This window comes from [Clostridium] symbiosum (genome assembly GCA_036419695.1).
GTDB lineage: Bacteria > Bacillota > Clostridia > Lachnospirales > Lachnospiraceae > Otoolea > Otoolea symbiosa_A.
This window is the reverse complement of the sequence record CP143946.1, coordinates 1,232,950-1,348,292: the sequence shown is the minus strand read 5'-3', so window position 1 is coordinate 1,348,292 and position 115,343 is coordinate 1,232,950. Positions and strand designations below refer to the sequence as shown.

At 49.6% G+C, this 115,343-nt stretch carries 96 protein-coding genes and 2 tRNA genes (1 of these 98 running past the window's edge); 20 read left to right on the top strand and 78 right to left on the bottom strand.

The window, feature by feature from the left end:
- Nucleotides 1-331, bottom strand: partial view of a transcription repressor NadR gene (locus V3C10_06215; protein ID WVP63411.1) — the 5' portion only. 209 nt of this gene lie to the left of the window's left edge; 331 of the gene's 540 nt are visible here — the first part of the coding sequence; it begins with the start codon at nucleotides 329-331; the stop codon falls past the left edge of the window.
- Nucleotides 332-617: 286 nt separating this feature from the next.
- Between V3C10_06215 and V3C10_06210 the strand changes: the two genes are divergently transcribed.
- Nucleotides 618-1,922: a winged helix-turn-helix domain-containing protein gene (locus tag V3C10_06210; protein WVP63410.1), complete on the top strand. Its 1,305-nt coding sequence runs from the start codon at nucleotides 618-620 to the stop codon at nucleotides 1,920-1,922.
- Nucleotides 1,923-2,004: 82 nt separating this feature from the next.
- Here V3C10_06210 and V3C10_06205 read toward each other — a convergent pair whose 3' ends face one another.
- The 13 genes from V3C10_06205 to V3C10_06145 form a co-directional block, all read right to left on the bottom strand.
- Nucleotides 2,005-3,192, bottom strand: coding sequence for a M20 family metallopeptidase (locus tag V3C10_06205; GenBank protein WVP63409.1), 1,188 nt, complete (start codon nucleotides 3,190-3,192; stop codon nucleotides 2,005-2,007).
- A gap of 55 nt (nucleotides 3,193-3,247) precedes the next feature.
- Nucleotides 3,248-4,675: a M20 family metallopeptidase gene (locus V3C10_06200; GenBank protein ID WVP63408.1), complete on the bottom strand. Its 1,428-nt coding sequence runs from the start codon at nucleotides 4,673-4,675 to the stop codon at nucleotides 3,248-3,250.
- A 109-nt stretch (nucleotides 4,676-4,784) separates the two neighbouring features.
- Nucleotides 4,785-6,176 (bottom strand): sodium/glutamate symporter, encoded by a 1,392-nt coding sequence (locus V3C10_06195; protein ID WVP63407.1) that lies wholly within the window; start codon nucleotides 6,174-6,176, stop codon nucleotides 4,785-4,787.
- A gap of 474 nt (nucleotides 6,177-6,650) precedes the next feature.
- Nucleotides 6,651-7,505 carry a carboxylating nicotinate-nucleotide diphosphorylase gene (nadC, locus tag V3C10_06190; protein WVP63406.1) on the bottom strand — a complete coding sequence of 285 codons (855 nt, stop codon included), beginning with the start codon at nucleotides 7,503-7,505 and terminating at the stop codon, nucleotides 6,651-6,653.
- Nucleotides 7,474-8,691, bottom strand: coding sequence for an L-aspartate oxidase (locus V3C10_06185; protein WVP63405.1), 1,218 nt, complete (start codon nucleotides 8,689-8,691; stop codon nucleotides 7,474-7,476). Before V3C10_06185 ends, nadC begins: the two co-directional genes overlap by 32 nt.
- An 18-nt stretch (nucleotides 8,692-8,709) precedes the next feature.
- Complete coding sequence (gene nadA / locus V3C10_06180; protein ID WVP63404.1) at nucleotides 8,710-9,612, bottom strand: quinolinate synthase NadA; 903 nt, start codon at nucleotides 9,610-9,612, stop codon at nucleotides 8,710-8,712.
- A gap of 389 nt (nucleotides 9,613-10,001) precedes the next feature.
- The gene (locus V3C10_06175) at nucleotides 10,002-11,210 is read right to left on the bottom strand and encodes a Gfo/Idh/MocA family oxidoreductase (protein WVP63403.1); all 1,209 of its coding nucleotides are present in this window, start codon (nucleotides 11,208-11,210) and stop codon (nucleotides 10,002-10,004) included.
- A gap of 113 nt (nucleotides 11,211-11,323) precedes the next feature.
- The gene (locus tag V3C10_06170; GenBank protein ID WVP63402.1) at nucleotides 11,324-12,316 is read right to left on the bottom strand and encodes a Gfo/Idh/MocA family oxidoreductase; all 993 of its coding nucleotides are present in this window, start codon (nucleotides 12,314-12,316) and stop codon (nucleotides 11,324-11,326) included.
- Nucleotides 12,313-13,431, bottom strand: coding sequence for a TRAP transporter substrate-binding protein (locus tag V3C10_06165; protein WVP63401.1), 1,119 nt, complete (start codon nucleotides 13,429-13,431; stop codon nucleotides 12,313-12,315). Before V3C10_06165 ends, V3C10_06170 begins: the two co-directional genes overlap by 4 nt.
- Before the next feature lie 91 nt (nucleotides 13,432-13,522).
- Nucleotides 13,523-14,437 carry a sugar phosphate isomerase/epimerase family protein gene (locus tag V3C10_06160; protein ID WVP63400.1) on the bottom strand — a complete coding sequence of 305 codons (915 nt, stop codon included), beginning with the start codon at nucleotides 14,435-14,437 and terminating at the stop codon, nucleotides 13,523-13,525.
- Between the two features lie 12 nt (nucleotides 14,438-14,449).
- Complete coding sequence (locus V3C10_06155) at nucleotides 14,450-15,394, bottom strand: Gfo/Idh/MocA family oxidoreductase (GenBank protein ID WVP63399.1); 945 nt, start codon at nucleotides 15,392-15,394, stop codon at nucleotides 14,450-14,452.
- A gap of 13 nt (nucleotides 15,395-15,407) precedes the next feature.
- Entirely contained in the window at nucleotides 15,408-16,721 is a 1,314-nt protein-coding gene (locus tag V3C10_06150) for a TRAP transporter large permease (GenBank protein ID WVP63398.1), read from the bottom strand.
- 36 nt (nucleotides 16,722-16,757) lie between these two features.
- The gene (locus V3C10_06145; GenBank protein WVP63397.1) at nucleotides 16,758-17,246 is read right to left on the bottom strand and encodes a TRAP transporter small permease; all 489 of its coding nucleotides are present in this window, start codon (nucleotides 17,244-17,246) and stop codon (nucleotides 16,758-16,760) included.
- 501 nt (nucleotides 17,247-17,747) lie between these two features.
- On the opposite strand from V3C10_06145, the gene V3C10_06140 reads away from it, so the two are divergent.
- From V3C10_06140 to V3C10_06125, 4 genes are read left to right on the top strand one after another with little or no spacing between them, the layout of a single operon-like run.
- A complete protein-coding gene (locus V3C10_06140; protein ID WVP63396.1) occupies nucleotides 17,748-18,761 on the top strand; it encodes a LacI family DNA-binding transcriptional regulator in 1,014 nt (337 codons plus the stop codon).
- 37 nt (nucleotides 18,762-18,798) lie between these two features.
- Complete coding sequence (locus V3C10_06135) at nucleotides 18,799-19,806, top strand: zinc-binding alcohol dehydrogenase (GenBank protein ID WVP63395.1); 1,008 nt, start codon at nucleotides 18,799-18,801, stop codon at nucleotides 19,804-19,806.
- Between the two features lie 45 nt (nucleotides 19,807-19,851).
- Nucleotides 19,852-20,640: a sugar phosphate isomerase/epimerase family protein gene (locus V3C10_06130; protein ID WVP63394.1), complete on the top strand. Its 789-nt coding sequence runs from the start codon at nucleotides 19,852-19,854 to the stop codon at nucleotides 20,638-20,640.
- A 39-nt stretch (nucleotides 20,641-20,679) separates the two neighbouring features.
- Nucleotides 20,680-21,585: a dihydrodipicolinate synthase family protein gene (locus V3C10_06125; GenBank protein ID WVP63393.1), complete on the top strand. Its 906-nt coding sequence runs from the start codon at nucleotides 20,680-20,682 to the stop codon at nucleotides 21,583-21,585.
- Nucleotides 21,586-21,720: 135 nt separating this feature from the next.
- Here the strand turns inward: V3C10_06125 and V3C10_06120 are convergent, their stop codons facing one another.
- From V3C10_06120 to V3C10_06110, 3 genes are all read right to left on the bottom strand, one after another.
- Complete coding sequence (locus tag V3C10_06120) at nucleotides 21,721-23,124, bottom strand: GntR family transcriptional regulator (GenBank protein WVP63392.1); 1,404 nt, start codon at nucleotides 23,122-23,124, stop codon at nucleotides 21,721-21,723.
- A 151-nt stretch (nucleotides 23,125-23,275) separates the two neighbouring features.
- Complete coding sequence (locus V3C10_06115) at nucleotides 23,276-24,970, bottom strand: methyl-accepting chemotaxis protein (protein WVP63391.1); 1,695 nt, start codon at nucleotides 24,968-24,970, stop codon at nucleotides 23,276-23,278.
- A 174-nt stretch (nucleotides 24,971-25,144) separates the two neighbouring features.
- A complete protein-coding gene (locus tag V3C10_06110; GenBank protein WVP63390.1) occupies nucleotides 25,145-26,677 on the bottom strand; it encodes an amidase family protein in 1,533 nt (510 codons plus the stop codon).
- Between the two features lie 262 nt (nucleotides 26,678-26,939).
- On the opposite strand from V3C10_06110, the gene V3C10_06105 reads away from it, so the two are divergent.
- Together V3C10_06105 and V3C10_06100 are read left to right on the top strand one after the other, a co-directional pair.
- On the top strand, nucleotides 26,940-27,788 hold the full coding sequence (locus V3C10_06105; GenBank protein ID WVP63389.1) for an AraC family transcriptional regulator: 849 nt from the start codon (nucleotides 26,940-26,942) through the stop codon (nucleotides 27,786-27,788).
- Nucleotides 27,781-29,838: an ATP-binding domain-containing protein gene (locus V3C10_06100; protein WVP63388.1), complete on the top strand. Its 2,058-nt coding sequence runs from the start codon at nucleotides 27,781-27,783 to the stop codon at nucleotides 29,836-29,838. Before V3C10_06105 ends, V3C10_06100 begins: the two co-directional genes overlap by 8 nt.
- Here V3C10_06100 and V3C10_06095 read toward each other — a convergent pair.
- Nucleotides 29,802-30,005 carry an alpha/beta hydrolase gene (locus V3C10_06095; GenBank protein WVP63387.1) on the bottom strand — a complete coding sequence of 68 codons (204 nt, stop codon included), beginning with the start codon at nucleotides 30,003-30,005 and terminating at the stop codon, nucleotides 29,802-29,804. The two genes, V3C10_06100 and V3C10_06095, sit on opposite strands and share 37 nt — an antisense overlap.
- Nucleotides 30,006-30,163: 158 nt before the next feature.
- On the opposite strand from V3C10_06095, the gene V3C10_06090 reads away from it, so the two are divergent.
- The gene (locus V3C10_06090) at nucleotides 30,164-30,628 is read left to right on the top strand and encodes a TspO/MBR family protein (protein WVP63386.1); all 465 of its coding nucleotides are present in this window, start codon (nucleotides 30,164-30,166) and stop codon (nucleotides 30,626-30,628) included.
- Between the two features lie 172 nt (nucleotides 30,629-30,800).
- Here V3C10_06090 and V3C10_06085 read toward each other — a convergent pair.
- The 14 genes from V3C10_06085 to V3C10_06020 all read right to left on the bottom strand — a co-directional run bounded on the left by V3C10_06085 (nucleotide 30,801) and on the right by V3C10_06020 (nucleotide 44,789).
- Nucleotides 30,801-30,871: transfer RNA gene (locus tag V3C10_06085), tRNA-Gly, on the bottom strand.
- A gap of 23 nt (nucleotides 30,872-30,894) precedes the next feature.
- Nucleotides 30,895-30,969: transfer RNA gene (locus V3C10_06080), tRNA-Pro, on the bottom strand.
- Nucleotides 30,970-31,125: 156 nt separating this feature from the next.
- Complete coding sequence (locus V3C10_06075; GenBank protein ID WVP63385.1) at nucleotides 31,126-31,626, bottom strand: metallophosphoesterase; 501 nt, start codon at nucleotides 31,624-31,626, stop codon at nucleotides 31,126-31,128.
- Entirely contained in the window at nucleotides 31,604-32,227 is a 624-nt protein-coding gene (gene rdgB / locus V3C10_06070; protein WVP63384.1) for an RdgB/HAM1 family non-canonical purine NTP pyrophosphatase, read from the bottom strand. The genes V3C10_06075 and rdgB overlap by 23 nt, the downstream gene beginning before the upstream one ends.
- Nucleotides 32,217-33,941, bottom strand: coding sequence for a lectin like domain-containing protein (locus tag V3C10_06065; protein WVP63383.1), 1,725 nt, complete (start codon nucleotides 33,939-33,941; stop codon nucleotides 32,217-32,219). Before V3C10_06065 ends, rdgB begins: the two co-directional genes overlap by 11 nt.
- A complete protein-coding gene (locus V3C10_06060; GenBank protein ID WVP63382.1) occupies nucleotides 33,931-35,097 on the bottom strand; it encodes a class I SAM-dependent RNA methyltransferase in 1,167 nt (388 codons plus the stop codon). The genes V3C10_06065 and V3C10_06060 overlap by 11 nt, the downstream gene beginning before the upstream one ends.
- Before the next feature lie 135 nt (nucleotides 35,098-35,232).
- Nucleotides 35,233-35,541 carry a rhodanese-like domain-containing protein gene (locus tag V3C10_06055; GenBank protein WVP63381.1) on the bottom strand — a complete coding sequence of 103 codons (309 nt, stop codon included), beginning with the start codon at nucleotides 35,539-35,541 and terminating at the stop codon, nucleotides 35,233-35,235.
- Between the two features lie 293 nt (nucleotides 35,542-35,834).
- Nucleotides 35,835-36,122, bottom strand: coding sequence for a hypothetical protein (locus tag V3C10_06050; GenBank protein ID WVP63380.1), 288 nt, complete (start codon nucleotides 36,120-36,122; stop codon nucleotides 35,835-35,837).
- 160 nt (nucleotides 36,123-36,282) lie between these two features.
- Nucleotides 36,283-36,996 (bottom strand): C40 family peptidase, encoded by a 714-nt coding sequence (locus tag V3C10_06045; GenBank protein ID WVP63379.1) that lies wholly within the window; start codon nucleotides 36,994-36,996, stop codon nucleotides 36,283-36,285.
- A 316-nt stretch (nucleotides 36,997-37,312) separates the two neighbouring features.
- The gene (gene secF, locus V3C10_06040; GenBank protein ID WVP63378.1) at nucleotides 37,313-39,466 is read right to left on the bottom strand and encodes a protein translocase subunit SecF; all 2,154 of its coding nucleotides are present in this window, start codon (nucleotides 39,464-39,466) and stop codon (nucleotides 37,313-37,315) included.
- A gap of 25 nt (nucleotides 39,467-39,491) precedes the next feature.
- Nucleotides 39,492-39,989 (bottom strand): hypothetical protein, encoded by a 498-nt coding sequence (locus V3C10_06035; protein WVP63377.1) that lies wholly within the window; start codon nucleotides 39,987-39,989, stop codon nucleotides 39,492-39,494.
- A 114-nt stretch (nucleotides 39,990-40,103) separates the two neighbouring features.
- Nucleotides 40,104-42,197, bottom strand: a complete 2,094-nt coding sequence (gene glgX / locus V3C10_06030) for a glycogen debranching protein GlgX (protein WVP64580.1) — start codon at nucleotides 42,195-42,197, stop codon at nucleotides 40,104-40,106.
- Between the two features lie 220 nt (nucleotides 42,198-42,417).
- Nucleotides 42,418-44,115 carry a HAMP domain-containing sensor histidine kinase gene (locus V3C10_06025; GenBank protein ID WVP63376.1) on the bottom strand — a complete coding sequence of 566 codons (1,698 nt, stop codon included), beginning with the start codon at nucleotides 44,113-44,115 and terminating at the stop codon, nucleotides 42,418-42,420.
- The gene (locus V3C10_06020) at nucleotides 44,112-44,789 is read right to left on the bottom strand and encodes a response regulator transcription factor (GenBank protein WVP63375.1); all 678 of its coding nucleotides are present in this window, start codon (nucleotides 44,787-44,789) and stop codon (nucleotides 44,112-44,114) included. Before V3C10_06020 ends, V3C10_06025 begins: the two co-directional genes overlap by 4 nt.
- Before the next feature lie 442 nt (nucleotides 44,790-45,231).
- Here V3C10_06020 and V3C10_06015 point away from each other — a divergent pair, with 442 nt between their 5' ends.
- On the top strand, nucleotides 45,232-45,693 hold the full coding sequence (locus V3C10_06015; protein WVP63374.1) for a GNAT family N-acetyltransferase: 462 nt from the start codon (nucleotides 45,232-45,234) through the stop codon (nucleotides 45,691-45,693).
- 40 nt (nucleotides 45,694-45,733) lie between these two features.
- On the opposite strand, the gene V3C10_06010 is transcribed toward V3C10_06015, so the two are convergent.
- Entirely contained in the window at nucleotides 45,734-46,294 is a 561-nt protein-coding gene (locus V3C10_06010; GenBank protein ID WVP63373.1) for a YdeI/OmpD-associated family protein, read from the bottom strand.
- A gap of 58 nt (nucleotides 46,295-46,352) precedes the next feature.
- A complete protein-coding gene (locus tag V3C10_06005; GenBank protein WVP63372.1) occupies nucleotides 46,353-47,216 on the bottom strand; it encodes an AraC family transcriptional regulator in 864 nt (287 codons plus the stop codon).
- A 310-nt stretch (nucleotides 47,217-47,526) separates the two neighbouring features.
- Here V3C10_06005 and V3C10_06000 point away from each other — a divergent pair, with 310 nt between their 5' ends.
- On the top strand, nucleotides 47,527-49,770 hold the full coding sequence (locus V3C10_06000) for an excinuclease ABC subunit UvrA (protein WVP63371.1): 2,244 nt from the start codon (nucleotides 47,527-47,529) through the stop codon (nucleotides 49,768-49,770).
- A 145-nt stretch (nucleotides 49,771-49,915) separates the two neighbouring features.
- Here V3C10_06000 and mscL read toward each other — a convergent pair whose 3' ends face one another.
- Nucleotides 49,916-50,395 (bottom strand): large conductance mechanosensitive channel protein MscL, encoded by a 480-nt coding sequence (gene mscL, locus V3C10_05995; protein WVP63370.1) that lies wholly within the window; start codon nucleotides 50,393-50,395, stop codon nucleotides 49,916-49,918.
- A gap of 270 nt (nucleotides 50,396-50,665) precedes the next feature.
- Between mscL and V3C10_05990 the strand changes: the two genes are divergently transcribed.
- On the top strand, nucleotides 50,666-51,574 hold the full coding sequence (locus tag V3C10_05990; GenBank protein ID WVP63369.1) for a MerR family transcriptional regulator: 909 nt from the start codon (nucleotides 50,666-50,668) through the stop codon (nucleotides 51,572-51,574).
- 156 nt (nucleotides 51,575-51,730) lie between these two features.
- On the opposite strand, the gene V3C10_05985 is transcribed toward V3C10_05990, so the two are convergent.
- The 6 genes from V3C10_05985 to V3C10_05960 all read right to left on the bottom strand — a co-directional run bounded on the left by V3C10_05985 (nucleotide 51,731) and on the right by V3C10_05960 (nucleotide 58,587).
- A complete protein-coding gene (locus V3C10_05985) occupies nucleotides 51,731-52,246 on the bottom strand; it encodes a hypothetical protein (GenBank protein ID WVP63368.1) in 516 nt (171 codons plus the stop codon).
- 90 nt (nucleotides 52,247-52,336) lie between these two features.
- Complete coding sequence (locus V3C10_05980; protein WVP63367.1) at nucleotides 52,337-53,938, bottom strand: sodium/proline symporter; 1,602 nt, start codon at nucleotides 53,936-53,938, stop codon at nucleotides 52,337-52,339.
- 151 nt (nucleotides 53,939-54,089) lie between these two features.
- The gene (locus V3C10_05975) at nucleotides 54,090-55,079 is read right to left on the bottom strand and encodes an alcohol dehydrogenase catalytic domain-containing protein (GenBank protein WVP63366.1); all 990 of its coding nucleotides are present in this window, start codon (nucleotides 55,077-55,079) and stop codon (nucleotides 54,090-54,092) included.
- A gap of 22 nt (nucleotides 55,080-55,101) precedes the next feature.
- Nucleotides 55,102-55,878, bottom strand: a complete 777-nt coding sequence (locus V3C10_05970; GenBank protein ID WVP63365.1) for a glucose 1-dehydrogenase — start codon at nucleotides 55,876-55,878, stop codon at nucleotides 55,102-55,104.
- A 17-nt stretch (nucleotides 55,879-55,895) separates the two neighbouring features.
- Nucleotides 55,896-57,170 (bottom strand): histidinol dehydrogenase, encoded by a 1,275-nt coding sequence (gene hisD / locus V3C10_05965; GenBank protein WVP63364.1) that lies wholly within the window; start codon nucleotides 57,168-57,170, stop codon nucleotides 55,896-55,898.
- Nucleotides 57,171-57,732: 562 nt separating this feature from the next.
- The gene (locus V3C10_05960; protein ID WVP63363.1) at nucleotides 57,733-58,587 is read right to left on the bottom strand and encodes a MurR/RpiR family transcriptional regulator; all 855 of its coding nucleotides are present in this window, start codon (nucleotides 58,585-58,587) and stop codon (nucleotides 57,733-57,735) included.
- A 453-nt stretch (nucleotides 58,588-59,040) separates the two neighbouring features.
- Between V3C10_05960 and V3C10_05955 the strand changes: the two genes are divergently transcribed.
- Entirely contained in the window at nucleotides 59,041-59,511 is a 471-nt protein-coding gene (locus V3C10_05955; protein WVP63362.1) for a hypothetical protein, read from the top strand.
- A gap of 205 nt (nucleotides 59,512-59,716) precedes the next feature.
- Here the strand turns inward: V3C10_05955 and aspS are convergent, their stop codons facing one another.
- From aspS to V3C10_05905, 10 genes are all read right to left on the bottom strand, one after another.
- A complete protein-coding gene (gene aspS, locus V3C10_05950) occupies nucleotides 59,717-61,513 on the bottom strand; it encodes an aspartate--tRNA ligase (GenBank protein ID WVP63361.1) in 1,797 nt (598 codons plus the stop codon).
- A 143-nt stretch (nucleotides 61,514-61,656) separates the two neighbouring features.
- Entirely contained in the window at nucleotides 61,657-62,916 is a 1,260-nt protein-coding gene (hisS, locus tag V3C10_05945) for a histidine--tRNA ligase (GenBank protein WVP63360.1), read from the bottom strand.
- 177 nt (nucleotides 62,917-63,093) lie between these two features.
- Nucleotides 63,094-64,557: a coproporphyrinogen dehydrogenase HemZ gene (hemZ, locus tag V3C10_05940; protein ID WVP63359.1), complete on the bottom strand. Its 1,464-nt coding sequence runs from the start codon at nucleotides 64,555-64,557 to the stop codon at nucleotides 63,094-63,096.
- Nucleotides 64,554-65,198: an MBL fold metallo-hydrolase gene (locus V3C10_05935; protein WVP63358.1), complete on the bottom strand. Its 645-nt coding sequence runs from the start codon at nucleotides 65,196-65,198 to the stop codon at nucleotides 64,554-64,556. The genes hemZ and V3C10_05935 overlap by 4 nt, the downstream gene beginning before the upstream one ends.
- Before the next feature lie 52 nt (nucleotides 65,199-65,250).
- Nucleotides 65,251-67,536 carry a bifunctional (p)ppGpp synthetase/guanosine-3',5'-bis(diphosphate) 3'-pyrophosphohydrolase gene (locus V3C10_05930; GenBank protein ID WVP63357.1) on the bottom strand — a complete coding sequence of 762 codons (2,286 nt, stop codon included), beginning with the start codon at nucleotides 67,534-67,536 and terminating at the stop codon, nucleotides 65,251-65,253.
- 484 nt (nucleotides 67,537-68,020) lie between these two features.
- The gene (locus V3C10_05925; protein WVP63356.1) at nucleotides 68,021-68,995 is read right to left on the bottom strand and encodes a D-2-hydroxyacid dehydrogenase; all 975 of its coding nucleotides are present in this window, start codon (nucleotides 68,993-68,995) and stop codon (nucleotides 68,021-68,023) included.
- A gap of 856 nt (nucleotides 68,996-69,851) precedes the next feature.
- Nucleotides 69,852-70,376: an adenine phosphoribosyltransferase gene (locus V3C10_05920; protein WVP63355.1), complete on the bottom strand. Its 525-nt coding sequence runs from the start codon at nucleotides 70,374-70,376 to the stop codon at nucleotides 69,852-69,854.
- Nucleotides 70,377-70,463: 87 nt separating this feature from the next.
- Entirely contained in the window at nucleotides 70,464-73,679 is a 3,216-nt protein-coding gene (locus V3C10_05915; protein ID WVP63354.1) for a YfhO family protein, read from the bottom strand.
- A 16-nt stretch (nucleotides 73,680-73,695) separates the two neighbouring features.
- On the bottom strand, nucleotides 73,696-74,130 hold the full coding sequence (locus V3C10_05910; protein WVP63353.1) for a GtrA family protein: 435 nt from the start codon (nucleotides 74,128-74,130) through the stop codon (nucleotides 73,696-73,698).
- A 369-nt stretch (nucleotides 74,131-74,499) separates the two neighbouring features.
- Nucleotides 74,500-75,789: an aminotransferase gene (locus tag V3C10_05905; GenBank protein WVP63352.1), complete on the bottom strand. Its 1,290-nt coding sequence runs from the start codon at nucleotides 75,787-75,789 to the stop codon at nucleotides 74,500-74,502.
- A gap of 269 nt (nucleotides 75,790-76,058) precedes the next feature.
- On the opposite strand from V3C10_05905, the gene V3C10_05900 reads away from it, so the two are divergent.
- A complete protein-coding gene (locus V3C10_05900; protein WVP64579.1) occupies nucleotides 76,059-77,411 on the top strand; it encodes an MATE family efflux transporter in 1,353 nt (450 codons plus the stop codon).
- Between the two features lie 902 nt (nucleotides 77,412-78,313).
- On the opposite strand, the gene fliB (V3C10_05895) is transcribed toward V3C10_05900, so the two are convergent.
- From fliB (V3C10_05895) to V3C10_05850, 10 genes are all read right to left on the bottom strand, one after another.
- A complete protein-coding gene (fliB, locus tag V3C10_05895) occupies nucleotides 78,314-79,627 on the bottom strand; it encodes a flagellin lysine-N-methylase (protein ID WVP63351.1) in 1,314 nt (437 codons plus the stop codon).
- A gap of 52 nt (nucleotides 79,628-79,679) precedes the next feature.
- On the bottom strand, nucleotides 79,680-80,861 hold the full coding sequence (locus V3C10_05890; GenBank protein WVP63350.1) for a pyridoxal phosphate-dependent aminotransferase: 1,182 nt from the start codon (nucleotides 80,859-80,861) through the stop codon (nucleotides 79,680-79,682).
- Between the two features lie 56 nt (nucleotides 80,862-80,917).
- A complete protein-coding gene (locus V3C10_05885) occupies nucleotides 80,918-81,640 on the bottom strand; it encodes an amino acid ABC transporter ATP-binding protein (GenBank protein ID WVP63349.1) in 723 nt (240 codons plus the stop codon).
- The gene (locus tag V3C10_05880) at nucleotides 81,633-82,295 is read right to left on the bottom strand and encodes an amino acid ABC transporter permease (protein ID WVP63348.1); all 663 of its coding nucleotides are present in this window, start codon (nucleotides 82,293-82,295) and stop codon (nucleotides 81,633-81,635) included. The genes V3C10_05885 and V3C10_05880 overlap by 8 nt, the downstream gene beginning before the upstream one ends.
- A gap of 147 nt (nucleotides 82,296-82,442) precedes the next feature.
- Nucleotides 82,443-83,375, bottom strand: a complete 933-nt coding sequence (locus tag V3C10_05875; protein ID WVP63347.1) for a transporter substrate-binding domain-containing protein — start codon at nucleotides 83,373-83,375, stop codon at nucleotides 82,443-82,445.
- A gap of 47 nt (nucleotides 83,376-83,422) precedes the next feature.
- Nucleotides 83,423-84,592, bottom strand: a complete 1,170-nt coding sequence (locus V3C10_05870; GenBank protein WVP63346.1) for an amidohydrolase — start codon at nucleotides 84,590-84,592, stop codon at nucleotides 83,423-83,425.
- A gap of 288 nt (nucleotides 84,593-84,880) precedes the next feature.
- Nucleotides 84,881-85,981, bottom strand: coding sequence for an iron-containing alcohol dehydrogenase family protein (locus tag V3C10_05865; GenBank protein ID WVP63345.1), 1,101 nt, complete (start codon nucleotides 85,979-85,981; stop codon nucleotides 84,881-84,883).
- Nucleotides 85,978-86,937: a hypothetical protein gene (locus tag V3C10_05860; protein WVP63344.1), complete on the bottom strand. Its 960-nt coding sequence runs from the start codon at nucleotides 86,935-86,937 to the stop codon at nucleotides 85,978-85,980. Before V3C10_05860 ends, V3C10_05865 begins: the two co-directional genes overlap by 4 nt.
- A gap of 131 nt (nucleotides 86,938-87,068) precedes the next feature.
- Nucleotides 87,069-87,746 carry a phosphatase PAP2 family protein gene (locus tag V3C10_05855; protein ID WVP63343.1) on the bottom strand — a complete coding sequence of 226 codons (678 nt, stop codon included), beginning with the start codon at nucleotides 87,744-87,746 and terminating at the stop codon, nucleotides 87,069-87,071.
- Nucleotides 87,747-87,894: 148 nt separating this feature from the next.
- The gene (locus V3C10_05850) at nucleotides 87,895-88,515 is read right to left on the bottom strand and encodes a helix-turn-helix transcriptional regulator (GenBank protein ID WVP63342.1); all 621 of its coding nucleotides are present in this window, start codon (nucleotides 88,513-88,515) and stop codon (nucleotides 87,895-87,897) included.
- Between the two features lie 248 nt (nucleotides 88,516-88,763).
- Between V3C10_05850 and V3C10_05845 the strand changes: the two genes are divergently transcribed.
- Entirely contained in the window at nucleotides 88,764-89,459 is a 696-nt protein-coding gene (locus V3C10_05845) for an alpha/beta hydrolase (GenBank protein ID WVP63341.1), read from the top strand.
- 11 nt (nucleotides 89,460-89,470) lie between these two features.
- Here the strand turns inward: V3C10_05845 and V3C10_05840 are convergent, their stop codons facing one another.
- From V3C10_05840 to V3C10_05815, 6 genes are all read right to left on the bottom strand, one after another.
- The gene (locus V3C10_05840; GenBank protein ID WVP63340.1) at nucleotides 89,471-89,908 is read right to left on the bottom strand and encodes a C-GCAxxG-C-C family protein; all 438 of its coding nucleotides are present in this window, start codon (nucleotides 89,906-89,908) and stop codon (nucleotides 89,471-89,473) included.
- Between the two features lie 23 nt (nucleotides 89,909-89,931).
- Complete coding sequence (locus tag V3C10_05835) at nucleotides 89,932-90,276, bottom strand: TIGR04076 family protein (GenBank protein WVP63339.1); 345 nt, start codon at nucleotides 90,274-90,276, stop codon at nucleotides 89,932-89,934.
- A gap of 63 nt (nucleotides 90,277-90,339) precedes the next feature.
- On the bottom strand, nucleotides 90,340-91,836 hold the full coding sequence (fliB, locus tag V3C10_05830; GenBank protein ID WVP63338.1) for a flagellin lysine-N-methylase: 1,497 nt from the start codon (nucleotides 91,834-91,836) through the stop codon (nucleotides 90,340-90,342).
- The gene (gene aat / locus V3C10_05825; GenBank protein WVP63337.1) at nucleotides 91,826-92,488 is read right to left on the bottom strand and encodes a leucyl/phenylalanyl-tRNA--protein transferase; all 663 of its coding nucleotides are present in this window, start codon (nucleotides 92,486-92,488) and stop codon (nucleotides 91,826-91,828) included. The genes fliB (V3C10_05830) and aat overlap by 11 nt, the downstream gene beginning before the upstream one ends.
- A gap of 5 nt (nucleotides 92,489-92,493) precedes the next feature.
- Nucleotides 92,494-94,932 carry an AAA family ATPase gene (locus tag V3C10_05820; protein ID WVP63336.1) on the bottom strand — a complete coding sequence of 813 codons (2,439 nt, stop codon included), beginning with the start codon at nucleotides 94,930-94,932 and terminating at the stop codon, nucleotides 92,494-92,496.
- Nucleotides 94,933-94,972: 40 nt separating this feature from the next.
- Complete coding sequence (locus V3C10_05815) at nucleotides 94,973-95,272, bottom strand: ATP-dependent Clp protease adaptor ClpS (GenBank protein WVP63335.1); 300 nt, start codon at nucleotides 95,270-95,272, stop codon at nucleotides 94,973-94,975.
- A gap of 202 nt (nucleotides 95,273-95,474) precedes the next feature.
- Here V3C10_05815 and proC point away from each other — a divergent pair, with 202 nt between their 5' ends.
- The gene (gene proC / locus V3C10_05810) at nucleotides 95,475-96,275 is read left to right on the top strand and encodes a pyrroline-5-carboxylate reductase (protein ID WVP63334.1); all 801 of its coding nucleotides are present in this window, start codon (nucleotides 95,475-95,477) and stop codon (nucleotides 96,273-96,275) included.
- Nucleotides 96,276-96,316: 41 nt separating this feature from the next.
- Here the strand turns inward: proC and V3C10_05805 are convergent, their stop codons facing one another.
- The 8 genes from V3C10_05805 to V3C10_05770 form a co-directional block, all read right to left on the bottom strand.
- On the bottom strand, nucleotides 96,317-97,447 hold the full coding sequence (locus tag V3C10_05805) for a serpin family protein (GenBank protein ID WVP64578.1): 1,131 nt from the start codon (nucleotides 97,445-97,447) through the stop codon (nucleotides 96,317-96,319).
- A gap of 685 nt (nucleotides 97,448-98,132) precedes the next feature.
- The gene (locus tag V3C10_05800) at nucleotides 98,133-98,552 is read right to left on the bottom strand and encodes a YjdF family protein (protein WVP63333.1); all 420 of its coding nucleotides are present in this window, start codon (nucleotides 98,550-98,552) and stop codon (nucleotides 98,133-98,135) included.
- A 308-nt stretch (nucleotides 98,553-98,860) separates the two neighbouring features.
- Nucleotides 98,861-99,523 (bottom strand): YHYH domain-containing protein, encoded by a 663-nt coding sequence (locus V3C10_05795; GenBank protein WVP63332.1) that lies wholly within the window; start codon nucleotides 99,521-99,523, stop codon nucleotides 98,861-98,863.
- Between the two features lie 268 nt (nucleotides 99,524-99,791).
- A complete protein-coding gene (locus V3C10_05790; protein ID WVP63331.1) occupies nucleotides 99,792-100,712 on the bottom strand; it encodes a hypothetical protein in 921 nt (306 codons plus the stop codon).
- 202 nt (nucleotides 100,713-100,914) lie between these two features.
- Nucleotides 100,915-101,391, bottom strand: a complete 477-nt coding sequence (gene tsaA, locus V3C10_05785; protein WVP64577.1) for a tRNA (N6-threonylcarbamoyladenosine(37)-N6)-methyltransferase TrmO — start codon at nucleotides 101,389-101,391, stop codon at nucleotides 100,915-100,917.
- Nucleotides 101,392-101,453: 62 nt separating this feature from the next.
- Nucleotides 101,454-102,296 (bottom strand): MerR family transcriptional regulator, encoded by an 843-nt coding sequence (locus V3C10_05780; GenBank protein WVP63330.1) that lies wholly within the window; start codon nucleotides 102,294-102,296, stop codon nucleotides 101,454-101,456.
- Nucleotides 102,289-102,555, bottom strand: coding sequence for a DUF3795 domain-containing protein (locus V3C10_05775; GenBank protein ID WVP63329.1), 267 nt, complete (start codon nucleotides 102,553-102,555; stop codon nucleotides 102,289-102,291). Before V3C10_05775 ends, V3C10_05780 begins: the two co-directional genes overlap by 8 nt.
- Nucleotides 102,556-102,584: 29 nt before the next feature.
- Nucleotides 102,585-103,106 (bottom strand): PadR family transcriptional regulator, encoded by a 522-nt coding sequence (locus tag V3C10_05770; GenBank protein ID WVP63328.1) that lies wholly within the window; start codon nucleotides 103,104-103,106, stop codon nucleotides 102,585-102,587.
- Nucleotides 103,107-103,381: 275 nt separating this feature from the next.
- Between V3C10_05770 and V3C10_05765 the strand changes: the two genes are divergently transcribed.
- Nucleotides 103,382-104,122: a MerR family transcriptional regulator gene (locus tag V3C10_05765; GenBank protein WVP63327.1), complete on the top strand. Its 741-nt coding sequence runs from the start codon at nucleotides 103,382-103,384 to the stop codon at nucleotides 104,120-104,122.
- Nucleotides 104,123-104,412: 290 nt separating this feature from the next.
- Here V3C10_05765 and V3C10_05760 read toward each other — a convergent pair whose 3' ends face one another.
- The 3 genes from V3C10_05760 to V3C10_05750 form a co-directional block, all read right to left on the bottom strand.
- Nucleotides 104,413-105,951, bottom strand: coding sequence for an ABC-F family ATP-binding cassette domain-containing protein (locus tag V3C10_05760; GenBank protein ID WVP63326.1), 1,539 nt, complete (start codon nucleotides 105,949-105,951; stop codon nucleotides 104,413-104,415).
- Nucleotides 105,952-107,346: 1,395 nt separating this feature from the next.
- Nucleotides 107,347-108,228, bottom strand: coding sequence for an AraC family transcriptional regulator (locus V3C10_05755; GenBank protein WVP63325.1), 882 nt, complete (start codon nucleotides 108,226-108,228; stop codon nucleotides 107,347-107,349).
- 122 nt (nucleotides 108,229-108,350) lie between these two features.
- Nucleotides 108,351-109,526, bottom strand: a complete 1,176-nt coding sequence (locus V3C10_05750; protein WVP63324.1) for an MFS transporter — start codon at nucleotides 109,524-109,526, stop codon at nucleotides 108,351-108,353.
- Nucleotides 109,527-109,833: 307 nt separating this feature from the next.
- Between V3C10_05750 and V3C10_05745 the strand changes: the two genes are divergently transcribed.
- The 4 genes from V3C10_05745 to V3C10_05730 all read left to right on the top strand — a co-directional run bounded on the left by V3C10_05745 (nucleotide 109,834) and on the right by V3C10_05730 (nucleotide 115,143).
- On the top strand, nucleotides 109,834-110,736 hold the full coding sequence (locus V3C10_05745) for an AraC family transcriptional regulator (protein WVP63323.1): 903 nt from the start codon (nucleotides 109,834-109,836) through the stop codon (nucleotides 110,734-110,736).
- Between the two features lie 249 nt (nucleotides 110,737-110,985).
- Entirely contained in the window at nucleotides 110,986-111,843 is an 858-nt protein-coding gene (locus V3C10_05740) for a polysaccharide deacetylase family protein (GenBank protein ID WVP64576.1), read from the top strand.
- A 520-nt stretch (nucleotides 111,844-112,363) separates the two neighbouring features.
- Complete coding sequence (locus V3C10_05735; GenBank protein WVP63322.1) at nucleotides 112,364-113,263, top strand: MoxR family ATPase; 900 nt, start codon at nucleotides 112,364-112,366, stop codon at nucleotides 113,261-113,263.
- A gap of 14 nt (nucleotides 113,264-113,277) precedes the next feature.
- On the top strand, nucleotides 113,278-115,143 hold the full coding sequence (locus V3C10_05730; protein ID WVP63321.1) for a hypothetical protein: 1,866 nt from the start codon (nucleotides 113,278-113,280) through the stop codon (nucleotides 115,141-115,143).
- Nucleotides 115,144-115,343: the final 200 nt, after the last annotated feature.

Sequence of the window (115,343 nt, the reverse complement as noted above, 5' to 3'; positions counted from 1 at the left end):
TCATTATGCCATACACGCGGTGATTAATCATAACGTCCAGAACACAGCCTCCCAGATCAACGATGGTTTTTAATTCGTCCTCCGTCTCATCATTGCCATGACAGACTTTAAACAGGCGTACAACCTGCTTTGCTTCATTTAAAATGTAGCCGCGCGCCGTTGCGACAATCGGGAAACCCTCCGTGCGGAGCAGTGCAATATCCTGTACCACCACCTGACGGCTGACGCCGGTAGCCTTTCCCAGGGCGGCTCCCGAGAGCGGTCGTTCCGCCTGTCTCATCATGTTTATAATTATCTCCCGTCTCTTTGCCCCGGTCAATCCATTTTCCATTGCAGCTCCCCTCCTTATTTCTTTTTATCAGTCGTTCACTCTTTTGTACGCTTCCTTGTCATTTTAATACATTCCCCCTGTCCCTGCAACTGCAAATTTCCTGAACAAACACCTCTCCCGAAGCTTCCAAAAATCCGGCATTTATAGTACACTTAAGCTATATGCATTTAACCGCCTTTTATCCGGCGTAACCGGCCGGGCGCTTTAACAGGGGGTATTTTACCGCCTTTGTTTAATTCCCCGCCGGCCGCTGCGGTAAAAGAGTATTTTGAAACTGGAGAACTTTATGATTACAATCAGTATTATCAGCCCCGAGGTTTCCCTGCAGGCCATCAACCGGGTGATTGCACAGAATAATTTCGGCTGTATCTTCCATAAATATGTATACCATTCCCTGGAGGAGATTGAAACGATCTATCACCAGTGTAAGGACAATTGCGACGTTATATTCTGCAGCGGGGAATTCGGTTACTATCAGCTTACAAATATAGAGAAAATCAATAAGCCCTGCACCTTTGTCTCCTATGAGACAAAGCATTTTCTGGCCATAGCCCTGGACTTTGTCCTGACCCACCCGGATATTCCTCTGAACCGGATTTACTGTGATTTCCTGCTGCCCAGCAATAATTATCTGGATTTGAACAAATATCTGAGGCCCGAACTGATGCCTTATTGTTCCACTTCCGATGAACTGAATTACGATGTTCTTTTTAATACCGCTAAAAAGCTCTGGGAGGAAAAGAAAATTGATATGGTTTTTGTCCGTTCCACCAACTCTCTTCCCTGGTATGACGAGGCAAAAATCCCTTATCTCTATATTTTCCCCGACGACAACACCATCGCCGAGTCCATACGCAACGCCGTCCACCTGGCCAAACTTCAGTTGAACACTACCTTATATAAGACCTGCGTTCTGATACGCCTGATTTATGATAACTCACTGCCCGGCGACGAAATCGAATATAAAAAAGTCACTCTGCATAAGTATCTTGTGGATTTCCGTAAGGAACAGGGCCTGAATTTTTCCATCCAGTCCAATATCACCTATTTCCAGCTAAGTTCGGAACTGGAAGATATTCCACAGTTTCTCCATAATCTCCGTGCATTAGTCGGCTATCTGAAGGAAAAGGAGGAGATTGATTTCCGGCTCGGGGCCGGTATTTCCACCGCCTATGAACAGAGTCAGGAGCAGGCGGAGCACGCCCTGGAGGAGGCCGTCCGTTATAAGAAGAACGACGGTTTTTTGCTGGATGAGCAGATGCATCTCATCGGCCCTCTCTCGGTCAGCAACACGCTCCGTTTCAGCTATGACAACGAAAAAGTAATGGATTTTTCCAGGGAACAGGGGATTAATGAGGCCAACCTTTACAAAATCATCGGCCTTTTCACGAAGAATCCCAAGCAGATTATAACCTCCTCCCTGCTGGCCGGATGGCTGAACATCACTCCCAGAAGCTGCAACCGGATTATCCAGAAGCTCTGCTCCTGCGGACTGATTTCCGAAATCTATCTGGACGGCGCCCAGGAAAAGGGACGGCCCAATAAGACTTATCAATTTGTGGAACAGAACTGGTATCTGCTTTTCTTTTAAGCTGTATAAAAGAACTGCCGTCCGGGAGGCGCTTAAAACCTCCGGGACGGCAGTTCTCTTTTTCTGTAATTTTATCTGTTTTCTATTTTTCTCTATTTTTCTTTTCTTCTTCAAAGTTCATGACAAGGCCGGTCAGCAGCGCCGCTCCTCTCCACAGTACCTCTTCGTTGGGACAATAGCGGCTGCTGTGTAAGGGCCAGGCATTCTCTCCATCTCCGGTCGTCCCAATCCAGGCAAAAGCTCCCGGCTTCTCCGCCAGATAAAAGGAAAAATCCTCCGCCGTCATGGCCGGTTCTACCGAAACCGTCTTTTCGGGCCCAAAGAGTTCCGAGGCCGTTTTTTTCATGTATTCCGCCATGGACGGGTCATTAATGACCGCCATATAGCCCTTTTCGTAATCCAGCATCCCCGTACACCCGGACAGCAGGCAGACGCCCTGTAAAATCTCATTGAGCCGCTTCTCCGCCAGCTCCCTCATGTCGGCCGCAAAGGTACGGCAGGTGCCTTCCAGCACACATTCTCCCGCCACAATATTATAACGGGTTCCGGCTTCGAATTTGCCAATTGTGATGACCATGGATTTCATGGGATCTGCATTCCGGCTGACAATCGTCTGGACCGCCGTCACAAACTGGGAACCGGCAACCAGGGCGTCTACCCCTTCATTGGGACGTGCCGCATGGCTCAGACAGCCTTTAATCTTTACGGTAAAGTGATCCGATGCCGCCATCATGGGACCCGCCTTCACGCCGATGCATCCCAGAGGCAGTTCCGGCCATACATGCATGCCAAACACCGCGTCTACGCCCTCCATTGCCCCTCCCGCAATCATATCCCTGGAACCTCCATGCGGGGCCAGCTCCTCCGAAGGCTGGAAAATGAGGCGGACGGAACCGGCCAGCTGTTCTTTTCTCTCAGCCAGAAGACGGGCCGCTCCCAAAAGCATCGTAATGTGATTATCATGGCCGCAGGCATGCATGACTCCCGGAACTTCCGAGCCAAAAGAAAGCCCGGTCTCCTCCGTGACCTGTAAAGCATCCATGTCCGCCCTCAGCGCCACGGTTTTCCCCGGTTTTGCCCCCCGGAGGGATGCAATAATTCCGCATCCCCCGATTCCGGTGTGAAGCTCATATCCGCCTATCTTTTCAAGCTCTTTCCTGATTCTCTCCGCCGTCCCGGCCTCATGGCCGGATATATCTGGGCGGCGGTGAAATTCCCTCCTGAGCATTACAAGATGCGGCTGAAGCTTCCTGGCTGATTCTAATATCATGTTTTCCCTTATCCTCCTGATTCTTTTTCCCGTGCCGCCAGGCACAATCCGCATCCTATTCCTGCGTTTCGAATCCTTTATTCCTATTTGGCAGCACCTCAGGCGGAATCGGACAACAATACGCCCTTCCCTCCGTGACTGCCTTAAATTCTTCTCCGGCCAAAACGGCTATCTTCGGATCCTCAATGACACGTATGGATGCATCGGCCAGAACCCGGGCGGCATAAAGCATTCCTTTAACGGCAAGCCCTGTTCTGCTCTGGGAAACCATCTGCCAGGAATGGGCCGGGGTTCCCGGTACAAAACAGCCGCCGATAAACTGAGCCGTGGGAACCGTATAGCTCACATCTCCCACATCCGAGGAGCCTGCAACCAGAATCTCACGGTGCCGGTGGGGAATGACGAAATCACTCATTACAAGCTTCCTGTATCTGGCCTCCACGCTGCGTTTTTCCCTGCCCTCCATAAAGCCGATGGACAGGTCGCCCGCGATGTCTTTGTCGGTGAGCGTCTTTTTCATCTCTCCGGCAAACTTTAACTCATCCTCCGAGTATACAGGAAGCGGAACCCGCTCCATGCTCTCGTACAGCAATTGTTCCAGTACCTCATTCGAGACGGTATTCGAACATGCCTTATCAAATACAATCTCCACCCGGGTTTCCGTCATCATGGCCGCACCCCGTGCGATTTTACATACCCGCTCATAAAGTTTCCGAACCTTTTCCGTATCTTCGGAGCGAATCAGGTAGAGTACCTCGGCGTGGTTTTGCACCACATTCGGCGAGCTCCCGCCGGTATCCGTAATGGCGTAATGAATCCGATCCACGGGTTCCATATGTTCCCGCATATAATTGACTCCCACATCCATCAGCTCCACCGCATCCAGGGCGCTCCTTCCCAGATGGGGAGCGCCGGCCGCATGGGACGACACGCCCCTAAACCGGAAATACGCCTGGCAGTTGGCCTGAAGGGAACCCGTCAGCACCGCATTCCCTCCTCCCGGATGCCAGGTCAGGGCGATGTCAAGGTTGTCAAAAATACCGGCCCTGGCCATATAGGCTTTACCCGATCCGCCCTCCTCCGCCGGGCATCCGGCCAGCACCACGGTTCCACTTTTCTGATTTTCGTCCAGATAATCCTTCACCATCAGAGCCGCTCCCACAGAGGCTGTCCCCAGAAGGCAATGGCCGCAGCCGTGACCGTTATCCGTCCCTTTCCGCGGCTTTTGGCAGGTTTCCCCCGCCTCCTGGCTCAGTCCCGACAAGGCATCATACTCCGCCAGGATCCCTATTACAGGAGAACCGGAGCCATATTCTGCGGTAAATGCCGTTTCCATCCCCGCCACACCGCGTTTTACCTCAAATCCTTTTTCCTCCAGGAGCTTCTCCAGAGCCTGGGCCGAGCGGTATTCTCCAAATTTCAATTCCGCATAATCCCAGATGCAGGCATTCAGCTCCGTCAGCAAATCTTCATAATTCCCCACTGTATCACTCCACCTTTCTTTTGGCATCACGCACGTTTTACTTTTTTCTACTAAGACGCAGCTATCATATTTCCTGTGTTTTTACATTTTAACGCCGGACTCTCCCTTTTTAATTTCCCTTAAAGGCCGAACCAAACGACAGGCGGCTGGTAATAACGGCAAAGATTAATGCGGCAATTCCCAGGGCCAGGGCCGCCAGAGCCGTAACTCCCGCGCCGTAGCTCATCGGAAGCACGATAAACAGATTCAGCATGGCAAAATAAATGATGCTGGTCACCGTATACGACAGCGAATAATTAGCCAGGGCCGGACTCTCCAGATTCGGGTCACAGATTCTAAGAAGCAGCACGCCCGTGAGAAATACTCCCGTACTCATACCCAAGGTAGCCACCATCTGCTCAAACCAGTACCCCTTCAGCAGCCTCTTGCAGAAGAAGAAAAGAACAACGCTTGTCACGATGTATCCAATGATAACCATCACCATAATCGGGACTATGTATGCCGCAACCGCTTTGATTGGAAGGCTGGCAATTGCCGCAATCACCGCGAATTCCGTAAAGGAGCTGGAAACCTTGCTTTTAATCTTCTCATCCACCAGATAGGCCAGCTTTAATTTACTCATGATGCCCCAGATAACAAACATCACGATCATGGCGTAAGCCCATACTGAAATGCTGGACAGAACCGGAATCTGGTATTTCTTCGCCCCCATCAGAAGGAGGTAAGCCAGACCGCAGGCTACAAAAATCAGCGCCGCATGGAAGGCCAGAGTGTCGATGGAGGAGGACATTGTTGTCTCACGTCCCACAGATGCCTGTTTTTTAATATCTTTTTCAAAACCTACGCGAATCGGCTCCGGAATGTCGGCCGGTTTCTTCAAAACAGCCGTCTGTCCATGGCGGGCCGCCCAGTTGATCATCATAATACCGATCAGGATTCCGCCGACGATGCCAAAGGTGGCCGTAGTGGTGGCCACTCCCTGGGAAGTCTGCCAGTAGGGAAGATTCAGTTCGGAAAGCATGTTTCCCAGCGTTCCGGCCGTGCCGTGTCCCCCCACAAAACCGATGGAAAGCTCAATTCCGAATACCTCGTACAAGTTCTCTCCGCTAAAGAGGACATGTGTTCCAAATCCCGTTGCAAACTGGAGCATGGAAACTCCGAGCCCGATCCCGATTAAAGGAAATACATTCTTTAATATTCCGGCATTCACACCGTCCTTCTCCCCTCTACCGATGGTCAGTCCCAGAGGTACCGATGCCACGACGGGAACGATGAGAATCCCGGGCAAAAGCGAGTAGATGGAAAACCATTCCTCCGGAACAGGCAGGATATTGAATACCTGTGGACCTATAACGAGAAGCAGAAACCCTCCGATAACCGACGACGGAATAAATGTTTTCTGAAACAGTTTCAATTTTGCCCTGATAAAAACTCCGAGTAATAGAAAAACACCCAGCAGTGCCATGCTCTGCAGCAATTCTGTCAATAATGCATTTGTCATTTTCATTATCTCCTTTTTCATTTTATCAGGCGCCTATTTTAGGACTTATTTATTTTATGTCCTAATCTATTTTTATTTATATCATTTATAAATTTTCTTGTCAATGAATTTTTACCATTTTTTTCATTCAACCACGTTTTTCACTATTTTCCATGTCGTTTTTCGATTGTATTCTGTTATATTTAAAGAAAATTCCGCTTGATATCTGACAAATCTAAAATGAGTCTCGATTGATTCAAGTCCTTTATTGAAGTCAATTTCACATTTCCACATGGTACGTGGGTGCATGGATTTTTTATCAGCCGCAGAAGTGTTTCACAGACTTTTTGTTACCGCTTAACAAAACAGGGCTGCCACAGCAGCTATTATCAATACAGCTGCTGCGGCAGCCCCGCAGACTTCTAAGCCGGCTTTAAACCGGCTGTTATTTTATTTCTTTCAAAAAACGAACCGGTAGTCCGGCATGATATTGATTTATTCCAAAACCCTCAGGTGCTTCAGGCTGATATCCAGAATCGGCGCCGAATGCGTCAGCGCTCCGCTGGACACATAGTCCACGCCCGTGTCTGCAATGGCCCTGATATTTTCTTTTGTAATATTGCCGGAGCATTCCGTCTCCGCACGGCCTCCGATCAGGCGCACGGCCTCCGCCATCTGTCCCGGTGTCATATTGTCGAGCATGATGATGTCCGCCCCGGATTCCACCGCCTCTTTCACCATCTCAAGGTCTTCTGTTTCCACCTCAATTTTCCGTACAAAAGGAGCGTACGCCCTGGCTGCCTCCACTGCCTGCTTAACGCCTCCCGCTGCATCGATGTGATTATCCTTCAGAAGAATTCCATCCGACAAATTGTATCTGTGGTTGTTACCACCGCCGACCCGGACCGCGTATTTTTCAAAAATCCGCATGCAGGGAGTCGTTTTTCTCGTATCCAGAAGCTTTGTCTTTGTTCCATCAAGAAGCTTTACAACCATATTGGTGTAAGTGGCAATTCCGCTCATGCGCTGAAGATAATTGAGCGCCGTCCTCTCGCCGGAGAGGAGAACCCTGATATCTCCACTTACCGTAGCCAGATGCTGCCCTTTTTTTACGGCATCGCCGTCCTTCACGTCAAACATTACTTCGGTTTCCGGATCAAGCAGTGTAAATACGCGTTCAAATATCTGCAGTCCGGCGATAATACCGTCTTCCTTACAGATAAGCTGTACCTCGCCCTTTTTATACTCTGGCATTACGGAATTAGTCGTCACATCCTCACTGTTGATATCTTCCTCCAACGCAAGACGGATGTATTTGTCAGCAGCAAGCTGTATGGTAATTGGATTCATAACTCATACTCCCCTTCCGGCCTTCCGTGATTTTCACAGCGGCCCTTTTTGCAAATACAAGACTTTCCAGCAAACTGTTGCTGGCTAATCGGTTTCTCCCATGGACGCCGTTGCAGCTTGTCTCCCCGACTGCATACAGGTGATCCATCGTCGTTCTGGAATCGCAGTCCACATGGATTCCGCCCATGAAATAATGCTGAGCCGGCACAACGGGAATTGGCTCCCTCGTAATATCATATCCTTCTTCCAGGCATTTCTTATAGATATTGGGGAAATGGCTCCGTATCACTTCTTCTCCGACTGGTTCAAAGGACAGCCAGACATGGCGGCTTCCCTCTTTCTCCATCTCCTCCATAATTGCCTTAGAGACCACGTCCCTTGGCAGGAGTTCGTTTACAAAACGTTCACCCCGGCCGTTCAGAAGCACAGCTCCCTCTCCCCTGGCCGATTCCGATATCAGGAAACTGCGGCCCGTTTTATCGCTGTATAGGCTGGTCGGATGAATCTGCACATAATCCAGATGCTCAAGCTTTACTCTGTGTTTCTTTGCAACCGCCAGCGCGTCGCCGGTGAGGCACGGGTAATTGGTCGAGTGTTCATAAAGACCGCCGATCCCTCCCGTAGCCATAACCGTATCGTCCGCATGGATATAAAGTGTGCCACCTTGCGCCGTCCGGGCAGACATACCGGTACATTTTCCGTCAGACACCAGAATATCCGTCATGGCCGTGTATTCCAAAATCATCACATTCGGAAGCTCTTTCACGTGTTTTTGCAGCACGCCTGTAATTTCCTTTCCGGTAATGTCCTTATGGAAACAGATCCTGGGGCGTGAATGTGCCCCCTCACGTGTATAATTTAAGCTTCCGTCGGGATTTCTGTCGAACCGTACTCCCAGCTCCACGAGATGATCAATTACCTCTCTGCTGGAACGGATCATGATTTCCACACTCTCTTTCCGGTTCTCATAATGCCCGGCTTTCATCGTATCCTCAAAATAGGGTTCAAAATCCTCCTCATCCCGCATCACGCAGATCCCTCCCTGTGCCAGCATGGAATCGCAGTTTTCAATCCCCTCCTTTGACAGCATTACAATCTTCTGTTCCCGCGGCAGGCTTAACGCCGTGTAAAGTCCGCCCACTCCGCAGCCGGCAATCACTACATCACAGTAAATGTGTTTCACCATTGTTATTCCCCCTCTTTATCAGGCCAGTTCCAGCATTCTAGACAAAGTTTTTTTCGCAGGGGCGGCAAGGTCCTCCCGGACTCCGGCCTTGTTGTCACCTGTTTTCAGCACATTGATAATTTTATCCAGTGTTATTTTCTTCATGTCGGCACAGACCGGCACGGTTGCGGGAAAATAGAATCTTTTTCCAGGATTTTTCTTTTCCAGTTCATAGCGCACTCCGATTTCCGTTGCTATAATAAACTCATCCGCGTCGCTCTTTGCAGTGTAATTTATAATTCCTGTGGTGGAGCCTATGTAATCCGCCTGTTTTAACAGCGCTTCATTGCATTCCGGATGGGCCAGCACTTTCGCATCCGGATGCTCCTTCCTCAGCTTCACAATCTCCATCACTTTCATCTGTTCATGGACAGGGCAGAATCCCTTAACCAGAATCACATTTTTCTCCGGGACCTGTTCCGCCACATAACGTCCCAGGTTCTTATCCGGGATAAACAGTATATTTTTATTTGGCAGATTTTTCACTATCTGTACGGCGTTGGCGGACGTGACGCACACATCGGCCCATGATTTGATCTCCGCCGTTGAGTTGATATAACAGACCACCGCAAGGTCTTCATACCTGTTTCTCGCCTGTTCTATCTCTTCCTTCTGCACCATATGGGCCATCGGGCAGTCCGCATGCGCATCAGGCATCAGCACCGTCTTTTCAGGGCTTAAAAGCTTTCCGCTCTCTCCCATAAATGAAACGCCGCAGAAAACAAGCGTTTGATTCGCCAGTCCGGCGGCGTATCTGCTCAAATTAAAAGAATCTCCCACATAGTCAGCAATCTTCTGCACTTCCGGCTCCACATAATAGTGAGCCAGAATCACTGCATCCTTTTCCCTTTTTAATTGGTTTATCTCTTCCTGTTTTGTCATACGCTCCTCTATTCTGCCGCGTCCAAAGCGGTCTTTCCTGATGTGCGGCGAATCTGGCACCGGGCATTCACCGCGTCTGGTAAAACTGCCTGTTTGAACCGCACTCGCAACAGTATAGCATATTTTAAATCATGTGACAAGACACCTGTTAATAAAACTGCAATGTGGGAAAGTTATGTTGAAAAATGAGGACGTTTGTGGGCGTATGGTCAAGGCCACTGTTGGGTTACCGGGTGTTGTGGGATTGGGAGGGTGGTGAAATTTTTCTTTGATAACAGGACGAATCGGGACTGAAGATGCAGAGTGTGACAGGCATCTTCAGTCCCGATTTGACGGTTAGTTGTTGTTTTGATTCTTATTTCAGCTATTGTTTTGACTTTGGACCTGACTTACGGACTCAGAATGACGTTTTGCTTTCCGGCAAAGTCTTCGTCTTTCAATTCGATTCTTTTCCCCTGCCCGGCCGAGCAGTAGCCCGCATAGATTACAAGCAGGGTTTCTTTTGCAAGCTGAAAACCGGACTCGGAAGGTCTTCCCGTGACCGTGCATTCCAGGAAGTCCTGGAGCTGGCCGGTATAGCCCCGGAGTGTCTCCTCGATTACCAGGGCTTTTTGATGGCCGAGGTTCCGGTCGTTTTTCTCCATGATTTCTTCCTCTTCCACCCCCGAATCATCTCCCAGGTATACTTCCAGGAGGTCATTGGGCGTCATGTTGCACTGGAAAGTACAGTCGGTTCCATAGACGGTCATGCTGTTTAAGATGCCCCCCAGGAAGATGTCACCTGCGGTGACAGTGGCTTTTGTTCCATCGGTGAATGTGATAATAAGCTGCCCCCAGTCCTCCACATCCACCGGCAGGGAAGCTATTCTCCCTCTCTCCCCCGCGTTTTGGACAACAGTTGAGACGTCGCACAGTACAGAACGTATTCCGTAACGTTCGCCGCGGGCCTCCATTTCTTTCCGCTTCAGATAGAGAGCGGCGGCCACCGGGTGGGTGCCCTGTCTTATCATTGCGCCTCCGCCGTTATAACACCAGTATGCGGCGTGCGGGGCATGGGAGCCTTTATGGCCGGTTCTGGCTTCGATAGAGAGAAGTTTTGTCTTCTTTTTTCCGATCAGTTCCACCATTCTAACAAAGGGCGGACTGTAAATCCAGTTTTCGGCATAGAAAAAGCGGCAGCCCGACTCTTCCACCACTCGTTCCAACTGTTCAAGCTCAAGACGGACGGTCTGGAACATGATGTCTTTCGGGACTTCCCCTGTCTTTTCCTGCAAAATCTCCCCGCTGCCGAAATATCCGGTAACCGGCTTTTCACAGATCACATGTTTTCCGGCTTTCAGGGCAGCCTCTATCATCCTTTTGTGGAGGGACGGAGGAGTCGCGATATCAATAACCTGGATTTCCCGGTCATTAAGCAGTTCCTCAAAGCAATCCGTGGAATGCTCAAATCCATATCGGTCTGCAAATTTTTTCCTGTCCTCTTCAAGAGAACAGACTGTCTTCAAACGGCATTCAATTCCATATACTTTGCGGTAACCTGTGGCATGCATGGCCCCGGCCCAGCCGGTTCCGGCCAATCCTATTACTACGGTTTTCATCTTCTTAATTTCCCCCCGTTCCGGTGCTGTTGCGTCATGTACCGTGCCGTTAAGTGCGCTATGCCTCCGGTGCCGTACGCACCGTCTTCGCGTCAGGAAGGTACCGGCCGTTTTTATTGATTCTGCCTGAAACAGCCGGCCAGGTTCATCGCATCCAGCAGTTTTCTCGTGTTATACATCTGCTTAAGCCCTGCTGCCGGTTCTTCTCCGGCCAGATACGCCTTCAACGAATCAATGACAAATGTCCCATAATACACATCGCTGTCCGTACTCATCATGATGCGTTCCGTTTTTTCTCCGTAAATACGCTTCTCAAAGCAGCCGTCCCCCAGGGTATAATATCCATTCTTTGTGACAATGTTCCACCGGTTGTCGCGTTTTTCCCCATCCATCGGGAAAGCATAGCCCGTTTCCAGGGAAAGCGTTGCACCGCTCGACAGCCGGCACAGTGAAGATGCATAAATTTCAATATCATATTTTGAATCATAATGATATCCGCTTCCAAGAACTTCCCCTGTGTCGGAACCGGTCAAAAACAGGGCCATATCAATAAAATGCACTCCCAGATTCGTCATGCAGCCTCCACCCGCCCATTTTTTCCGGAGCATCCATGGCGAGGTTTCCACGTATCTGGACGGCGGTCCCGCAATAAAGCGGAATGACAGATGTAGAATATCCTCCGCCTTCACCTTCTCCCGGAATTGCCGGATAAACGGGCTGTGCCTCCACACAAAGGGAATCGCGCAGAACACACCGTTTTTTTCCGCCTCCCTGAGAACCACCGCCACATCTTTTTCATTCAGGCCCAGCGGTTTTTCAATGGAAAACGGGAGTTGTCTTCTGATTAATTCCAGGGCCAGCGGCCGCATCTCATTATGCGGCGCAAAGGCAAACACAAAGTCCGGCCGTTCCCTGTCGAGAAGCTCTTCATAATCGGTATATACACGGCAGCCCAGCCGTTTTCCAATTATTTCCGCCTTATTATAGTCCGGATCACTGACCGCACAAACGTGCAGATTTTCCCGCTCCACCCCTTCCAGATAGAGCGGGACATGCCAATGGCCGGCTCCTATAAACGCCAGATTTAAATCTCCTGCCTGCCTCAATATTTTTCCCTCACTTTTATAATCAGCTCATAAAGGGCTTTCTGTCCGTCATCGGCCGAGGAAAGGAAACTGTCGATTACCGGCTGAACCGATTCAACAAATGCATCCTTGTCCACCTCATTGATGGCGACGCCCTTTACCTCCATCTCATTCATCGCGTTCTCCATCGCATTTGACCAGATCTCGTTGTTCCAGGCATCGGTAAATTTCTCACCCGCCTCTTTTATGGCCGCCTGATCCTCTGCCGGAAGTTTGTCGAACCATACTTTGCTGACAAATGTCGGGTCCGGGATAATGAACTGCTCCGTCAGGGAGTAGTACTTTGCCACTTCTTCCATCCCATTGGCAAGAATAACCGGAGCTGAATTTTCAAGTCCCTCAATCGTTCCCTGCTGAAGGGCCGTGTACACTTCGCTCCAGGCCATCGGAGTGGCGGATCCGCCCATTGCATTGATTGTGCCCGCCAGAATCGCATCCTCCATAACACGGATCCTGAGTCCCTTCATGTCGGCCGGTTTCTTAATCGGATGTTTCGTATTCAGTACACTTCTGGAGCCTAAATTGCACCAGGAGATAATGACAAATCCCTGCGCTTCCGCATCGGCCTCGAGTACGGCCCTGACTTCCGGATCGGTCAGCGTTCCAATCGCCTGCTCGGCGTCTCTCCAGAGGTACGGAAGGGAAAGCACCGACCAGACCGTACTGTAATTGGACAAATCAGTCGCCGCACACTCCGTCATCTCAATCGTTCCTGTCCTCAGCCCTTCCATGGAAGGAATCTTGTCCCCCAACTGGGAGCTCGGATAAAATTCCATCGCCAGCCTGCCGTCGGAACATTCTTTGATCAGTTCTCCGAGACGGTTTGCCCCGTCCGCCTGCGTACCGGTAGCCGGAAACGTCACCGAATATTTCACCACCGTCTGTGCCGTGCCGCCCTGGTTTTCGGCACCGGTCTGTCCCGCCTGCGTCTCTTTCGTCTCTGTCTCCCCCGCCTCCGCCGCTGCTTCTGTCTGCGCCTGTGTCTGCGTCTCCTTCGCCTGCAGACATCCGGTAAGAGCCGCCGCCATCATCACGGCGCTCATAGTAAGGGCTGCCAACTGTCTACTTTTTCTCATTTTCTTTCCTCCTTTTTCTATTCCTATTTCATTGTTCCATTAACGGTTCCTCACCGTCACGGTTAACGGTTGTCTTATCTATCCGATGACTTCACGGTTGCCCGCTTCTTTTATCCTGCAGCAATCCAATGAATTCTCTCAGGTAATCGGCCGATTTCTTCATTCCGACCGAAGCATCCGGTATATCGTCCGGATGCCAGCGCCTCTCATATTCCAACGACAGCCATCCTTCATACCCATAATCCTTTACCATCGTAAGAATCCCCGGCCAGTCGAGACATCCTTCCCCGACAATGCGCGTGACTACATTGCGTTCCTCCTCTTTAGGGTGGGAGACGTCGGAAGATACAAATTCCCTGTTCTCCCCCTTGAAGGCCAGATCCTTTACGTGCATATAGTAAATTTTTTCCGCCTGCGCCTGGATCGCCTCCCTGTAATCCTCTTTTTGAGTAAATGTAAGGTTTGCCTGGTCATACAGGATTCCGACGGACGGATGGTTAATTTCCCGGGATACTTTAATGCTGTCTGCGGCCGAAACCGTCATTGTGTTAAAATGGTTTTCAATCACCAGCTTAACCCCCGCCTCTTCGGCCTCATCTCCCAGAATCCTCATGCTCCGTATCAGGTTCGCCAGTTTTTCTCCCGTCTCATCCCTTTCGTTTCCCATAAAGTTTCCGCCGTAAATTCGAATGTATCCGGCCCCCAGATACCGGGCATAGCCGATCACGCGGCGTATCCCCTCTATTTCCCTGTCTCTCACCGCCCTGTCCAGGTCATTAAACCGGGAATTGTAGGGCGTCAGGCAGATAATAGGGATTCCAAGTCTTTTCGATGCCTCTTTTATTTCCTGTAGGCGCTCCCGGGTACAGTCCTCCGGAATCCCACTCCTGTAGCCATCCTGCACAACGATCTCGGCCCCTTCCAGTCCAATGCGGTGAAACAGTTCAAGCGCCTCCGTGACCGTATATTCCGGTGTTCCCATCGTATGGCCTGCTATACGAAACATTCCTTCACCTCCCTAGTCCAGCGCCGGAAGTCCGGCCGCCTTTAAAATCCGGTGCATCAGCTCGTGGGTCTTATAAGCGTCCTGTGCATTCGTCAGCGGTTCTTTTCCCGTTTTCAGGCAGTCGAAGAAATGCGCCACAGCAGGCTCAAATCCCAGCTTGTCTTCCACTCTCGCCCATCCCATGGCCAGGGGCGTCATCTGAGTCGTATGCGACTGCTCCCCGTCGACTACGGTGACGCTGTCGGGAGAATTCACATAAACGCTTCTGTTGTGGCCGTGAATTTCCATTGTCTCCACCCACTGGCCGGATGACCGGTCGGCCGCCAGCAGTCCGACCGTCCCATTCTCAAACTGCAGCTGGGCCGTCACCAGCGTTTCATAATACGGATCAGTAAATTTGGCGCAGGCGTCCACTTTTACACACTCTCCGCTCAGATATCTCATCAAATCCACCATATGGATCGCATTTTCAAGTGTCGCCCTGTATTCTGAAGCCGGCCTGTTCTTCTGTGCCACTATTACGTCCGGGACCAGCTCCCCGTATGCCTCCTTCGCTTTCCGGTACACCGGGGCAAAACGGCGGTTAAAGCCCACCATAAGCTTTCTTCCCGTTTTTACGGAGAGATCCGCCATCTCGTCCGCCTCCCGAAGCGTCATGGCAAGCGGTTTTTCACAAAACACGTCAATCCCGGCATTCAGTAGCATTTTCACCTGAAGGGGATGTTCCGTCTTAGGCGACAGGACAAAGGCACAGTCTAACCCCAGTCCAATCATTTCTTCCATCGTTTCCACCGCACGTCCGGCCGCATACCGTTCTTTCGCCTTTCTTGCATTTTCCGGATGTTTCGCCATCACGCCGGCCAGCTCCACATCTTCCCTGGCCGTCAGAACCGGCAGGTGCGCAATCCGGGCGATTGCCCCTGTACCGATTACGCCAACACGAAATTTCTTTTCCATTCTCATCTTCCTCCTACACTGAATATCCCAGAATCTGCGGCAAGAATGTTACCAGAGGCGGGATATACGTTACAATCATTAAAACCACTACTTCTGCAATTATGTATGGCAGAATCCCCCTGGAACCTCTCTCCACAGAAATCCCGGCAATTTTGCATGCGATAAACAGACACGCCCCCATCGGGGGAGTCCCCGCCCCGATCACAAGATTCAGAACCATAACGACGCCGAAATGAACGGTGCTGATTCCCAGTTCTGCTGCAATGGGCGCCAGGATTGGCGCCAGGATAATAACCGCCGCGCTGCCGTCCATGAACATTCCCATAATCAGAAGTAAAATATTGACAAGCAGAAAGAAAATATAGGGTGAACGTGTGATTGACAGAAACAGGTCTCCCAGAATCTGGGACATCTGGAGCGCACTCAGGCCGTAGCTGAAAATCTTTGCGCAGCTGATAATCATCAGAATCGTTCCCGACATAGTGGCAGACTGCAGAAGCATTGGCCACAGATCCTTTATTTTCACCGTCTTCATGACAAAAACACTGGCAAACAGACTGTAGACAACGGCCGCCGCCCCGGCTTCGGTTGCGGTAAACACGCCTGTCATGATGCCTCCCACAATGATAACCGGCATGCCAAGGGGAAGAAGCCCTTCCCGGAGAGTCTTAAGTTTCTCCTCTCCCGACAGTTTTTCTGTTCTCCTTGGAAAATGCTCTTTCCTGTCCATAATCGCAACCGCAGCCATAAGGCCGAAGCCAATCATAATCCCGGGAACCGCACCGCCCATAAAAAGAGCTCCTATGGATGCGTTAACGGTAACCCCGTACACCACCATCATAATACTCGGCGGAATAATCGGGCCGCAGGTGGAGGACGATGCCGTGATACCGACCGACTGTTCCGGAGAATACCCCTCCTTCACCATGGCCGGGATCAGGATACCCCCAATACAGGAAGTATCGGCCTGCGCCGAACCGGTAATGCCTCCGAAAAACATACTCGCCACGATATTCGCCTGCCCCAGGCTGGCCGGAAGGCGGCCAATGACCAGCAGAGCAAGTTTAATCAGCTTATCGGTAATGCCTCCCCGGTTCATAATCTCCCCGGCCAATACATAAAAAGGAATGGCAAGCAAAGGAGAATACCCTATCCCGTTATAGACAGACTGGGGAATCACCAGCCAGGCCTGGGGAGTTCCGGTGACAAGGGAAAGCGCAGCCAGGCTGCAGGCCCCGGCCAGACCGAGGCTTATGTACACCGGTATTCCGATCAGTATAAATACAAACACTAAAACAATCAGTCCTAAAATTACAACACTGTTCATAACCCCTCCCTGGTACCGCCGGCAAAGACTCGAGCCTTAATATTCCTTCGGCTCATGAAAAATTCTGTGTCCGGCTGTTTTGATAAATTCATAGATGGAAAGTCCCGCTCCGAGCGGAAGAAACATATAGCAGTATTTACGCGGAATCCTCAGCATTACCGTCTTAAGCGTCCCTGTTGTAGCGGTAAATTCAAAGGAACTTATGAAAAACATGATGAGAAACCCAAGACTCACCAGAGTTACCAGTGTACGTACAACCGTCCTGCCAACCGGCGGCAGGCGGTCCACAAAACTTTGAAGTTCCGTGTGCCCATCCACCCGCACAGCCCTCGCCGTGCCGAACATGACCATTGACACCATCAGGATCTGCACCACCTCATCGCTCCAGAGAATGCCCGACCTGAGCACATAGCGGAAGAACACGTGGGCAACCACAATGCAGACAATCGCCGCAAAAGAAATCACACAGCCAGTATCTTCCACGGCGGCAATTCCTTTATCCACCGCTTTATAGAATTTCTTCATCTGAAAACACCTCCTTATCTGACGGCATCCCCGTCTTTTCTCTTCACTCCCGAATCCCGGTAACCACATTTTTTCAAAATGTATACGTTTACATTTTTTACCATTTTTTTCGGGGAATCTACTCTCTGTCCCCGGCATTATCCCACTTATCATCCTGCAGTTATGCTATTTATAATCTAAATTCCGTCTAAAATGTATACGTTTTCATAACTATATTTTCATATTATCATGGTCAATATGATAAGTCAAGTTTCATTTTATGTGCATTTTTACAGTATTTTAGCTTTGTTTTTTATCTATTTTACACAATATTCTTTTTACACTGCCGCTTGTCATACGGCTTCCTTTTCGTTTTTAGAATATTTATCCTCAAATGAGATTGACATCCACTGGAAATACTGCTATCCTTTAAACATGGAGCGAAATTCTATGATAACGTTTTCATTATTGCAAAACCAATGTTTTACCGGGTTTTATCATATAGAGCGAGGGGGAATCCTTTTGGCAACCGTAAAAGATGTTGCAAAAAAAGCAGGCGTATCTATCGCCACTGTTTCAAGAGTTATCCGCAATGAAGAGATTGTAACACCCAAAACAAGAGAGATTGTTTTAAGCGCAATAAAAGAGTTAAATTATCAGCCGAATGCACTTGCCAGACAGTTAAGGCAGCAGGAAACAAATACGGTTATCGTGATTGTCCCCGATATCGGCAATACCTTTTTCCATGAAATCCTGCTTGGAATTGAATCGGAAGCGGAAAAATACGGATACCAGGTCCTGATTGTGGACATGCATAACAAGCCTGATATTGAAAGCCACTATCTACATGCCCTGCAGCAGAGGCAGGTGGACGGCGTCATCTCTTTATCTGCCAATGTGGCAAAGAGCCTGATGGAGCAGGTTGCAACCTCCTCACCAGTGGTGGTCGCCTGCCAGTATCTGGACAATTCCAATATTCCCAATGTCACCATTGACAATATCGGCGCCGCCAGAACCATGGTTGAATATCTCATCAAACTCGGCCACACCAGAATCGCCCATCTGACGAGCCATCCCACGGCGCTGCTGTACCGCGATCGTTTTAACGGTTACATTTCAGCCCTGGCCAACCACAATATCCCCATCGATCTGGAGCTTGTGAAATATGGCGAATCCACAATTGCAAGCGGATATGAAATGATGAGCTCTCTTCTGGAGCTGTCCAACCCTGTCACCGCCGTGTTCGCGGCGGGCGACGTCATGGCCATCGGCGCACTGAAGGCCCTGAAGAACGCTGGTTTAAACGTTCCCGGCGACTGCTCGGTAGCCGGTTTTGACGATATCGAAATCTCCTCCATCTTTGAACCAGCTCTGACTACTATCAGCCAGCCGAAACTCCTGATGGGAAAGACTTCTTTTAAAAAACTTCTGAAGCTGATGAAGGGGGAACCTCTGGCCGAGCAGCAGGAACTCCTTAACTATAAACTGATAATCCGTGAAAGCTGCGGCAAAGTAAAGCCGTCTAAAAAGAAATAAACCGATCATTTCTTACAGAAAGAAGGTGCATCACCAAATGAAATGCAATGGTATTATTGCCCTCTCTGCCGGAGATCCACGCATGGTTCAGGTGGATGTCCCCGAGCCGGGTCCCCATGAAATTCAGATCAGGATGGCGGCCAGCCTGGTGAGCGCAGGAACCGAGCGCGCCTGGGTTCTGGGGCAGCCCAATGCGCTCCCGGAATATCCCTATATTCCCGGCTACTGCTGCTCCGGCTATGTCGAGAAGACAGGCCCCGGTGTGACAGGATTCTCCTGCGGTGACCGGGTGGCTGCCTATGCGGTCAATGTAGGCCACAGGGAAATCGGTAACGTGGCAGATTACAATGTAGTCCACATTCCCGATTCGGTCAGTTTCCGGCATGCCGCTTTCACAAGTCTTGGCCAGACATCCCTGCAGGGTGTGCGCAAATGCCGGATCGAGCTGGGCGAGAGTATTGTCTCCCTCGGAATCGGCATTGTCGGTATTTTTGCGCTTCAACTTGCCCACCTGAATGGGGCCCTTCCCTGCATTGCCGTGGACAGAAATGAAACACGTCTCGATATCGCAGGAAAATGCCATGCTGATTTTACCGTCAATAACGGCACAGACGGCTGGCAGGAGCGTCTCCTGACAATCACGGATGGAAAGGGGCCTGCCGTTGTCTTCGACAACACAGGTGTCCCGGGAGCCATGACGGATGCCTGCCGGATGGCGGCGGACTATGCCAGGATCTGTATTCTCGGATGTCCCAGAGGTACGGCCGACTTTAATTTCTATAAGGACGTACAGAAAAAATCACTCACCATTATCGGGGCCCACGCGGTAGACTCCATCCCCCGGTACCATTCCTACCCGAATTACTGGACATTTGCCGATGATGCCGCCTGTTTCCTCCGCTTTGTTGATAAAGGGGTGGTTGCGGTTGAGCCTCTCATCAGTAAAACTGTTTCACAAAAAGACGCCGGTAAAGCATATGCAGAGCTAATCCGCAATGATATGGATGCGCTCGGAATGATAATCGACTGGCTGGAATCTCGCTGATATTTCTGTAATCCGCATGTTTTAAAGTAGAAGGGAGTTTTTGTCATGAAATTTGGATGTTTCGGTTTCATCCGGCATATCCCCCTCATTGAGAGGGCGGGATTTGACGCCGCCGAACTTGACTTCTGTGAAATAGCCGCGCTTTCCGAAGAAGATTTCCGGCAGGTATTACAACAGAGCAAAGAATCTTCTCTGGATTACTCTGTCTTTTCCGGTCTGATTCCTCTGACGGAACGTTTTCACAGTGAAAGTTTTGACAGGGCATACTGGCTTGAACATATCAGGAAGGGAACTGAGCGAGTGTCACAGCTTGGTGCTTCCATGATTCCTTTCGGCGCCGGTAAATGCAGAAGCATCCCCGACGGATGCACCGACCGCAATGCTGCAAAGGAACGGATCCTCGGCCTCATTTCCGATATCTGCGGTATCCTGAAACCTTACGGCATCACCCTGGTCATTGAACCCCTCGGTCCGGCCAACAGTAATTATATCAACTATCTTGCGGAAGCCGTACAATTTGTTTCGGTTCTCAACCTTCCAAACTGCAAAACCATGTGTGATCTGCGGCATATGCATAAACTGGGGGAGGATATGGATGAGATCGTAAAATACCGGGACTCTGTTCTACATGCCCACATTGATTATCCCGAAGGCGAGAAGCGTTTCTTCCCGAAAATAACGGACGGATTTGACTACGCCCCCTACTTCAGGGCGCTGTCAAAAGCCGGTTATGGCGGAATTCTCTCGATAGAGGCCACCGCCTATACAGATTTTTTCAGGGAAGCGTGCGAGGGCCTGGCTCTGTTGAAAGAATACTGCAGACGGTACTGTTAACGCGGGACTGTCCTGTTAATGAAAGAGAGAAGAGTGAATATGAAAAAATTATACGGCACCGTGGTTCCCATTATCACTCCCTTTACCGGGGAAGACCGGATTGATGTGGAATCACTGAACAATCTGACGGAGTATGTGATCGAGGGAGGCCTTCAATGTCTCTATCCCTGCGGGACCACCGGGGAGATGCTGCTCCTTACTCCCGATGAACGCATGCTGGTTCTCGAAACCGTTATTAAAAAAACGGCAGGGCGTATCCCGGTATTTGCCCAGGCCGGAGCCATGACCCTGAAAGATACCATTGAACTTGCCAGGCATGCGGTAAAGGCCGGAGCCGACGGAATCGGCGTTGTCACCCCCTCCTATTTCAAGCTGTCCGACGACGGTCTCGTCGATTACTATACCGCCGTAGCCGGAAGCGTACCGGAGGATTTCCCGGTCTATCTTTACGCGATTCCTCAGAATGCGGTAAATGATATTAATCTCTCCACCGCAGAACGGATTGCCGCAGCCTGTAAAAATGTAGTTGGAATTAAATACAGTTTTCCGGACATGACGCGGATCCAGGAGTTCATGACAATCAACCGGGGAGAATTCTCCGTGCTGGTCGGCCCGGATCATCTGTACCACGCCGTATGTGCAGTCGGCGGGGACGGCACGGTATCCGGAAACGCGATGATATTGAGGGAGCATTACGCCGCGCTTTGGAATGCCATCAGCTCCGGAGACAATAAGCTGTCGGCCAAAATCCAGCGCAGAACTAATGTGCTGAACCATATTCTCTGCCGGAAAAATAATATTTCTGCATATAAATCTCTTCTGTGCAGGGAAGGTATCATCCGCTCCGCCCGTATGAGGGCACCGATGGAATCACTGTCGGACGGTGAAGTGGAAATGATGGCTCTGGAGCTTAAAACAAACCGCTACAGGGAAGTAATTCTATAATATCATGTCTGGATTAAGTAACAATAACCTGAACGCCCCGTGTACCAAGCTCTGCCAAAGAAAAAAGTGATAGGTGAAGGGATGGAAATGCACCAATTTGCATTTCCCTTTCCTTTCTCTTATCACTTTTTATTCTTATCTACCGCATCGATGTTCGTCCAACATCTGACCTGCTTTCAGCAGATCCTGCTCCAGCAGACCTTTCCAGGTATCGGCAAAACCTTCCAATTCTCCATTTTTAAGGAAGTTTCCCGCCTTACCGATTACCTTCAAATACTCTTCCTGCAGGATTGGCCTCTCTGCACGTTTTAAAACAAACGGATATCCCCATACAATAAATTCAGCTAAAACACGGTAACACTCCCTCACGGTAGCCAAAGAGCAGTTGGTGACGATAAAGTCACTTACCAGTTTAAAGCACTGGTAGCATGCATCCTGTCTGGAGACATCTTCAAATCCGGCTGCCAGTGAATCACACTGTTCTTTCTCCGCATTCTGCAGAGTATAAAGCAAAACCGGACGCACTGTCAAGGCCATAAACTGCAGGCTGTCCCGGTAGAGACGCAGTCCCTCCTTTACTTCTGCCCGTCCAAAATCAATAGCGCCGATCTCGAAACAGACTTCCGCTACCTTTCCCCGATGGGAACTGATAATTCCAAGACTGCCCAGGATGTTGAACGTCCGGCGCAGCGTCCGGTAAGAAACGCTTAACTGTTCCGCCATTTGGGAGAGGGGAGGCAGGGAACTTCCGATTGGATAGGTTCCATTCATAATCTTAACGATAATGCGTGAAACCAGGGTGTAGCATAACTGCGGCCGCTGCCAGTACACGTTCCAGCGAAAGGGAATTATTTCCTTTTCATTCAGACCATACTCTTCTTCCGCCCTGGCACAGAATGTCAGAAGTTTTGTCATACTGGCGTTGAAATCGTCCTCAAACGCTACCCTCATAAACTCAGACTCATTCTCTTTTCCGTCACTCAAAAGGTCTCTGTCCCTTTCCAAATGTATTTCCCTTCTGGACAGGTAGGGAAAACGGATATAACGGAGCAGTTCCCAATAAAAATTCAGGAACAGCTTGTTCTGCAGTTCATCAAAGGCAAAGAGATGAAGGCGGATAGAAACGGATAAATCCGTCATCCATGCCTCCGACAGCTTTTTTTTCAACTGCTCCCATGTGTCTTTATCTAAACTGCCCTGGGCATACACCCAGACCGGTTCAACCAGCAATAACCCCGCCCCGCAGAAATCAATGATTCCCGCTCTTCTCGGTACAAAATACCGGGCGGCATTTTCCCTGAATTGCTCCATATCCGCCTGGTATATCACCCTGGACAGCTTTCTGGCCGTAACCTCTATATATCCGTTTTCTTCCAGGCGTGTAAGCGCGGCCCGAACGGTCCGGGGAGCCATACGGAAAGTTTCCCCAATTTTGGGTATGGAAGGAAGTGTTTCCCCATAAAGGCACACTCCCATTAATATTCTTGCCTCATAGTAATCATAAACCAGATTGTAAATCAGTTTGTCGCTGTCCGTCAAAATGTCATCCCCTTTTAGTCTGTCATAAATATGTGAAACTCTAATCGGTTGTGTTACGATTACTTTGATTATATCATAATATCCCGGAAAAAGCGCCGCCGGTTTTTTCCGGCGACGCTTTTCAGCAAAACCTCTATTATTGGCAAAATCTCTAAATACTGTCCCCCGCTGTTTCTTTTAGCTTAAACCGTGCAACCAAATCGTTTAAAAGCTGCGCCTGGGAAGATAATTCCTCGCTGGCCGCGGCGCTCTCTTCCGCCGTTGCGGAATTTGTCTGAACCACTCCGGAAATCAAATTGACGTTCTCCGTGATCTGACGGATTGAATCGGACTGTTTTTCCGATGCGTCGGCAATGTAACTGAGCGACTCCACCACCTGGCGTACCCCTGATACCACTTCTTCCAGCGATTCAGCCGTTTTGTTTGCAAGCTTCGCTCCCTTTTCAACTATCAGAAGAGAGCTTTCTATCAGGGCAGCCGTACTCTTCGATGCGGCGGCGGATTTCCCGGCCAGATCGCGCACCTCGTTCGCCACCACGGCAAAGCCCTTCCCCTGCTCTCCCGCGTGAGCCGCTTCCACCGCCGCATTCAGGGCAAGAAGGTTGGTCTGGAACGCGATATCCTGGATTGTTTTTATAATCTTTCTGATTTCGCAGGAACTTTCGCTGATCTCGGTCATTGCACCCAGCATCTCCTGCATGCAGGCTCTGCTTTCCTGTGCATTCGACTGAAGGATCCTGGAATGTTCGCTGGCATCCTGCACGTTCCTTGCGTTTCTGTCTACCTGCTCCGATATGCTCTTATTCGTATCGGAGAGTTCCTCTACGGAAGACGCCTGCTCTGTAGCTCCCTGAGCCAGGGTCTGTGCAGCCTCGGCCACCTGTTCCGAACCGGACGCAACCTCCTGCGAAGCGCGGTTGATTTTAAAAAGAGTATTGCTCAGTCCGTCGTTAATCGTACACAGCGATAGAAAGAACTGATGTAAGTCACCAGCATACAGCTCTTCCTTGCTTTGCACATTAAAGTTTCCCTTCGCCATTTCTCCAAGCAGATACGTCTCATCCCGGATGATATCCAGCAAGACGGCCGCCATAATCCTCATATCGTCGGCGAGCTGTCCCAGTTCATCCTCAGCACGGTATTCAATCTTTATTTCCGCAAATTCTCCCCGGGACATGCTTCGCGCCGCTTCTTCCAGTTCCTTCACCGGCTGTGCAATACTCCGTGTGATATATGCGCCGAATAAGGCGCTGACGATCACTCCCACACTTCCCAGTATCATCATCGTAGTGACCGCCTTGGTCTGTCTGTCCTGAAGTCCTGCAACAAGGCTTTCCCCCTTGTTTTTTCCGCTTTCTGTCAGCTTATCCAGCTCTGCCTGGGCTTCCTTAATTGTGGGGATATTATTTTTCTCCATATAATCAGCCGCTTCTGAATTACGGTTCTCCGCAGCCAGGGAAAGCACCGTATTGCGCATCGGCGCAAGCTTCTTAAGCGCAGCGTTCAGGCGGGCAATAATCTGTTTGTCGCCCAGAAAATGCTTCTCAATTATCACCATCTGCTCCTCTATAATCAGAGCGGCCTCTCCGGCATTTGCCGCCGCTTCTTCTATAATTTCGGGATCCGTGTTCGTAATTGAACGGTAAACTGCCTTCTGCATTCTTTCAAAATTGGCATTAACAATGCCTGCGCTGTCATTGACCGTAAAAGGTCCGTTGTAAAAAGTTTCTATCTGCCCTCCCAGTTTAACCAAATCGACGATGCTCATGGTACATCCCGCTATCAGCACGATCAGGATTATCGCATATGAGATAAATAACTTTTTCCCCACCTTTAAATTTTTCATTCCCCCTGCCTCCGCTTTTGTATTTATATCTTTTAAACTCTCCTTCAAACTTTTTCTCATAAAAACCGGACATTACCGTTCTGTTTTTCACCGCCCGGTTGATTCATATATGGACAAAGTTTCTTTTAAAAGATTATAGCATGAATCGGGGGCATAAACAACAGATGAATAACATTACGGAATCAACCTTCCCTGTACATGATGCTCAAAACTGTAACCCATGCCCAGTAATTTTCTGTCCTCCCCCTTCCGGGCGGTGAAAGTCGCCCCCTGGGGCATTCCTTTCCTGTCTTTTCCAAACGGTACCGTCAGCTCCGGGTATCCGGCCAAAGCCGGAGCCGTAGAACCGGAACTGTTCAGAAATACCAGCGCATCGAGATGATATTCATCAAAAACAGCAGACAGGGCATCATCCGCTCTCCGTACCGACTCTTTAATCCCATCCGTATCCGGTCTGTCCGTCTTTTCCGCCTCCTCCAGTAAATCCTGCCCATACCGCATTCTCCGCTCCGGATCTTCCCGGTTATATTCCAGTAGTTCATTTAATTTTCTGATTGGATAACGGCCGGCGGCTGTATAGTCTTCAAACTCTTTTTTAAAGGAAAGGGAAATACTGTTGAATGTGATAATCCCCCTGGTATCCAAATCTGCATCAATCACCCTGGCTCCTGTTTCTTCAAGCTTCTGCCGCAAAAGGGACATCATTTCACCATCGCTGTATTCATAGCCTAAAAGGCCAACCGTCTTTCCTTTCAGGGCATCCGCCGGGAAACTTTCGGGCAGCTCCGCACCTGATATCATCCGGTAAACAACAGCTGCATCCTCCACGGTCTTTGCAATCGGCCCCGCCGTGTCTATTTCTTTGATAAGCGGAAATATACCGTCCCCCGGAATGCTGCCGCGGGTCGGTTTAAACCCCGTAACTGAATTGGCCGCAGAAGGAGCAATAATGGAACCGTCTGTCTCGGTACCAATACAAACGGGGGCTAAATTGGCCGTCACCGCCACCGCGCTGCCGCTGCTGGAACCGTAAGCCGACAGTTTTAAAGGCCCGTACGGATTAATGGTCTGGCCTTTGACTGCGCTGTACCCGGCAGGCATGATCCCTGATACATAATAGGACAGTTCGGAGAGATTGTTTTTACCCAGAATAACCGCTCCCTCCTCCTTCAGCGCCTTTACTAATCCGGCGTCCGAGGGAGGATAATAACCGGAAAACGCAACGGTTCCGGCGCTGCAGGGCATACCAGAGGCATTGATATTGTCTTTCAGCATGATCGGAATGCCATATATTCCATTTTGATGTTCCTGATTCTTTCCCCGCTCCATATCTTTTTTCCTTGCTTCGTCGATCGCCCGGGGATTGACACATATCACAGAATTGTATCCCTTTTCCTTTTGATCGATGGTTTTGATTCTGTAGAGGCAGACCGCGGTAATCTCCTCATAGGTTAAAAGCCCCTCTTCCACCGCTTTCTGTATCTCCTTGACTCCCTTCTCTACGATGTAACCTTCCTTCTCCTCCACAATTTTCCCGATATCCAGGCCTGCAAGCTGACGGTCAATCGACAGAATCACCGTTTCATTGTCATATGCGATCCACTCCTCTCCCGGCGGGGCCGACCTTTTAATATACAGCGCCGTTCCTGCCGCCGCCAGAATTACCGCCGCTGATATGCCCACTATTATTTTCACTCTTTTTTTCATTGTTTCCTCCAATTTCCTGATTTATAGCTGCCTCATTTCCATTTACTTTTATTCTGCCCAAAGCGTCCATTTATACCCATTGTTCTAACTCTTGCGGTTTTTTCTTACCTGTTGCATAATTGCATAATACTCTCCCGCTTTTCCTTACGGTTGTTAATTTCCCACACATACCGGCAGTTTCTGCGGCACCCAGAGAGCAAGAATGATTAAAAGTCCGACGCAGTCGTCGGGTATAATAATAGACCGGAAGGAGGTTTCGGATATGCGAAACGAAAATATTGAAAATATTGTCTCCGTGATTGAATATATCGAAGCTCATCTGACGGAGAAACTGGATTTAAACCGTATGGCGGACGCCGTCCACTATTCCAAATATCATCTGCACCGCATGTTTACCGGAGCGGTCGGCCTGACGCCGCATGAATACCTTCAGAGGAGGCAGCTCACCGAGGCCGCAAAGCTGCTTGTCTTCTCCGGCAAATCCATTCTGGATATCGCGCTGCTCGCAGGATATGAAAGCCAGCAGGCGTTTACAAATGTGTTCACTGCCATGTATAAAATATCGCCGGGCAGGTACCGGGAAAATGAAAAATTTTACCCGCTGCAGTTAAAATACCGTTTGGAAGGGAGTTTTGGCATGTTGGATTTAAAAGAACCGGAGGAGTGGGAGATCGAGTTCGCCGTCGAGGAGGACATCCCCTGCTGGATGGAACTGGTCCGCCTCGTCGTAGACGGATTCCCCTGCCTGAATGAGGAGGAATATGTCTGCGTGCTGAAAGAAAAAATAAGAACCAGGCAGGCGCTGATTTTGAAAGACGGCGGATACGCCATCGGGATTATGATTTTTTCATATGACACCGGGAGCATTGATTTTATGGGCAGCCATCCGCTTTACCGGAAAAAGGGCATCCCGAAAGCATTTCTCAAAAAGGTAATGGGGGAACTGTTGAAGGGGAGGGAAATCAGTATCACCACCTACCGGGAGGGCGACCGGGCGGATACGGGCCAGCGAAAGGAAATTAAAGGACTTGGGTTTGCCGAAGCGGAACTGTTGATCGAGTTTGGGTATCCCACCCAGCGCTTTGTTTTAAAGGAGGAAGGCCATGAATAACGGACAGCCCAAAACAGGCGGCATGCCATTTCCCGACGAAGCCGCGCACCTTGAAGAAATCAACCGCAGGCTGGAACAGGCGCTGAAAGAGGCGCAGGCCGATGTGGAACGGATTGATCGGGAATACAGGGACTCCAAACGCTATATGGCGGACTACAGGGGTGAAATCGACCCTCACGAAATGTTCCAGAATGAGCTGCTTCTCAGGCAGACGGATCAAACGGGCGCTTTTGCCGTCGTACTCCGCGACAGGATTGCCCGCCTGAAAGATTCTCCCTACTTTGCCAGAATTGACTTTCAAAGTAATAACGGCAAAGAACCGGAGAAATTTTACATTGGACGTTTTACCTTCAGCCAGGGAAAGGAACCTCTTATTTTTGACTGGCGCGCTCCCGTTTCCAGCATGTTCTACGATTACGAAGCCGGACCGGCCGGTTATGACGCCCCGATGGGAAGAATCGACGGGGAGCTGAAGCGGAAACGGCAATTTAAAATTAAAAACGGAATAATGGAATACGCCCTCGAAAGCGCCGCCCATGTGCAGGACGACATCCTGCAGAAGGAACTTTCCCATACCTCCGACGAAAAAATGAAATCTATCATAGCAACGATTCAGAAAGAACAGAACCGGATTATCCGGAGTGAACAGGCCGGGACGATGATTATCCAGGGAGTGGCCGGCTCCGGCAAAACATCCATCGCACTCCACCGGATCGCTTTCCTGCTCTACCGTCAGAAGGACAGGCTGGCCGCCCGCAATGTGACCATTCTCTCCCCCAACAGGGTCTTTGGGGATTATATCTCAAACGTCATCCCGGAACTGGGCGAAGAACCAATCTATGAGCTGAGTTTCTCCGATATTGCGGAAATCGGACTGGAAAACGTCATCGGCTTCGAACCCGAGCCGGATCCTCTGGAAGTGGAGGATGAGAAATGGATCGAACGCATCCGGTTTAAATCCTCACCGGATTTCGCCTGTCTGCTGGAGGAATACATACAAAAAATGCCGGACCGGATTTTTATCCCCACAGACTATGCATTCGGCCGGTTTACCGTAGACCGCAAATGGATACGGGAACGTTTTCTGGCCTACGGTAAATACCCTGTCAAGCGGAGGCTGTCCATGACCGCAGACGATATTTACAACCGCCTTCAAAATGAAAACATCTGGCAGGAAGATCTCCCGAAGGCCAGATCGATTCTGAAAAGCCTCACCGCAATGCTGCGTTTTAAAAACACTCCGGCGCTTTACAGGGATTTTTACAAATGGCTGGAACGGCCGCAGATGTATGTCATGCCGGCCAGGAATAAGCTGGAATGGATGGATGTTTTTCCTTTTCTCTACCTCCACGCCGCATTTGAAGGAATCAAGGAGAGCAAAATCACAAAGCATCTGGTGATCGATGAAATGCAGGACTACACTCCTATCCAGTATGCCGTAATAAACAGGATGTTCCCCTGTCAAAAAACCATTCTGGGCGACTTCGGGCAGTATCTGAACCCTTACCATACCCACACCCTGGCGGATCTGCGCCGCATTTACGACGGCGCCGAATATGTGGAACTGAATAAAAGTTACCGTTCCACCTATGAGATTATGGCTCTCGCAAAGCGCATCGGAGCGATCGGCGCACTGGAAGCGATGGTGCGCCACGGAGAGGAGCCGGCACTGATAACATGTAAAAATGAGCAGGATGAAATCCTGAAATTAAAAAAGGCCGTCCGGGACTTCAGGGCGGGAGAAAATTCTTCACTCGGTATTATTACGAAAACGGAACGGGAGGCAGAAAAGCTCTATGCCCAGCTCTCGGACGAATGCGGGGTGAACCTGATTCGGCCGGAAAGCACGCATTTTGCAGGCGGGATTTCAATTGCCTCCGTCCGTATGGCAAAGGGCCTGGAATTTGACGAGGTGCTCATCCCCCATGCAGACAGCCTGACTTATCAGTCTGATTATGACCGCAGCCTGCTCTACATTGCCTGCACGAGGGCCATGCACAAACTGACGCTTTTTTACTGCAATGAGCCATCCCGGTTCCTGCCCTTATAAAACCATTCCAGGAAAAATTCATTGAATGCATCCTTACGATCGAGCTGGAGATTGTGTCCCGCATGGTCAAGACAGAGAAACACGGTTTGGGGCAGATGAGCAAAAAGCGCTTTACAGTCTTTATAGCCCACACAGTTATCCGGCCGTCCTGCGGCCCATGCAGACATAAAATGGGCTTCCCGGCGCCGGATTCTTCGTAATGCAGTGATATGGAATTTACCGGTATTTTGGAAAATTTGAGAAAGAGGCCGGAGAATAAGGGCTCCGTCTCATAATTACGAACAATTTTACATATCTTTATTAAAAATATCGTGGAATGAAGGCTATGAAAATAAAGAATAAAAGCGCTCTGATTATTTCTATTCTGACACCGCTGGCGGTCGGCTCACTGTCCTCGCTGCTGAGCGGAAATGCTTCCGGGTATTCTTCGCTCAACAAGCCTCCCCTCAGCCCTCCATCTTTTCTATTTCCTATTGTGTGGACGATCCTGTATGTCTTAATGGGTATTTCGTCGTTTATTATCCATGAATCCCACAGTCCGAAAAAAGAGAAGGCGCTTAAGTTATATCGGCTCCAACTTTTTTTTAATTTTTTCTGGAGCATTATTTTCTTTGGATGGTCGCTTTATCTGGCTGCATTTTTGTGGCTGGCCGTTATGATTCTTATCATCGCGCTTATGATCAGGCAGTTCCTGCAAATCAGCCCTGCTGCGGCGTTTCTTCAGATTCCGTATTTGATATGGTGCCTGTTTGCCGCCTATCTCAATCTGATGATCTACCTCTTAAATTAGTAAGAGCGGGTGAAACTCGGAAAAGTAAGGAGCCGTTGTAACAGTAGAATCATTTCTACCGGAACAACGGCTCCTTACTTTTCCAAACTTATGCCGCATGAGACGCAGTATAAATGTAACACAAAACGCAACCGGGTATTAAAAAAGCCCTGATAAATCAGGGCAGCAAAAAAGCGGGTGATGGGAATCGAACCCACGTATCTAGCTTGGAAGGCTAGTGTTCTACCATTGAACTACACCCGCGTAATAAATATCTCACATTCCAATCGGGGTGACAGGATTCGAACCTGCGACCTCCTGGTCCCAAACCAGGCGCTCTAGCCAAGCTGAGCCACACCCCGTATATGCACGGCAGAACATCTGCAATGCATGAGTTATTATATACTATGCCGTCCCGGTTGTCAACCATTTTATATAATAAATTGTGTCTTTCAAAAAGATATTTTTTATATAATTAATACAATTTTCTGCCGTCCCCATCGGGATAGCCTCCGGTGTCAGTTCTCCAGGTAATTGATTGTATAGTGGGCTTTTCCTTCCCGATCCAGCTCCATCAGCATATAGCTCGGCTTTCTTCCGTCCTGGCGCGGGAAAGAGAGACTGCCGGGATTCAGGATCGTCAAATCCTCCCGGATGTCCAGGTATGGCTTGTGGGTATGGCCGAACATGGCAATCTGAACCTTGCGGTCCCTCGCCTCATCCGCCAGACGCTCCGTTCCCACCGAAACACTGTAGAAGTGCCCATGGGTCAGAAATACCCGGTATTCTCCTATTGTAATCTCTTTCTCTCTGTCCAGGTTGGAAAAGAAATCGTTATTTCCCAGTATCATATAGACCTGGCAATTTTCGTTCTGTTCGCGGCACCAGGTTTCAATCCGGTCCTCGCTGCCCTCCGCATCCCCCAGATGAATCAGCATGTCAAAGGGCGCTGTTTTTTCAATTACAGTCTGCAGATTACCATCCCTGCGATGTGTATCACTTACGATTAATATCTTCATCGTTCCCCTCCAAGGCAGCTTTAAGCGCCTCTTTCATCATTTCCAAAGCCTTGCCGCGATGGCTGATTTTATTCTTCTCATCAATCGCAAGCTCGGCGGATGTTTTTCCATACTCCGGGAGATAGAGAATCGGATCGTAGCCGAATCCCCCTTCTCCGGCCGGTTCCCTGGCTATAAGCCCTTCCATTGTAGCCTGGGTGTGAAGGACACGGCCGTCGGGAAGAACCGCGGCAATATTACACACGAAACGGGCCGCTCTCTTCTCTCCCTCCGCGCCTTCCAGCCTCTGGATCAGAACCCGGTTTTTAACCGAATACGGCTCCGTCTCCAGATATCTCGCCGAATACACGCCCGGCTCCCCGCCCAGGTAATCGATGACCAGGCCGGAATCGTCTGCAAGAACCGTGCCGCCCGTCTGCTCCCAGACTGCGCGGGCTTTGATTTCTGCATTTTCGGCAAAGGTGGTTCCGCTCTCCACAATATTCCCCTTAAATCCGGCTTCCTCCATCGAGAGGATCTCTCTGCCCAGATCCTTGAGGATCAGACGGATTTCCTTCATTTTCCCCTCGTTGCCTGTCGCAAATATAATTTTATTCTTCATTCTCCATAACCTCTTTTTTTCTCGTGTATGCTTTCAGGCACACATTGCATTTCTGTTCTTCTTCCACCCGCTCCCAGGACGTTCCCTTAAAGCTGATGTACCCCTCGCCGTCGCTTAAATCGACGCGGAGGTTTTTGTCGGGTGAATTGTATTCGATTGCCACCGGATGAACAGAACCCGGCGTGCTGATACTGACGATGACAGCAAATTTCTTTCCGGCCGCAAGTTCCACCGGCCTGTCTAAATCTACGGTATAAAATCCGGCGTTTTTAAGTGTTCCCGACGCTGCCAGCATCCGCCTGCCAAACTGTGCGCTGCCCTCCACGTCAGTAACCGTATATACTTCATAGGATGTATCCTGCCCCGTGGCATAAAAGCCGACCGCGGACAGCTCTTCTTCCTCTTCGGCCGTATAGATATTGGCAAAATAGGCGTTCTCCTTGCCGTAGCCCAGCTGGCCTACCCAGCCGCAGAGATCCGTCTGGTAAATATTATCGTAATTATCCGTGCCATCCACTCTGGAATACAGGATATTGTGAATTCCAATATTGGTGTCGTAATAGGATACGTAAAAATATCCCTCGTCCCCGAATTCACCGCCCCAGCTGTTGGCACAGATAAAGGCACCGTCACCCTCCAGATCCAGATTGAAATTTTCTTTGGAATAATTATCGTCCCATCCGATGATTACAATGTCGTGGTTCGGCTTTGCCGTTCCTATATAGCAGTATGCCCCCTGCTCCTTGTTATAAAAACGCGAGTCACTCTGGCCCGTCACCATGGAGGTGTACAGGGAACTCTGAACTCCGCCGTAGAGATAAACGGCCCGCTTGATGGCCTCGTAGTCCTTGCTCGGTATAATCTGTATGTCCTGTACATGGCACACTGGCTTTAGCCCCGGAGGCGAATATTCATCGCCGTATTCATCGTCTTCCTCATATACCGGTCCCTGCCATGCCAGCAGATAGGCCATGGACATCGTATACTCACCGCCGTCATTCTGCTTCATATGGAAACTGTTCCTGATGGACATGTGATCCTCTGAAAAACTCAAATCCGCTTCCGGAAGGAGCCTGCTCTCCAGCGCCATGACGGAGGCAAAGGCCCAGCATGTGCCGAAGCTGCCCTGGTTTTTGACCCTGGGCGCCCGCCCGGTTTCTCGGTAATCATAGGCATAGGGAAGACTTCTTTCATCCTTCCCCTCAAAGGAGAGTTCCAGGATGTTTTCATTCACATCCCACTCTTTTTTGTAGGAAAGCGCTTTTTCCACCGCTCCCAGCGGAACATACAGAATACCGTCCCTATTTTCAATACCGGCTTCCAAGGCTACGGTGACACCGTTTAAAACCATCTCGGGCGTACCCTCCACCATCTCCGCGCGGATTGTGTTCTTCTCCATAACCAGCCTGGAATTGTCGTACAGCCTGGCCGAACAGGAGAGGCAGTCCTGCAGAATACTCACTGGAACCATAAAGTTTCCCTCTTCCGTCATAATTACGGATGGGCCTTTTCGCTTCACCGCACGGCCGTCAATCTTCAGTTTAATGGTTTTATCATTTACTTCCTTCGATATAATGGAATACCATCCGCTGTTCCAGCTTCCCGGCTTCTCTCCCCTTTTAACCTGTTCCCGGGTAAAAAAAGCCTGGTTCTTCGCCGCAATGCAAAAGAGCAGCAGAACCAGCAGAACGATATATAATCGTTTACGCCTCAACTGTATCTCCTGTTTTTCTTTTCGGTGGCCTTGGTCCCATAAACTGGTAATAATACGTCTTCATCATACCGTTGTAAATCTTCCTGTTTTTATCCGCCTTCCTGCCGATATCCCTCTCCGCGTCCTCATAAGCGGTAATCAGATACATGGACCAGGAATCGAGGGCCTTGTACCTCTCCCCAATCTGACGGTACAGCGCGGGGAGATCTTTCTTCTCCTCCAGCCTCTCGCCGTAAGGAGGGTTGGAAATGATAAAGCCGTACTTTTTCGGATGGCTCAGTTCGGCGATCGGCCTCTGCTGGAAATGGATCAGGTGATCGACGCCGGCCCGTTTCGCATTCTCCCTGGCGGCCTTAATCACTTCTCCGTCTATATCGTATCCCTGAATATCCACTTCTACCGTATCGTCCACCATTTCGGATGCCTCGTCGATGGCGTCATACCAGCATTTTCTCGGAATCAGGTTCTTCCAGTCCTCGGAGAGGAATGAACGGTTCAGTCCCGGCGCAATCCCCGCCGCAATCATCGCGGCTTCAATTAGAAAGGTCCCGCTGCCGCAGAACGGGTCTACCAGGATCCTGTCTTTCTTCCATGGAGTCAGCATGATGAGGGCGGCAGCCAGGGTTTCCGTGATCGGAGCCCTGCTCGTGAGCTGCCGGTATCCCCTCTTGTGAAGGGAATCTCCGCTTGTGTCAATGGCTACCGTAACCTGGTCTTTATAAAAGAAAACCCTCAGTGGATATTCACTTCCCGTCTCCGGCATCTGCTCCAGATCGTATTCAGCCTGCATGCGGCGGACAACGGCTTTCTTCATGATTCTCTGAATATCCGAAGGGCTGAAAAGTTTACTGTTGATGGAGGATGCTTTTTTCACCCAGCATTTCGCATCCCTGGGCAGATAATTCTCCCAGGGAATCTCCCTGGTTCTCTCAAACAGTTCATCAAAGGTAAGGGCTTGAAAGCCGCCCACTTTTAATAAGACCCTCTCGGCTGTTCTTAAGAAAATATTAGCCCGGCAGATTGCCTCCGCATCGCCTTCAAAACTGACGCGTCCATTCTCAACCTCCGTGATCTCATATCCCAAATCAATTATTTCCTTTTTCAAAACAGCCTCCAGGCCAAAGTGGCAGGGGGCTATCAGTTCATATCGCACCAAAATGTGTCCTCTTCTCTTTCCATATCCGTATTTTATTTTTTATCCATCTCCATTAACAGCAACGTTTCAGTACCTTCATAGTTACCATTAATATTACTATTTTAGTTTACCAGATCGCTCCTGTCAATAACCCTTTTACTGGTCTGTGAGGTACTTTCCCCTGTAAAATCTAAGCCCATTTGCAACATTTACAACCTGATACCCTTTTCTGTAAAATAAATTGCAGGCTAACAGGCTTTCGCTTCCTCTCGCACAGTAAAACAGCAGCGGCCGGCTGTTGTCCAGCAGTTCCGGCTGCTCCATCAGTTCGTCAAACGGATAATTTTCTGCACCGCATAAGTGGGACTGACAGTAAGAGGATGGACTTCTCAAATCTATAATCCTGCCCTCGTATCCCTGTTCCAGCCATCTGTCCAGATGCTGAACCGGAATTGTCTCATACATAATAGACCTCCTGTCCCTTTTACTATATTATATTCCTGCCGGACAGACTTGTTCCTGCGTAAGTACAAAGAGTTCCGCTTGCGGAACTCTTGCGCTGCCGCCGGTTGCTTCTGCAACCATTTACCTCTGCGCGGCATGTGCATCCTCGCGCGAGTGCGCATCCTGCCCGGAGGGCTTTCTCATATCATTGGAGTATTTTCCTATGATATGAAAAAAAGAGTATTCCTCTCCCGGGACTTAAATCCCTGCAGAGGAATACTCTCTTCCGGCTCAAAACTGCCAGTTCAACTTACTTAGTAGTTATTTCTGTCACAGTTGCTGGAATTGTTCTGGCTGTAATTCTGGCTGCTGTTTCTGCTGCTGTTGTTAGAACTGTTCTGGCTGCTGTTTCTAGAGCTGTTCTGAGATTTGTTCTGGCTGTTGTTCTGAGAACTGTTCTGGCTGTTGTTCTGGGAGCTGTTCTGGCTGTTGTTCTGGGAGCTGTTCTGGCTGTTGTTCTGAGAACTGTTCTGGCTGTTGTTCTGAGAACTGTTTCTGCTGCTGTTGTTGTCCATATCGTTGTAGCTGTTTTTGCTTGACATATTCATTACCTCCAAGGCTATTTTTTTGTTACACCGTTAGTATGGCTTTCACTGTTTCAAAATATTCATGAAGGTAATTTACAATTTTTTGGAAAATTGAAAGACGAAAGGCACAGAGTGCAGTTTTAATGCTGCATCTGTGCCCCTTCTATATCATCCCTTAACCAAGTACGCTGACAATTTTGACAGGTGTACGGTAATTCCAGTTTGAAGTTTTGATTCCGGTACGTTCTGTGGACGCATGTACAATCTGTCCGTTTCCTATGTAAAGCGCCACATGGTTGATTCTTTTTCCGTTACTGTAAAAAATCAGATCTCCCGGCTGCATCTCCGCCGCACTGATCGCTCTTCCCTGTGTGGCCTGGGAACCTGAGGAACGGTTTAAGCTGACTCCAGCTCCGTTCTGCATCACGTATCTTGTAAATCCCGAACAGTCAACTCCAGTACGCGGATCACTGCCGCCATATCTGTAACGGCCGCCTACAAACTGAAGCGCATAATCCACAACCTGCTGTCTGGTGTTGGTCTGTGCCGTCTGTGCCTGCGCTGCTGCTTCCGCCGCATCAGCGGCATCTTCAAGCGTAATAACGTCTGTCTTTAAGTATCCTTCTTTATCTCCTGCCGCAACCCTGACCCAGCCGTCGGAACCATTCTCAACCACCTCGAAAATTCCGCCCTTCTGTGCCGTGGCAACGACTGCCGAACTCTCATTCTCCTCAGCATAGACGGAGGCATTGGCTGCTTCAATCTTTGCCACCATATCTCCATCCAGGCCGTCGGCCGGTCCGGCAAATGCCACCTGCGGTCCGGCTACCGTAAACATTCCGCAGATACACATCATTCCAATAAATTTGATACTCTTATTTAAATTCATCCAAAAACCCCTTGATTGTTATTTGCTATATTCAGTTAAATTCTCACGAAAACCTTGCTATTTATTAAGGTTTCCTTGCTAAATGTTACACAATTGTTAAATCATGTTACGTTGTTATTATATTTTCTTTTCTCATCTTTGTCAAGTTCGTTTCGGATGTTTTATACTTATTTTATAATTTCACATAACAGTTCAGATAGGTCTGCGCATTTACTGCGCTGACTGTACAAAAAGGTAGTGGCAGCAAGCATTCGGCTCATCGCGCAGCGATTTCATTAGCCAAATGCCGTAACAGTTCATGCTGTCTGAACTGTTACTATTTCGCCTTTTTCCTCTCCTCCCAGTACGCCCACAGCGGACCCGCAATGCAGACGGATGAGTAGCAGCCGCTGATTAGTCCGGCCAAAAGAGGCAGTGAAAATACCTGGATTGATTCAATTCTGTAAACGACAGAGAAAATATACACGATAAAAATGCTCATTACAACCGTGAGCGCCGTGTTGATGGAACGCCCCAGTGTTTCCGTGATACTCCGGTCCACCAGTTCCGACAGGCTGGTCTTTTTGCCCGTCTCCTTCATATTCTCTCTTATCCTGTCATAAAGCACGATCGTGTCGTTGATGGAATAGCCGATAATCGTCAGCGTCACCGCTACAAAGGCGTCGTTGACCGGAATCCGGAATATGCCGAAAATGAAGACAACGATCAGGATATCATGGATCAGCGCCAATACGGCGGACACTCCCGCCGCCAGGCCGGAGAGAGACGAGAAGCGCAGCCTGATATAAATAATAATGAAAAGAGCGGACAGCACCACCGCCGTCACCGAATTTTTCAGCGCTTTTGCCCCGATATAAGGTTCTACGGCAAATGTCTCGGACAGGGCAAAGTCTCCTCCCTGACTGTTCAGCAGGGCCGTCACGCGTCCCTGTTCCTCCGGCGAGATTCCCTTATTGCCCGCCAGCGTCAGCACCAGCTTTTTCTCTCCCGTAAGCGGATCCTCCGAAGTCTGCACACTGGCCGGGCGGCCCAGTTCCTGCTCCACTCCCGACCGCACGGCCTCCGTATCTGCCTCCTGGTCGTATGTATATTTGAGGATCACGCCTCCCGTAAACTGTGTGTCCAGCTCCATTCCGTTTACCGCGCTGATGGTGGTTCCCGAGAGGAGTACACAACAGGTAAACAGGAGAATCCATTTTCTCTTTTTTGAAAATCCCAGAACCTTTTTCTCCTTTTTCTTCCGGAACATTGTAATCCGGCCGAAGAACGGATACTCGATCAGGGAATTGAGGATCGTCCTGGACATCCATACGCCTGCAAACAGGTTGATGAGAACGCCGGTAAGCAGCGTGTAGCCAAAGCTCAGCATGGTTCCCGAACCGAAAAACATCAGGATTGCCGCCACGGCTGCCGTCGTGATATTTCCATCCAGAACAGAGGAAAATGCATTTTTGTATCCTCTTCTCACCGCCTGTTTGACCGTCATTCCATTTCTCAGTTCTTCACTGATGCGCTCGCTGATGATAATGTTGGCGTCCACCGCCATTCCGGCCGACAGGATCAGGCCTGCTATGCCGGGCAGCGTGATGGTATACTGGGGAATCGATATTGCAAGCACCTGAAGCGACATCTGAAAGAGCAGGGTCAGACAGCTTACAACTCCGGGCAGCCTGTAATAAATCATCATAAACAGGCAGATGAGAACCATGGAAAGCGCTCCGGCCGTGGCCATGGATTTCAGCGCCTGGTTTCCCAGCGTAGGGCTGATCGTATTATAATTGGTCGTCTCCATCGAAAACGGCAGCGCTCCGGCGCGTATCTTCTCGGACAGGGCCTTGGCCTCCTCCGGGGAATCCATGCCGTTAATCATGGCCGTTCCCCCGGTAATGGCCTGCTTTACAACCGGGGCGGAAATCAGGGTCTCGTCCATATAAATCCCTATCCGTTTTCCGGTCATTTTTTTCGTGGCCTCGGCAAATGCCTCGGCTCCCGCCCGGTCAAAGGAAAGGCTCACAACGCTCTCCCCGGTATTCGGATCACGGACGGCCTCGCTGCTGTTCACGTCTTTGCCCTCCACCAGGATATTGCCCTCCTCATCCCGGAACGTCAGCCTGGCCGTCTCTCCAAGCTCTGCTATCGCCTCTTCCGGGTTAAAGTTCTTTTCATCCGATTTCCATGGGAAACGGACAATGACGTGGCCGGCTTTTCTGTCCACCGTCACCTCACGGTCCAATATGTTTTTAGCGTCCAGTCTTCCTTCAATTACATCCCTGGCGGATTCCAGTTCACTTTCCGAGGGCCGGTAATCCCCGGCCGGTTCAAACACGGCCTCCACTCCGCCCCGGATATCGATGCCGAAACGCATCTGCCCGATTCCTTTAATATCATTTCCGCAGCCAAAAACCGCAGCATAAACAAAGACAGCGATGATGACACCCACTATCCAGATATGATTTTTTTTATTTTTCACGTTATTCCTCCTGTGTTGTATTAATTTACAGTTTCACTACAGGAGCAATCCGTTTCTTTCCGTCCGTTTTATGGAGAATGCAGACAATACAAAGAGCGCTGCCCATTTGCAGGAGCGCGGCGCAAAGATAATAATAAGAATTTCCCCCGAGTCCGGTAAAGGGATGGGAAAAAGGCGCCGGAAAAAGCGGGGCGCCGTCACCGCCCCCGAACGGCCACCGGCTGTCCTCCTCCAGTTCCTCCTCATCATATGAGTACAGGCCCGTTTTCTGGCCGTTCTTCTGGTTCCATGAGACGGGGCCTGCTGCCGGTATGAATGCATACCCGTCGTCGGACGAACGCCAGCCTGTCCCGGAGATGCATTCAGGCCCGGCGCCGTCTCCCCCTGCCGCTCCACAGGCAAAATGCGTGAAGCTTAAAACAGGGAAGGAGTGAGAGACGCCCGGCCCGAAGGATAAAAAGAGCAGACAGAGGATGAACGGATAAAGAAGTGATAGAATCCCGGTACAAGATTTCCCCTTCATTCGCTTCGCCCCCTGTCTGCCCTATTAAACATAATTTTGATATGCGAAATATAGCACAGGGCACGGAACATGTCAATTCCGCGCGGCTGTCTTATTCTTTTCTTATCGTTTTGTTTACAGAGATACCGTCTGATCCAACCTGCGCTCAGAGGCGGACAGAACCAGGACAGAACGCGCTCCAATCCGGCGCGGCTCATTTCCCGCCGCGGTATGAGAGGTGTCATGGGAGACGCTATCGTCCGATGTATCCGCCTCGACGCTCCAGGCATAATGGGCCGGCAGTTTGGGAAGTCTTATGGCCTGCTCCTCCCAGTAGGGATTTACGGCCAGGAAGACGATATCGTCGGCCTCCTGCTCTTCGTCATACCCTGCAAACAGGATGCCTACGGCCTTTGTGTCGTTGGTGACCGATGCATCCCATGAATCGGATGTATACGTGCCAACAGAGGGGAAACCGCATTTGGCCGCCCCCAGTTCGCACCGTATGGAGCGGTGCTTTTTCCGAAAGTGTATCATTTGTTTGAAGAATAAAAACAGTTCCCGGTTTTTCTCAATCAATCCCCAGTCCAGCCAGGACAGCTCATTATCCTGACAGTATGTATTGTTATTGCCCTGCTTGGAAAAGCCAAACTCATCTCCCGCCAGCAGCATCGGCGTACCCCTGCTGCACATCAGGACGGCACAGGCATTCTTCATCAGCTTCATCCTCAGGCGGTTGACCGTCTCATCCTCCGTCGGCCCCTCGGTCCCGCAGTTCCAGCTCCTGTTGTCGTCGCTTCCGTCCGTATTATTCCATCCGTTGGCCTCGTTGTGCTTCTGGTTGTAAGAGTACAAATCGCACAGGGTGAACCCGTCGTGGCAGGTGATGAAATTGACGGAAGAATTGTACCCCTGGTACTCCTTATCCGAGCGGTACAGATCGGGGGAACCTGTAATCCTCTTCACCGCCTGTGGCGCCAGCCAGTACTCTCCTTTTAAATAACTCCTCAGCTCATCCCTGTATTTCCCGTTCCACTCGGCCCAGTGGCAGAATGCCGGGAAACTTCCGACCTGGTAGAGTCCTCCTGCATCCCAGGCCTCCGCAATCAGCTTCGTATCGCCGAGCAGCGGATCAAAAGCCAGCCTTTTTAAAAGGGGCGGATTGGACATCGGCGTCCCATCCTCATTTCTGCCCAGGATACTGGCCAGATCAAACCGGAATCCGTCCACATGATAGGATGTTACCCAGTAACGCAGGCATTCCACAATCATCTCCTGTACAATGGGATGGTTGCAGTTTAATGTATTGCCGCAGCCGCTGAAATTATAGTAGTAGCCCTCCGGGGTGAGCATGTAATAGATATTGTTGTCAAACCCTTTAAAAGAGATCACCGGCCCGTGTTCGTTGCCCTCGGCCGTGTGGTTGAAAACCACGTCCAAAATAATCTCCATGCCGTTCTCATGCAGTTCCTTGATCAGGGTTTTCAGCTCCTCACCCTCCCGGTTATATTCATCCGCAGCCGTATAACTGGTGTTCGGCGCAAAAAAACTCACCGTATTATATCCCCAGAAGTCACAGAGCGTCCTTCCGCCCACGACTCTTCTGTCCTGCGTCTCATCGAACTCAAAGATAGGCATCAGTTCCACCGTCGTCACTCCCAGCTCCTTCAGATATGGAATTTTCTCCATCAGTCCGGCAAATGTCCCTGGATTTTCCACTCCCGACGAAGGATGGTGCGTAAACCCTCTCACATGCATCTCATAGATAATGGAATCTGACATCGAAAGCTTCGGACGGAACACATCCTTCCAGTCAAAGTTATTTCTCACGACTCGCGCGTGGTACTGATCCTCGTCACCGCGCTTCACGCCCCAGACGCTCTGTCCCGTTATCGCCTTGGCATATGGATCTAAAAGCGGTTTGGTCCTGTCAAAGAGCAGCCCCTTTGCCGGATCCCAGGGACCGTCAAGACGGTAGGCATACTCAAATTCCGTGATTTTCAGGCCGAACACAATCATGGAATAGACATTCCCCACCCTGTATTTCTCAGGAAACGGGATAACGGCATAGGGGCTGTTCTCCATCCTGTGATATAAAAGCAGTTCACAGGAATAGGCTCCGTGGGAATGAACGGTAAAATTGACGGCTCCCGGAAGTGCGGTGGCCCCGTTGCTCCCATACAGCCCGGGACGTATCCTGAAGCCGCTCACCTCGTCTAACGGTTCCATCTGCTCACATTCTCCGCCTGGCGCGATTATGCCCGGGCAGTCCGCCGGTTCTTCTATTTCCTGCCCTGCCACTGCTCCCGCAATCACAATTTCCTCTTTCAGCTGTTTTGTTTTTCCCTCTTGTTCATACATGGCCTCACGCGGAGGCAGGTGTTTCCGGACGGATCCATTTTCCTTCCAAAAACACCTGCACCTCCTTCTCCTTTTTATGTTTCTGCCGTCAGGCATCCTTGCCACAGTCCAGTGTGAACCAGAATTCCACGCCGTCCTCCAGATTTCTGACTCCATATTGTTTGTGATGGGACTCCATAATTGCCTTTACAATTGAAAGTCCGATTCCGCTTCCTCCGTATTCTCTCGTTCTCGCCTTGTCTACCTTAAAGAACTTGGTCCACAGGTTCGGAATATCCGCCTCCGGAATAGGCTGGCCCGTGTTGAAAACGGATACCATCACTTCCTTGCCGTCCGGTTCCATGCGGATGACAATCTTTTTCTCACCCTCTGCGTGGTTAATGGCGTTGTTCAGATAATTAGTCACTACCTCCTCTATCTTGAATTCATCGCCCCAAACATAGACCGGTTCCGTATAGCCAAAGTCTACGGTAATTTCCTTCTGCTGAAGTATCAGGCCCGCAGCCGATATGACTCCCTGGATCAGCTCCGTCAGGTTAAACCGCTCCATGGCCGTCTGCTCATTACCGAATTCCAGGGCGGTCAGGGTCAGAAGCTGTTTTACCATCTTGTTCATCTTGCCGGCCTCATCCATGATAACCTCGCAGTAGTAATCGCGGCTCTCCTTCTCCACGGCCATTCCTTCGGTCAATCCTTCCGCATATCCCTGAATCAGGGCAATCGGAGTTTTAAGCTCATGGGAAACATTGGCAATGAAGTCTTTTCTCATCTCGTCTATCTGCGTCTTTTCCTCAATGTCCTTCTGCAGACGGATATTGGCCGATTTCAGCTCACCGATTGTCTCCTTCAGCTTATCCGACAGCACGTTCATACTGTTGCCCAGCGTGCTGATCTCCTCGGTCGAATGTCTTGTCTCCCTGTATTTTGCCTCAAAGTCCAGATTGGACATTTTTTCGGAAAGACGTGACAGTTCATGGATCGGGGATGTGATTCTGCTTGTAATAAAGTAGAGAATGATGCTGCCGACCAGGATCACGGCAATTCCCACGTACATCAGGAAACGGTTCGATATGGCCGCGCTTTCCCGGATGCTGTCAAGGGGAGTCGTCATGATAAAGATGGTCCCGTTATCGGAGAAGAATCCCCAGCTCTCCAGGTAAAAGGTCTTGGTCCTGGGATCGTACGTCTTCTGGATCATGTAGTTTTCATGCTCCTCCATAATCTCCCGGTGAGGCGCGTTCTTACCTACAATATACTGGCTGACCCTGTCCTTCATGATTTGAATATCTTTTACCGAGGATACAAGGATGTTGCCGTTCATGCTGTCGCAGATAAGCAGCGTGATATTGGACGTATCCCTCAGGTAGCGCACCAGCTGCGCCAGCTTTACGACCCCGCTTTCCGAACCGTCCTCATCCGTTCCTGTCTCCGGCTGTGCCGAAGGAACGGATGGCCCTTCCAGTATTAATCCATAGTCATCGCCGCCCCTTTTTCCGGAGTTTCTGTCTCTTCCATAACCTTTGTCGGTCCCTGTTCCGTCTGCAGAAAAAAAGTCGCTGCTGCTCAGTTCATCCTCCGCCCCTTCCAGGGCGCTACCGCCTTTTGCCCTCTCTTCCAGGACAATGGCGTCAATTGCATAGTAGGCTTTTTCCAGCACGCCAATCTTGTAATTCTGGTAGTAGCTCTCCAGAAACCAGTTGTTAATGCACCATGTAGCCGCCACGGCCAGAGCCATCATGCTGATAAACGTCACTGTAAATTTCCATTTCAGCGTCGTATGTCTCATCCATCCACCTCGAATTTATATCCCATGCCCCAGATGGTTTTGATATATTCACCCTTCTCCCCCAGCTTACTGCGCAGCTTCTTGACATGGGTGTCAATTGTCCTGGCATCGCCGAAGTAATCGTAATTCCATACATTATTTAAAATCTTCTCCCTGGAAAGGGCGATTCCCTGGTTCTCCGCAAAATATGTGATCAGCTCAAACTCCTTATAGCTCAAATCCACATTTTTCCCATCCACCATTACCTGATGAGCCGACTTATCAATGTGTATTCCGCCTACATCAATCACTTCCTGGGACATCGTGCTGCTCCTTCGGAGAATCGCTTCCACCCTGGCTACCAGAATCTTGGGGCTGAACGGCTTGGAAATGTATTCGTCCACGCCCAGGCTGAAGCCCTGAAGTTCGTCCTGTTCTTCTCCCCGTGCCGTCAGCATGATAATCGGGACCTGGGAATACTTTCTGATTGTCCGGCACACCTCCCAGCCGTCCATCTTCGGCATCATAACATCCAGAAGGATCAGGGCAATGTCCTTCTGGTCGAAAAATACATCTATCGCTTCCTCCCCGTCACCGGCTTCCACAACCTGAAATCCCTTTACCGTAAGGAAATCTCTGACCAGTTTTCTCATTCTGGGTTCGTCATCCACTACCAGTACTTTTAATATCTCCATCTTATTCACCTCTGTGTTATCAGAATTATCCGGCCCTTTCTTATACAGTCTTGCCGGATAGCCGCTGTTTATCTTTGTTTTACCTGTATTTTAGCAGATTGTAAAGGGAGTTTCTACTGTTTCACAGAGATTTCACAGTGTGGGGGAGTTCGTTGAGAAATGAAACGCGCCGGTGAGGTCGGGGTTCGGAATGGTGAGAGGAGAGCTGTGAGTCTTCAGTCCCGGAGGAAGGTTATGACCGGGACTGAAGACGCGAAGGTTCTTGCCATTCTGAACCCCAGCCTGCGGCCGCTGAATTGTTCTATTCCTTCAAGTGCGGGGCAGGTATTGCCGCTGTCTTTTGGTGGCGTTCCCACAGCTCAATAATATCTGTCCATGGAAATGGTTTTCTGATAAAATATGTTTATCACCGTACCATAGGATTGTGAAAGGAGTGCGTACCATGAAAGTGAGGCCGGCGGCAATCAATGATATAGCGGCAATTCTGGCGCTGTACCGTGATCTGAATCGGGAAATGGCGGAATTACAGCCGTTCTACATACGTCCCGCTGAAGAGGACAGGGAGTTTCTGGAAGCTGCTGTTAGAAGTGAAACGGAAGATATTTTAATTGCAGAGGAGGATGGAGAAGTTCTGGGAATGGCTTACATCCAGTTTGAACAAACTCCCGTCTATAAAAGTATTATTCCCCACCGTTATACCTATCTGATGGATTTTATCGTCCGGGAATCGTTACGCGGAAACGGGGTTGGGAAAAAGCTGTTGGAAGGCGTGGAAAACTGGGGGAGGAGCAGGGGCTCCGAGTATGTGGAATTAGATGTACTGAGCCAGAATTTGAATGCTTTAAGATTTTATGAGAAAGAAAATTTTGAGGAATCTGTGAGAGTTCTGAGGAAAAGATTGTAGGCTGGAAATCCCCCCATTTCCAGCCGTTTACATTAAGTTCCTACATCGGCTTTAAGTTTTTATTCAGCCGGTCAACCATCCATGCAATGCGTTTTTCCCGCCCCGCGTCTGTTTTCGCGTCGAGATATGCACGGGTGTAGGTCTTCTTTACCGATAGCGGCATCGCAAGAAAGTTGCTGTATGCAGGTTCATATTCTTTCAAAATCCCGGAAAGAGCCGTAATCTCCTCCTCCCCAATCACGGGCGCCTTGGGGGCATCCCATTGGCCGTTCTTTTTGGCTTCTTCTATTTTCTTCCTGCCGTAGTCGGTCATAATTCCCTGCTTCTCCAGCTTTTCTGCCAGCGCCTTATTTTTTTCCGACCACTTGCTGTTTTCTCTGCGTTTTGCAAAATATTTTTTATATCTTTTGTCATCAATGCTCTGCATCTGCCCGTCAATCCAGCCAAAGCAGAGGGCCTCCTCCAGCGCTTCCCCCGCCTTTACCGTTTTCGGGCCGCCTGCCTTGCCGAACAGCAGCCAGTAGCCTTCATCCGTCAGGCAGTTGTCATTCAGCCATTTTCTAAAGTCCTCTCTGTTTGAAAACTCCAACATCCCACTCATCGTAAATCCTCTCTTTCTCCCTGTTTGTTTTATCGGAATGTTTGTGTTACCGGAATATTTATTTTACCGGAATATATATTTTTACCTCATTATCCGGATCATCGGGTGATATTACCGCCCTCTCATATTGTTCAAAATCCTCCCTGTCGTCCAGTTCCTCTTTCGCCGACGGCAGCCAGGTTCCGAAAATATACTGATATGTTTTATACAGTTTTCCAAAATCCCCCCGATGGGTGAAAACTGCATACTTTCCGGCGTGCAGCGTTTTTTCGGCCAGCCCCGGCGGCAGATTATGATAATCCGTCACCGGACTGCCCACCATTACCGAAAATAATACATCTCCATTTTTGGTATAGGAGGTCTGCTGTGTTTCGCAGATGCAGTACCGGATGTCCCCGGTGCCGGAATTCTTTTGATCCAGCGCCAGAAACTGCTCCCACAGTCCCGGCAGACGATTATCAAAAAGGGAGGTCGTCCCCCTGATTCCTGCGGTTTTCGTTTCTTCCATCCAAATTATTTCAGGTTCCCGTGAAATGTTATTTGCAATATGGCAGACATCCCCGGGCTCCAGTTCTCTCTTGGCATTCATTACCAAATCAATGCCTGCTCTCCTGTATTCCGTCGGGCTGCTCGCAAAAACGGCCTTAAACGCCCTGCTGAATGCCTCCGCCGATTCAAATCCGCTTTCAATTGCAATATCGATGACCCTCCTGTCGGTATGGAGAAGTTTTTCGGATGCCCTGTACAGCCTGCGCCTGTTGATATAACGGCCGGCCGACTCGCCTAATACGGAAGAAAACAGCCGCGTCATATAATAGTAGGAATATCCTGTTTCCCTCGACACATCGTTTAAACCGATATGCTCGTCCAGATGTGTTTCGATATATTCAATCGCCCTCTCTAAAGGGGATAATTCTTTCACTCCGCCACCTCCGATACTAGAATTTATGGCATTACGGACATTATATCATATTCCACTTTCCCTCTCTATTACCAAAAATAAGCAAAAAATGTCATGAATGGAGGCCGTCTATCTGATAAGCTGTAATGCAGGTATGGTTATCTGTGAATGAATATGCAGATATCCCTATCGGTCATTGAAAGGAGGAAAACTATGGTGGGGCCTAACGGGGTTCTTTTCGCAAGTCCGGCGCCCGGCCTGCTTTCCTCACTGGCCGCTGCGCTTATGCTCCTGAATAACATAAAAGCCAGACAGAAAGAGGTGTGACAGAATGAACGGCATCATAATACAGGGACTTACCCAAAATAATCTGAAACATGTTTCATTTACGATTCCAAAAGAAAAAATCACCGTGTTCACCGGAGTGTCCGGTTCCGGCAAATCCAGTATTGTCTTTGATACCATTGCAGCAGAATCGCAGCGCCAGATGAGCGCCACCTACCCGGCTTTTGTGCGGTCAAGGCTGCCGAAGTATCCGAAACCGGCCGTGGAGCGGATCGACAATCTGACCGCTTCCGTTGTGGTGGATCAGTCCCCGCTGAGCGGTAACGCACGCTCCACGGCGGGAACCATAAGCGGCCTCTATTCCAGCCTGCGTCTGCTGTTTTCAAGGATAGGAACTCCCTATGCGGGCACGGCCTCCTGCTTCTCCTTTAACGATCCGGCCGGGATGTGTAAAACGTGTTCCGGCCTTGGAAAAATTCCCCGGGTGAATGTTGGAGCCATCCTCGATCCCGATAAGTCCTGGAACGAGGGTTGTGTACGTGATTCTCTGTATTCTCCCGGCTCATGGTACTGGCGGCAGTACGCCGAGTCCGGCCTGTTTGATCCCGACAAGCCCGTTAAGGAATACTCAAAAGAGGAATATAATCTCCTCCTGTACGGTTCCCGCGACGGCAAGGGGAAACCGGAAAATCCGAAAATAACCGGGATATTCCATAAATACACGAAGACGCTCCTGAACCGCGACATCAGCGATAAAAGCAGGCATACAAAAATAAAAGCGCAGAATCTGACGGTCTGGACCGAGTGTGGAGAATGCCACGGAAAGCGGTTGAATGAAACCGCCCTGGGCTGCAAAATAAACGGATACTCTATTGCGGATCTCTGTGAAATGGAACTGACGCAGCTTCGTGACGTTCTGTCCCAAATTACCGAACCGGCCGCGGCTTTGCTGGTACGGCCCCTCATTGAAGGACTGGACCGGATGATAGAAATTGGCCTCCCGTATCTTCATCTGAACCGGGAAACTCCATCCCTCTCCGGCGGGGAGGCACAGCGGCTTAAACTGGTCCGGTATATGGGCAGCAGCCTGACCGGACTGACCTATATTTTCGATGAACCAAGCGCCGGGATGCATCCCCGCGACGTCTACCGCATGAACAATCTGCTCCGGCAGCTTCGTGATAAAGGCAACACGGTGCTTGTGGTTGAACACGACAGGGATGTAATTTCGATTGCGGATTATGTAATAGATGTGGGGCCGCAGGCAGGACAAAACGGCGGTGAAATCGTGTTTGCCGGCAGCTATGGGGAGCTACTCCGCTCCGATACCCTGACGGGCCGGGCCATGCTCCACTCCCTGCCCATCAAACAGAACCCCCGCCGGCAGACAGGGAGCCTCCCGATCCGGGACGCCTGTCTTCACAATCTAAAGCATGTGAACGTGGATATTCCACTGGGAATTATGACCGTTGTAACCGGAGTTGCCGGTTCCGGAAAGAGCACCCTGATCTCCCGGGTATTTGCCGGTCTGTATGAAGATGATATCGTGATGGTCGGTCAGGGACCCATCACGGCTACAAACCGCTCCACGCCCTCCTCCTATCTCGGTTTTTTCGACGAGATACGGAAACTGCTGGCAAGGGAAAACGGCCGGCCGGAGGGACTGTTCAGTTTCAACTCCACTGGAGCCTGCCCGGTCTGCGGCGGCAGGGGCGTCATCGTGACCGAACTTGCTTTCATGGATCCCGTCGTTACGGAATGTGAAGCATGCGGCGGACTGCGGTATAACGAGGAGGCCCTTGCCTGCACTTACAAGGGGAAAAATATCGTTGAACTGCTCCGCATGACCGCATCACAGGCCATGGAAGTGTTTGAAAACGCGAAAATCAGGAAACACCTGAAGGTGATGGAGCAGGTCGGCTTATCTTACCTGACGCTCGGCCAGCCGCTCAGCACCCTGTCCGGAGGAGAACGCCAGAGAATCAAACTGGCAAAGCACCTTGGAAAAAAGAGCGGCATTTTTGTCATGGACGAACCAACCACCGGACTGCACATGTCGGATATTGAGAATCTGTTAAAGCTGTTTGACACAATCGTCTCCCGTGGGAATACCCTGGTTGTAATTGAGCACAATCTCGACGTCATAAAACAGGCTGACTGGATTATCGATATCGGCCCCGACGGAGGCAAAAACGGAGGAGAGGTGGTATATACCGGGACTCCCGCCGACATGGCGCTGAATGCAAAAACGCTGACGGCAGACAGCCTGCGGGCGTCACTGAACAAATAGCGAGAACAGATAAGCAGGGAAGAATCGCCGATATGGAATTCTTCCCTGCTTATCTGTAAGTAAGTATCTGTAATTGTCTATGATTAACCGTATGATCCGTAACAGCCCTGGGCTGTCTTCCCGGCCGTTACAAGCTCTCTTTCTCCTATTCTGCCGCAACAGCCGCTTCCTTTACGGCCTCGACGCCAGCCTCCGCCTCAACCGGAAGTACGGATGTACAATGCGCACATTTTGTAGCCTCGATCGGGATTTCACTCTTGCAGAACGGACAAATCTTGGTAGTCGGAGCCGCCGGAGCTTCTTCTTCCTTACGGATTACTTTCGATGAAAGCGTATTCATCGCTTTTACAAGGCAGAAGATGACAAAAGCCATAATCAGGAAATTAATGACTGCCGTCAGGAATTTTCCATATTTTAACGTAACCTCGCCCAGAATGTTGACCGAAAGCTCATCAAAATTCAATCCTCCGAATATACCGAGGATCGGAGAGAGGATATCTTCAACCAGAGATGTGATAATGGAGGAGAACGCGCCTCCAATGATAACGCCGACTGCCATATCCATCACGTTTCCACGGCTGATGAACTGTTCGAATTCATGAATAAAGCCTTTTCCCTTTCCCATATCTTTCCTCCTTAAAAATGATATAACGGCGGATGTCTCTCTCTTCGCCGCTATTTTTTATAATACCACGAAACGACATTTTTCTCAATCATTCTACCTGAATAACGCTTATCTTACGCAACTGTTCCTCTGTTGACAAAGCGCTTTTCCATACCTATACTTGAAATATATCTGTCGTTTTACAGGGATTTAGCTGTAAATCATACGTTATCACGGCATTGGCATTCACGGATGCAGCCGCACACCGGAAGAAGAACGGAGGGGGACTCTTTGAAAACTTTTAATACGAATGAAATCTGCCAGCTATGCGACGTGAGCAGAAAACAGCTCCGCTACTATGAAGAACGCGGTATGCTGAGCCCGGTTCCCCGGTTTAAGGATAATAATTACCGGTATTATACGCACCAGCATATCTGTGAGATCGTGGCCGCCAAGGCTCTCAGGAATATTGATATGTCGCTGAGTGAAATTAAGGATATCATTTATGGCAGGAATATCGGCAGTATTCAGATGTCGATTGAGAAAAAGATGGTCGGAGCCAGAGATGCCCTTCAGGAGAGCCTGCTGCGCTATGAGCAGAGCATGATTGTCTATACAAAACTGATCGAAGCGATTTCCGTCCTGAAACTTCACGAACACAAAATTGATACGGAGCTGGGATATGAGGTAGTCGATTTTCCAGAGCAGAATATGATATCGCTGGCCTATCAGACCAACTTTGAGGACGAGGAATGCTATGATATCGAATACATGGCTAAGATTCAAAAGATATCCCAGGAAGTGAATGTCGCCTCCCTGGGTGCGCTTCTCTACGTTTTGTATAACCATTTTGACAGCAGTACCTGCAGCTTTGACAACCAGATACACGATTATAAAATAGCCGTTCCCGTGGTGGACATGAAAAAGCCGTGTCTCCACTATGATAAAATTCCGGCCTTCCGCGGTGTCTGTGCCGTACACGTCGGAACACCGAAAGATAAAAAGCTCTATAACACTTATACCGGCCTGCTGCACTGGGCCAAAGCCCAGGGATATGAACTGGCCGGCTGGTCCGTCGAGGAGTGGCTGATCAGCCCGATGATTACAAATAATAAAGACTTCTGGATTCTCCGGGTTATCATTCCATTTAAAGAGTATGATAAACTGAATTCTCCGGGAGACACTTTAAATACCGTTTGATATTCTGTGGAAGTTTCCATCTCAGCCGTCCATCTATGTGGGACTGCAGTAAGATCTAGTTTCTGCGGTCCCACTTCCCGTTTTGGATTTCCTGTTTTGGATTTTCACTGTTTTTTGCCAATGAAAAATCCATCGTCTGTACTTTAGCCGCTCTTATTACTCAATTGCGATTTTTTCCAGATCTCCGGTCAGGGAATCCAGGACCATGTATTTCTTTTCTCCGCATTCTTTATTATAAAACTCCATGACATACAATATTTTATAATACAGATGTGTCCTGTATTCTTCCAGTACCGGGGGAGCGTAGAGATTCTTATATTTTATTGTGATCCAGTTTTTGTTGTAATTCCAGGCCATAGTAACCGCCTGTTTTTCGTCGCCTTTATTTTTCAGGACCGTATACTCGGGTACTTCCATTTCTTTGGCCCCGGGCAGCAATTGTATCTTGCCCGGAACCATATTGACTTCATCCACCCCGGCGTAATATCCGGCATACCGGCTGGTGTGTTTCGACGCCTGAAGAAGGACCCGGAATTCAAACACCCAGCATGGGCTGTAGACCGTGGACACGTGGCGGCAGCAGAGGCTGGCGTACCGTTTCTTTCTGCCCAGCCGTTCAATTAAATGCTCCGGTTTAAACCGGATTCCCGTCATCACATTGATTTTCCTCATGGCAGCTCCTTCTTCCTCAGCCTTATTATTTTATAAATATGCCGGGATGTTTTATCATATTTTATGTTTTATTGTATTTTAACTTATCCTTTATTGTCCTTCAATCACCATGGCAAGCTGCCCGGAGCTCATCACAATCCCCGATTTGACCACGTTGACCGGTTCGGCATCCTCAAAGGCCGCCGCATAATCAACATAATCTTCTATCTCCTTCGGCGGTTTCTGCGTCCTCAGGCTCACTACAATATAGGCTATAACCGCAATGACGAGCGCCGCGAAGAACGTATGGATGTTAGTCGATTCCTGGAGCAGGTAATACCAGAATGCCCCTACCAGGGAGCCTGAGATCATTGCCGCATAAGCTCCTTCTTTTGTCCCTCTCTTCCAGTAAAGACCGCCGACGATACACGGAATGAAAGCCGGGGAAAGTACGGACCAGGCGATCCAGGTGAGCTGGTATACGCCGAGCTGGAAAGCGGGGATAAAGCACATTGCCACCGAAACAATTCCCAACAGGTAGGTGGACATTCTCGTCACCTTCATTACCTGATCTTCCGACGCCCTTTTTCCGGATGCGGAATTGCGGTACAGGTCATTGCCAATGGCGGAGCCGATGACCAGCAGCAGTCCGCTCGCCGTCGACATCACTGCGGAACAGGCTCCGGCCAGCAACAGCCCGGCCAGAGGAGCCGGAAGTTTTGTCAGCGCCAGCATCGGCAGGACATACTCCGCATTGCCTCCCGGGAGCATGGAAATATCGGGATATACGACTCTTCCCACACAGCCCAGCGTGTATACGCCGAAAGCCAGCATGAACCCAAACACGGCGCCGATCATCGGAACAAGGCGGATGGATTTGTCATCCTTAATTGCAACCGTTTTCAGAATCAGATGGGGCTGCCCCATATAACCGATAAAATAGACAAGCGCCATACCCGCTATCAGGAGGGGCGCTCCCTTCAGGTAATAATCCTCGCCCCACAGGGTGGGAAGTCCTTCATTGATTGCATACAGTCCCGCGTTCATTCCCTCCAGACCGCCTACGCTTGCGATACAGACAGGAATTAAAATAAGCATTCCGATTACCATCAGGATTGACTGGGCAAAGTCCGTGTAAGCCACGGCCAGGTATCCGCCTGCGCCCGTATAAATCAGGATAACCGCGCAGCCGAAAATCAGGGAAATAATAAATGACCAGCCCGTTACCGCCGAAACAAGGACTCCCATTGCCATATATTCCACAACGAGGCTGATGAGCATTGCAACAACCAGGATGACCACGGAAAAATTTCTCACTCCCTTGCTGTAATAACGGTGTCCGAAAAATTCCGATATGGTCAGTGTCTTGGCCTTCTCCGTATAGCGGCGCATTCTGCGCGCCAGGATACCGAAGTTCAGCAAAGGACCGAACACATCCCCCGGCGCCGCCCACAATGCCGATGCTCCCGCTTCCCAGCCGTACTGCGGACCGGCTATGTACATGCCGCCCCCGAGAGAACTGGAGCCGTGCGCAAGAGCCGTAATCCAGGGACCCATGGAACGTCCTCCCACGAACCAGTCTTCCGAATTTTTGACCTTTCTTGCCGACCAGAGTCCGATTGCCAGAATGGCAAGCATATAAACAATAAGGACCACAGGTACAATGAGCGGAATTTCGATTCCCATGGCCTGTCCGAGATTCTGAATTTTCATACTTTACCTCCTTTTTAACCTACAGTTTCCACCAGCCCTTATAAAATGTAAAAGTGGCAATTGCAGCAATCACGATTGTTCCAAGAATCAAAATACCGGTGCTGGCCGGATATCCCAAAAATAAAGTTCCTTCCATCTGTTTTCTCCTCTCTCACATCCTGAACAGGATTTTTGCCGCGCTCTTATCCACAGAACTCAGAAGTTCAAACGCCTTTTTGCCCTCCTCTAATGTATATTCGCCGGTAATAACGGGGCTGATATCCACACGTTTTTCTGCGATAAGGGAAACCGCCTCCCTTAAATCCTCATCGGTGTACACATTGCAGCCAACCAGTGTAACCTGTCCGGCCACCAGAGCGTTAATGTCAAATATAAAATCTTTTTCAAAAATGCTGACGACATAGAGAAATCCGTTCGCCTCCACGTGCTCCGCAGCCATTGCAAAAGTGGCAGGCGCTCCCGCGGCCTCAATCACCTTGTTAAACCGGTCATTTTCATTCGGTTTTTGCACGGCCTTTGATGCCCCGAGCTTTACCGCCAGCTTGAGGCGGCTCTCCGACAAATCCACCGCCGTAATGTCATCCACCCCGTATACCTGCTTTGCCAGGGCAATCGTTAGAAGGCCGATGGGGCCAGCCCCGATCAGGGCGATCCGGTCACCCGGTTTAAACGACGCCCTGCGGCAGATATTTACGGCTACGGCAAGCGGCTCCGACAGGGCAATCTGTTTCAAATCGGCAGAATCCGGAACACGGATTAGCTTTTCTTCTTTTACCGCAATGTACTGCGCAAAACATCCTTGTGAAACCTCCCCGATAAATCCCAGCGCCGCACATGTATTGTAGCTCCCCTTCAGACAGCTCGGACATTTGCCGCACGGAACCATGGGGTTAGCCGTCACCTTGTCGCCCGGTTTGAAATTTTTAACCCCGGAGCCTGTCTTTTCAATCACCCCGTCAAATTCATGGCCCATTGTTTCGGGTATGTTCTGAATGAACATCCCCTTGTTATAGATGTGAAGATCGGAACCGCAGATACCGGCGTAGGCTATTTTAACCAGCGCCTCATCTTCCCCGTACTCCGGGAGCTCCGTTTCCTCCGTCCTCAAATCGTGAATCCCATAAAACCTGAGAGCCTTCATTTCACTCCTGCCTCCTCTCTTATCAGCTTGCCAGCCAGCCGCCGTCCACCTTGATTGTGATGCCTGTAATATAGTCGCTGGCCGAGGAGGCAAGGAACAGCATCGGGCCCGCCAGATCGGCTACGGTTCCCCACTCATGGAGCGGAATCCGGCTCTCAATCCAGGCGCGGTGTTCCGGATCGTCATAAAACGGTTTTGTCATCGGTGTGATAAAGTATCCCGGCGCGATACAGTTCACCTGGATATGGTCCGGCCCCAGTTCAATCGAGAGCGTCTTCGACATCTGGATGACTCCTCCTTTGGTGGTACAGTATACGCTGGATTCGGCCAGGCCGATATAGCTTCCCAGGGAACCGATATTGATGATCTTCCCTCCGCCGTTTGCCTTCATCACTTTTGCCACTTCCTGCGCTACAAAAAACACGCCCTTTAAGTTGACGCCCGTGATAAAGTCGTAGTGTTTCTCACTCACTTCAACAAAAGGCTCTATATGCTCCACACCGGCATTATTGACAAGCACATCTATCCTGCCATATGTTTCAAGGATGGCTTTTACCATGCCTTTGATGCTGTCCTGCCTGGTCACATCCACCACAAAGGCCGCCGCCTCCCCTCCCTGGCTTCTGATGTCCTCCGCCGTCTGTTTTACCTGCTCCTCATTGATGTCCGCACATGCCACCCTGCATCCCGATTCTGCGAAAATATGGGCATATCCCTCTCCCAGTCCCATCGCCGCTCCTGTAACAAGAACCACCTTTCCCTCTACGTCAAAAATATTTTTCCCCTGAAGAATATTCATATAAGTCCTCCTTTTTTTCAGCTTATCATCTGCTCCACACGTACCAGTACCGATTTCTGATGGGCAAACAGGCCTTCCTCCCCTGCGAGCTGCACACATGTTTTGGACAGGTTGCTGCATCCTTCCTTTGAGATATGCTGGGTGAAGGATGTTTTTAAAAATGTTCCGACCCAGACTCCGTTCGAATACTTGGCCGTGGCCATCGTCGGAAGCGTATGGTTGGTTCCGGAACAGTAATCACCGAATGCAACGGGCGTATATTCCCCGATAAAGAGGGAACCGAAATTCCGAAGCTTCGCGGCCACCGCATCACTGTTGTGTGTATGTACTTCCAGGTGCTCCGGCGCAATATCGTCGGAAATTGCAATTGCCTCCTCCAGGGAGTCGGCAATAATAATGGTTCCGTTGTCCTCCCACGATTTTTTCGCCGTCTCCCCGGTGGACAGTTCATCGGCAAACGTGTAAAGAGCTTCCAGCACTTTTCCGGCAAACTGCTCCGAAGTGGTGATGAGCGTTGCCCTTGCATTGGGATCGTGCTCGCTCTGGGCCAGCAGGTCAATGGCCGTATACCTCGGATTCGCCAGTTCATCGGCAATCACAAGCACCTCACTCGGTCCCGCCAGGCTGTCGATTCCGACATTGCCGAGAACCTGTCTCTTGGCCTCGGTCACGAACTTATTTCCCGGCCCTGCTATCAGATCAACCTTCTGTACGGTCTCCGTTCCGTATGCCATGGCGGCAATCGCCTGCGCCCCTCCGGTACAGTAAATCTCATCAATTCCGGCAATGTCCATCGCCGCCAGGACAGCCGGGTGGATGGTCCCATATCCCTTAGCCGCCGGGCTGCAGGCTACTACTTTTCTGACGCCCGCCACTTTTGCCGGAATTGCCAGCATCAGTGCGGTACTCGGAAGCGGATAGCGTCCCGCCGGCACGTAGGCGCCTACCGTTTCAACCGGAATCAGGCGGTGTCCCAGCGTCACTCCGGCCACCGGCGACGCCGTTGTCAGAGGGGTCATACATTCCAACTGTTTTTCGGCAAAGAAACGTATCTGTGCGGCGGCATTTCTAATAGCCTCAACCGTGTCCTGTGAAATGCGAGTATAGGCCTTCTCAATCTCCTCTCTTCCCACTTTCACAGAGTCCATCTCTATCCCGTCGAATTTTTTCGTCAACTCCAGGATTTCCTGATCCCCTCTGCGTTTGACATTCTCGATAATGCCGCCCACCAGTTCCGTCACTTCCTGGCTGCGTTCATAAGTCTTACGTGCTGCCTCCTTGTACATCCTCATCTTTCCTTATCCTCCTTATAAATTTTATCGTTTCTTTATCATTTTTCTGTCATCGGCGGAGCGCTCCCGTCCGTATCTCTGCAGGCGGTGATAAAAGACACGGGTCAAAGTGTTTTACCGCCTTTAATCAAAGTATATCCGTGTACTTTGGGGACAGGTCAAGCTTATTATTTTTGATTTTTGCCAGGTACATCCCCCGATATTATCTGACAAGTAAAATCACTAAACAATATTTTTATTCTTTTCAAGTACAATATATATGTTATTAGATAATTTAATCAATTCCAAACCTGTCCCCTGAGGTCAGGTTTTTTTATCTGATTATTAATTACTATATCATCTTTTTAACTATCATCAGACTTTTGTGACAAATTAAGGATTTGATAATGTGATTTAAAAAGAGCTCAGAACTTTTCTACCATACAACAAGAGTCCGGCGGCCATAGGCCCCGGACTCTTATCTGTTTATCATTATTCGATTATTCGTTTCATCCTGTCCATTCTTTCCAACCGGCAAAAGCGCCTGAAGCAAGATTGAAAATTCATTCCCACCCTCTGCGCTCTAGCAAAGCTTTTCCAGAACAGCTCCTGAAGTTTTCTGGTTATTGTCGCGGCAGTTTTCAAAATGACGGCGGTAGTATTCCGTATATACCAAATCGATCAGAAATAACTGACTGATCTCAGCAGAGGTGGAACCTCCCTGAAGCGGTCCCTCGTTTGCCCCGCACAGGAGCGTAACGTCGGAAAATGAGGTCAGCGGGGATTTGACAAAACGGGTGATGCAGATGGTGCTGGCGCCTGCCTTTCTGGCAATCTCGGCCACCTGGATTGTATCCTTCGTGGCTCCCGAGTAAGATATCATGACTGCCGCATCCCCTGGTCCCAGTGTGGAAGCCGCCATGGCCTGCATATGGGAATCCTGCAGACAGTACACCTTCGGTTCAATGCGCAGAAATTTATTCATCGCCTTCATGGCCGTCAGGCCACTGGCTCCTACACCGAAAAAATAAATTTTCCTGGCTCCGTCCAGAATATTGATCGCCCTCTCAAAAGTCTCACGATCCAGCAGGGAATAGGTCTCCTGCAGAGCCGATATATTGGTATTCAAAACCTTCTGGGACAGCTCCATAAATGTATCGTCAAGTTCCACATCCCCGGTAAACTGGTTATGCTTCTTCCCCTCGTCTCCCAGATCCAGGGAAAGCATCATCTTAAATTCCTGGTATCCCTTCAGTTCCATCGTCTTGCAGAAGCGGAAAACGCTGGTATCTCCCACATCGCATGCTTCCGCCAGATCCGTGATGGACATGAACAAAACTTTCTTTGGATTCTGCAGCACAAAATCTGCCACCTTCTTTTCAGCCTTTGTAAATTGATTTGAAGAAGCTCTTATTCTTGTCAGAAATTCTTTGCTCATATGCGTACCATCCCGTTTTTTTATAATCTGCCGAAATGCAGTTTCCCCCGGAAATTCCCACCGGGCCGATCCCTGTGCAAACCTCTTATTTATGTATCTATTATAACTTTAATCATGGGATCATTCAACTGTACAGCCAACTTTTTCCCAGTATTTGGAAATATTGGTCACTGTCCACAGGCAGTATTTTGCGAGGTGTTTTCCTGCCTTTTGCATGAAACTCCTACTGCTTCCACTATATCATATCAGAAAATAGTTTTCAACAATTAAGAATACTCAAAAAACATTTTTATTTGCAGCACAGCCTACCTGCATGCCGCCGTTATAGAGGCAAAACAAACTATATTTCTCTCCCACTTTTATGAACTGTACCGCGGCTCCATATCATCTCTGTATTTCCGCTTTGATTTGTGATATACTTCTATACAACCCTAATTTTGAAGGAGGTGTTATATGGCCGTCATTCTGTTTTTTATCCTGATGGCCGTGCTGACCGTCGCAATCTGTTTTTGGGCCGGAAGCAGAACGGCCGGACATGCAGATAACTTTTTGCAAAGACGCCCTGCTGTTGTCAAGGCGGTGCTGTTTTTTTACGTGGCCTTTGCCGGATGTTTTACATTCCCAATCAGAAGTGATCTGTTTCCGCTCGACAGCGCAAAATTATATCTGCTAATCGCATCCTACGGCATAATAGGCCTGGGATTCGCCGGGGTTTATGGTCCTGAGAAAGAGAAAGTAATCTATCCCATCACCCTGATGCTGACCATCCTTGGAATCCTGTGCCGGTATCTGCTGGAGTATGGGGAAATTTCAAACTATTACAATTTCACCTTATTCAATATTGCATCTTATATTGTGGTAATGCCCATTTATACGGTTCTCGCCTACCATTACATTGTGAAATACCTCATGTCCGGGAAATAGCGTGCTCCAACTGGGATATGCTCACCGTGCAGATCGTTCACCTACGGGCCACAGTATCTCGACAATCTGAAAGCTCCTGGTTTCTTTATTAAGAAACCAGGAGCTTTCAGATTGTCGACAAACTATATTTTCCTTTTACCGGATGTTAGAGGGTGTAACCCTCATTTCAAATCACGTAGGCGGAATTCTACAGATTACTGTTCCATTATTCTTCCGTACCGGCAATCGCAACTGCAATGCTCAGTTCTTCAAGCTGTTTATCATCGACCAATGCTGGCGCTTCCATCATCAGACAGGACGCGTCCTTTACCTTCGGGAAGGCAATGACGTCACGGATGCTGTCCGCTCCCACCATCAGCATAACCATACGGTCAAAGCCGTAAGCCAGTCCTGCGTGAGGCGGCACGCCGTATTTGAACGCTTCTAAGAGGAAACCGAACTGTTCGTTCGCGCGTTCCGGTGTGAAGCCCAGAACTTCCAGCATCTTGGACTGTACATCCGCCTGATGGATACGGACGGAACCGCCGCCCATCTCCGTACCGTTCAGCACGATGTCGTAGGCTTTGGCGCGCACCGCACCCGGATCGGTGTCGATCAGAGGAAGGTCCTCCTCCATCGGCATCGTAAATGGATGATGCACCGCCACATATCTTTCATCCTCCTCGGAATACTCAAACAGCGGGAATTCCGTTACCCAGAGGAATTTAAAATCATCTTTCTTTAAAAGGTCGAGCTGTCTCGCCAGTTCCAGGCGGAGATTTCCGAGCACATCGAATACCACCTTGTCCTTGTCGGCGGCAAACAGAAGCAGATCGCCCGGTTTTCCGTCCATGGCTTTTACAAGGGCGTCTAATTCCTCGCCGGTCATGAACTTTGCAAAAGAGGATTTATAGCTTCCGTCTTCCTGGATTGCCAGGTAAGCCAGGCCTTTGGCCCCAAAACCTTTGGCATACTCTACGAGGGCGTCAATCTTCTTACGCGGCATCGCTCCCTGTCCTTCGGCGTTGATACCACGGACGGAACCGCCGTTTTCCAATGCTCCCTTAAATACGACGAACTGGCAGTCCTTTACCACTTCTGAAACGTTTTTAAGCTCCATCCCAAAACGAAGATCCGGTTTATCGGAGCCATAGCGCTCCATCGCTTCGTGCCATGTCATTCTCTGGATTGGAAGTTCCAGATCATAGTTGCAGATCTCTTTAAATAAGGTCTTTAACAGTCTTTCGTTGACATCCAGCACGTCCTCCACATCCACGAAGGAAAGCTCCATATCGATCTGTGTGAATTCAGGCTGTCTGTCCGCGCGGAGGTCCTCATCACGGTAGCATCTTGCAATCTGGAAATAGCGGTCATAACCGGAGCACATTAAGAGCTGCTTTAAAAGCTGCGGAGACTGCGGAAGCGCATAAAACTCGCCCGGATGAACGCGGCTGGGCACCAGATAGTCGCGTGCTCCCTCCGGTGTGCTCTTGATGAGCGTCGGTGTCTCAATCTCCAGAAAACCTTCCTCGGCCAAAAATTTTCTGGTCAGGATGGCAACCCGGCTTCGAATCATCAGATTTTTCTGAAGGTCAGGCCTTCTGAGATCCAGGTATCGGTATTTCAGACGAAGCTCTTCCTTGGTCCTTGAATTCTCCTCAATCGGGAAAGGAGGCGTCTCTGATTCGGCGAGCACGCGCAGGGAGTTGGCCCTGATCTCGATTTCTCCCGTCTTCAGGTTCTCATTGACCGCGCCGGAACGTGCTTCCACTTTACCGGTTACGGCAACAACAAATTCACTTCTGAGCTTCTCCGCCTTGGCAAAGCTCTCCGCTCCACAGTCCGATTCCTCAAAAATGATCTGTAAGAGGCCGGAACGGTCCCTTAAATCCACGAAAATAATTCCGCCTTTATTTCGGCTCTTCTGAACCCAGCCCATTACCGTCACCGTCTCACCGATATTCGCGGTGGACAATTCCGTACAGCGGTGGGAACGTTTCAGCCCTGCCATTGATTCTGCCATGATGTTTGTTTCCTCCTGATTTTTGTAACTGTATCTTGATTTAGTATTTGATATATGGCAGCCCCTGTACGGGACTGCCGTGATAACCTTCTCCATGGTTCCGGTGAATAACGCTTTTTACACTTCCCGAAACCGGACGGAAATTAGATGGAATCTTTGTAGAACTCTACAAATTCCTCAAATCCTTCCTTCATCAGCTGCTCTTTCTGGAATTTCTTGTTTTTATTCATTTGGGCAACGGCCACACGCACACCCTTCGCCCTCTCCTCCTGAGCCGCCTGAAGTACTTTCTTAAACTGCTCTTTGCTGAGATTCTTCTCAAACAGGAATACCTTCTTGCCAACCAGTGACGGAATCTTGAATCCACTCTCCATCAGAATCGTGATAATACGCTCAAAACCGATTGAAATTCCACAGGCCGGTGTATCCACGCCCGTAAACTTGCCGATCAGCTTGTCGTAACGGCCGCCGCCTGCTACGGAGCCGCCGAATCCTTCCATGGAAACTTCGAAAATGGTTCCCGTATAATATCCCATTCCCCTTACCAGGGTCGGATCGAATTCAAGGCCGCATTCAACGTCGTTGATCTCGCTTACAGTTTCCATAATATAAGCCAGGTTCTCCGCCTTCTCAGGATCCATAACAGAAGCCAGCTTTTCACCCAGCGCTCTCACGCCGTCTGCGTCATTCCTGATATTGGCAAGGAGGTCCGTATATTTATCCACGGCTTCTTTGGCATATCCCGCCTCCAGAAGCTCCTCCGCAACGCCATTTAAACCAATCTTGTCCATCTTATCCAGAATGATAAATACCCGGTCTGTCTCATCCTCCGGGAAACCGCTGTAATCAGCCATGCCTTTTAAAATGGCACGGTCATTGACACGCACGGTAAATGCCTTATCCGGGCAGATTCTGGTAAGCGTCTTCGTGATAGCCAGGATCGTCTCGATCTCCACCAGGTTTGTTCCGTCTCCGAGAACGTCGATATCGCACTGTACGAACTGTCTGAAACGGCCCTTCTGAGGTTTGTCGGCACGCCATACGCTGCCTACCTGAAGCGCCTTAAAAGGAGTCGTCAGGTTGGCCGCATTGTTGGAATAATAGCGGCACAGCGGTACGGTCAGGTCATAGCGGAGTCCCTCTTCCACCAGATCCGCATCGGTTTCTGCGGTCTCCAGGTTCAGTTTCTCGCCGCGCTTTAAAATCTTAAAGATCAGTTTTTCATTATCGCCGCCCTGTTTGCTTGTCAGGTTCTCAATATGTTCAACGCAAGGAGTTTCAATTGAGGAGAAGCCGTATCCTCTGTAAGTGTCTTTAATGATATTTAACACATAATCTCTGAGTTCCATCTCTGCCGGAAGAACATCCTTCATTCCGGTTACCGGTTTTTTCTTTAATGCCATAGTCTTCACTCCTTATTCTTTGTTGTCCGCCAATTGCCACCGCCCGCTCCGTGAGCGGCAGCCGCTAATTTTACCGTCTGTCCCTGCTTTCTCAAGCGGCCGTTTTCCGTCTAAAAACCATAGTAGCAGACATTGGTAATTTTGCAAGCACTTTTTCATCTCATTTATTCATCTCATTTATTCCATGACTGCAATCAGTTTTTCTTTTCTCCCGAACATTTCGCCGACGCGTTCGATGTACTGCTCCACATCCTTGACATTCTCAGCCCTTTCGATCCTGTTCTCAGACGGGTAAAGCACCTTGGTCGTGGTGCCCGCGCCGCAGGCCATGATCGTCTGCTTTTCTTCCATGATCAGGATATTGTAAATACATTCTTTTCCCGGGGCGGCATAACCTACGTTCTCAAAATTCCCGGCCATATTTTTCTGGCGGTACAGATAGTAGGGATACAGCCCCATCCCGTGGGCGTAATCGGCAGTCATATCTATCATTTCCTGTGTATTCACAATCTTCAAATCACCATACCGCTCTTTGAACATATTTAACCTGGCCGCTCTCTTAATTGCCAGGGAGTGTACGGTGACGCTGTCCGGAGCCAGCGATTTTATTTCTTCCATTGTATTTTTCACATCATCGATGGTCTCTTCCGGAAGGCCGACGATGAGGTCCATGTTAATATTATCAAATCCCAGCCCTCGGGCCAGGTGGAACTTCTCCCTCACATCCTCCACCGTATGGCGGCGGCCGATGAGATCGAGCGTCTTCTGGTTCATGGTCTGAGGATTGATGGAAATTCTCGTAATTCCATGGTTTCTCAGCACCTGCAGCTTTTCCTTCGTAATGCTATCGGGCCTGCCCGCTTCCACGGTGAATTCCTGCACATGGGCCGTATCAAAGGTGGTTTCCAGTCTTCTAAGGAGCGTTTCCAGATCTTCGGGGCTTAAGGAAGTCGGCGTCCCTCCGCCAAAATAAATGGTATCCAGAGGGCGTCCCTTCATTCTGTCCGCAACATAATCCATCTCTTTAAACAGGGCATCCAGATACAGACCTGTCTTTCCCTCCCACTTTCCAATCGGGAAAGAGGTAAAAGAGCAGTAAAGGCAGGTGGTCGGGCAGAATGGAATCCCAATGTAGAGGCTGTATCCCCTTTTATAATCCACAGGCGCAAGCAGTTCGATCTCCCTCTTTGCCACAGCAAGAGCCAGTTCAATCTTCTCATCGCTTGTATAGTATGTTTCCTTCATGTAGCCGCGGACCCACTCTTCGTCATGTCCTTCCAGAAGCTTTGTCATTGCGATCTTGGCAGGACGGATTCCGGTCAGCGTTCCCCAGGGAAGCTCTTTTCCCGTGCGGGTGCGCAGTAAGCCGTAAAGTGTCCGCTTAATCAGGTTCTTCGTCTCAAACCGGCTGGTAAAATCCGGTCTGACGGAGGCGAAATGGATGGTTCTCTCCTCCATCGGTCCCTCGTTGTCCTCGATGGAGAGGTCAAAGGTAACGCCGTTCCTTCCCCCTTTTACAAGGAATTTTGCCGCGTCCGATTCCTCCCTTTTATGGGTAAACGCTTCACCCGGGTAAAAGGCCATCAGAAGCTCCCTGATATCCTGCTCGAAGGAATTATCATCCAGCAAAATTGCTATCATAATGTTCTCCCTCTGTATCCGGCCAGCGGATTGTATTTCTTTTCATCTTTGATTGTCGTATAGCCCATATGGCCCGGATAGACATCGGTGCCGTCCGGCAGCGCAAACAGGATATTGGCAACCGAATTCACCATATCCCTGGAATTGCCGGTCGGGAAATCGATTCTTCCGTATGAGCCTTCAAACAGGGTATCCCCGGCAAACAGCACATGCTCCGATTCCACATAGTAACAGCAGGAACCGCAGGTATGGCCCGGTGTGTGTATCACCCTGAACCGGTATCCGATCAGATCAAATTCTTCTCCGTCCTTTAAAAGCCGGTCCGCCTTTAACTGAATGCCGCCGCCCATAAACTGGCAGGAAAGGTTTTTATCGGGATCCGCCAGGATCTCCGCCTCTTGTTCGGATGCGTAAACGGGCGCTTTATATTTCAGACGCAGCTCCTCCATTGCCATCACGTGGTCGAAGTGGCCGTGCGTCAGTAAAATCCCCTTTACCGCCGCCCCGAGTTTTCCACATGCCTCGGCGATTTTCGCTGCGTTATCCCCAGGATCTACGATAACCGCTTCTTTATTCTCAGGGTTCATTGCAATATAACAGTTGGTTTCCACCATTCCTACTACCAGTCTTGTAATCTCCAATTCCATGTCCGCCTTTCACCGTCTTCTTAGATAGAAAGAGAAAACTGCCAGTTTACCCCGCAGTTCTCTCTATATCCAGCACTCCTTCAATTTGTCTCAGCTTATCCGTCAGCTTATTTAACTCCTCGATTCCATGGATGTCGAATGCCATCATGATGGTCGCCTTCCCCTGTTTGCTGGTTCTGACATTCATCGAGGTGATGTCAATCTGCCGCTCCGTAAATACCTTTGAGATATCGACAAACATCCCGATACGGTTATTGGCAAATATCTTGATTTCCGTTGAATACTTTTCCTTACCGGTGGAACCTTCCGGCTGCTGCCATTCGGCGTCGATCAGACGTTCCCTCTCCTCCTCCGGAAGATTGATCACGTTGATGCAGTCCGTCCTGTGGATGGAGATTCCCCTTCCTCGGGTGACAAAACCGACAATCTCATCTCCCGGCACAGGGCTGCAGCACTTGGAGAAACGCACGGCCAAATCGTGGATTCCCTTTACCACGATACCGCTCTGGGATTTACCGGCCGCCAGCACAGGCACTTTGCTGCCCTCGCTGCTGATGCCGTCCAGAATCGCCTCATCCGTCTCTTCCTTCTTAAGCTTCTTATTCCTCTCCTCCAGCATCTTGTTGATGATCTGGCCCTCTTTCAGGCCGCCGTGGCCGATGGAGGCGAGAACGGAATCCCAGTCTTTGAAGGCATAGCGCTTCATGACCTTCTCCGTGTATTCCGGCTTGTTGATATCTGAAAAGTTAACACCCTTGGCACGGCAGTACTTGTCGATCAGGTCGCGTCCGCGCATGATGTTGTCTTCTTTCAACTCGGTCTTAAACCACTGGTTGATCTTGTTCTTCGCCTGTGTGCTCTTAACAAGCTTCAACCAGTCCCGGCTCGGTCCCTTGGAATTCTGGGACGTGATAATCTCGACGCGGTCTCCGTTCTGGATCACGTAGTCGATGTTGACCAGCCTTCCGTTGACCCTGGCCCCTACCATCTTGTTGCCGACGGCACTGTGGATGGAATAGGCAAAGTCAATCGGCGTGGAGCCGCTCGGCAGGTTCTTGACATCACCGGTCGGTGTAAAACAGTATACATTGTCGGTGAAAAGATCCAGGTCACTCTTTAAGAGGCTCAGGAATTCCTTGTTATCTGACATGTCGCGCTGCCATTCCAGAATCTGGCGCAGCCATGCGAGTTTGGCCTCCGCGCTGTCCGACGCGGTCTGGCCGCTGCCGCTCTCCTTGTACTTCCAGTGGGCCGCAATACCGTATTCCGCGGTACGGTGCATCTCAAACGTCCTGATCTGTATCTCAAAGGGCTGGCCGTTGCTGCTGATAAGCGTCGTATGTAAGGACTGGTACATGTTCGGCTTCGGCATCGCAATATAGTCCTTGAAACGTCCCGGAATCGGCTTATACAGCTCATGGATGACGCCCAGGGCCGCATAACAGTCTTTCACCGTCTCCACAACAATTCTCACTGCAAACAAATCATATATCTGTTCCAGGGTTTTATCCTGGTTTACCATCTTCTTATAAATACTGAAAAAATGTTTGACGCGGCCGTCCACCTTCGCCTCAATGCCCGCATCGTCGATATGGCTCTTCACCTCGCTCACGATGCCCTGTACAAATGCCTCTCTGGCATCCTTCCGAAGGGCCACCTTCTCCGCCAGATCGTAATAAACTTCCGGCTCCAGGTATTTTAAGGACAAATCGTCCAGCTCCGTCTTGATTTTCGATATACCGAGGCGGTCGGCGATAGGCGCATAAATATCCATCGTCTCCCTTGCCTTCTCCTTCTGCTTCTCCGGCTTCATATACTGAAGCGTCCGCATATTGTGAAGGCGGTCGGCAAGTTTGATTAAGATAACGCGGATATCCTTCGCCATGGCGAGAAACATCTTCCGGAGATTCTCGGCCTGGATCTCCACCTTATCCATGGACCATGAAATCTGGGTCAGCTTTGTGACGCCATCCACCAGAAGGGCAACCTCTTCCCCGAAAATGGATGTCAGTTCCTCCTCCGTCATCACCGTATCTTCAACGACATCGTGCAGGATGCCTGCGACGATCGTCTCCTTGTCAAGCTCCAGATCGGCCAGTATAATGGCAACACAAAGAGGGTGAATGATATAAGGTTCACCTGATCTCCGCTTCTGTTCTTTATGGGCGTTATATGCAATATCGTATGCTTTCTCCACCATCGAGATGTCATCCGACGGATGATACTTGCGAATGCTGGCTATCAGTTCCTGATAGAGCTTCTCGGGACTTGTAAAGTCAGCCGGCGCTTCTATCTCCTGATCCAGTTTTTTAATTATTTCCAAACTTCCCATATACATTGCCTCCTGGCCTCCGGGCGGCTTTCCCCGTCGGTTTATCTATTCCTAACAGAAATGTAACTGGCCGGCATCCCGAAAACGCATAATTCGACTTCATTGGATACATTTTTCCGCGCAGCTACAACAGAATAATCACTATTATAAATATTTTTGTCAAAAAATGCAAGACTTTCAAGGTTTTGTCGCTTTCTCATCCGTGTTTGTTTTACCATACGTTACTGTTCACATCACATTGCGCTGCGAACAGTAACTGCTATACACTCCGGCCGCGGCCGTTTACCCTGTCTTTTTTTGCACTGTGTGACAATTAGATTATTCCCTCACCTGTCTATTCTATTCAGATACACGTCTTCTGTTTCCTTTGACTGTTCCTTCCAATTGTTTCCTCTAACTGTTCCCTCTGTCTGTCCCCCTGGAGCTCCCCGGATACAGGACTTCCTCCCGAATGCGGGATACCCACAGCCGGGACCCCTGCTTTTTAACCGGATACGGATCCGGATATCTTATACCCCGTCCTCCTGTCGACGACGCTCAGATATTCCCCGCCGTTTATGTATACATTCAGATTCTTCAGGCTGATATCCACGATTCGGTCCACGGTGTACTTAAGGTGGAAGCCGCCCGATACATGGGGCGTGAGGAGAAGATTGGGACAGTCCCACAGTTCCTCTTCCCCGGGCAGAGGTTCCTTCTCGCACACATCAATGGAGGCCCCGGACAGTTTTCCCGTCTTTAGCGCATCCACAAGCGCCTCCGTATCCACAACATTGCCGCGGCCCACGTTTAAAAATACGGCCCCCTCTTTCATCGCCGCAAACTGACGGACGGAAAACATGTGAAATGTCTCCTTTGTCCCGGGCAGACAGACGGCAACCACATCAGCGAGAGCAAGCTGCCGTTCCAGATTATCTATTGTATCCATCTCATCCACACAGGCCGGTTTTTCCCTGACGGTGCGACGAAGTCCGGCCACATACGCCCCGAACGCCTTCATTCTGACGGCAAATTCTGTTCCGATGTCCCCCATGCCGACGATCAGGATACGGGATCCGCAGATTGAACGAACCGTTCCGGCATCCTTCCAGATATGTAATTTCTGGTTTTCCAGATAGACCGGAAACTTTTTTAAAAGCATCAGGAGCTGGCCGGTCATATGTTCCGCAATACCAACGCCATATGCCCCGGTGGAGTTGGTGAGGACGGCCGTCTCCGACAGCACCCCCTCCGCCAGGTAACCGTCCGTTCCGGCGCTGTTTAACTGGACCCACTCTATTGCCTGATTTTCCGCCAGCATGGAGGGTGGGATATTTCCAATAACTGCGGTCAGGCTCCCCACCATCTCTGCCGTGACTTCCTCTTTCCTGCAAAAGATAAATTCAGCTTCGGGAGCCGTGTCTGCATACAGTTTTTTCTGCTCCGCCGTCACCGGGAGCGTTACCAGGATTTTCTTCATCTTTGTCCACCTTTGGGCCTTTCAGGATATTATTTTAAATGGGGATTTAACTGAGGTGAGGAGGACGCGTCCGGAACGGACCATGTCCGGTGTGGTGAGGGGGCTGGCTGAGTCTTTTGTCCCTTATTGGAGGTTGTCGTGAAGGGGGGAATCCGGCCGGAATGAATTGTTACGGGGACCGCTCGCGCTTTTTGGAGTGCGCAGCGGTGCCAGGCTCGAAAAGACCTCGCCAGGCACCGGCGGACTCCCATATCCCCTGCACAATTGATTCCGCCTCCTTCCCCCGGCAGGTTATCGCCGGGGACAAAAGACTCAGGCGGAGGTTTTCGCGGCACCGGACATGGTCCGCTCCGGACGCTGATTGTCTCTAACCTTAAATGGGGAGGACCCTGTCGCGGCCACTACGAAGCTGCGATACTTTTACGGTCTGACGGTATCTCACCAAACCAGTCAGAGACCGGATAGCAGATATTTTAAAGCATTCGGAGGAACATAGTGGTTGCGACGATCCTCCTCCCCCTTTGAAGGAATAAGAACAGATCAGCGGCCGCAGGCCCGGATTCGGGATGGAGAAAACCTCGGCGTCTTCAGTCCCGGGCCATAACCTTCCTGTGGGGAAGAAGGGAGAAAAAGATTCCGCAGGGAACCTGGAGTCCATCGGCACTTACCGAGGTTTTTCACGAGGTTAGTGTCCGTTATGTACTCCGAAGAGCGCAAGCGTTTCCCGAAGGAACTTTTTCTGCCCGGATTCCCCACCCGCGACAACCTGCAAGCCGGGACTGAAGACTCACAACCTCCCTCTCACCATCCCGAACCCCGACCGTCCCGGCGGCGTTCTCATTCCTCAATTAAATCCTTATTTTCCTTCATACGTAATCAGCGCATCCACCTGATAATCTTCCAGTCGGTCTCTGCCGTGTAAACCTGCCAGCTCCATTACAAAACAGATTTTCACAACTTCGCCGCCCAGTTTTTCGATCAGTTTGATAATTGCTTCCGTCGTTCCTCCGGTGGCTATCAGGTCGTCTACGATAACTACCTTCTGCCCCGGTTTTATGGAATCCTCATGCATTTCAATTACGGCGCTGCCGTATTCCAGATCGTATTCCATGGAAACTGTCTTGCATGGCAGTTTTCCCTTCTTTCTTACGGGTACAAAGCCCTTATGAAGCGCATAGGCAACCGGAACCCCGAAAATAAATCCTCTGGACTCAGGTCCCACGACCACGTCAAAGTCAACGCCCTCCAAATCTTTAAGAATCCTGTCTACCGACATGTGGAGTCCGTCTGGATCCTGGAGAATTGTTGTAATATCCCTGAAAATAATTCCCGGTTCCGGAAAGTCCGGAATGCTTCTTACATATTCTTCTAACTTTTTCATCTGTCTGCCTCTCTTCTTTATATGCTCTTCTATCTTTTCTTCTATGCTTATCTTCTTTTTCTTTTATTATCTCTTCTGTTTTCTTATTCATCTCCGGTTCGGAAACGACTCTCCGTGCCATTCTTCATCCAGTCTGTCATACGGCGTCGGTTTCTTTCGTTTTTTTCTGAACATCCAGCCGCACACCGCCAGGAGAATCAGGATCAGCAGTGCCGAGGCGCTGATAACCGCTCCCAGCTTCAGCCCTTCCGGCATGTATTTCAGAACCACCGTATGGCGTCCGGCCGAAAGCTCAAGTCCCGAAAAGGTTCCGTAGATCTGTTTTATTGTCACAGGATTGCCGTCGACCAGGGCCGTCCAGCCTTTATCGTATGGAATCGACATGAACATGGTTCCGCCGTCCCCGGCATCTATATTTCCTTCCAGATAATCGTCGTCCCATACCCCGAGAATGAACGGATTCGCGTTCAGGCGCCCGTAGATTGCCTTGAGCCCCTCCTCCTTAAACAGGTATGCCTCCGCATTCAGGCCGTCCGAATTATCCTTATTTTCAAGCGTAACGGTTTCTCCTGCTTTACAGTAGCCAACCTCAATCAGATATCCGCGGTTGAGGCTGTCAAAGGTCTTAATATCCTCCCTGGCTGCCATTTTTACGGACTTTACCTGATGGTTCATAACATATATATAGTATTCCCCGTCTTTTTCAGGCGTGAAACTGAACGTGCCGCCGTCATTCTCCCCCATCACCGTTTCAAACACAGGAGGCGTATCCAGCGCGTCACAGAGGTCGTTCTGGACGTCGATCGGATTCGGAAGTTCCAGTTTCCATCCCGTCTCCATGATATCGGGCATCATAAAGCCCAGCGGCAGTGTATACGGATTTTCATAGAGGAAAGTCTCACCTGAAAAATCCTTAAGCTGGATTCTGGGATTTAACTGTCTGTTGTTGTACAGCGCATATCGGACCGAAAACAGGGAGTCGATCAGAGGGGTACTTCCGACTATGCTGTATGCATTGGTCGAACCCTCGCATCCTACGTTCTTAAAGAAGGAGGTCATATCGGCGCTGGCCACGGAGGAAAACAGCGAAACGGACGGAAAATTCATCCACGCTCCGTCATTCTTCGTCTTACCGTCCACCTTGTCCACGCGGTAAAATCCATTCCCCGTCTTAAGATTTTCCGTCAGTTCGATGACGCCTTCATTGTCAGACTTATAAGCCGAACGGCTCGTTGTCGTAATGCTGGTCACCGTTGTATTGACCGCCGACTCCACGGCCACGACGGCCAGCGTAAGCAGCGCCGCCGTGGTCCGGGAACGCCGGGGATTTTTATAAAAGTAAATCAGTCCCGCATACACCGCCAAAAACAGGATTGCCACATAAAATACGATGAAATGGTAGGCCTCGTCTTTTATAAACTTCTGTGCCAGCAGCACATAGCAGACCGAGCCCCAGAAGGCAATGGCAACATGTTTCTTCGGCGTCTCGCCCAGATACATATAAGCACGGTAACACATGGACAGTATCAGGAAAATGTAAATAAAGGACTGACGGCACGGCAGGCTGTTGGGATAGTGGAAGCCATGCCAGATAAAATTCAGCACATTGATGGAAAAGCTGGCAAAAAACAGGAGCAGAAGCCCACAGTAGACCGCCTTTTCCTTCACCGGAATCTTTCTGCACGCCAGGTATAAAAGGAAGAACAGAAAGACGGCGACGCCGCAGTAGATATTAGGCCAGTGATCCAGCCCGATCTCCGTCTGCACATTCCCGATATGGCGCGCCAGCATATCCATGATGGAGAAATACATCTCGTACGTTTTCGGGAAATTAAAATCCCCGGAGGCCGTGGTCTGAAGGGCCGCAATCTCGGGCAGCAGCACGAACGCCGCAAGCGCTCCGGCAATCAGTGAATAACCGCCGAACTGGACGAGACTGATAAAGAAATCTTTTGCACGTCTCTTTCCCTCCAGAATCAAAAGACAGATAAAGTAGATCACCATAAACAGGCAGATCATAATGGAGATATAGTAGTTGGACAAAATGGAAAGACCCAGGGTCACGCAGTAAAGCATCCCCTTTTTCTCCTTTACCAGCCGTTCCAGCCCCAGCATAATCAGCGGAAACAGAAGGATGCAGTCCAGCCACATAATATTCCAGCTATAGGCCGCCATATATCCCGAAAGCGCATAGAAAATCCCGAAAAATCCCACGCCGAAATCCGAGGTCCGATTGTGTTTTTTCAGGTAATAGGAAAAACTGAGTCCGCATAAACCGGTCTTAAACACAATCATGTACGTCATAAATTCTATAATATATTCTTTCGGACAAAGAATCACAAGCCAGTTGAGAGGGCTTGCCAAATAGTAGGCATAGAGGGCCGCAAAATTGACGCCCATGCCGATATCCCAGCTGTACAGCAGGCTGCCGCCGCTTCTCAGTTTATGATGGAACTCCGAAAAAAACGGGGCATACTGATGATACATATCCGTCCGAAGGAAACTCTCCTGCCCAAACGGGAATATCCCTCTCTGGGCAAAGATGACAACCAGGACAATGACCGGAATAAAAAATGCCGCAATCAGTCCGTCCGAAGGATGCAGAATCCCGCCGGAAACGGCTGGACGGAATTCCTCTTCTTCCTCTTGCTCTTCCTCCATGTCATCGGAATATTCATCGGAACCTTCCTGATCCTCATGCTCCTCATCCGGGTAACTCTCCTGTTCATCCTCCTCAAACAGGTAACTCTCCGTAGAAGGCTCTTCATCCGAACCTTCTTCCTGTGTACCCATCTCTTCCCGGGTGGCTGCCGCTTCCTGCATTCCCGGTTCTTCCTGCATTCTGCGTTCTTCTTCTATTTTAAACGTCTGCTGATACTCCGGCAGGCTTTTCTGTTCCGGTGTTTCTTCCATATAGAGAAGTTCCTCCTCCGACGTTTCACGCGGCTGTTTCCAGGCCTTTACCCTGCCCGTGCCGGGACGTCCAGTTTCCTGTTTTTTCGCAGAACTCTGCAGAGACGGTTCCTGCTGTTCCCGCCCTCTCCTATTCTGTCCGTTCATATTCTCTTCCCTTATCTTCTCTTCCCTCATATCCTGCCTTGCAGCGTATTGCTGTTCTTCCGTCTGAAGCGTTTCCGCACTCTTTACAGCGCTGAGTCCGACCGCAGCCCCGCTCAGTCCGGTCGCAGCCCCGCTCATACCGGGCTGTTCCGTCTTCTCCCGCGCCGTCTGCCTTCCCGCCGACACCTGCTCCAACACTTCTTCAAATTCTTTGGAAATTCCGGATATTTCATCCCTGTCCATAGGTTCCTCCAAAACGTCAGTTATTCTCCGCTGTCTTTTTAAATATAAATAACTTGCTGAATATATAATTCAGTACCAGCGATAACGCCGACACTGCGACTTTTCCAATCCATTCATTCCATCCCATCACATCCACGATTACCACCATGGCAGCCACGGTAAATGCTCCGGTCAGCGCACGGCAGGAGACAAAGGAAACAAATTCCTTGCCCAGCTCCTTCGGCCGGAACGTATAACTTTGAAATACAAAAAGCTTGTTTGTCACAAACGCAAAAATGACTGCCGCCGCCCAGGATGCGATGGAAGACAGTGCAACCGAATGGCCGAACCATCTCATCAGCGGATAAACAAGCCAGTCCACCGCCGTCGTAAGGACGCCGAAAATAAAGTAGGAGACCGTCTCACGGTTCACGAACCTTGCCCACAGTTTTCCCATTTTTTCATTTAACATATCCGATTCCTCATAATTTCCCTTATTTATACCGGTTATCGCAACCGCTTTGTCTTTCTGCGAGGCGGTTCACAGATGGACGCCGCATTCCGGACAATTATCTTTATTCTATATTAGCCCGTCTCTCTTGTAAAGGTTTACACCATTTCCTGACGAAATTTGTAAGATTTATGTTACTGTTCACACCGCATTACGCTGTGAACAATAACACGCTTCACGATGCACAGAAATGGCAAAGAACGCCATTGATTGTAATGAAAAGCACGCATCGCGAACTTTTCATTGCCACTCAACGAAAAAGATTGTATGGGCCGCCGGCATGGCAAGGCCCATACAATCTCATCATATCACATATTGCTCAGAAGCAGCTTATTTCATCCCATTGAGATATTTGTTAACGCTGACAACCTTTACACAGAGAGCAAACAGTTCCGTAGCGGTGATAAGATCCTGAAGCGGCGGATAGGATGGAGCAATACGGATATTGCTGTCATGAGGATCCTTGCCGTAAGGATAAGTAGCGCCCGCCCCCGTCATCACAACGCCTGCTTTCTTACATTTTGCCACGATATCTTTGGCACAGCCGTCCAGAGAATCGAAGGAAATGAAATATCCCCCCTTCGGAGTAGTCCAGGTACCGATTCCAAGTCCATCAAGTTCACGGGCAAGAATATTCTCCACTGCCTCAAACTTCGGTCTTAAAATCTCGGCATGCTTGCGCATATGCTCTACCATGCCATGGATATTCTTGAAATAGCGGACATGGCGGAGCTGGTTCACTTTGTCATGGCCGATTGTCTGCATTCTCAACTGTTTCTTGATATCTTCCAGGTTGTTGTGGGATGTTGCGATTGCCGCAATACCGGAACCCGGGAAGCTGATTTTGGATGTGGAGGAAAACTTGTAAGCCAGATCCGGATTTCCCGCTCTCTTGCACTCAGCCAGAATTTCAATCAGGTTATCCTGATCATCATCATATAAATGATGCAGACTGTATGCGTTATCCCAATAAATCCTGAAATCGGCTGCCGCCGGTTTCAGTCTTGCAAAACGGCGTACCGTCTGATCCGAGTAGGAGTTGCCGGTTGGGTTAGAATACTTCGGAACGCACCAGATGCCTTTGATGCTGTCATCGGTGGAGACGAGGTTCTCAACCATATCCATATCAGGTCCGTCTTCCGTCATCGGTACATTAATCATCTCAATGCCAAAATATTCGGTAATGGCAAAATGTCTGTCATAACCAGGTACGGGACATAAGAATTTCACTTTATCAAGCTTGCACCACGGGGTGTTCCCCATTACGCCGTGAGTCATGGAACGCGATATCGTGTCATACATAACATTCAGGCTGGAGTTTCCGTAAATAATAATATTATCAGCCGGAACTTCGATCATGTCGCCAAGCAGCTCTTTCGCTTCTTTAATACCGTCGAGTACACCGTAATTACGGCAGTCTGTGCCGTCTTCACATGTCAGGTCACAGTCACTGCTCAGCACATCCATCATTCCCATGGATAAATCGAGCTGTTCCACGCTGGGTTTTCCGCGCGACATGTCAAGTTTTAAATCCTTCCCCTGAAATGCATGGTACTGGGCAGACAGGTCTTTCTTAAGCTCCAACAACTCTTCTCTCGTCAATTCGCTGTATGGCTTCATCCTCAAATTCCTCCTTAATCATTCCAATATCTGGTTTTCCGGCCCTCAGGCACAAGCCTGTATTTATTTCCAAACAATCACCGAAAAGCAGTAAGATAATGATAGCATAAATGCAGAACGCCTGACAAGCGGATTTTTGTATAAATATGTGACGTTTTTTGGTGAAATAATAATAACATTGACTTTTTTCCCTGCTGAATGCTATAATGCTGGATGCTGTAATTGTTAGCACGCTAATTAACAGGAGGATAAAAATGTCAGCTACAGCTATGTCAAATGAAAATAAAATGGGTACCATGCCCGTCAATAAACTGCTGGTTTCCATGTCGCTTCCCATGATTGCATCCATGCTGGTACAGGCTCTTTACAATGTCGTAGACAGTGTCTTCGTCGCCCAGATCAGCGAAAATGCCCTGACGGCGGTTTCGCTCGCCTTTCCAATCCAGAGCCTTATGATCGCGGTGTCTTCTGGAACATGTGTCGGCATCAATGCCCTGCTCTCACGCTCCCTCGGTGAAAAGCGCCAGAAGGAAGCCAACCTTTCTGCCGCCAACGGCGTATTTCTGGCCTTTGTCAGCTACCTTGTTTTCGCACTGATTGGAATCTTCGGTTCACATCTGTTTTTTGCAAGCCAGACGGAGAACGCGGAAATCATTAAATACGGTACGCAGTATCTCACCATCTGCCTGATTTTCTCCTTCGGTATTTTCATGGAGATGACATTTGAGAGAATCATGCAGTCCACCGGCCGGACCATCTACAGCATGGTGACACAGGGCACCGGAGCCATCATCAACATTATCCTGGACCCGATTATGATTTTCGGTCTGCTCGGTTTCCCGCGCCTCGGAATACAGGGAGCCGCCATCGCCACGGTCACGGGCCAGATTATCGCAATGATACTTGCCATTCTTTTTAATAAAAAGAAAAATCATGACGTTCAGCTCTCGATAAAAGGATTCAGACCCGATGGCCGCATCATCGCCAAGATTTACGAGGTAGGTGTTCCTTCCATTGTTATGCAGTCTATCGTTTCCATCATGACCTTTGGAATGAATAAAATTCTTATCATGTTTTCCGAGACGGCCGTTTCCGTCCTGGGTATTTACTTCAAGCTCCAGAGTTTCATCTTTATGCCTATTTTCGGATTAAATAACGGTGTGATTCCGATTGTTGCCTACAACTACGGAGCCGGAAACAGGAAGAGAATTATGGATACCATTAAACTGAGCACTTTCATCGCCATCGGAATTATGCTGATCGGCCTTATCATTTTCCAGTTGTTCCCGGAATGGCTGCTGATGCTTTTCAACGCCTCCGATCACATGCTGGAAGTCGGCGCACCGGCGCTGCGCATCATCAGCACCAGCTTCCTGTTTGCAGGCTACTGCATCATTCTCGGCTCCGTTTTCCAGGCGCTGGGCAACGGAATCTACAGCCTCGTCGTATCGGTAGCCAGACAGCTTTTCTGTATCCTGCCTCTGGCTTACATATTTGCCAAAGTGGCGGGCCTCCACGCTGTGTGGTACTCCTTCCCGCTGGCGGAACTTATCTCCGTCACACTGACTACGATTCTGTTCAGGAGAATTTATGTGAAAAAGATTAAGACACTTTCCCGATAAGGGATGTATTTGTAGTGAGAAATGAGAACGCCGCCGGGACGGTCGGGGGGCGGGATGGTGAGGGGAGGGTGTGAGTCTTCAGTCCCGGGTTGCAGGTTGTCGCGGGTGGGGAATCCGGGCAGAAAAAGTTCCTCCGGGAAACGCCCCCGCTCTTTGGAGTACATAACGGTACTAACCTCGAAAAGACTTCGGTAAGTGCCGATGAACTCCCAGGTTCCCTGCGGAATCTTTTTCTCCCGGATTCCCCACAGGAAGGTTATGACCGGGACTGAAGACGCGAAGGTTTTTCGCCATCCCGTATCCCGGCCTGCGGCCGCTGAATTATTCTTATTCCTTCAAAGGGGGGAGGTATTGTCGCTACCACTACATTTTCTCGAATTCCGGGAGAATGCCTCCCTGTATAGTATTCAATTGATGACTCAGAGCTTTAGCGCCTGACCTATCCCTGAATAACCATTGAATTATTTGATTTATCATTAAATTTAGCTTTGGATTTTTCTCTGAATCCAGCCCGAAATACCATAATAAGGTAAAAAATTCACGACTACATAGTGGCCGCGACAATACCTCCCCCTTACTTGACGAAAGAGACAATCAGCCCCTGAAGCCGGCGGACGGGGCAACACCTTCGCTGAGTCTTCAGTCCCGTCGACAACCTGCCCGGGGGAAGGAGGAGAAAGACTTTCCGAAGGGTGACCTTGAAGCCCGCCGGTGCTTAGCGAGGTCCTTTCGAGCTTAGCATCCGCTGTGCGCTTCACAAGCGGGAGCGTGTCCCCGCAGGAAAGTCTTTCTCCGGATTCCCCCTCACCACAACCTACAAACCGGGACTGAAGACTCATCCACACCCTCCCACTCCCACTCCCACTCCCCCGTCCGCCGTCTTACAGAGGCGTCCTCGCATCTCAACTAACTCCCCCCAGCAGGCAAAGTAACATCTGCTTCATTCCCAAAGCCTCATGCCTCCCCATCAGCCGCTCCATTTTCTTAAGATTGTAATCCGAATGTTCCAACTGCCTGGACCAGAGATGGGCTGTTTCTATCTGATCCTCTTTCGTAAAGCTCCCTGTCTCTTTAAAAATCCCCAGATCCGCTTCCCGTATTACCAGACAACTGAATACAGCCATCTTGACCGTGGTCAGCAATTGCCCGTCATATGCGGCTCCCAGTACATACGTATAGAGAAAATACCTCATCAGTTTTTCCATGTCGGAATCGATGAACGGATATACCTGTTTTAGTTTCTTCTGCAGTTCACTGCGGGAAAGCTCAGAATTCTGCGCGGAATGCTCCGCGGCCCCGGTATTCCCGCCATATAATACTTCCGCATACTTCCCGGCCATCTCTTTCCACCTGAGTGAAACTGGTTCAAGGGTACCGGTCAGTTCCAGATAAAGACACATCAGGCTGTCTCTCTGCCTCTCCCCCGCCCTGCCTTTGTATGGGCGGTACAGGGAGAGCAGGCGTTCTCTGTTCTCCGGCAGAGTGTATCGGGCCAGCAGCCGTTCAAAACTGTCTTTACGGCCGTTTTCCAGCCTTTTTTCGGCGTCATGTGCCAGAGTCAGAATGACCGCCATCCTGGCTTCCATCTCTACTTCTTCCCATGAGAGTATGGTATAGAAGGCCTCCCTGACTTTTATAAGCCGCCTGAGCAGATGCGTGTCCACCCCACGGTCCGCCCTTTTCCCACCTTTTTTATCTTCAACCGCCTTTTTGCGGATGTAGTATTCGGGGGCGGCCGTTTTCACATTTTTCAGCCGCTCTGATTTATCCTCCGCCTTTGTTTTCCTTTCTGCCTCTGTTTTCCCGGCGCTCTCATCCTCTCCCCTTCTTCCGGTTCCGAGAATCAGCCTGGCAGCTTCGGGGCAGGCCAGGGAGAGCGTCACCTCGCGCAGCGGGCCATAATCTTCCATATGGCGCGGAAAATCACGGCAGGTTCTGCAAAGGCTCTTTTCACCGAGGCAGGTATACATATCGCAGAGATTTTCCCGGTTTAAAAACGGGCACCTTCCCTCCCTCTGGATGAAGCTGCCCGTTCCGGTGTCGATGGACTCACGAAGCCGTCTTCCGAATTCCCCTTTCACGCATTGGTAGCGTTTCAGGGAAACCGGATCGATGGAGACTCCCCACGAAGCACAGCAGGTATCTTCGCAGCGGGAGCCTGTACATGAAAATTCTTTATAGTAGTGCGGATAGCGCACCGTAATTATTTTTTTCATTCATTATCCTGTTCTTTCATCCGTTAACCGGTTCTTTAGACTCTTCCTTCTCTCATTCCAGTACTTTCACCATCTCTCCCAGCCGGCGCAGCGCCTCATCCAGGGTCTCCTTCTGCCTTGCAAAATGCAGGCGGATCAGATGGTTCACCTCTTCTTTAAAGAAGCTGGAACCGGGTACTGCGGCCACACCGTAATGATCGATCATCCACTCACAGAATTCCAGATCCGTATACCCCTTAAACTGAGGCAGGGCAAGGAAATCGGAAATATCGATCAGGATAAAATAGGATCCCTGGGGAACCGTATGTTTCAGCCCGATTTTGTCCAGTCCCGCCACAAAATAGTCTCTTTTCTCCGTATAAATCTGCTGAAGCTCCTCATAGTATTCCGGTCCGAAATTCAGACCCACGGTTGCCGCCTCCTGAAGCGGAGCCGCCGCCCCGACGGTCAGGAAATCATGGACTTTCTTCGCTCCTTCAATCACTTCCTCCGGCCCGATCAGATAGCCGAGACGCCATCCCGTAATCGAGTAGGTCTTGGAAAGGGAATTGCAGGTGATCGTCCTGTCATACATGCCCGGAAGGCCTGCCATATGTACATGCACATTGGGTTTGAAAATAATATGCTCATATACCTCATCCGTCACGACAAAGGCATCGTATTTCTCAGCCAGGGAACCGATAAAGGTAAGTTCCTCCCGCGTAAATACCTTGCCGCAGGGGTTGGACGGATTGCAGATGATAATGGCTTTTACCCCCTGTTTAAACGCATCCTCCAAAACTTCACGGTCAAAGTTAAATTCCGGGGGAATGAGCGGAACATAAATCGGATTGGCACCCGAAAGAATGGCATCCGCCCCGTAGTTTTCATAAAATGGGGAAAACACGATGACATTGTCTCCGGGATTGCAGATGGTCATCATGGCTGCCATCATGGCCTCCGTCCCCCCGCATGTCACAACGATCTCCTTATCGGGATCAATCGCGCGCCCGATGGCATTGCCGTGTTTCCTGGCCAGAGCCTCACGGATATTATCGGCGCCGTATGTGATGCTGTACTGGTGAGGCCCCTCCGCCGCGGCTTTTGCCAGTGCATCGGTTATCTCCTTCGGCGGGTCAAAGTCCGGAAACCCCTGGGATAAATTGATGGAGCCTTCTTTTGCGTCGCTGATTCTGGTCATTCTCCGGATGACGGAATCTGTAAACGTGCCGACGCGGTCACTTAATTTTGGCATAATCTTTTCCTCCTGAACTTCCATTAATAGAGCTTTATAATACCTCTGATAGGACTTTATAGTACCTTGCTTAAAAAGTCCTTCGTCCTCTCCTGCTTCGGATCTCCAAAGATCTGCGCCGGAATTCCCGCCTCTGCGATCATTCCTTCATCCATAAAGAGAACGCGGTCCGAAACTTCCCTTGCAAATCCCATCTCGTGGGTTACAATCACGGTCGTCAGTCCCGTTGTCACCAGTTCCTTGATAACAGCCAGAACTTCACCAACCATTTCCGGGTCAAGGGCGGAAGTCGGCTCATCAAACAGCATTACCTCCGGCTCCATCGCCAGGGCGCGGACTATAGCAAGACGCTGTTTCTGTCCACCGGAAAGCTTTGTCGGGCGTACCCCCGCCTTTTCATAAAGGCCGACGCGTTTTAAAAGCTCCGCCGCCATCTCATGCGCTTCCTCGCGGTTTTTCATTCCCAGAAGCACGGGCGCCATTGTGACATTCTCTTCCACCGACATGTTGGGAAAAACGTTAAAATGCTGGAATACCATTCCCATCTTCTGCCTGTGCACGTTGATATCCACTTTTTTATCGGTTAAATCCACATCATGGAAAAATATCTTTCCGCTGCTTGGAGTCTCCAGAAGATTCAGGCAACGCAGAAGCGTACTTTTGCCGGAACCCGACGGACCGATGATGGAAACCACCTCGTTCTGGTGGATTTCTTCCGTCACGCCTTTTAATACCTGAAGTTTTCCAAAATCTTTTCTCAGATTTTCCACCCTAATCATTGCTTGCCATCCTCCTCTCAAATACCGTGATCAGCTTGCTGAGCGTAAACGTCAGCAGGAAATAAATAATTCCGACGATGATAAGCGGTTCCAGCGTCAGATATAAAGCACCGTTGATGGTGCGGAAGGTCGTCATCAAATCGCCGAGGAAGAATGTGGATGCAAGGGAAGTCTCCTTGATATCCGTAACAAATTCATTACCCAGGGCAGGGAGAATATTTTTAAGCGCCTGGGGAAGAATGACTTTCTTCATGGCCTGGGAAGTATTTAAACCGAGGCTCCTGGCGGCTTCCATCTGGCCCGGATCCACGGCCTGAATTCCTGCGCGGATAATCTCGGACACGTAGGCCGTTGCATTTAACACGAGGGCGGTGCAGACACAGGTGAACTTTGACGGTTCCCACGGCAGGATCTGCGGCACCAGAAAATAGAACAGGTACAGCTGGAGCAGCAGCGGGGTTCCTCTCATAATCTCAATATAGGCGGTGGACAGAAATGAGAGTATCTTAAATTTTCCCATCTTCGCCAGGGCCACCAGCGTTCCAAGCACGGTACCCATTGTAACCGTAATCAGGGCCAGCAGCAGCGTATAACTCATTCCTTCCAGGAACAGTCCGCTGTAACGCTGTACCAGCATCATTATATTTCCTACCATAGCATCCTCCATTTTCCTAAACCGCGCAGTAGTTCTTCACTGCGGATATCTGTAACATGTAAAAGGGGGGTGGCGGAACCTTCCGGCCTCTCACCGGACGCTCCGCCACTCCCGCAGACATTTTCTTTTCCGAACAGTAACCGGGAATTACTTTACTCCCTGGATTTCATTTGACAACTGGCTGGCTTCGTCAATCCACTGGTAGTAGATTTCGCTGTCCACCACTTCCTTGACTATTCCGTTGATCTCAGCAAGGAATTCCGGCTCGTTCTTTACCACACCGGCTACCACGCCGAGGGAAGTGTAATCAAATTTTTCATCGCATTCTACCAGATCCGGGTAATTGGCAAGATAATTGTCGGCCGCTACGCTTGCAAGGGCGATTCCTGCTACTTTGCCCGTCTTTAACATCATGATTCCGTCCGTCACGGCGCTGACTACTTCACATTTTGCATCCGGAATCTGGGTTGTGACCAGATCATACTGCAGCGTTCCGTTCTGGGCAGCAATGCTCTTCCCTGCAAAATCGGCGAGTGTTTTATATTTGTCGGCATCCTCCTTCAGGATTACGATTACCTGGTTGCCGTCATTATAATATACATCCGAAAAATCCATGGTGGTCTTCCGCTCTTCCTTCGGCACCATGCCGCAGATGGTAAGGTCCACACGTCCCTGGCCGATCGCCGCCATGCAGGCGTCAAATGCCATGGCTTCAATCTGAAGTTTTACTCCCAGTTTGTCGGCAATGTATTTTGCCAGTTCCATATCGGCTCCGACATATTTTTCCTGGCCGTCTTTTGTGATGTCCTCAAACTCATAAGGCGGATAATCAGGGGATGTCGCTACTTTTAAAACACCGGCCTCCTTGATTGCCTTTAAACGCCCGGTCAGCTCTCCCGAAGCTTCCGCGCTTTCTGCAACCTCATCGGCTGCCTTTGTATCGGCTGCCTCCGCTGCACCCCCGTCCGTCTCTACCGCCGCATTAGTTGCCGCCGCCTCCGTGCCTTTCGTGCTTCCTCCGCACGCCGTCAGGCTTAACGCCATTGTTCCCGCTAGTAAAACTGCCAATAACTTTTTCATAATTCTCCTCCATTCCGCCCTTATGGGCTATATCCCATTCCGTCTGCTTACTCAGTCACATCCGCTCCCAGATAAACTTCCAGAGCCGCTCCCGCCATGGCCTTTGCCGCCAGATGCAGAAGCTCGTGTGCGCCTTTGGAATCGACGATTCTTAAGAAATCCTCCTCATGAGGTCCTGCTTTCGTCATCTTGCCAACGCCCAGCGTAGAGTAACAGGTGGGGCATGCATAAGACACATTCCCGATGTCGGAGCTTCCAGAGTGGTATCTGTCTCCCTCCGCCAGTTCCGTGATGCCAAGTCCCGCAAGCTGATCCTTCATAATATCGTTCAGTTTTTTATTTCTTTTAATGTCGTAATATGTATTCTGCGCCCTCTTAAACTCAAATTTGGCTCCCGTCATCAGGGCCGCTCCCCTGCCGCAGTTTAAGACCTTCTCAATCACTTCTTCCAGATAATCCTTCTGGCCCGCTCTTACGAAAACTGCCATGGATGCATAATCGGGAACGATATTCGGAGCCATGCCGCCGTTCATCACCGTGTAATGGATTCTCACGTCGGGTTCCAGATGCTGTCTGACTGCGTTGATTCCAGCCATTGTCAGGTTGCATGCCTCCAGGGCGTTGACGCCGTTCTGCGCGTTGCTGGACGCGTGGGCCGCTACTCCGTGGAATTCAAAAACAAAATCCGTCATGGCCAGTGTCACCGTATCGACGCTGAAGTCCTGATCCAGGTGCATCTGGAATGCCGCCGCCATACCGTCAAAGGCTCCCTTCTCCGCCATATCGACTTTTCTGCCCGTATTTTCTTCGGCAGGCGTTCCTATGTATACAATCTTTCCTTTAAAAAGCGGTTTTATCTTTGCCAGGGCCGCGCAGGCTGCAAAGGTGCTGGCCGCAATCCAGTTGTGCCCGCAGGCGTGGGCCGGTGCGTCGTGGTTTGGACCGTATCCGGGAAGGGCGTCATATTCTGCTAAAAAACAGACCGCCGGGCCTTCCTCATCTCCCAGCTCGCAGCGGAACGCCGTGGGAATTCCCATATAAGGAAATTCAACCTTAAATCCCAGTTTGGCGATTTCCTCCGTCAGATATCCCGCTGAAAAGAATTCCTGGTCTCCCAGTTCAGGGTGTGTAAAGATACACTCACTTACCCGTTCCGCCAGAGGAGCTATCGCATCTTCCGCATCCCATAACTGTTTTTTTATACACTCATCAAGCATAAATTCTCTCTTTTCTCTTCATTTTTGAATATATATAAGTTTTATGTGCATAATAATAACACTGTTGCCAAATGTTGTCAACTTGTTTTTTTGCCTGTTTTTTCGCTCATTTTCATGCATTTTTAGCACAAATGATGAAAATGCCGCGGGAACGTCACAATGCATAAAGTTCTGAATATAATCCTTCATGCATAAACACTGCATACCCTGTATCCTTTACCCAGTTTAAAGGCGGTGATAACGCTCCCCGCGCCATTCACCGCCTTTTACCATCTATCCATTTACCATTTAGCACTTCACTCCGTGCCCGGTAACCTTTTCCACCTTGCAGAGAGCTTCCCAGACCATATCTTCCGTAACAGGATAGGGAATATGCTCCATATCCGGGCCGCCGACCGATTCTTTAAGCATATCCTGTAAGGCGCCGCGCTCCAGGGGAATCTCCATCTCCTTAAGGCTCACGGGGATTTCCATCATTTGAAGAAGCCGCCTCACTTCCTCAAACTCCTCCGTCCGGCCGTCCACCATAAGCTGGATCAGGATCCCGTAGCCGACCAGATCGCCGTGCAGAAAACGCTCCGCCACTCCCGGAACCAGATCCAGGCCATAGCATACGGCGTGGGCAAGAGCACAGTTATAGCAGTCTTCCACCATGTGGGATACAAGCCCCGTATTCACCGTAATTGCCAGCACGGCCTGTGTAAAAGCATCGCCTGCCCGCCCCTGTTCAAATTCCTCAAGTGCCTTCTCCGCATACGTATGAATCCGCTCATAGCAGAGATTGCTGATCTCGCGTCCCAGAGCCGAATGATAGTCCAGTTCATCCCCTCTGGCCGAGAAATGGCATTCAAAGTATTTTGCAATGGTGTCGCCCATGCCCGCACGAAAATACTTTTTCGGCGCATGAATCATGATATCGGTGTTGATAAAGCAGTGAACGGCGGGGCGTTCAAAGAAATAGAAGCTGTCAAATCCGCCATCCTGCCGGTATACGACAGACAGCGCCGCCATGGAGGCACAGTTGGACGGTATCGTTGGAAAGGTGAATACCGGAACTCCCAGCTCGTGAGCCGTCCCCTTCGCCGTATCCATCGCCTTTCCGCCGCCCATGCCGAATACCATGTCTATTTTCTGATCCTGATAGAGGCTGCTGAGTTCCCTGATTCTCTCGTAGGTGCATTCTTTTCCATAGATAACGGTATCCACGATTTCCAGCCTGCTCTTCGTCAGGGTCAGAGCGCCGTCCAGAAAAGGGCGCCCCTTCATCATGCCCGTCTCTCCTCCTATTAAAAGGACGCGTTTGCCATAGGGAGAACAGAAACGGTCCACCTGGTAATAGGCGTCGTCACCGATTGTATAACCCGCAAAAAGTTTTGTCACTGCTTTCATTTTCTGTCCTCCAACTGTTTTCTGACATCCAGATACTCCGCCCTGTACTGCTCCATCAGACGGCAGCTTGTATCAAAGCGCTCCGCCTCCTCCTGTGACAATACCGGTGGAATCCGTTCTACAATTCCTCCGGCTCCTGTCACGGACGGGATGCTGGTGTAGATCACCGGGCTGTCCGCTGTCCTTCTGTATTTGCCCGAGCACGGGAGCACCTGACGGCCGTCCGTCAGAATGGACCGGATAAGTTCTGCCGCGGCCGCTCCGATTCCATATTCCGTACTGCCCTTTCCTACGAGGATCTTCCATCCTGCTTCGATGGTGGCTTTCTCCACCTCCGCCTTATTAAGGCTTCCGTACCGCTCCGAACCCTCCTTCTCAAGTTCCGTCAGGAAACGGCCGCCGATTCGCACCTGTGACCAGACCGGGACCTGGCTGTCGCCGTGCTCACCCACGCAGAATGCCTCCACACCGGACGGGGCAATATGAAGCGCCTGTGCCGTCCTGATACGGAAACGCGCCGAATCGAGCGCCGTACCCGTCCCCACGACGGGAAGATCCAGGTGCATGGCAAAATAAAGCGCCACCAGATCGCAGGGATTGGTGATGGATACAATCACACCCTGAAAACCGGAGGATTTAATCTCCGGGATAATCCTGTCCGCAATATTCAGGGCCTCCTCCAGCTCTTCCAGCCGGTTTTCCCTGAATATCACTCCGCAATAGCTCAGCACGCAAATGTCGGCGTCCCGCAGTTCCTCATAGCCGCCGTTACGGACCATTGTATTTTTACCTGCATAGCATGCCGTATCCTGAAGATCCACCGCATGGGCCCAGGCCTTGTTCTCATCTGTATCCAGCAGGACAATCTCTTCACAGATATCCTGCATCATCAGGGCGCTGGCCACATGAGCACCGACATGGCCCGCACCGATTATCACCGTTTTTCTTTTTGACATCGTCTTTCTCCTCGTTCACGTGGTTTAAGGTGTCTCCTGGGGGAAGAAATATCTTGAACCGTATTTCTCCATTATTATAAGGAGGGCGGGGGCGGGTGTCAATGAGAAAAAATTTCGGAGACGGGGCGGGGTTATTCGTTTCTATTTCCGTGTTTTTCTTCTATCAGCTGCAATATTGTGCAATATAGTGCAACCAGGGCGGAGGAGAGGAGGATTCCGGCTATGATGTCGGTGAACCAGTGAACTCCTGATATGAGGCGTCCTGCTACTGTTACAATGATAATCAGGGCGGAGATTATGTCTGCTGCCCTTAGCAGTGTTTTCTTTTTAATCAGATAATGATGAAACTGGATTATTGCCGTTACCATGATACAGATGACGATCATGGTGTGGGAGGACGGGAATGATGCTTCCAGCTTTTCGGACAGGATAATTGGCCTGTAGTTGACAATTTTAGTTTCGAAGTATACGTATACCGCGATGACGGTAATGTAAAATGCGCCGAGTAACAGAATGCGGGTGTCTACTTTTTTGATGTTTCTGCGCCCGATGAGCTGGAGCAGGCCTAAGACTGCGAAACCGAGGGCGACGGCTATGGCGGCGAGGCCCAGGTAATCGGTGATGGTGTACCAGATCAGATTGACGCCGAAAAACTTAAATACCGCTTGATTTATGGAGGCAAAGCCTACCGTGGACTGCCCGGGTCCCACCGGCTGGACGTCGACGGTCTTTACCATAACCGTAAAAAGCAGGAAAATCAGAAACAGGGTCCCCGTGATGATCAGTAATTTTTTTGTTTTCTTTTGCATTGTAAATCTTCCTTTCTTTTGCTGTGATAATATTTCTGCGGACTGCCCTTTGATTATCTGCCCCTGCGGCCTTAAGAGCAAGAAACCTGCCGTCACAATGGCAAAAGGCCCCCGACACCTTTCGTGTCGGAGGCCTTTTTTCAAGGATTTAAGGCTGTTTTACCTGAATCTGTTTCAACAGGATAAATATTTTTGCGGAAAAAAATAAAAACAGCAGCACTGTCACATATGGTTCCCTCGCCGCGGCAAAAGCGCAAACTACCGCCGCTCCCCATGCAATTGAACATTTGGCGGTGATGCCGCACCACGGTTCTTTGTCCAGTCGGAGCAATATAAGTTTTACAATTCCCAATGCGATCATGAGTATAAAAACCGCCCAATAAATCATCTGGTTTATCTCTGCTGTATCGGTAACGGAAAGAAGGCTGACGAAATAAATATGACCGTCCTCCAATCTTCCGTACAGGGGCAGAAAAATAAATGCCGCTGCCATTATATCAATGATTCCTCCGATGAGGCCGTAAATCTTTTTCATATTGGAGCGGTTTTCGCTTTCCGCCAAAGTAATCAGTTCGTCACCTGATAACAGCTCGTCTATGGACACTGAAAAAAATTTGGAAATATATTTTAGCGAGTCGATATTGGGATAGCCCTTGCCGCTTTCCCATTTGGATATGGCCGTCCTGGATACATAAAGCTGCTCCGCAAGCTGTTCCTGTGTAAGATTGTGTTGTTTTCTGAGCTGTTGCAGCTTTTCATTAAATTCCATTCCAGTCCCTCCTGTCGTTTTTTATTGGTTTTGTGTCTGAGGATTCCCCCTGCGTGAACGGCTTTAACCCTCCCGGATTGACTTTCCCCATCCGGTCATCTACAATGAAAGTGTCTGTCTCGTCTTTTTCACCGTTTCACGCCGTGTCACCCGGGATTTTCGTGCACAATACGCAGGAAAACTCCCTGCGGGATACGATCCGTGCACAGTATCCTTTAGGGAAATATTTACAATATGGAGATTAAATTATGGAAACAATCAATATGAAAATAGAAACAATACCGGCCGTTCTCTACGGAAAACCATCTGATAATGTGTACCTCTTTGTCCATGGTAAAAACGGCTGTAAAGAAGAAGCGGCCAGTTTTGCCCCGACAGCAGAAGCCAGGGGATGGCAGATGCTCGGTATTGATCTGCCCGGACATGGAGAACGCAAAGCAGAGGAGGAACATTTTCTTCCCTGGTATACGGTTCCCGAGCTGAAAACTGTTATACAGTATATCGGACAGCATTGGAAGAAAACGGCCCTGATAGCAAACAGCCTCGGCGCCTGGTTCAGTCTGATGAGCTTTCGGGACATACCGTTTAATAAATGTCTTTTCATCTCACCGGTTCTCGATATGGAACGGCTGATCCGTAATATGATGATGTGGGCCTCCGTTTCTGAGGACGAGCTCCGGGAAAGGCAGACCATCCCCACCAATTTTGGCGAGACGCTGTCGTGGGAATACCTGGAATATGCTAAAAACCATCCTGTGACAAAATGGGAAGTCCCGACTGAAATCCTGTATGCGGGTAAAGATAATCTGACCGGGCGGGACACCGTGGATGCTTTCACTGAAAAATTCAGCGCCGGCCTCACCGTTATGGAGGATGGAGAGCACTGGTTCCACACGCCGGAGCAGTTGGATGTTCTGGCCGGGTGGGTCGATAAAATGATATAAAATCCCGCTCCTTATCCGACCGGTTCCGCTTCAAAACGGCTTTTGACAAATTCGTATGCAAACAGAATTGCATCCGTCGTTAAAGTTTCACAGGCATGTGGAGGATCATCTTCCCTGAATCCTCCCGGCCTTAAGTCACGGCATTTCAGGGATCCAAACTTTCCAATAAAACAGTCGGCAAACTCATAACATATCTGTGCCGTTTCGCCGTCTGTTTTTCCCTTCATCCGGCCATAAATCCCGATAAACATTAAAGAACCTTCAACGAGCCCGCACTGCGCCCGGTAACCGCCCGCGCCATGCAGTCCGATGGCTGAGGAAAGCGTCTGCTCCTGCAGCACAACGTCAAAGCATCCGGCGAGGCAAATCAGCGTGGTCCTTGCACAGTTGATATCATGCTGCCAGTATAGTTCATGTACTTTCTGTCCAATTAATTCTGCTTTTTCCATTTGTTATCCCCCTGTATGTTTCCTTATCTCACCGGCTCATAATCGATCCGGGATTCCTCGTCGGTGGCTTCCAGCTTAAAGATAACGGGACGCAGACCGTCGTTGCAGCTGCAGATCGCCACGCCCGGCTTTCTGATCCAGTCGCCATAATAAAACACTTCATTTCCCGCGCCATGGGCCAGGGCAAAGGCATACTGGTATATGGCTTTCCACGCCTCGTCGCAGAATCCTTCCGGCTTTGCATAATCTGCGTAAAAAATCTGTCCCTCCCGGAGCATTGGACAGGCCGACAAGCCCTCTGCACCATATTCTTTTGCCAGTTCTTCATCTAATGTTGTCTTTAAAACCGTTATTTTCACTTTTCTCATATGAGATTCTCCTCTTTTATTTGCCTGTTCCCATCCTGAACTCCGGCCCGGAGTCCCTGCCGGTTAGGTAAATAATAATTCCAGCAGGTCTTCCAATGCGAACGTTTCTCCCTCCCAGACTTCTTCTGAAAATGCCTCCAGGTTTTCAAGGGAATACTCCAGTTCCCGTGAATAATACCGAACGAGTTCAATCTGCTCCTCCGACGTCACACCCCCGGTTCCGGCATATTTTTCCATATCAAACAGTCTGATAACCAGAACGCTGGCCACGGTAAATACGGCTCTGGAAAGAAGGTCGCAGTCGAAGCAGGATTTCAGATAATACCGGTATGTAAAATAGACGGCGAGATGTTCATACTGATACTCCCGTTCTTTAAAATACGCTGAGAATTCCTCCTGTTTAGCAAGAACAGATTCAAGCTCTCCCTCCAGGCGCCCAAGAAGCTCCGGCCACTGTTCCGAAACCGGCTCCAGCGTGCGTAGAAACTGTAGTATCGTCCGGTATCTGTCGGCAGCCACCGCAATATTCCTTTCTTTTTCCGGGAGCAAATGCTCCGGTTCACCTTTCTCATTTTCCCTGTTTTGGTTCCCGCTCCCACTTTTATCGTCTTCCCTGCAGTCATTTAAAAGTCCGGAGATAAATTCCGGATCCCCATATTCTTCCGCAATCTCACGGATCCGCTCCACCGTCTGCGCCCTGACCTCTCTTCCTGCCTGAACTGTCTTTGCCTCGGTCTGTCCCCCGGCCTGTTCCCCTGTATCGGCTTCCCCGCCGTCTTCCTGCGGCAGAGTTTCCTGAGAATCGGCGTACATGCTCAGATAGTCCTGGATATCCTCGGAGAACATCAGATAGAGGGCAAGTCTTTCATTCAATGGAATTTCCCTGTTCTGAAGCAGTTGGAATGCTGTTTCACGCGCTGCCAACAGTCCGGTAAGAAGAGGATCCCATTGCTTTCCTTCCTGTAATGGCTCCACTTTCTGCAACAGGTTTGCTTCCTGCAACAGCTCCCCTTCCCACGACGGCTCCACTCCCTGCAACGGCCCGCATTCCGGCTGCTCTTCCAGTTCCGTCACGAATTCTGCTTTCTTTGAAGATTCCAGGATAAGACCTGCCGCAGCCTCGCAGCACAGGCCCACCCCCTTCTCGGTCAGGCCGTCAAACCATTCGTAATATCTCGGGTGCTCCCTGCAGATATCACAGAGACTTTCTTCTCCCAATTTCCGTATCAGCTCGCAGAGGTTGTCCCGATCCAGAAACGGGCAGCGCTCCTCCTGAAGAATAAAGTGAGGAGGTTCTTTGTCAGAGGGAGACTTTCTCCCGGACAGAGAACCCCCAGCCTGAACTTCCTCCGCCTGAATTTCTTCTCCTCCCGGCCATGAAATCATTTCCCGAAGCTTTTTTCCCAGCTCCCCGGAGACATTCTTATATCTCCCGGCCGTCTTTTCATCAATGTCAATTTCCCAGCCGATGCAGCAGTTGTCGCTGCAGGCCGAAGCCGTACACCTGAAACGGTCAAAATAATCCGGTTTGCGTACCAGTGTTCTCTTTTTACCACTCACTTCTGTGTGTTCCCTCTTCCAGCATTTTATTGTATTCCTCCCATGGGACGTACCTTCCCCCCATGCTCTCAAGATGCTCCGTATGAAACTGGCAGTCGATAAACAGGAACCCGTTCTCTTCCAGTATCTGCGCCAGGGCAATCAGGGCTGTCTTGGAACCGTTCTCCTTCTCGGAGAACATGCTCTCACCAAAAAAACATTTTCCGATGGACACACCGTAAAGTCCTCCGGCCAGTTTTCCGTCCTCGAAGGCCTCCGCGCTGACAGCCCAGCCCTTCTCGTTCAGCCTGTAATAAGCCTCTTCCATCTCATCCGTAATCCAGGTTCCCTCCGCATTTTCCCGTTTCATCCTGCAGCGGTGCATCGTATCCCGGAAGTCCCGGTTTAGGCAGAGCTTGATATCATGCTTTTTCATATACTTTTTCATGGAACGTGAAACATGAATCTCCCCCGGAAATATCAGAAACCGTTTCTTCGGGCACCACCACATTATCTCATCTTCCGGATTATACCACGGAAAAATACCATACATATAGGCAAGAAGAAGGCGTTCCATCGACAGATCGCCTCCAACTGCCAGGAGTCCGTTGTCCTCGGCAAGAACCGGATCCGGAAAACTGATTTCCTTTTCAGATAAACGATATACCGGCATCTCTTTTAACCCTTCCTCTTTCCCGCCTTGATGGTAAAAGCGCCGTCTTTGCAATCCAACAGACAGTCACCGCCCCGCTTCAGGCTGCCGAACAGGATTTCATCCACCAGCAGCGGTTTGATTTCGCTCCCGATCACGCGCTCGATTTCCCTCGCTCCGTACTCCTGGCTGATTCCTTTCTGTTTCAGGAGGGCTTTCGCTGCATCGGTCACGGTAAACTGAACCTTTTTGTCATCCAGCATCGTTCCCAGCTCCCTCAGCTTCTTATCTACAATGGCGGCCGCCATCCTGTCGTCCATTGCGTTAAAGACTACAATCCGGTTAAGCCTGTTGCGGAACTCCGGCTGGAATGTCTTCTTGACCTCATCCATAATGATATCGGATTTCACCGTCCGTTCGCCAAAACCGATCTGAGATTTTCCTATCTGGCTGGCCCCTGCATTGGAGGTCATAATCAAAATAATATTCCTGAAATCCGCTTTTCTTCCCTGGTTATCGGTCAACGTCGCATAGTCCATCACCTGGAGCAGGATATTGTAAATATCGGGATGGGCTTTCTCGATCTCATCCAGCAGAAGCACCGCATGGGGATTCTTTCTGATTTCCTCCGTCAGGAGGCCGCCCTCCTCATATCCCACATACCCGGCAGGCGCTCCAATCAACTTTGCCACGGCATGTTTTTCTTCGTATTCACTCATATCATAACGGATCAGCCTGATTCCCAGTTCCTGTGCAAGCGTTTTCGCAATCTCCGTCTTGCCGACGCCGGTAGGGCCGACGAACAGCAGGCTGGCCAGCGGTTTTCCCGCTTCCAGGAGTCCTGCCCGTGAGAATTTGACCGCATTCACAACCTGTCCCACGGCCTCGTCCTGGCCGAATACGTTTGTGGAAATCCTGCGGTCCAGCGTCGCCAGTTTCTTCACTTCATCACTCTCCACCACCTGTTTGGGAATCTGGCAGGTCTTTGACAGTATCTCGTCAATCAGCCCTTTCCCCACGGTCTGCGTCTTCTGGTCCTGCGGGTGGAGGCGTCTGTATGCACCGGCCTCGTCGATGAGGTCGATGGCCTTATCCGGAAGATAACGTTCATTGATATATCTGGCGCTCATCTTCACCGCATATTCCAGGACGCCTTTGCCATACTTGACGCCGTGATATGATTCATAGTGCTTTTTCAGCCCCTCCAGGATTTTCACCGTATCCTCTTCGGACGGCTCCTTAATCTCAACATTCTGGAACCGTCTCACCAGGCTTTTACTCTTCTCAAAATGTTTTTTATACTCTTCATAAGTGGTAGCTCCGATAAAACGGATTTCCCCCGCGGCAAGGTAGGGCTTCAACATATTGGAAACATCGAAACTGCCCCCGTTCACCGCTCCCGCGCCTACGATATTATGGATTTCATCGATATAAAGGATCGGTTTTTCTTCTTTCATGACGCCGTCCATAATCTCACGGAATCGTTTCTCAAAATCACCCCTGTACTGGGTTCCCGCCAGCAGGGTTCCGAGATCCAGGGTAAAAATCGTGGCGCCTTTTAACGGATCCGGCACCTTTCCTTCCTCTAAAAGCCGTGCCAGCCCATAGACAATGGCGGTCTTTCCGACTCCCGGTTCGCCGATATGAAGCGGGTTGTTTTTCTCCTTCCGGCACAGGATCTGCATGGTCCGTTCCAGTTCATCCTCGCGGCCAATCAGGGGATTTACCCCTTCCAGGTTCTCATTCAGACAGGTCACATAACGGCGCCATCTGCTGCTTCTGCCGGGCTGGGCTTCACCCGCATCCTGTCCGCCGAATTCATCACCGGTTCCGGACGGCTCCGTCTCTCCCCGGCCTCGGGTGGATTTATCTTCCGCACCTTTTCCACGGCCGTTTCCAGAGTCCTGCTTTCCGCGGCCGGAACCGTTTTTCTCAAGTTCTCTCTGGGCTTTTCTCTCCTGATACCGCTCATAAATCCTGTCATAAATCTCCGAAAGTTCCTGGAGCAGGGCCGTCTTGCCCACGCCCTGGCTTTCCATATAATAGATGGCATAGCTTTCCTCCAGAGAATAAAAACCGTAAACGAGATGGGAAAGTTCCACCGCATCTTTTCCGCAGTTATCAGCCGTCTCCTGTGCGCGGATCAGCACGTTTTCAAAACCGGCCGTCATCTCCGGCCTCTCTTCATCAAATGTCTGCTCTTCCGCCGCAGAATCTTCCGGGCCGTCCTCTTCCTCCGGGCCGTCATCCAGACTGCCCGCAGCCATATGCTGCTCCAGGTAGTTCCGCAGATTCTGCCTGAGTATGTCCGTATCCCCTCCGCAGTTTTCAAAAGCTTCCCGGAATGTATCCTGGGCTGCAATCTCATATAACAGCAGTTCGGGAGTTACATATTCATGGTGCTCCCGCACCGCTACGTCAAAAGTCAGGTTTAATATATCCGCCACTTCTTTTGTCACTCTCATTTTATGATGCCTCCTTCGTGGGTCCAATTCATGAGTCTTCCTATTGTTCTTCCACCGTCAGCCGGAAAGGATACCCCTCCTCCTCGGCCAAAGCCGTCACTGTTCTTATCTTTGTCAGGGCAATGTCATAAGAATAAGTGCCCACGACGGCCTTACCGCCCTTGTGCACCATCATCATCAGCATGACAGCCTCTTCCTGTCTCTTGTTAAATACCTCCTTGAGGACCTGGACTACAAAATCCATCGGGGTATAGTCGTCGTTGTGCATAATAACTCTGTATCGTTTTGGTTCTCTGACCTGTGATTTTATCTGCTGTTTTACTTCTCCCTGGGTTGACATCTGAAACACCTTCCATTACTTAATATTATCACGGCTGCGCCGCAGTCCGGCCTTCGGATGGGTACAGCATCAGTTTCATATAGTATAATATACTTGCATAAAAAAAGACAGGAAAAAAAGTGGGAGATATGGTATATTTAGTAACAGTTGATTAGCAGAAATAAAAACCAGCAGAGAATAAAATAGAAAAGAGGTAATCAATATGGCATCGACTGCAAAAATCGGTTTTATCGGCTTCGGCAACATGGCTCAGGCCATCGCCGACGGCCTTTTATGTAAGAAAGTAACCGCCCCGTCACAGATTTATGCCTGTGCCGCCAATTGGGAAAAGCTGTGCCGCAACGCAGCACAGAGAGGGATTACTCCCTGCCGTACCGCAGAAGAGACGGCTGAACATTCGGATATTGTGGTTCTGGCTGTTAAACCCTACATGATAGCGGAAGTAACCGCTCCCATTAAGAACATCCTGAAGGAAAAAATCGTTCTCTCCGTAGCCGCGGGCTACCCGTTTGAAAAGTATGAAGAAATCCTGCTGCCGGGAACCCACCATCTGAGCACGATTCCCAACACTCCGGTCGCAATCGGCGAGGGTATCTTTATCTGCGAAAACCACCACTCCCTGACCGATGATGAATTAAATCTGGTACAGGAACTTTTCTCCCCTATTGCCCTGATGCAGTTTGTTGAGACAAGCCAGCTTTCCATTGCCGGAACCGTCAGCGGATGCGGCCCTGCCTTTGCCAGCATGTTCATGGAGGCCCTGGCCGACGCCGCAGTAATGCACGGTCTCACAAGAACCACCGCTTACAGTCTGGCCGCCCAGATGATAGCGGGAACCGGAAAGCTTCAGTTAGAAACAGGGGAACATCCGGGCGCTATGAAGGATGCCGTCTGCTCCCCCGGCGGTACTACCATCAGGGGCGTTGCCGCCCTGGAGCGCAGCGGCCTCCGTGCTGCCGTGATCGATGCTATTGATGCCGTCGAAGGACCTGTAACGCAGTAACCGCGCGCAACGTGCGGGTTTCTGCCGTCACTCCGGCTATATTATTCCGCATCCATCAGTGTTCCGATAAATACAGGCAGTTTTGTCTCACAATCAATAATCATGTAAACAAAAGGACGATCGAGATAGACTTCTTTCCCCTCTTCGGGCTCGAACGTATCAAGGCAGGATGTTGTTTCCACAACAACGGTTGCAGCTCCTGCCTTCGTCTTCTCTTCATCAAGGGCAAAATGAGCCTGATGCACAACTTTTTGGATTGCAAATCGATTAAAATGGTTCTCTTCAAGATCATACATTTCAGAAAAATCTGCTGTTGCATCGTTAAAAGCGTCCTGCATTCCCATCTCCATTAAAATATCCTGCATCTCTACACAATATTCGGTTTCAAACATAGGAATTGCTGCACTTACGGCAATCCTCTGCCCATGATCCAAAATATCCATCAGCCGCCTTCCCGTGAGGGTTGAAACATACTCAGAAACAGAGACCCCCTTTTCCGGGAGTAAAGCGGCAAAGGCATACTTCTGGTCAGCATAATATTTGATAAATCCTTCTGCTTTCTCATCCTCCAAATATATTCCCTCGGGGGAATACATCATTATAACATCTTGTTTTTTTCCATCCTCCGTTGTAAACCCCCCGTTTTTAACCTGGTTTTCTCTGTAGATTTCCTGCCATACGGAATTAAAGGCCAGGGCATTCACCAGAAAAACGTCTCCTCTGGAAGCGCCATTATCCAGAATGTCCTTTATCATCCCATCCGTCTTTTCACTAACCCAAAGATTAATATCCTGTATAATCGGATCCTCAGAAGAAAAGGTATAAATATCTCCTTTGTAATAATCAGCATTTAGCTGTAAAAAATCCCGTTTAAACCCAGTGACAGTTTCCTTAAGCCAAATCGAATTTGCTATATTAAGCTTGTATTTTTTCCCCTTCGGCAGATTGTTAACATACGTGTATAAATACTCATTCAACTCCCCAATCGGCATGCCGAAAACTTCTTCCATCTGTGAAAGCGTATTTCCATGCGTCCCATTTGCCGTCATTCCAAGCGCACAGAGAACCGACACGGGTGATATCAAAATATTTTTCCCGTTTACTTGACTCTCCTGGAACAATTGGACGCCAAAATCTGCAACTGCAATCCTCTGCTCACCATCAAGCGGCATACTTGTCTCAACCGTATTCGGTTTAATTCCTTTCATCATTGCCTCAGACTGAATCTTTTCCTGCCCGCTGCACCCGGTAAGCGAAAACTGAGCCATAACCGCCATGGTAAGACACAGCAGAGCCGCCGTCATTCGCTTCTTCGTTCTCCCTGTCATTTGCGTTTTCATTTGTACCTTCATTCGTTTCTTCATTGGTATCCCCCCCTTATGTATCTCCGGGCGCGTCTGAACAGGCACCCCCCGCAATCAGCCCTCCGTCCCCAAAAACACTGCCGTACTCCCATCTTTATCTGATAATTCCATTATACTAAAAAATCACAGGCATATCCACTCACCGGCCAAAAAAGACCAAAACCAGGCCATTGTAAACAAACTTGCTAAATCCTTCCTTTTTTCGTAAGAATGCTTTAGATTCTTTTTATACATTGGTCAAATATTGGTCACAATTACCAGTTATGATTATCGTATCAAATAAATGAGGCCAATGATTAAAAACAGCGCGCACACTGTCGTTGGCTTCGACTAACAACAATGAAACTTTATATAGATTTCTGAAAAGCATTTACATCCCCCATATTTTCAGAAAAAACAAGAGAAGCACAAGGGAATTCCTTCCCCGCGCTTCTCTTGTTTTATTGAGTGTCAATGAATAATCCACAAAGCGTACTCTTCGTTGCTGGCGGAATTATCTGCCCCTGTGCTTTTCCTTCCTTTTCTGCTGCTTCAATTCAAAATGGCGTTCTTTTTCTTCCTCTTTCTGTTCGCGGCTCTTCCTGCTGCGGACCATCTTATTTTCTTCCCGCTGAAGCTGCAGAGCCTGTTGAGATTTTGTTCCTGTACCGTGCGAATCAAGCTCTTTTTTTACAAGCCGTTTCATCCGCTTCGGATTAATCTTCTTCTCCTGCTTTTCGCCGGCGCTTACCGGTGGGCTGAATTTCAGCCCCGCCCAGTTCTGCAAAAGAAATTCATACACCTCATAGTCCTTTGGCTCGGCTCCAAACGTGATTTTACATGCTTCCAGTTCGTTCTTTGAAATACGTTCATAAATCCCAATCCAGAAAGTCCCGTCGTAAAATACTGTCAGTCTGCTCTTATTTTCCTGCATAGAAAATACTCCTCTCTTTCATAACAAAGAATGGACAACCGAGGAGGCAGGTTACTGACAGATTTATATTACTGCGCCCGGACTACCGGCCGGGACTGTGTTTTTATCTTTGTACTATTTAATTTATCTTTTTATTTTAACTCACTCCCCTTCATTTTTCAAGTAATCTGAGTAATGTAACGCATACGTATTTCGGACCGGTTCCTCCATGCATAAAGACCGGTTCCATCTGAGATCTTTCCCGCCGTATAAAAATGGGAGTGCCGCACATTCTGCAACACTCCCTTCATGCCTAAATATAGATTCGATTAGTAATCCCAGCTATCATCGTACATCTCTTCATATTCCGCATAGCTGTCATAATACTCTTCATCCCATTTGCCGTTTTTATCGAAGTAACAGTATGAATCATCAATTAATACACATAAATCGATGAGCATATGACCGCTCCCGTCAAAGTAGTACCAGTCATCGTCTATCTCCTGCCATCCTGTGAGCATGTATCCTTCGGAGTTAAATCGATAATAGTAACCGTCAATATAATAAACGCCATCTTTTTTATAAGTTGTTTCACTGTCTTTGTACCACCATCCGGCAGCATCCAACTTCCATCCCAACGTATCCGTCGGTTCAGCGGCTGCAGTAGGCTCAGGTAATGCCGGAGCCGTATTATTTACCGCACCGCTGCCTGACGAGGCGGTACTTCCCTGATTCGAACCGGCGGTTCCGCCGCTCTTATAGGGACATACTCCGTTTGTATGTAAATGGGCAGGATATCCACCGCAATGGTAGTGATAGCTTCCCAAACCACTTTTGTTCTTATAGTCATGATGCCCTCCACTGGAATCCGTTCTTCCTGAATGGGCTTCGGCAGTAATCACGAATGGACTGCCGGCACTTCCGGCCGCAGGCGATACTCCAATCACCGATGCCGCGATGAAAATAATTACCCTTTTTAAATTCTTTTTCATTTTATTTCCCCTCCTGCAGTCATTATACCGCCGCCGTAATTATTTAGCAATATGCCCCGGTCCATAAGCCATGTATACCTTCAATATACAATTACTGTTTACTCCGTGCACAGTAATCAATATACATCTTTTATTTTTATTATCTTCTTAATGCAGAATCAGTCTTTCTGTTTCTATCATAACAATTTTCTTCCTTACTTCTGTCTATTTTGTCCTGCCATACATACCCTCTTCGCACCGGATGGCCTGCAAGATATAACGCAATTCCCTAAACTTCCCGCTTTACCTCCGGTGAGTAGAGAATACGGATAAAATCATTATCTCTCGTATCCATATCTCCAAGAAACATCCGCTGATGTTCCGGAACCGCCTCATAGGCTTTCCTCAGTTCTTCCCGCGTCCAGTCGTTCGGATCGGCCAGGTATTGATAGTGAGCGCGCTTGCAGCGGTCTAAAGAATCCTTCTCCCCCGACAGACCGGCCATTGTATCATTGATTTCTTTCCGTTTCTCTTCCACTGGAAGCGCCCCATATTCGGGCGGCGCTAACAACACGTTTCCTAAACCGTCGATTTCTACCCATTCCACACCTTCAGGGGATGTAGAGAGGATCTTCTGTACAAAAAGTCCCTCTATCTCTTCCAGAGTATAAGATCGGTCACTCACTGCCCCCAGCCGGACTGTCTTGTCCGCATAAACGGTGAGTGAAGTCAGATGCAGCCTGCCTTCCTGGCGGTAGAAAATATAGCTGCTGTCCCCGTCAATCAGAGTATAACACCAGCCCGGTTTTAATTTGCAGGGAGTCGGGTCGGCCGTCCACCGGACGCGCGCTTTTTCCCATTTATCCTTCTCCCACTGAGCCATCCGGTACAGATTTGTCATCTCCGGATTGAGAGAACGCACCACCTCTTCCACGCGGTGATAGTATTCCTCCCTGTTATAGAACCAACGGGCCTCCCGGATTGGAAAACAGCCCAGATTGTTTATGGAAAGTTCCGCATCCGGCGGTACCGAAGGTACGACCCAGCCCTTTTCCAAATCACTCCAAAACTGTTGTAAATCGCTCTTGTGCCAGCAGCTTACGGTTCCATTCTCATACACTGCCATCTGTATCAGAAAATAACTGCTGTTATGAATAATGGCGGGAATCGCCGCTCCCTCTATTAACTGTTTATAGTAAACCCGCTCCATGTTGTCACCTTTCTTCTATCAATATCATCCTGCAAAATTCAGTCCTGCACGCCGGGTTATTGCATGGAATCCAACTGTTTTTTGGAATCACAAGTATCTTTTTTCATACTCCACCTCAATTATTCCTGATGTCATTATAGCAGAGATAAAAGCAAAATGCAGCACGGTATATTGATTATCACAATATACCGTGCTGCAAAAACTAGAAATTAAACTCATTTTCCCAGTCAAAATCGCCAGACTCCTCTACGTTCTTTGGCCAATGCGAACACCAGTCCGGGACACCCGGGGATTCCACCCTGTCGAGGCTTGGCGTATACGGCTTGAGATCCAGAACCGGCGTGCCGTCGTTGGCATCGATATAAGCAATTCTGATGATGCCGTTCTCATAATCAATCTGAATCGTTTCCACTGCAGTCAGCGCAATGGGATTCGGCCGGGCAGGCGATCTTGTGGCAAATATCCCCATTGTTTCCGGAGACTTTTTATAGGGCTGATCCACCGTCAGTACCGACCTGGCCATCTCATTATCACAGCCGTCGAACCACCAGATTACATTGATGTGGCTGAAACCGTCCAGCGCCTGAAGCGCGGCGCGGTATTCCGGGTAAAGTTCGATCGTCGAACCGCTGTCGTCACTGTGAATTACCCCAATCGGATTTACCTTAAATTCTGTCATCATTTTTCCTCCTGTTTTTCATTTTCTGTAAATCCATATTAGGCCCTGACACCGTGTGAGAGTCAAGCAAAATCCGGTTCTCGGTTTTCTCCCGGTTTTTCGATCGGAATCTGGATCTCCACCAGATAATTCTCCGGATTTTCTTCATTCCAGGGACCGCGGTGGACAATCTGCCTGTTTTGTCCGTACATTCTATACTGGCCGTTATCCTGGAGCCACCGGGCAAAGGACAGATAGGCCCCCGCAATATTGGAAAAGTCACCGTACACCATCGTGCAGGCCATAGACGGCACCGCTTCGGTCATCCGGTAGGTGAAACCGCCGCCGTCCCTGCCTGTTTTTGTAACCAGGGCGCACAGCTCGACGTCGACATCCCGTTCCTTAAATTCCATGTCATGGTAGATGGAAAAAGTCTCTCCCGACACCGATACCCGCTGATCCCTGGCAAAAGCGCTCATCTCCTGCCACATCCCGCCTTCGCAGTAATAATCCGGGATTTTCTTCCGCAGGGATAGCACCTGATACTCCGGGATTGATTTGATTGCGACATTGTAGTGCATCTCGCCGGTACCATACAGAATTTCTTTTTTGGCCGTTTTTATCTTCTCAAGCTTCTCCTGCTCATCCCGTATTGTTTTACAAATCTCCTCATATTTGTCGTCCAGCTGTTTCGCAATCAGGCTGTCGTCCCTGCAGGCAAGCGCCGATGCAATCTCCGCAACCCCAAATCCACTGTCCCGCAGGTATATAATCTTATTCAACACAGGAATCTGTTCCACCGAATACATGCGGTATCCGGTCCAGGGATCAATATGGGCGGGCTTTAACAGGCCCATTTCGTCATAATACCTGAGCATCCTGACCGACACCTGGGTCAGCCTGGAAAATTCTCCGATTTTAAACATGATTTTCCTCTGCCCACTTTCTGCACTGTTCAAGGCGGGGCGCCGGGTCAAAGCCCATGTCTTTTCCCATCTCCGCCTCCATGCTGCACGGAAAATCGGGACATTCCCCGCAATGGTTCAGCGCTCTGCCCTCACAACAGGCTTTCACTTCACATACGCCGCCCCAGAACGTCTTTTCCATATTGGTGCATCCCGTACAGTGAACTGCTTCCTTTCTCTCACAATCGTTACAGCAGACTCCGCATCTTGACTCAAACATATCGTTCCTCCTTTGTACGTTTGAAAACGCTATTTCAGATAGTCCTTCCTGAAATTCTCCATCCATTTTCCCAGCACATCAAACAGCATGTACTGCTGTTCCAGAATCGCCATGCCGGTAAACGGGGCGTGGCTCCTCTCGGACATCTTCTCTTCCACCGTGTCCTTCATTATCTGAATCTCATCCTGAATCCGTCCGGTCAGCTCTCCCCTGATCTCCTCAGAAACAAAATCGAGGCTCATAATCACCGCATTAAAATCCAGGAAAAGGCGGACGGACTGGCCTGCCGTCTCCTCCATCAGCTTCAGGAAATGTTTTTCCCCCGCTTCCGTAATCCGGTAGACCGTTTTCTCCGGCATCTTTCCCTCTCTCACAATGCTCCCTGCAATATCACCCTTTTCTTCCAGCTGCACCACCTTCTTATAAATAGAAGGAGTGCTGACCTTCACCCATTTGGAAATGTTCCTGTATTCCACATTCTTCTGCAGTTCATAGGCGCTCTGCGGCTGCGCCTTTATCATTCCCAGTACAATTAAATCAATTGCCGCCATGTTTCACCTTCCCTCTTCTACGTTCCGGCCGCTGCTGCGGCGTATATGTTTCATCTCAACAACTATATTTTATAGTACTATAGTATACATCTATAAGCAAGTAAAATTATCTAAATTGCGGAAAAAGTTGTCGTGATACATCGTTCTTCATTATAATCCGTATCGTTTTACCTGATATTTCCCGGCAACTTTTTCCTGAACTTTCGTCAGAAATTCCCTTGACTCTTACCTTACGTCATAGTGTATCCTATAATCACACGGGAGGAGGACACTCAATGAAAACGGTAAATGAAGTGAGCACGCTGACCGGTGTAAGCGCACGTGCCTTACACTACTATGATTCAATCGGACTGTTAAAACCTGCGCAGGTCACCGGGTCCGGTTACAGGCTGTATGACGATGCGGCCCTGGAACGGCTGCAACATATTCTTCTGTTTAAAGAACTGCAGTTTCCTTTAAAGGAAATCAGGCGTATTCTGGACAGTCCGGATTTTGATCGCAATCTGGCCCTGGAACAGCAGCTGAATCTTCTGCTGCTTCAAAAAGAGCACCTGGAGAACCTGATCGACCTGGCTCGTGGAATTCGTATGACAGGAGTGAGAAATTTGGATTTTACAGCATTTGACGCCAAAAAGATTGATGAGTATGCAGCGCAGGCCAAAGCCGCCTGGGGTAAAACGGCTGCCTATAAAGAATTTGAAGAAAAAACACGGGACCGCAGCCCCGAAGAATATGACATAATCAATCATGATTTTATGGAACTTTTCCGTGAATTCGGAGAACTGAAGGCCCAGAACGTTTCCCCCGGCTCCCCGGAGGCCCAGGGACAAGTACAGAGACTCAGGAATTTTATCACGGAACACTTTTACAACTGTACCACCGAAATATTGGGAGAACTGGGAAAAATGTATGCCGGAGGCGGAGCCTTCACGGAAACGATAGACGGCAAGGGCGGAAAAGGAACTGCTGATTTCGCCTCACGGGCGATTGATTTCTACGCCGGTAATCAGCAGTAGAACTCATGCCCTGTATACAGACCGCTATTCATAAAATAAATACTGCCGCTGGACGGCAAAAGGCTCCGGTTGAGGGACCGGAGCCAAAGTAGGATTGGAGGGGTGATGAGTCATCCCTTATATATTAAACGTTTTTACAGGACAATTTGTGACAGAATTTTATATTTTTTTCAACTTTTTCCCATATTATTTAAATAAAAACAATCTTTCGCCTTTTTCGCTCCAAACCGCAGACCAATGGCAGGAATTTATCATCATTCATCGCCTGCCCCCGTCTCCGACGGCAGAACTTACTTAACCACGTCTGAAATATCAATTACTTTCTGTGCCCAATCCTTATAAAATTTTTCTTCATGCGATACCAGCAGCACGGTTCCCGGAAATTCCGTCAATGCAGTTTTTAATGCCTCCTTGGACAGAAGGTCCAGGTGGTTGGTCGGTTCATCCAGTATAACAAAATTATATGGTTTTAATGTGAGAAGGCACATTTTCACCTTTGCCTGTTCACCCCCGCTCAGCGTGCCGACGGGCTGCATGGCATGCCTGCTGGAAATGCCGCAGCGCGCCAGTCTTTTCCGTATCTCTTTATTAACAAGTTCCGGGTACTGATCAGAGACAATCTCCATCGGCGTCCTTTCCGCATCCTCCCATGCCAAATCCTGCTCATAATATCCCGTCTTCACCTGTTCCGAAAAGGAAAAACTTCCCTGCAGCGCCCTAATCTGTCCCACTAAGGTTTTTAACAGCGTCGATTTACCGATTCCGTTAAATCCGGTGATTACGACCTTCTGTCCCCCTTTAATTGAAAAGCTGATGTCTTTCAGGATGGGATAATGATAACCCACGGATAACTGTTTTACCCACAGATGTTCCGTATCCGTCAAGGGTAAATTGGGAAAATGAAAAATCGGCTTAATCTCCTTCTCCTCCAGCGCCTCCATCTTATCCATCCGATCCAACTGTTTCTGTCTTCCCCTCGCCATCTTCGCCTTCCTTCCCGCCGCATTTTTCCGGATAAATTCCTCTGTCTTTTTAATCTCTTTTCTCTGCGCAGAGTACTGGCGGATATAATCCTCCCGCAGCAGTGTTTTCTTTCTTAAAAACTCGGAATAAGTCCCATAATATTTTGCAATTTTTCCGTTGTCGATGTCGCAGATACGGTTAGCAATTTTCTCCAGGAAGTCATAATCGTGAGAAACGACCATAAAGGCATTGTCCAGCCCCGACAGGTATCCGGCCAGCCATGTGACATGTTCCCGATCCAAAAAGTTGGTCGGTTCGTCCAGAAGCAGTACATCCGGCTTTTCAAGCAGAAGTTTTGCCAGAATCACCTTTGCCCGCTGTCCGCCGCTCATCTCCCCGATCGGTCTGTCGAGTCCAATGGCAAGCAGGCCAAGACCTTCCGCCACCTGGTCAATCCTTGTGTCAATGGAATAGAAGTCACGGTTTTCCAGCTGCTCTCCGTATTTTGCCGCCATATTAAGCGCCTTTGCATCTCCGCCCGCCGCATCCTCATAAAGGCGATTCATCTTCTGTTCGATCTGATATAATTCCCGGAACGCCGATTTTAGCAGTTCCCTCATCGTCATCTGCTTTTCCGTTTCGGCATATTGATCCAGATAGCCCGCGGTCACATTGGGCTGCCAGACAACGCGCCCTTTGTCCGGTATCACCTGCTCCGTACATATTTTGATCAGGGTGCTTTTTCCAGTCCCGTTCTGTCCCACAATTCCAATATGCTCCCCCTTATTCAGGGTCAGCTCCGCATTCCTGTATAACTCATTCTCACCAAATGTATGAGATAATTCTGTAATTTCTAATAAGCTCATGATAATAATCCTTTCTTCTGCGCCGTATCCGGCGTTTTTATTCTGTGGGCGGGTTCTTCACGCCCAAAAGAGTCCGCAACCAAAAAAAGACAGAAGGCTCCCGGTATGCTCCCATACCTGCCTTCTGTCCGACTGATTACTGACTGCGGCGGTGAAAAATCCACCGTATTAATCAACAAAAGGCCATGGACAAAACACTGTCCATAGCCTTTTCACGCCAAAAAAAACACGAAAAGAAAACAATATGGCCATAAAACCATACTGTATTTCTTTCCGATGAAATCCGAACGTATCTTTATACGCTATACTCTGCACAATGTTTCATCGGTCTGAATTGTACAGAGTTAAGTTTCCTTTTAAGCTGACTGGTTAAATAAAAGTTCATTGTCTAATCTCCTTCTGAAAAACGCTGTTATTATAGCATCAGGGACAGCGGTTGTCAATTCGTTTCCGGTTACGGTGTGAAACCGCAAGTAATAGTTCAGCCATAAAGTGGGGATTTTGTTGAGGAACGAGAACGCCGCCGGGACGGTCGGGGTTCGGGATGGTGAGAGGTAGGGGATGAGTCTTCAGTCCCGGACTGTAGGTTGTCGCGGGTGGGGAATCCGGGCAGAAAAAGTTCCTTCGGGAAACGCTTGCGCTCTTCGAAGTGCATAACGGTACTAACCTCGAAAAAACCTCGGTAAGTGCCGATGAACTTCAGGTTCCCTCCGGAATCTTTTTCTCCCTTCTTCCCCACAGGCAGGTTATGGACCGGGCCTGAAGACGCGAAGGTTTTCGCCATCCCGAACTCCGGCCTGCGGCCGCTGATTTGTTCTATTCCTTCAAGTGCGGGAGGTATTTTCGCTGCCACTACGTTTCCTTGAATTTCAGGGGAATGCCTCTTGTATGGTATTCAATTAATGAGCCGAAGTTTTAGCGTCTGACCTATCCTTGAATAACCATGCAATTTTTTGTTTACTCATTATATTTAGTTTTGGATTTATCTCCGAATTCAGCCTGAAACATCTTCAAAAGGTAAAAGGTTCACGACTACATAGTGGCCGCGACAATACCTCCCTCCGCACTTGACGAAAGAGACAATCAGCCCCTGAAGCCGGCGGACGGGGCAATACCCTTCCCTGAGTCTTCAGTCCCGTCGACAATCTGCCCGGGGAAGGAAGGAGAAAACGTTCCGAAGGGGACCTTGGAATCCGCCGGTGCTTGATGAGGTATTTTTGAATCTAGCACCCGCCTCGCATTCCACCAGCGGGAGCGAGTCCCCGCAGGAATTTTTTCTCCTGGATTCCCCCTCACCACAACCTACAAACCGGGACTGAAGACTCATAAACCCCCTCCCACCACCCCGTCCGCCGTCTTACAGAGGCGTCCTCGCATCTCAACTAAATCTTTTCATCATTTCATCTTCCCCGGAGCCACAGACAACCAGATCTCAAAAGAAAAATCATTCGAATGGACTTCATCGCTCTTATACACCTCAATGCACATTCCTCCGGACGGCTGATAGCTGCTGGTCGGAAATACCTCAGTATAGACCCTCTTCCATAAATCTTTAAATGCATCCGGCATACTTCCGGTACCGCTGAATATCATCCAGGTGTTTGCCGGAATCTCCTCCACCGTCAATCCCTCCGCCGGTTCGCCGCCCTCATAGGACGCTCCGATGGCATAGTCGAAATCACCTTCATTCGGGTTGTCGAAGCAGATGCCGACAAGCGAGTTTCCGAATACGCTTTCCGGCGTGATATAGCGGCACAGTGTTTCAAGCGCTCCGTCTTTCCCGCACTCCTCCCACGCACTGTGAATGCTCTGCTGCGTGATATCCCCGGTTCCCTTAAATCTCTTTCTGCGTGCGATCACCTTAAATGCGTCTTTTTTCTCAATTCTGTAATCCATCATGTTTCCTCCTTCTAATACGAGTTTGATGGAAAGGGGGGAGAATGATTTAAGCTCCGCTTTTCGTGAGCGCGCCTGGGAGGGAGTGATGCCGTGGAATCTGGAGAACGCCCTGGAAAAGCTCTCCGGGCTGTCGTACCCATATTTTACCGCCACATCTATCACCTTGCTGTCCGATGAGGCCAGCTCACTGCCCGCAAGAGTCAGCCGCCTGTTTCTGATGTATTCTCCCAGTGTATACCCGCAGAGAATCCCAAAAACTCTCTGAAAATGAAAGCTGGAGGAATATGCCTGTCTGGCAATCTCGGCATAATCCAGTTCCTCAGTCAGATTATCTTCAATATAGTCAATTGCATTCTGTAATCCGTCTATCCATCCCATTTCATTTCCCCTTTCCTGTTCACAATCCCAGTATACAAAAGACCGGAACGTTCTTCATGACAATTTGTGCTGCCGGGTGAAGGACTCCCGGTGCACAATCTATCCCGCATCCGGCGAAGGAATCACACTTTTTTTTCGGAAGCAGACCTGATGCGATTCATTCTCTCCGTCATTATAAGCATCCCCGCCACAAAAATCAGCAGATAGAATGGATAAAGCCAGACTCCAATCCATTCCGCCAGCAGTCCGAACAGCGGCGGCATCAGGGTGGTTCCCACATAGGCGCAGGCCATCTGCATGCCCATGACGGACTGGGAATACTCCTTGCCAAAATTATACGGTGTCGCGTGGAGCAGGCTCGGATAAATCGGGGCGCAGCCCACTCCGGTGAGAATAAGCCCCGCAAGCACAGCCGCAGTTCCAACGGGAAGGAGAATCAGACATGCCCCGGACGCCGCAAGAAGCTGCCCCAGACGCACCATATTTTGATCGCCGAACCGATCGGTTATAAATCCGCAGATAAAACGGCCGATTGTAATTCCCAGATAAAAGAGGGAGGCCCACTTTGCCGCCGTCTCTGCGTTGATGCCCTTGTGAAGCACCATAAAACTCCCCGCCCACAGGCCGGTTGTGGCCTCCAAAGAACAGTAGCAGAAATACGCCGTCAGGATTGCCTTAGCTCCGGGCAGCTTCAGCGTCTCCCCGAGTCCAATCCCCTTATATTCCGGAGTTTCCCCTTTCCCGTCATCCTTTCCTGATTTCCACAACGGCAGAGAAAGAAGCAGACAGGCCACCAGAACAAACTGGATAATTCCAATTGTCCGGTATCCCGAATTCCACTGCAGTCCCCGTGTCAGGCACAGTCCCATAATATACGGTCCCGCCGTGGCTCCGACTCCCCAGAAACAGTGCAGCCAGCTCATATGGCGTGATTTGTAATGCAGCGCCACGAAGTTGTTAAGCGCCGCGTCCACACTCCCGGCCCCAAGCCCGTAGGGAATTCCCCACAGACAGAGCTGCGTAAACGAATGGGAACGTGAAAATCCCATCAGGGCCACCGCGGTCATTGCAACACTGACAACCGTCACAAGCCCTGTGCCGAACTTTCTGATCAGCCTGTCACTGAACAGGCTGGATATGATTGTTCCTCCGGCGATGATCATGCTGATAATCCCGGCAAAGGAAACCGGCACATTTAATTCGCCATACATGGACGGCCAGGCCGAGCCGAGCAGCGAATCTGGCAGACCCAGACTGATAAACGCCAGATAAATAATAATAAGCAGTAATTGGAACATTTTAATCCTCCTGAATTTATTTCGATATGTCGTGAAGCGGGTCTGCGGTATGGAATGGACAACACCTTTTTTTGCCGCTAACCAGGGATACCTGCGCTGCCGCGCGGTTGCTTCAGCAACTCTTTAACGCTGCGCGGCTTGTGCATCTTCGCGGAGCGTTTTTCAAATCATAGGACGTAATTTCCTATGAATCAAGAATACCGTCTTTTTTATCTTGAATCTACCTTATTCCAGACATATAATATAAAAAAAACGACGAATAGTCAAATTGTTCTAGAATCGTTCTAATCGATATGGAGGTGATATAATGAGTCTGCAAAAATGCGGATTGAATTTGAACCGCAGCAACGAGGAGCTGCAGCCACACGGAACGCCGTCCTTCCCCTGCGCCGGTTATGCCGCCGTCTATACGGACGTCGCGGAGGACGCCATTCCCTGGCACTGGCATGCGGAATTTGAAGTCATTTATATAAAATCGGGAAACCTGAAACTTCAGATACCTGAGAAAACATTTCATTTAAAACAGGGCGAAGGAATTGCCGTCAATTCCAATATTCTTCACTCTGCGGAGGCGGAACCTTACTGTGAACTGCAATCCTTTGTCTTTAACCCCTTGTTAATCACGGGAAGCGCAGACTCCGTCTTTGCAGAAAAATACATTACGCCTCTCATCTCCTCCCCTGCTTTTGACGGCTGCCCCTTCCTCCTCGTTTCCCAGGAGCAGGAACTCTTCGAAAAGCAGTTTACACAGGCCTTCCACGCCCTTTCCGGGGATCTTCCAGGCTATGAATTTACGGTCAGGCAGAATCTCTCAGGAATCTGTTATTTACTCTGTCAAAAATACGGCGGGGATCAGCCGCCCGAACGTCCGGGGCTTGCTCCCGATCATCTGCGCATCCGGACAATGCTGGATTATATCCACGGCCATTTTTCCGAAGACCTGAACCTGGCTCAAATTGCGGAAGCCGCCAATATCGGTGAACGCGAATGTCTGCGCTGTTTCCGGAGAACCATCCAGATTTCACCGGTACAGTATCTGATTAAATACAGAATTATGCAGGGCGCCTCCCTGCTTCTTCGCGAACCGGGAAAAAGTGTCTCCAATATTGCGCAGGAATGCGGCTTCGACAGCCCCGGGAATTTCTCCCAATTGTTCAGGCGTTATTACAAATGTTCTCCAAAAGAATACAGACAGGAAAAACAGAAATAACATTTACCGTTCCCCCTGGCTTTCTACGTGATTTTTTCCGGGGTTTTCACGAAAAACATCAGAAAATATTCCGGAGAATGCCCTGGAGGGCAACTATTATGAATGATACATCCCCTGTTTCGATATATTGTAATAAACATTTCTGAAATGGATTTTTGTGTCTCTATGAAAAAGCATCTCAAATTCAAAGGCAAACGGATCCCGATCGAAGGGCTCAGGGCCCGTCTGCCCCATCTAAGCGCTCACTCTCTGAAAACCCAGGCTAAAAAAATCACATCCCGAAAGGTTTTATCTACCGCAGCCATCTTTGCCCTCTCTTTCTTTGTGGGCCGGGCCGCTGCCCAGACCGTGGAACCTCATAAGAACGCAGCTCCCGTGGAGTCCCATCACAGCGCTTCCGCTGTCCCAGCCTCCGCAGATGGTAACTGGGGCTTAAGTTTCCAGACCGAGGGCCAGGCTCCGATCGGTAATGCGACGGCCGACTATCTGAAACAGTACAATGCTTACTATGTCCAAAACACGCAGGATAAAGTGATTTATCTGACTTTTGACGCCGGATACGAGAACGGCAACACGGCCGCAATCCTGGATGCGCTGAAAAAACATAACGCCCAGGCCACATTTTTCCTGGTCGGCAATTACATGCAGACCAGCCCGGATCTCGTCAAACGGATGATCGCGGAAGGCCACAACGTGGGCAACCACACCTTCCATCACCCGGACATGTCCAAACTCTCCACAAAAGAATCTTTTGAAAAGGAACTGGGTGACCTGGAGACGCTTTTCGAACAGACCACCGGCCAGCCCATGAAGAAATACTACAGGCCGCCACAGGGAAAATACAGTGAGAGCAACCTGCAGATGGCAAGCGATATGGGATATAAAACCTTTTTCTGGAGCCTTGCCTATGTTGACTGGTATGAAGATAAACAGCCGACAAAGGAAGAAGCATTTAAAAAGCTGCTCGGACGCATTCATCCCGGAGCCGTTGTGCTGTTACATAGTACCTCTAAAACCAATGGGCAGATTCTGGATGAACTGCTGACGAAATGGGAAGAGATGGGGTATCATTTTGGGTCGTTGGATGAGCTTGTGGGTGAAAAATAGGGGGAGAATAGCTTCAGTCCCGGGCGGGGAAGGGATCTCTGGGGCGGGGAATCCGGGCAGAAAAAGTTCCTGCGGGAAACGCTTGCGCTCTTTGGAGTACATAACGGACACTAACCTCGTGAAAGACCTCGGTAAGTGCCGATGAACTCCCAGGTTCCCTCCGAAATCTTTTTCTCCCTCCTTCCCCGCCGGGAAGGTTTTGGCCGGGACTGAAGCCGCGAAGGGGTCGCGTGCCCGTTTACTTTGTCGTCATTTTGATTTTGCTATTTTATCCATCGAAAAGGTCCGGTAACGTCTAAAATGCGTTTGCCGGATCTTTTTGATGGGGAAAAATTGGGGGATTGTATCGACGTTTTTTAGATTGTGTGTTGTTATAATTATCTTAAATAGTAAAACTAATATCAGAATGATTGGCGACTTCATGATGAGGGATTATGGAATGTTTTGAAGCCGGATAAACTATGACAATAAAACCTGGCCCGGGGGCTCCCGTGTGCTGGGTGTTTGAGGAGGGATTTTTATGAAACCGAAGGAAGAAATCAGTGAACATTTATTAAAAGAACTTGAACGTTTCAGAGCCGAATATCCTGTTGCGGAGGAGGTGAGGCGGCGTGTCTATCAGCCTGATATGCCCTTCTTTGGAAAGGAAATCGTGGAGATGGCCGTTTCCGCACTTCTGGAGGGTGAAAATCTTCTGCTCTGCGGGGATAAGGCGACGGGTAAGAATATCCTGGCTGAAAATCTGGCCTGGATGTTTGGACGGCCTGTTTATAATATGTCCTTTCATGTGAATACGGACAGCGGCACCCTGATCGGAAGCGATACTTTTGTGGATAATGAGGTGAAGCTGCGCAGAGGACCTGTGTACCAGTGTGCCGCCTACGGCGGTTTCGGTATTCTGGATGAGATAAATATGGCTAAAAATGATGCCGTTTCCGTTCTTCATGCCACGCTCGACTACCGCCGCATCATTGATGTTCCCGGATATGACAGGATCGAGCTGCACCCCGCGGCCCGTTTTATCGGAACGATGAACTATGGATATGCAGGGACGAAGGAACTGAATGAGGCTCTTGTCTCCCGTTTCATGGTCATCAATATGCCAACTCTCGGCCAGGAGGATTTAATAAGAATTCTGGATGCCGCCGTTCCCGGAGCCTCCCTTCCGGCTCTGGAACAATTTTCGGGACTTTTCCTGGATCTTCAGGCTAAAGCAAAGAATGGGGAGATTTCCACGAAACCTGTGGATCTGCGCGGTATGATTGGTTCCCTGAAGCTGATCCGCGGCGGGCTGACGCCGAAAGCCGCTGTCACCATGGGCATAACCAATAAGTGCTTTGATGTATTTGAGCAGGATATGGTGGATGACATCGTCTTAACCCGGATTCCCGATTCATGGACCAGCAGCGACGTATTTTGAGAAGCGAGGCGCCTATGAAAACCATAAAATATGAAGCGGAAGAGATAAAAAATCCGGCTCCGGCGGAACCGGAAATGGATGAAGAGATGGAAACCGCCCGAATCCAGAACCGCCTTAAGAACCTCTTATGGACCATAAGCGGCGACTACAGTCTGGGGACCGAGGTGGACGCCTCTTTATTCCGCAGATCAAAATATATAGCTCTTTACGACGCAGTCTGCAAAGGCGGCTTCGCCAGATACTTCCGTCCCCGGACGCTGGAACAGTATTTTGAGAAGGCGTTTCTCTTTGGAGCCGAACCTTCCGTACTCCTGCCAATCTCGCGCATGTGTATTGAGAGCGCGGTCTGGAAAAAGGTGGCCTCGGAACGCGGAGGAGTAACCGATATCCGGCGGCTGGCATTTGAGGATACACTGAGAAAAGACGAAAGCCGTCTGACCCATACGGACTGGGGCGCTCTGGAGGCCTGTTATCTGCGTTTCTGCCTCTACCACACTCCCGCCCCTTCTTCAAAGCAGATCTGGATTGATAAAATTTGTGCCCTGGAGGACGCAACTGATACGGTCGAGATCATCCGCTGTCTTGATGAAGTGTACAATGGAGCCTATCCCAAAGGATTTGCAGATGAATTCAAAGGGTTCGGCCTATTTGAGGACGATCCGGGCCGGGGTGATAAGCAGTCCGACTCCGATGACGAGGACGATAAGCCCGAAAAAGAGGAAGACCGCATCGTTAATCTACTGGCCGATCATCTTCAGGAGGACGATGACGGTAAAAACAAGGCAGAAAAGCCGAATGCCGTTGTTCTGGAAGATGAATCCATGGCACTGGCAAAAGACTATATTGAGCTGAATTATGGGAAGAGCTACCTGACTCCAAAGGAGCAGCGCCGGCTTACCCACCAACTCTGCACCGGCGCCCACAAAGAATGCAAACTGCACTTTACCGACGGCCTGCTCCATCCCGGAGAAACGGATGAAACAGATGGGGCTGAAACTACGGATCAGGTGCAAATCCATGATGAGCCGAAAAACCGGGAAACCACATCCGAGACCTACCAGGTCGAATATGCAAGACGCATTCTGTTTGAAAATCTTGATGTCCTGAAAGCAAACCAGCTTGTTACGAGGCAGAATATCCTCTCGCTGGCCGACATCTTAAAGAGGGCGCTCCTCACCAGGGAAGAGAAGGAAATTTTTCCGGGCGAATATGGCAAGATCCGGGTAGACCGTCTATGGAACCTGGGGAGAACCAGAAACAGGAAATTATTTGACCGCGAATTCACACAGGAATTCACTGATTTTACCGTGGAAATCCTGATCGATTCCAGCGGTTCCCAGCAGATCCGGCAGAGCATGGTAGCACTCCAGGGCTATATTATCAGCGAAGCGCTGAGCCTGGCAGAGATTCCCCACCGCGTGATGGGATTCTGCACCTTCGGGGATTACACGGTGATGAGACGGTTCCGCGACTACGACGAACCAATCGAGGCCGACAAACGAATCCTGGAATTCTACGGTTCCGCCAATAACCGGGACGGACTCGCTATCCGTGCCGCCGCCTACAGTCTGGCCGCTCGGAAAGAAGAGAATAAAATTTTGATTGTATTAAGCGACGGAACGCCGAACGATATTATCGTAAGTAAGTCCAAGAGCCGCCTGCGCGTCCAGTACTGCAACGAATACGCGGTGAAAGATACGGCAAGGGAGGTCTATCACCTTAGAAATGAAGGCATTGCCGTCATGGGAATTTTCGCCGGCGAGGAGGAGGCCCTTCCTGCAGAACGGCAGATATTTGGAAATGAATTTGCCTATATCAGGAATATAAACGACTTCTCCAATGTGGTCGGAAGGTACCTGAAGGAACAGCTTATGGTTTAGGCCGTTTTACGTTTCCACCGGCTGGATAAACTCCGGGGTTCTTTTCCAATTTACAATAAAGGGGATATACCGAATCATTTAAAACCATGATTCGGTATATCCCCTTTCTATTTTTATCCATTGTCTTCACTCATCTATTTCTATCCTGCTGTTTCCACCCCAACTATTTTCCCCAACTATTTCCATCCCGCCGTCTCCGC

What these genes read in the sequence shown, in the direction of transcription:
- V3C10_06210 (WVP63410.1), top strand. Translation starts at nt 618, where the DNA reads ATGATTACAATCAGTATTATCAGCCCCGAGGTTTCCCTGCAGGCCATC.
- V3C10_06205 (WVP63409.1), bottom strand. Translation starts at nt 3,192, where the DNA reads ATGATATTAGAATCAGCCAGGAAGCTTCAGCCGCATCTTGTAATGCTC.
- V3C10_06195 (WVP63407.1), bottom strand. Translation starts at nt 6,176, where the DNA reads ATGACAAATGCATTATTGACAGAATTGCTGCAGAGCATGGCACTGCTG.
- nadC (WVP63406.1), bottom strand. Translation starts at nt 7,505, where the DNA reads ATGAATCCAATTACCATACAGCTTGCTGCTGACAAATACATCCGTCTT.
- V3C10_06185 (WVP63405.1), bottom strand. Translation starts at nt 8,691, where the DNA reads ATGGTGAAACACATTTACTGTGATGTAGTGATTGCCGGCTGCGGAGTG.
- nadA (WVP63404.1), bottom strand. Translation starts at nt 9,612, where the DNA reads ATGACAAAACAGGAAGAGATAAACCAATTAAAAAGGGAAAAGGATGCA.
- V3C10_06175 (WVP63403.1), bottom strand. Translation starts at nt 11,210, where the DNA reads ATGAAAACCGTAGTAATAGGATTGGCCGGAACCGGCTGGGCCGGGGCC.
- V3C10_06165 (WVP63401.1), bottom strand. Translation starts at nt 13,431, where the DNA reads ATGAGAAAAAGTAGACAGTTGGCAGCCCTTACTATGAGCGCCGTGATG.
- V3C10_06160 (WVP63400.1), bottom strand. Translation starts at nt 14,437, where the DNA reads ATGTTTCGTATAGCAGGCCATACGATGGGAACACCGGAATATACGGTC.
- V3C10_06155 (WVP63399.1), bottom strand. Translation starts at nt 15,394, where the DNA reads ATGGAAAAGAAATTTCGTGTTGGCGTAATCGGTACAGGGGCAATCGCC.
- V3C10_06150 (WVP63398.1), bottom strand. Translation starts at nt 16,721, where the DNA reads ATGAACAGTGTTGTAATTTTAGGACTGATTGTTTTAGTGTTTGTATTT.
- V3C10_06145 (WVP63397.1), bottom strand. Translation starts at nt 17,246, where the DNA reads ATGAAGAAATTCTATAAAGCGGTGGATAAAGGAATTGCCGCCGTGGAA.
- V3C10_06135 (WVP63395.1), top strand. Translation starts at nt 18,799, where the DNA reads ATGAAATGCAATGGTATTATTGCCCTCTCTGCCGGAGATCCACGCATG.
- V3C10_06130 (WVP63394.1), top strand. Translation starts at nt 19,852, where the DNA reads ATGAAATTTGGATGTTTCGGTTTCATCCGGCATATCCCCCTCATTGAG.
- V3C10_06125 (WVP63393.1), top strand. Translation starts at nt 20,680, where the DNA reads ATGAAAAAATTATACGGCACCGTGGTTCCCATTATCACTCCCTTTACC.
- V3C10_06115 (WVP63391.1), bottom strand. Translation starts at nt 24,970, where the DNA reads ATGAAAAATTTAAAGGTGGGGAAAAAGTTATTTATCTCATATGCGATA.
- V3C10_06110 (WVP63390.1), bottom strand. Translation starts at nt 26,677, where the DNA reads ATGAAAAAAAGAGTGAAAATAATAGTGGGCATATCAGCGGCGGTAATT.
- V3C10_06105 (WVP63389.1), top strand. Translation starts at nt 26,940, where the DNA reads ATGCGAAACGAAAATATTGAAAATATTGTCTCCGTGATTGAATATATC.
- V3C10_06100 (WVP63388.1), top strand. Translation starts at nt 27,781, where the DNA reads ATGAATAACGGACAGCCCAAAACAGGCGGCATGCCATTTCCCGACGAA.
- V3C10_06095 (WVP63387.1), bottom strand. Translation starts at nt 30,005, where the DNA reads ATGTCTGCATGGGCCGCAGGACGGCCGGATAACTGTGTGGGCTATAAA.
- V3C10_06090 (WVP63386.1), top strand. Translation starts at nt 30,164, where the DNA reads ATGAAAATAAAGAATAAAAGCGCTCTGATTATTTCTATTCTGACACCG.
- V3C10_06075 (WVP63385.1), bottom strand. Translation starts at nt 31,626, where the DNA reads ATGAAGATATTAATCGTAAGTGATACACATCGCAGGGATGGTAATCTG.
- rdgB (WVP63384.1), bottom strand. Translation starts at nt 32,227, where the DNA reads ATGAAGAATAAAATTATATTTGCGACAGGCAACGAGGGGAAAATGAAG.
- V3C10_06055 (WVP63381.1), bottom strand. Translation starts at nt 35,541, where the DNA reads ATGTATGAGACAATTCCGGTTCAGCATCTGGACAGATGGCTGGAACAG.
- V3C10_06050 (WVP63380.1), bottom strand. Translation starts at nt 36,122, where the DNA reads ATGTCAAGCAAAAACAGCTACAACGATATGGACAACAACAGCAGCAGA.
- V3C10_06045 (WVP63379.1), bottom strand. Translation starts at nt 36,996, where the DNA reads ATGAATTTAAATAAGAGTATCAAATTTATTGGAATGATGTGTATCTGC.
- V3C10_06035 (WVP63377.1), bottom strand. Translation starts at nt 39,989, where the DNA reads ATGAAGGGGAAATCTTGTACCGGGATTCTATCACTTCTTTATCCGTTC.
- glgX (WVP64580.1), bottom strand. Translation starts at nt 42,197, where the DNA reads ATGGAACCGTTAGACGAGGTGAGCGGCTTCAGGATACGTCCCGGGCTG.
- V3C10_06025 (WVP63376.1), bottom strand. Translation starts at nt 44,115, where the DNA reads ATGAGACATACGACGCTGAAATGGAAATTTACAGTGACGTTTATCAGC.
- V3C10_06020 (WVP63375.1), bottom strand. Translation starts at nt 44,789, where the DNA reads ATGGAGATATTAAAAGTACTGGTAGTGGATGACGAACCCAGAATGAGA.
- V3C10_06015 (WVP63374.1), top strand. Translation starts at nt 45,232, where the DNA reads ATGAAAGTGAGGCCGGCGGCAATCAATGATATAGCGGCAATTCTGGCG.
- V3C10_06010 (WVP63373.1), bottom strand. Translation starts at nt 46,294, where the DNA reads ATGAGTGGGATGTTGGAGTTTTCAAACAGAGAGGACTTTAGAAAATGG.
- V3C10_06000 (WVP63371.1), top strand. Translation starts at nt 47,527, where the DNA reads ATGAACGGCATCATAATACAGGGACTTACCCAAAATAATCTGAAACAT.
- mscL (WVP63370.1), bottom strand. Translation starts at nt 50,395, where the DNA reads ATGGGAAAGGGAAAAGGCTTTATTCATGAATTCGAACAGTTCATCAGC.
- V3C10_05985 (WVP63368.1), bottom strand. Translation starts at nt 52,246, where the DNA reads ATGAGGAAAATCAATGTGATGACGGGAATCCGGTTTAAACCGGAGCAT.
- V3C10_05980 (WVP63367.1), bottom strand. Translation starts at nt 53,938, where the DNA reads ATGAAAATTCAGAATCTCGGACAGGCCATGGGAATCGAAATTCCGCTC.
- V3C10_05975 (WVP63366.1), bottom strand. Translation starts at nt 55,079, where the DNA reads ATGAAGGCTCTCAGGTTTTATGGGATTCACGATTTGAGGACGGAGGAA.
- V3C10_05970 (WVP63365.1), bottom strand. Translation starts at nt 55,878, where the DNA reads ATGAATATTCTTCAGGGGAAAAATATTTTTGACGTAGAGGGAAAGGTG.
- hisD (WVP63364.1), bottom strand. Translation starts at nt 57,170, where the DNA reads ATGAGGATGTACAAGGAGGCAGCACGTAAGACTTATGAACGCAGCCAG.
- V3C10_05960 (WVP63363.1), bottom strand. Translation starts at nt 58,587, where the DNA reads ATGAGCAAAGAATTTCTGACAAGAATAAGAGCTTCTTCAAATCAATTT.
- V3C10_05955 (WVP63362.1), top strand. Translation starts at nt 59,041, where the DNA reads ATGGCCGTCATTCTGTTTTTTATCCTGATGGCCGTGCTGACCGTCGCA.
- aspS (WVP63361.1), bottom strand. Translation starts at nt 61,513, where the DNA reads ATGGCAGAATCAATGGCAGGGCTGAAACGTTCCCACCGCTGTACGGAA.
- hisS (WVP63360.1), bottom strand. Translation starts at nt 62,916, where the DNA reads ATGGCATTAAAGAAAAAACCGGTAACCGGAATGAAGGATGTTCTTCCG.
- hemZ (WVP63359.1), bottom strand. Translation starts at nt 64,557, where the DNA reads ATGATAGCAATTTTGCTGGATGATAATTCCTTCGAGCAGGATATCAGG.
- V3C10_05930 (WVP63357.1), bottom strand. Translation starts at nt 67,536, where the DNA reads ATGGGAAGTTTGGAAATAATTAAAAAACTGGATCAGGAGATAGAAGCG.
- V3C10_05925 (WVP63356.1), bottom strand. Translation starts at nt 68,995, where the DNA reads ATGAAGAAAATCCTGGTAACGCTCCCGGTGACGGCGGAGCAGAAAAAA.
- V3C10_05920 (WVP63355.1), bottom strand. Translation starts at nt 70,376, where the DNA reads ATGAAAAAGTTAGAAGAATATGTAAGAAGCATTCCGGACTTTCCGGAA.
- V3C10_05915 (WVP63354.1), bottom strand. Translation starts at nt 73,679, where the DNA reads ATGGACAGGGATGAAATATCCGGAATTTCCAAAGAATTTGAAGAAGTG.
- V3C10_05910 (WVP63353.1), bottom strand. Translation starts at nt 74,130, where the DNA reads ATGTTAAATGAAAAAATGGGAAAACTGTGGGCAAGGTTCGTGAACCGT.
- V3C10_05905 (WVP63352.1), bottom strand. Translation starts at nt 75,789, where the DNA reads ATGAAGCCATACAGCGAATTGACGAGAGAAGAGTTGTTGGAGCTTAAG.
- V3C10_05900 (WVP64579.1), top strand. Translation starts at nt 76,059, where the DNA reads ATGTCAAATGAAAATAAAATGGGTACCATGCCCGTCAATAAACTGCTG.
- fliB (WVP63351.1), bottom strand. Translation starts at nt 79,627, where the DNA reads ATGAAAAAAATAATTACGGTGCGCTATCCGCACTACTATAAAGAATTT.
- V3C10_05890 (WVP63350.1), bottom strand. Translation starts at nt 80,861, where the DNA reads ATGCCAAAATTAAGTGACCGCGTCGGCACGTTTACAGATTCCGTCATC.
- V3C10_05885 (WVP63349.1), bottom strand. Translation starts at nt 81,640, where the DNA reads ATGATTAGGGTGGAAAATCTGAGAAAAGATTTTGGAAAACTTCAGGTA.
- V3C10_05880 (WVP63348.1), bottom strand. Translation starts at nt 82,295, where the DNA reads ATGGTAGGAAATATAATGATGCTGGTACAGCGTTACAGCGGACTGTTC.
- V3C10_05875 (WVP63347.1), bottom strand. Translation starts at nt 83,375, where the DNA reads ATGAAAAAGTTATTGGCAGTTTTACTAGCGGGAACAATGGCGTTAAGC.
- V3C10_05870 (WVP63346.1), bottom strand. Translation starts at nt 84,592, where the DNA reads ATGCTTGATGAGTGTATAAAAAAACAGTTATGGGATGCGGAAGATGCG.
- V3C10_05865 (WVP63345.1), bottom strand. Translation starts at nt 85,981, where the DNA reads ATGAAAGCAGTGACAAAACTTTTTGCGGGTTATACAATCGGTGACGAC.
- V3C10_05860 (WVP63344.1), bottom strand. Translation starts at nt 86,937, where the DNA reads ATGTCAAAAAGAAAAACGGTGATAATCGGTGCGGGCCATGTCGGTGCT.
- V3C10_05855 (WVP63343.1), bottom strand. Translation starts at nt 87,746, where the DNA reads ATGCAAAAGAAAACAAAAAAATTACTGATCATCACGGGGACCCTGTTT.
- V3C10_05850 (WVP63342.1), bottom strand. Translation starts at nt 88,515, where the DNA reads ATGGAATTTAATGAAAAGCTGCAACAGCTCAGAAAACAACACAATCTT.
- V3C10_05845 (WVP63341.1), top strand. Translation starts at nt 88,764, where the DNA reads ATGGAAACAATCAATATGAAAATAGAAACAATACCGGCCGTTCTCTAC.
- V3C10_05840 (WVP63340.1), bottom strand. Translation starts at nt 89,908, where the DNA reads ATGGAAAAAGCAGAATTAATTGGACAGAAAGTACATGAACTATACTGG.
- V3C10_05835 (WVP63339.1), bottom strand. Translation starts at nt 90,276, where the DNA reads ATGAGAAAAGTGAAAATAACGGTTTTAAAGACAACATTAGATGAAGAA.
- aat (WVP63337.1), bottom strand. Translation starts at nt 92,488, where the DNA reads ATGCCGGTATATCGTTTATCTGAAAAGGAAATCAGTTTTCCGGATCCG.
- V3C10_05820 (WVP63336.1), bottom strand. Translation starts at nt 94,932, where the DNA reads ATGAGAGTGACAAAAGAAGTGGCGGATATATTAAACCTGACTTTTGAC.
- V3C10_05815 (WVP63335.1), bottom strand. Translation starts at nt 95,272, where the DNA reads ATGTCAACCCAGGGAGAAGTAAAACAGCAGATAAAATCACAGGTCAGA.
- proC (WVP63334.1), top strand. Translation starts at nt 95,475, where the DNA reads ATGGCATCGACTGCAAAAATCGGTTTTATCGGCTTCGGCAACATGGCT.
- V3C10_05805 (WVP64578.1), bottom strand. Translation starts at nt 97,447, where the DNA reads ATGCCGCTTGATGGTGAGCAGAGGATTGCAGTTGCAGATTTTGGCGTC.
- V3C10_05800 (WVP63333.1), bottom strand. Translation starts at nt 98,552, where the DNA reads ATGCAGGAAAATAAGAGCAGACTGACAGTATTTTACGACGGGACTTTC.
- V3C10_05795 (WVP63332.1), bottom strand. Translation starts at nt 99,523, where the DNA reads ATGAAAAAGAATTTAAAAAGGGTAATTATTTTCATCGCGGCATCGGTG.
- V3C10_05790 (WVP63331.1), bottom strand. Translation starts at nt 100,712, where the DNA reads ATGGAGCGGGTTTACTATAAACAGTTAATAGAGGGAGCGGCGATTCCC.
- tsaA (WVP64577.1), bottom strand. Translation starts at nt 101,391, where the DNA reads ATGACAGAATTTAAGGTAAATCCGATTGGGGTAATTCACAGTGACGAC.
- V3C10_05780 (WVP63330.1), bottom strand. Translation starts at nt 102,296, where the DNA reads ATGTTTAAAATCGGAGAATTTTCCAGGCTGACCCAGGTGTCGGTCAGG.
- V3C10_05775 (WVP63329.1), bottom strand. Translation starts at nt 102,555, where the DNA reads ATGTTTGAGTCAAGATGCGGAGTCTGCTGTAACGATTGTGAGAGAAAG.
- V3C10_05770 (WVP63328.1), bottom strand. Translation starts at nt 103,106, where the DNA reads ATGGCGGCAATTGATTTAATTGTACTGGGAATGATAAAGGCGCAGCCG.
- V3C10_05765 (WVP63327.1), top strand. Translation starts at nt 103,382, where the DNA reads ATGAAAACGGTAAATGAAGTGAGCACGCTGACCGGTGTAAGCGCACGT.
- V3C10_05760 (WVP63326.1), bottom strand. Translation starts at nt 105,951, where the DNA reads ATGAGCTTATTAGAAATTACAGAATTATCTCATACATTTGGTGAGAAT.
- V3C10_05755 (WVP63325.1), bottom strand. Translation starts at nt 108,228, where the DNA reads ATGGGATGGATAGACGGATTACAGAATGCAATTGACTATATTGAAGAT.
- V3C10_05750 (WVP63324.1), bottom strand. Translation starts at nt 109,526, where the DNA reads ATGTTCCAATTACTGCTTATTATTATTTATCTGGCGTTTATCAGTCTG.
- V3C10_05745 (WVP63323.1), top strand. Translation starts at nt 109,834, where the DNA reads ATGAGTCTGCAAAAATGCGGATTGAATTTGAACCGCAGCAACGAGGAG.
- V3C10_05735 (WVP63322.1), top strand. Translation starts at nt 112,364, where the DNA reads ATGAAACCGAAGGAAGAAATCAGTGAACATTTATTAAAAGAACTTGAA.
- V3C10_05730 (WVP63321.1), top strand. Translation starts at nt 113,278, where the DNA reads ATGAAAACCATAAAATATGAAGCGGAAGAGATAAAAAATCCGGCTCCG.